This window comes from Paracoccus litorisediminis, from assembly GCF_009711205.1.
Taxonomy (GTDB): domain Bacteria; phylum Pseudomonadota; class Alphaproteobacteria; order Rhodobacterales; family Rhodobacteraceae; genus Paracoccus; species Paracoccus litorisediminis.
Genome location: NZ_WMIG01000002.1, coordinates 54680 through 167990, shown reverse-complemented (window position 1 = coordinate 167990; position 113311 = coordinate 54680). Strand labels below are relative to the sequence as shown.

At 64.2% G+C, this 113311-nt stretch carries 105 protein-coding genes and 1 tRNA gene (2 of these 106 cut by a window edge); 60 read left to right on the top strand and 46 right to left on the bottom strand.

Annotation, left to right across the window (positions count from 1 at the left end; all coding sequences use genetic code 11):
• The 14 genes from GL300_RS06140 to GL300_RS06075 form a co-directional block, all read left to right on the top strand.
• A protein-coding gene (locus GL300_RS06140) for a DNA-directed RNA polymerase subunit alpha (RefSeq protein WP_155038723.1) crosses the window boundary here: on the top strand, positions 1-732 show its 3' portion. The gene continues 285 nt to the left of window position 1, outside the view; the window shows 732 of its 1017 coding nt (coding positions 286-1017); the start codon falls outside the window, past its left edge; the stop codon is at positions 730-732.
• A 109-nt stretch (positions 733-841) separates the two neighbouring features.
• Entirely contained in the window at positions 842-1264 is a 423-nt protein-coding gene (gene rplQ, locus GL300_RS06135) for a 50S ribosomal protein L17 (RefSeq protein WP_155038722.1), read from the top strand.
• 345 nt (positions 1265-1609) lie between these two features.
• Positions 1610-2221 (top strand): autoinducer binding domain-containing protein, encoded by a 612-nt coding sequence (locus GL300_RS06130; RefSeq protein WP_155038721.1) that lies wholly within the window; start codon positions 1610-1612, stop codon positions 2219-2221.
• A 72-nt stretch (positions 2222-2293) separates the two neighbouring features.
• Positions 2294-2884 (top strand): acyl-homoserine-lactone synthase, encoded by a 591-nt coding sequence (locus tag GL300_RS06125; protein WP_155038720.1) that lies wholly within the window; start codon positions 2294-2296, stop codon positions 2882-2884.
• A 62-nt stretch (positions 2885-2946) separates the two neighbouring features.
• Positions 2947-4275, top strand: coding sequence for a replication-associated recombination protein A (locus tag GL300_RS06120; RefSeq protein WP_155038719.1), 1329 nt, complete (start codon positions 2947-2949; stop codon positions 4273-4275).
• Positions 4272-4646: a fluoride efflux transporter CrcB gene (gene crcB / locus GL300_RS06115; RefSeq protein ID WP_155038717.1), complete on the top strand. Its 375-nt coding sequence runs from the start codon at positions 4272-4274 to the stop codon at positions 4644-4646. Before GL300_RS06120 ends, crcB begins: the two co-directional genes overlap by 4 nt.
• Positions 4643-5686 carry an RluA family pseudouridine synthase gene (locus GL300_RS06110; protein WP_155038716.1) on the top strand — a complete coding sequence of 348 codons (1044 nt, stop codon included), beginning with the start codon at positions 4643-4645 and terminating at the stop codon, positions 5684-5686. The genes crcB and GL300_RS06110 overlap by 4 nt, the downstream gene beginning before the upstream one ends.
• A complete protein-coding gene (locus GL300_RS06105; protein ID WP_155038715.1) occupies positions 5686-6360 on the top strand; it encodes an HAD-IA family hydrolase in 675 nt (224 codons plus the stop codon). Before GL300_RS06110 ends, GL300_RS06105 begins: the two co-directional genes overlap by 1 nt.
• A complete protein-coding gene (locus GL300_RS06100) occupies positions 6357-7073 on the top strand; it encodes an ATP12 family chaperone protein (protein WP_155038714.1) in 717 nt (238 codons plus the stop codon). The genes GL300_RS06105 and GL300_RS06100 overlap by 4 nt, the downstream gene beginning before the upstream one ends.
• Positions 7074-7226: 153 nt before the next feature.
• The gene (locus GL300_RS06095; protein ID WP_155038713.1) at positions 7227-8252 is read left to right on the top strand and encodes an amino acid ABC transporter substrate-binding protein; all 1026 of its coding nucleotides are present in this window, start codon (positions 7227-7229) and stop codon (positions 8250-8252) included.
• A gap of 103 nt (positions 8253-8355) precedes the next feature.
• On the top strand, positions 8356-9609 hold the full coding sequence (locus tag GL300_RS06090; RefSeq protein WP_155038712.1) for an amino acid ABC transporter permease: 1254 nt from the start codon (positions 8356-8358) through the stop codon (positions 9607-9609).
• A gap of 1 nt (position 9610) precedes the next feature.
• Positions 9611-11056, top strand: coding sequence for an amino acid ABC transporter permease (locus GL300_RS06085; protein WP_155038711.1), 1446 nt, complete (start codon positions 9611-9613; stop codon positions 11054-11056).
• Positions 11057-11066: 10 nt separating this feature from the next.
• Positions 11067-11837 (top strand): amino acid ABC transporter ATP-binding protein, encoded by a 771-nt coding sequence (locus GL300_RS06080; RefSeq protein ID WP_155038710.1) that lies wholly within the window; start codon positions 11067-11069, stop codon positions 11835-11837.
• 155 nt (positions 11838-11992) lie between these two features.
• Positions 11993-12829: a calcium-binding protein gene (locus GL300_RS06075; protein WP_155038709.1), complete on the top strand. Its 837-nt coding sequence runs from the start codon at positions 11993-11995 to the stop codon at positions 12827-12829.
• Positions 12830-12900: 71 nt separating this feature from the next.
• Here GL300_RS06075 and GL300_RS06070 read toward each other — a convergent pair whose 3' ends face one another.
• The 6 genes from GL300_RS06070 to GL300_RS06045 form a co-directional block, all read right to left on the bottom strand.
• A complete protein-coding gene (locus GL300_RS06070; RefSeq protein ID WP_155038708.1) occupies positions 12901-13761 on the bottom strand; it encodes a D-amino-acid transaminase in 861 nt (286 codons plus the stop codon).
• 389 nt (positions 13762-14150) lie between these two features.
• Entirely contained in the window at positions 14151-14369 is a 219-nt protein-coding gene (locus GL300_RS06065; RefSeq protein ID WP_170297614.1) for a hypothetical protein, read from the bottom strand.
• Between the two features lie 72 nt (positions 14370-14441).
• A complete protein-coding gene (locus GL300_RS06060) occupies positions 14442-16052 on the bottom strand; it encodes an ABC transporter ATP-binding protein (RefSeq protein WP_155038704.1) in 1611 nt (536 codons plus the stop codon).
• Positions 16049-16861 carry an ABC transporter permease gene (locus tag GL300_RS06055; protein ID WP_155038703.1) on the bottom strand — a complete coding sequence of 271 codons (813 nt, stop codon included), beginning with the start codon at positions 16859-16861 and terminating at the stop codon, positions 16049-16051. The genes GL300_RS06060 and GL300_RS06055 overlap by 4 nt, the downstream gene beginning before the upstream one ends.
• Positions 16858-17799 carry an ABC transporter permease gene (locus GL300_RS06050; RefSeq protein ID WP_155038702.1) on the bottom strand — a complete coding sequence of 314 codons (942 nt, stop codon included), beginning with the start codon at positions 17797-17799 and terminating at the stop codon, positions 16858-16860. Before GL300_RS06050 ends, GL300_RS06055 begins: the two co-directional genes overlap by 4 nt.
• Before the next feature lie 64 nt (positions 17800-17863).
• Complete coding sequence (locus tag GL300_RS06045) at positions 17864-19498, bottom strand: MFS transporter (RefSeq protein ID WP_155038701.1); 1635 nt, start codon at positions 19496-19498, stop codon at positions 17864-17866.
• On the opposite strand from GL300_RS06045, the gene GL300_RS06040 reads away from it, so the two are divergent.
• Positions 19497-21044 carry a D-amino acid dehydrogenase gene (locus GL300_RS06040; RefSeq protein ID WP_343042908.1) on the top strand — a complete coding sequence of 516 codons (1548 nt, stop codon included), beginning with the start codon at positions 19497-19499 and terminating at the stop codon, positions 21042-21044. The genes GL300_RS06045 and GL300_RS06040 overlap by 2 nt on opposite strands.
• A gap of 301 nt (positions 21045-21345) precedes the next feature.
• On the opposite strand, the gene GL300_RS06035 is transcribed toward GL300_RS06040, so the two are convergent.
• Positions 21346-21600, bottom strand: a complete 255-nt coding sequence (locus tag GL300_RS06035; protein ID WP_155038699.1) for a GlsB/YeaQ/YmgE family stress response membrane protein — start codon at positions 21598-21600, stop codon at positions 21346-21348.
• Between the two features lie 314 nt (positions 21601-21914).
• Here GL300_RS06035 and GL300_RS06030 point away from each other — a divergent pair, with 314 nt between their 5' ends.
• The 3 genes from GL300_RS06030 to GL300_RS06020 all read left to right on the top strand — a co-directional run bounded on the left by GL300_RS06030 (position 21915) and on the right by GL300_RS06020 (position 24328).
• On the top strand, positions 21915-22655 hold the full coding sequence (locus GL300_RS06030; protein WP_155038698.1) for a L,D-transpeptidase: 741 nt from the start codon (positions 21915-21917) through the stop codon (positions 22653-22655).
• A gap of 134 nt (positions 22656-22789) precedes the next feature.
• A complete protein-coding gene (locus GL300_RS06025; RefSeq protein ID WP_155038697.1) occupies positions 22790-23329 on the top strand; it encodes a hypothetical protein in 540 nt (179 codons plus the stop codon).
• An 84-nt stretch (positions 23330-23413) separates the two neighbouring features.
• The gene (locus GL300_RS06020) at positions 23414-24328 is read left to right on the top strand and encodes a lytic transglycosylase domain-containing protein (protein ID WP_155038696.1); all 915 of its coding nucleotides are present in this window, start codon (positions 23414-23416) and stop codon (positions 24326-24328) included.
• 58 nt (positions 24329-24386) lie between these two features.
• On the opposite strand, the gene GL300_RS06015 is transcribed toward GL300_RS06020, so the two are convergent.
• Genes GL300_RS06015 through serB form a run of 3 tightly spaced genes read right to left on the bottom strand, consistent with a single transcriptional unit; the run spans position 24387 to position 27534 of the window.
• Positions 24387-25859, bottom strand: a complete 1473-nt coding sequence (locus tag GL300_RS06015; protein WP_155038695.1) for an ABC transporter substrate-binding protein — start codon at positions 25857-25859, stop codon at positions 24387-24389.
• A 52-nt stretch (positions 25860-25911) separates the two neighbouring features.
• A complete protein-coding gene (locus GL300_RS06010; RefSeq protein WP_155038694.1) occupies positions 25912-26604 on the bottom strand; it encodes a CDP-alcohol phosphatidyltransferase family protein in 693 nt (230 codons plus the stop codon).
• A 54-nt stretch (positions 26605-26658) separates the two neighbouring features.
• The gene (serB, locus tag GL300_RS06005) at positions 26659-27534 is read right to left on the bottom strand and encodes a phosphoserine phosphatase SerB (protein WP_155038692.1); all 876 of its coding nucleotides are present in this window, start codon (positions 27532-27534) and stop codon (positions 26659-26661) included.
• On the opposite strand from serB, the gene GL300_RS27045 reads away from it, so the two are divergent.
• From GL300_RS27045 to hspQ, 5 genes are all read left to right on the top strand, one after another.
• Positions 27527-27649, top strand: a complete 123-nt coding sequence (locus GL300_RS27045) for a hypothetical protein (RefSeq protein ID WP_281353107.1) — start codon at positions 27527-27529, stop codon at positions 27647-27649. The genes serB and GL300_RS27045 overlap by 8 nt on opposite strands.
• Positions 27650-27725: 76 nt before the next feature.
• A complete protein-coding gene (locus tag GL300_RS06000) occupies positions 27726-28880 on the top strand; it encodes a phosphoserine transaminase (protein WP_155038691.1) in 1155 nt (384 codons plus the stop codon).
• 117 nt (positions 28881-28997) lie between these two features.
• The gene (gene serA, locus GL300_RS05995) at positions 28998-30587 is read left to right on the top strand and encodes a phosphoglycerate dehydrogenase (protein ID WP_155038690.1); all 1590 of its coding nucleotides are present in this window, start codon (positions 28998-29000) and stop codon (positions 30585-30587) included.
• A gap of 65 nt (positions 30588-30652) precedes the next feature.
• Positions 30653-31399, top strand: a complete 747-nt coding sequence (locus GL300_RS05990) for a metallophosphoesterase (protein ID WP_155038689.1) — start codon at positions 30653-30655, stop codon at positions 31397-31399.
• A 72-nt stretch (positions 31400-31471) separates the two neighbouring features.
• Complete coding sequence (hspQ, locus tag GL300_RS05985; RefSeq protein ID WP_155038688.1) at positions 31472-31804, top strand: heat shock protein HspQ; 333 nt, start codon at positions 31472-31474, stop codon at positions 31802-31804.
• A 186-nt stretch (positions 31805-31990) separates the two neighbouring features.
• Here the strand turns inward: hspQ and GL300_RS05980 are convergent, their stop codons facing one another.
• Positions 31991-32230: a hypothetical protein gene (locus tag GL300_RS05980; RefSeq protein WP_155038687.1), complete on the bottom strand. Its 240-nt coding sequence runs from the start codon at positions 32228-32230 to the stop codon at positions 31991-31993.
• A gap of 400 nt (positions 32231-32630) precedes the next feature.
• On the opposite strand from GL300_RS05980, the gene GL300_RS05975 reads away from it, so the two are divergent.
• The 5 genes from GL300_RS05975 (at position 32631) to GL300_RS05955 (ending at position 38058) form a co-directional block, all read left to right on the top strand.
• Positions 32631-34037 carry a circularly permuted type 2 ATP-grasp protein gene (locus GL300_RS05975; protein ID WP_155038686.1) on the top strand — a complete coding sequence of 469 codons (1407 nt, stop codon included), beginning with the start codon at positions 32631-32633 and terminating at the stop codon, positions 34035-34037.
• 11 nt (positions 34038-34048) lie between these two features.
• On the top strand, positions 34049-35008 hold the full coding sequence (locus tag GL300_RS05970) for an alpha-E domain-containing protein (protein ID WP_155038685.1): 960 nt from the start codon (positions 34049-34051) through the stop codon (positions 35006-35008).
• 15 nt (positions 35009-35023) lie between these two features.
• Complete coding sequence (locus tag GL300_RS05965) at positions 35024-35830, top strand: transglutaminase family protein (RefSeq protein WP_155038684.1); 807 nt, start codon at positions 35024-35026, stop codon at positions 35828-35830.
• Positions 35831-35917: 87 nt separating this feature from the next.
• On the top strand, positions 35918-36643 hold the full coding sequence (locus tag GL300_RS05960) for an Ntn hydrolase family protein (protein ID WP_155038683.1): 726 nt from the start codon (positions 35918-35920) through the stop codon (positions 36641-36643).
• Between the two features lie 47 nt (positions 36644-36690).
• A complete protein-coding gene (locus tag GL300_RS05955) occupies positions 36691-38058 on the top strand; it encodes a glycosyltransferase 61 family protein (protein WP_155038682.1) in 1368 nt (455 codons plus the stop codon).
• On the opposite strand, the gene mutS is transcribed toward GL300_RS05955, so the two are convergent.
• Positions 38050-40686, bottom strand: a complete 2637-nt coding sequence (gene mutS / locus GL300_RS05950; protein WP_155038681.1) for a DNA mismatch repair protein MutS — start codon at positions 40684-40686, stop codon at positions 38050-38052. The two genes, GL300_RS05955 and mutS, sit on opposite strands and share 9 nt — an antisense overlap.
• 146 nt (positions 40687-40832) lie before the next feature.
• Here mutS and GL300_RS05945 point away from each other — a divergent pair, with 146 nt between their 5' ends.
• From GL300_RS05945 to GL300_RS05925, 5 genes are all read left to right on the top strand, one after another.
• Positions 40833-41672, top strand: a complete 840-nt coding sequence (locus GL300_RS05945) for a fumarylacetoacetate hydrolase family protein (protein ID WP_155038680.1) — start codon at positions 40833-40835, stop codon at positions 41670-41672.
• A 134-nt stretch (positions 41673-41806) separates the two neighbouring features.
• Positions 41807-42913, top strand: coding sequence for an ABC transporter substrate-binding protein (locus tag GL300_RS05940; RefSeq protein WP_155038679.1), 1107 nt, complete (start codon positions 41807-41809; stop codon positions 42911-42913).
• Positions 42914-42964: 51 nt separating this feature from the next.
• A complete protein-coding gene (locus GL300_RS05935) occupies positions 42965-43813 on the top strand; it encodes an ABC transporter permease (protein WP_155038678.1) in 849 nt (282 codons plus the stop codon).
• Positions 43810-44592 carry an ABC transporter permease gene (locus GL300_RS05930; protein WP_155038677.1) on the top strand — a complete coding sequence of 261 codons (783 nt, stop codon included), beginning with the start codon at positions 43810-43812 and terminating at the stop codon, positions 44590-44592. Before GL300_RS05935 ends, GL300_RS05930 begins: the two co-directional genes overlap by 4 nt.
• Positions 44589-45626, top strand: coding sequence for an ABC transporter ATP-binding protein (locus GL300_RS05925; protein WP_155038676.1), 1038 nt, complete (start codon positions 44589-44591; stop codon positions 45624-45626). The genes GL300_RS05930 and GL300_RS05925 overlap by 4 nt, the downstream gene beginning before the upstream one ends.
• Here the strand turns inward: GL300_RS05925 and GL300_RS05920 are convergent.
• Entirely contained in the window at positions 45614-46378 is a 765-nt protein-coding gene (locus GL300_RS05920; protein ID WP_155038675.1) for a WecB/TagA/CpsF family glycosyltransferase, read from the bottom strand. The genes GL300_RS05925 and GL300_RS05920 overlap by 13 nt on opposite strands.
• 227 nt (positions 46379-46605) lie before the next feature.
• Between GL300_RS05920 and GL300_RS05915 the strand changes: the two genes are divergently transcribed.
• The 4 genes from GL300_RS05915 to GL300_RS05900 are packed head-to-tail and all read left to right on the top strand — an operon-like array spanning position 46606 to position 59112.
• Entirely contained in the window at positions 46606-52890 is a 6285-nt protein-coding gene (locus GL300_RS05915) for a type I polyketide synthase (protein WP_155038674.1), read from the top strand.
• Positions 52890-53879: a glycosyltransferase gene (locus tag GL300_RS05910; RefSeq protein WP_155038673.1), complete on the top strand. Its 990-nt coding sequence runs from the start codon at positions 52890-52892 to the stop codon at positions 53877-53879. Before GL300_RS05915 ends, GL300_RS05910 begins: the two co-directional genes overlap by 1 nt.
• The gene (locus tag GL300_RS05905; protein ID WP_155038672.1) at positions 53876-58495 is read left to right on the top strand and encodes a MupA/Atu3671 family FMN-dependent luciferase-like monooxygenase; all 4620 of its coding nucleotides are present in this window, start codon (positions 53876-53878) and stop codon (positions 58493-58495) included. Before GL300_RS05910 ends, GL300_RS05905 begins: the two co-directional genes overlap by 4 nt.
• Positions 58492-59112 (top strand): 4'-phosphopantetheinyl transferase family protein, encoded by a 621-nt coding sequence (locus GL300_RS05900; protein ID WP_155038671.1) that lies wholly within the window; start codon positions 58492-58494, stop codon positions 59110-59112. Before GL300_RS05905 ends, GL300_RS05900 begins: the two co-directional genes overlap by 4 nt.
• Here GL300_RS05900 and GL300_RS05895 read toward each other — a convergent pair.
• The gene (locus GL300_RS05895) at positions 59093-60301 is read right to left on the bottom strand and encodes a glycosyltransferase family 4 protein (RefSeq protein ID WP_155038670.1); all 1209 of its coding nucleotides are present in this window, start codon (positions 60299-60301) and stop codon (positions 59093-59095) included. The genes GL300_RS05900 and GL300_RS05895 overlap by 20 nt on opposite strands.
• A 199-nt stretch (positions 60302-60500) precedes the next feature.
• On the opposite strand from GL300_RS05895, the gene GL300_RS05890 reads away from it, so the two are divergent.
• Entirely contained in the window at positions 60501-60680 is a 180-nt protein-coding gene (locus tag GL300_RS05890) for a hypothetical protein (RefSeq protein WP_225612088.1), read from the top strand.
• 24 nt (positions 60681-60704) lie between these two features.
• Here GL300_RS05890 and GL300_RS05885 read toward each other — a convergent pair whose 3' ends face one another.
• The gene (locus GL300_RS05885; RefSeq protein ID WP_225612087.1) at positions 60705-61292 is read right to left on the bottom strand and encodes a sugar transferase; all 588 of its coding nucleotides are present in this window, start codon (positions 61290-61292) and stop codon (positions 60705-60707) included.
• A 397-nt stretch (positions 61293-61689) separates the two neighbouring features.
• Between GL300_RS05885 and GL300_RS05880 the strand changes: the two genes are divergently transcribed.
• Positions 61690-62463, top strand: a complete 774-nt coding sequence (locus GL300_RS05880) for a hypothetical protein (RefSeq protein ID WP_155038668.1) — start codon at positions 61690-61692, stop codon at positions 62461-62463.
• Here the strand turns inward: GL300_RS05880 and GL300_RS05875 are convergent.
• Entirely contained in the window at positions 62460-63287 is an 828-nt protein-coding gene (locus GL300_RS05875; RefSeq protein WP_155038667.1) for a glycosyltransferase family 2 protein, read from the bottom strand. The two genes, GL300_RS05880 and GL300_RS05875, sit on opposite strands and share 4 nt — an antisense overlap.
• Positions 63284-64306, bottom strand: a complete 1023-nt coding sequence (locus tag GL300_RS05870; RefSeq protein ID WP_155038666.1) for a glycosyltransferase family 2 protein — start codon at positions 64304-64306, stop codon at positions 63284-63286. The genes GL300_RS05875 and GL300_RS05870 overlap by 4 nt, the downstream gene beginning before the upstream one ends.
• Positions 64307-64402: 96 nt before the next feature.
• Between GL300_RS05870 and GL300_RS05865 the strand changes: the two genes are divergently transcribed.
• From GL300_RS05865 to GL300_RS05850, 4 genes are all read left to right on the top strand, one after another.
• Positions 64403-65140: a P-loop NTPase family protein gene (locus tag GL300_RS05865; protein WP_155038665.1), complete on the top strand. Its 738-nt coding sequence runs from the start codon at positions 64403-64405 to the stop codon at positions 65138-65140.
• Positions 65141-65164: 24 nt separating this feature from the next.
• Positions 65165-66667 (top strand): GumC family protein, encoded by a 1503-nt coding sequence (locus GL300_RS05860; protein ID WP_343042906.1) that lies wholly within the window; start codon positions 65165-65167, stop codon positions 66665-66667.
• Entirely contained in the window at positions 66667-68052 is a 1386-nt protein-coding gene (locus GL300_RS05855) for an oligosaccharide flippase family protein (RefSeq protein ID WP_155038663.1), read from the top strand. The genes GL300_RS05860 and GL300_RS05855 overlap by 1 nt, the downstream gene beginning before the upstream one ends.
• Positions 68053-68137: 85 nt before the next feature.
• Positions 68138-70420 (top strand): NADP-dependent malic enzyme, encoded by a 2283-nt coding sequence (locus GL300_RS05850; protein WP_155038662.1) that lies wholly within the window; start codon positions 68138-68140, stop codon positions 70418-70420.
• Positions 70421-70511: 91 nt separating this feature from the next.
• Here GL300_RS05850 and trhO read toward each other — a convergent pair whose 3' ends face one another.
• On the bottom strand, positions 70512-71402 hold the full coding sequence (gene trhO, locus GL300_RS05845; protein ID WP_155038661.1) for an oxygen-dependent tRNA uridine(34) hydroxylase TrhO: 891 nt from the start codon (positions 71400-71402) through the stop codon (positions 70512-70514).
• A 96-nt stretch (positions 71403-71498) separates the two neighbouring features.
• Here trhO and pncA point away from each other — a divergent pair, with 96 nt between their 5' ends.
• Both pncA and pncB read left to right on the top strand, forming a co-directional pair.
• The gene (pncA, locus tag GL300_RS05840) at positions 71499-72095 is read left to right on the top strand and encodes a bifunctional nicotinamidase/pyrazinamidase (protein ID WP_155038660.1); all 597 of its coding nucleotides are present in this window, start codon (positions 71499-71501) and stop codon (positions 72093-72095) included.
• Positions 72092-73402 (top strand): nicotinate phosphoribosyltransferase, encoded by a 1311-nt coding sequence (gene pncB / locus GL300_RS05835; RefSeq protein ID WP_155038659.1) that lies wholly within the window; start codon positions 72092-72094, stop codon positions 73400-73402. Before pncA ends, pncB begins: the two co-directional genes overlap by 4 nt.
• A gap of 35 nt (positions 73403-73437) precedes the next feature.
• Here the strand turns inward: pncB and GL300_RS05830 are convergent, their stop codons facing one another.
• On the bottom strand, positions 73438-75108 hold the full coding sequence (locus GL300_RS05830) for an NAD+ synthase (RefSeq protein WP_155038658.1): 1671 nt from the start codon (positions 75106-75108) through the stop codon (positions 73438-73440).
• Between the two features lie 128 nt (positions 75109-75236).
• Between GL300_RS05830 and GL300_RS05825 the strand changes: the two genes are divergently transcribed.
• A complete protein-coding gene (locus tag GL300_RS05825) occupies positions 75237-76712 on the top strand; it encodes an MORN repeat-containing protein (protein WP_155038657.1) in 1476 nt (491 codons plus the stop codon).
• A gap of 6 nt (positions 76713-76718) precedes the next feature.
• Here GL300_RS05825 and GL300_RS05820 read toward each other — a convergent pair whose 3' ends face one another.
• From GL300_RS05820 to GL300_RS05810, 3 genes are read right to left on the bottom strand one after another with little or no spacing between them, the layout of a single operon-like run.
• Positions 76719-77573, bottom strand: coding sequence for a carbon-nitrogen hydrolase family protein (locus GL300_RS05820; protein ID WP_343042951.1), 855 nt, complete (start codon positions 77571-77573; stop codon positions 76719-76721).
• 8 nt (positions 77574-77581) lie between these two features.
• On the bottom strand, positions 77582-78163 hold the full coding sequence (locus tag GL300_RS05815) for a GNAT family N-acetyltransferase (protein WP_343042905.1): 582 nt from the start codon (positions 78161-78163) through the stop codon (positions 77582-77584).
• Positions 78160-78561 (bottom strand): ketosteroid isomerase-related protein, encoded by a 402-nt coding sequence (locus GL300_RS05810; RefSeq protein WP_155038654.1) that lies wholly within the window; start codon positions 78559-78561, stop codon positions 78160-78162. Before GL300_RS05810 ends, GL300_RS05815 begins: the two co-directional genes overlap by 4 nt.
• Before the next feature lie 126 nt (positions 78562-78687).
• Here GL300_RS05810 and GL300_RS05805 point away from each other — a divergent pair, with 126 nt between their 5' ends.
• The gene (locus tag GL300_RS05805; protein WP_281353106.1) at positions 78688-80079 is read left to right on the top strand and encodes a phosphohexomutase domain-containing protein; all 1392 of its coding nucleotides are present in this window, start codon (positions 78688-78690) and stop codon (positions 80077-80079) included.
• Between the two features lie 254 nt (positions 80080-80333).
• Here GL300_RS05805 and GL300_RS05800 read toward each other — a convergent pair whose 3' ends face one another.
• Positions 80334-83330 (bottom strand): calcium-binding protein, encoded by a 2997-nt coding sequence (locus GL300_RS05800; RefSeq protein WP_155038653.1) that lies wholly within the window; start codon positions 83328-83330, stop codon positions 80334-80336.
• 204 nt (positions 83331-83534) lie between these two features.
• Here GL300_RS05800 and rfbC point away from each other — a divergent pair, with 204 nt between their 5' ends.
• From rfbC to rfbA, 4 genes are read left to right on the top strand one after another with little or no spacing between them, the layout of a single operon-like run.
• Positions 83535-84116 (top strand): dTDP-4-dehydrorhamnose 3,5-epimerase, encoded by a 582-nt coding sequence (gene rfbC / locus GL300_RS05795; protein ID WP_155038652.1) that lies wholly within the window; start codon positions 83535-83537, stop codon positions 84114-84116.
• Entirely contained in the window at positions 84113-85150 is a 1038-nt protein-coding gene (gene rfbB / locus GL300_RS05790) for a dTDP-glucose 4,6-dehydratase (RefSeq protein ID WP_155038651.1), read from the top strand. Before rfbC ends, rfbB begins: the two co-directional genes overlap by 4 nt.
• Positions 85147-85998 (top strand): dTDP-4-dehydrorhamnose reductase, encoded by an 852-nt coding sequence (gene rfbD / locus GL300_RS05785; protein ID WP_155038650.1) that lies wholly within the window; start codon positions 85147-85149, stop codon positions 85996-85998. The genes rfbB and rfbD overlap by 4 nt, the downstream gene beginning before the upstream one ends.
• The gene (gene rfbA / locus GL300_RS05780) at positions 85995-86885 is read left to right on the top strand and encodes a glucose-1-phosphate thymidylyltransferase RfbA (RefSeq protein WP_155038649.1); all 891 of its coding nucleotides are present in this window, start codon (positions 85995-85997) and stop codon (positions 86883-86885) included. The genes rfbD and rfbA overlap by 4 nt, the downstream gene beginning before the upstream one ends.
• Here the strand turns inward: rfbA and GL300_RS05775 are convergent.
• The 10 genes from GL300_RS05775 to GL300_RS05730 all read right to left on the bottom strand — a co-directional run bounded on the left by GL300_RS05775 (position 86882) and on the right by GL300_RS05730 (position 92466).
• A complete protein-coding gene (locus tag GL300_RS05775; RefSeq protein ID WP_155038648.1) occupies positions 86882-87814 on the bottom strand; it encodes a glycosyltransferase family 2 protein in 933 nt (310 codons plus the stop codon). The two genes, rfbA and GL300_RS05775, sit on opposite strands and share 4 nt — an antisense overlap.
• A 66-nt stretch (positions 87815-87880) precedes the next feature.
• Complete coding sequence (locus tag GL300_RS05770; RefSeq protein ID WP_155038647.1) at positions 87881-88417, bottom strand: flagellar basal body-associated FliL family protein; 537 nt, start codon at positions 88415-88417, stop codon at positions 87881-87883.
• An 11-nt stretch (positions 88418-88428) separates the two neighbouring features.
• Entirely contained in the window at positions 88429-89172 is a 744-nt protein-coding gene (gene flgH / locus GL300_RS05765) for a flagellar basal body L-ring protein FlgH (RefSeq protein ID WP_155038646.1), read from the bottom strand.
• Positions 89173-89183: 11 nt separating this feature from the next.
• Positions 89184-89603 (bottom strand): flagellar basal body P-ring formation chaperone FlgA, encoded by a 420-nt coding sequence (gene flgA / locus GL300_RS05760; RefSeq protein WP_155038645.1) that lies wholly within the window; start codon positions 89601-89603, stop codon positions 89184-89186.
• On the bottom strand, positions 89603-90388 hold the full coding sequence (gene flgG / locus GL300_RS05755; RefSeq protein WP_155038644.1) for a flagellar basal-body rod protein FlgG: 786 nt from the start codon (positions 90386-90388) through the stop codon (positions 89603-89605). Before flgG ends, flgA begins: the two co-directional genes overlap by 1 nt.
• Positions 90389-90399: 11 nt before the next feature.
• Positions 90400-91116 carry a flagellar hook-basal body complex protein gene (locus GL300_RS05750; protein ID WP_155038643.1) on the bottom strand — a complete coding sequence of 239 codons (717 nt, stop codon included), beginning with the start codon at positions 91114-91116 and terminating at the stop codon, positions 90400-90402.
• Complete coding sequence (locus GL300_RS05745; protein ID WP_155038642.1) at positions 91116-91382, bottom strand: flagellar biosynthetic protein FliQ; 267 nt, start codon at positions 91380-91382, stop codon at positions 91116-91118. The genes GL300_RS05750 and GL300_RS05745 overlap by 1 nt, the downstream gene beginning before the upstream one ends.
• Positions 91383-91388: 6 nt before the next feature.
• Positions 91389-91667, bottom strand: coding sequence for a flagellar hook-basal body complex protein FliE (gene fliE, locus GL300_RS05740; protein WP_155038641.1), 279 nt, complete (start codon positions 91665-91667; stop codon positions 91389-91391).
• A gap of 10 nt (positions 91668-91677) precedes the next feature.
• A complete protein-coding gene (gene flgC, locus GL300_RS05735; protein WP_155038640.1) occupies positions 91678-92070 on the bottom strand; it encodes a flagellar basal body rod protein FlgC in 393 nt (130 codons plus the stop codon).
• 9 nt (positions 92071-92079) lie between these two features.
• Entirely contained in the window at positions 92080-92466 is a 387-nt protein-coding gene (locus tag GL300_RS05730; RefSeq protein WP_155038639.1) for a FlgB family protein, read from the bottom strand.
• Between the two features lie 88 nt (positions 92467-92554).
• On the opposite strand from GL300_RS05730, the gene GL300_RS05725 reads away from it, so the two are divergent.
• A complete protein-coding gene (locus GL300_RS05725; RefSeq protein WP_155038638.1) occupies positions 92555-93874 on the top strand; it encodes a FliI/YscN family ATPase in 1320 nt (439 codons plus the stop codon).
• Here the strand turns inward: GL300_RS05725 and GL300_RS05720 are convergent, their stop codons facing one another.
• The 3 genes from GL300_RS05720 to GL300_RS05710 form a co-directional block, all read right to left on the bottom strand.
• Complete coding sequence (locus GL300_RS05720; protein WP_155038637.1) at positions 93875-94663, bottom strand: extensin-like domain-containing protein; 789 nt, start codon at positions 94661-94663, stop codon at positions 93875-93877.
• Between the two features lie 4 nt (positions 94664-94667).
• Positions 94668-96197, bottom strand: coding sequence for a L,D-transpeptidase family protein (locus tag GL300_RS05715; protein WP_246195096.1), 1530 nt, complete (start codon positions 96195-96197; stop codon positions 94668-94670).
• Between the two features lie 109 nt (positions 96198-96306).
• Positions 96307-96987, bottom strand: coding sequence for a GntR family transcriptional regulator (locus GL300_RS05710; protein WP_225612084.1), 681 nt, complete (start codon positions 96985-96987; stop codon positions 96307-96309).
• A gap of 394 nt (positions 96988-97381) precedes the next feature.
• Here GL300_RS05710 and GL300_RS05705 point away from each other — a divergent pair, with 394 nt between their 5' ends.
• The 4 genes from GL300_RS05705 (at position 97382) to GL300_RS05690 (ending at position 100875) form a co-directional block, all read left to right on the top strand.
• Entirely contained in the window at positions 97382-98491 is a 1110-nt protein-coding gene (locus tag GL300_RS05705) for an MFS transporter (RefSeq protein WP_225612101.1), read from the top strand.
• Positions 98492-98546: 55 nt separating this feature from the next.
• Entirely contained in the window at positions 98547-99026 is a 480-nt protein-coding gene (locus tag GL300_RS05700) for an ureidoglycolate lyase (protein WP_155038634.1), read from the top strand.
• A complete protein-coding gene (locus tag GL300_RS05695) occupies positions 99023-99655 on the top strand; it encodes a ribonuclease HII (RefSeq protein ID WP_155038633.1) in 633 nt (210 codons plus the stop codon). The genes GL300_RS05700 and GL300_RS05695 overlap by 4 nt, the downstream gene beginning before the upstream one ends.
• A gap of 89 nt (positions 99656-99744) precedes the next feature.
• Positions 99745-100875, top strand: a complete 1131-nt coding sequence (locus GL300_RS05690; RefSeq protein ID WP_155038632.1) for a site-specific DNA-methyltransferase — start codon at positions 99745-99747, stop codon at positions 100873-100875.
• A gap of 87 nt (positions 100876-100962) precedes the next feature.
• On the opposite strand, the gene GL300_RS05685 is transcribed toward GL300_RS05690, so the two are convergent.
• Both GL300_RS05685 and GL300_RS05680 read right to left on the bottom strand, forming a co-directional pair.
• Positions 100963-102099: an alkane 1-monooxygenase gene (locus GL300_RS05685; RefSeq protein ID WP_155038631.1), complete on the bottom strand. Its 1137-nt coding sequence runs from the start codon at positions 102097-102099 to the stop codon at positions 100963-100965.
• 10 nt (positions 102100-102109) lie between these two features.
• Entirely contained in the window at positions 102110-103177 is a 1068-nt protein-coding gene (locus tag GL300_RS05680) for an A/G-specific adenine glycosylase (RefSeq protein ID WP_394206812.1), read from the bottom strand.
• Between the two features lie 74 nt (positions 103178-103251).
• Between GL300_RS05680 and GL300_RS05675 the strand changes: the two genes are divergently transcribed.
• Genes GL300_RS05675 through GL300_RS05665 form a run of 3 tightly spaced genes read left to right on the top strand, consistent with a single transcriptional unit; the run spans position 103252 to position 105589 of the window.
• Positions 103252-103806, top strand: a complete 555-nt coding sequence (locus tag GL300_RS05675; RefSeq protein ID WP_225612083.1) for a DUF721 domain-containing protein — start codon at positions 103252-103254, stop codon at positions 103804-103806.
• Entirely contained in the window at positions 103803-104465 is a 663-nt protein-coding gene (locus GL300_RS05670) for a DsbA family protein (RefSeq protein ID WP_155038630.1), read from the top strand. Before GL300_RS05675 ends, GL300_RS05670 begins: the two co-directional genes overlap by 4 nt.
• Positions 104465-105589 (top strand): CaiB/BaiF CoA transferase family protein, encoded by a 1125-nt coding sequence (locus GL300_RS05665; RefSeq protein WP_155038629.1) that lies wholly within the window; start codon positions 104465-104467, stop codon positions 105587-105589. The genes GL300_RS05670 and GL300_RS05665 overlap by 1 nt, the downstream gene beginning before the upstream one ends.
• On the opposite strand, the gene lpxK is transcribed toward GL300_RS05665, so the two are convergent.
• The 6 genes from lpxK to metG form a co-directional block, all read right to left on the bottom strand.
• Positions 105571-106554, bottom strand: a complete 984-nt coding sequence (gene lpxK, locus GL300_RS05660; protein WP_155039212.1) for a tetraacyldisaccharide 4'-kinase — start codon at positions 106552-106554, stop codon at positions 105571-105573. The two genes, GL300_RS05665 and lpxK, sit on opposite strands and share 19 nt — an antisense overlap.
• A 2-nt stretch (positions 106555-106556) precedes the next feature.
• Positions 106557-107792, bottom strand: coding sequence for a 3-deoxy-D-manno-octulosonic acid transferase (locus tag GL300_RS05655; RefSeq protein WP_155038628.1), 1236 nt, complete (start codon positions 107790-107792; stop codon positions 106557-106559).
• 25 nt (positions 107793-107817) lie between these two features.
• Positions 107818-108063 carry a DUF4170 domain-containing protein gene (locus GL300_RS05650; protein ID WP_155038627.1) on the bottom strand — a complete coding sequence of 82 codons (246 nt, stop codon included), beginning with the start codon at positions 108061-108063 and terminating at the stop codon, positions 107818-107820.
• A 152-nt stretch (positions 108064-108215) separates the two neighbouring features.
• Positions 108216-108301, bottom strand: a tRNA-Leu gene (locus GL300_RS05645).
• Between the two features lie 41 nt (positions 108302-108342).
• Positions 108343-109263 (bottom strand): arginase, encoded by a 921-nt coding sequence (gene rocF, locus GL300_RS05640; RefSeq protein ID WP_155038626.1) that lies wholly within the window; start codon positions 109261-109263, stop codon positions 108343-108345.
• 42 nt (positions 109264-109305) lie between these two features.
• On the bottom strand, positions 109306-111024 hold the full coding sequence (gene metG, locus GL300_RS05635) for a methionine--tRNA ligase (protein ID WP_155038625.1): 1719 nt from the start codon (positions 111022-111024) through the stop codon (positions 109306-109308).
• An 857-nt stretch (positions 111025-111881) separates the two neighbouring features.
• Between metG and GL300_RS26600 the strand changes: the two genes are divergently transcribed.
• Positions 111882-112469 carry a thermonuclease family protein gene (locus GL300_RS26600; RefSeq protein WP_246195095.1) on the top strand — a complete coding sequence of 196 codons (588 nt, stop codon included), beginning with the start codon at positions 111882-111884 and terminating at the stop codon, positions 112467-112469.
• Between the two features lie 11 nt (positions 112470-112480).
• On the opposite strand, the gene GL300_RS05625 is transcribed toward GL300_RS26600, so the two are convergent.
• Entirely contained in the window at positions 112481-112936 is a 456-nt protein-coding gene (locus GL300_RS05625; RefSeq protein ID WP_155038624.1) for an NUDIX hydrolase, read from the bottom strand.
• Between the two features lies 1 nt (position 112937).
• Positions 112938-113311: the 3' portion of a GcrA family cell cycle regulator gene (locus GL300_RS05620; protein ID WP_155038623.1), read on the bottom strand. 244 nt of this gene lie beyond the right edge of the window; 374 of the gene's 618 nt are visible here — the last part of the coding sequence; the start codon falls outside the window, past its right edge; its stop codon occupies positions 112938-112940.

Below are 113311 nucleotides of genomic sequence, written 5' to 3'. Positions count from 1 at the left end.
GAAGTCGATGCGCCCAAGCGTCTGACGCTCTCGGCCAAGGGTCCGGGCGAAGTCAAGGCTGGCGACATCCAGGAAACGGCCGGGATCTATATCCTGAACCGCGACCATGTCATCTGCCATCTGGACGACGGCGCCGAGCTGCACATGGAACTGACGGTTGCGACCGGCAAGGGCTATGTCGCCGCCGATAAAAACCGTCCCGAAGATGCGCCCATCGGTCTGATCCCGATCGACGCGATCTTCTCGCCGGTGAAACGCGTCAGCTACGAAGTCACCCCGACCCGCGAAGGTCAGGTTCTCGACTACGACAAGCTGACGATGAAAGTTGAAACCGACGGTTCGCTGACCCCGGAAGACGCCGTGGCCTATGCCGCGCGCATCGTTCAGGACCAGCTTTCGGTCTTCGTGAACTTCGAAGAGCCCGAAGCCGCGACCCGTTCGGATGCCGACGATGGTCTGGAATTCGATCCGCGCCTTCTCAAGAAGGTCGACGAGCTGGAACTGTCGGTCCGTTCGGCAAACTGCCTGAAGAACGACAACATCGTCTATATCGGCGACCTGATCCAGAAAACCGAAGCCGAGATGCTCCGCACCCCGAACTTCGGCCGCAAGTCGCTGAACGAGATCAAGGAAGTGCTCTCGGGCATGGGCCTGCATCTGGGCATGGATGTCGTCGACTGGCCGCCGGAAAACATCGAAGACGTTGCAAAACGCTTCGACGACCAGTTCTGATCGCTTTCGGGGGCGCTCGTCGCCCCCGCACGACTGGGCATTCCGCCCCAAGGAGAGCGGCCCAACGCAGGGTCGCCAGACAAAGCAAAAGACGTCATAGGAGATTATCATGCGTCACGCCCGCGGTTACCGCCGTCTGAACCGTACCCATGAGCACCGCAAGGCGCTCTTCGCCAACATGGCTGGCTCGCTGATCGAGCACGAGCAGATCAAGACGACCCTGCCGAAAGCCAAAGAACTTCGCCCGATCGTTGAAAAACTGATCACCCTGGCGAAGCGCGGCGACCTGCATGCCCGCCGTCAGGCCGATGCTCAGCTGAAGCAAGACCAGCACGTTGCGAAACTGTTCGAGATCCTCGGCGCCCGCTACAAAGACCGTCAGGGCGGCTACGTTCGCATCCTGAAAGCCGGCTTCCGTTATGGCGACATGGCCCCGATGGCGATCATCGAGCTGGTCGACCGTGACACCAGCGCCAAGGGTGCGGCTGACCGCGCTCGCCTGGAAGCCGAATCGGCTGCTGAAGAAGCATGATTTCATAACCCTTTCTTAGGGTTATCAAGAATTTATGCCCGTAACCCTTTATTGGGTTGCGGGCTTTCTGCAACATGAGCTTGCGAAATTGTCGCTGATCTCAACCGTGCGCTGAAAGCTGCCGATCTGCGAACAGTTTATCTATCTGTTTGCGATTGCAGGTAAATTCGGCTTCGGGGTCAGGGGCTGTTTGCTTGGCCTCGAGGCCCCGAAGCCTGGAAATGTTCTGGCGCTGAAAGATGGCGTAAGAAAAACACCGATTGAATGCGGGATTTGCTTGAATAGATTGACCCACATGCCAATTTCAGGCGGAACTCATAGAAATCGCAATCTGTCGAATTAGTCATGTCGTCTCGCGCGGATATCAACGCAGCACTCGCCAAGCTCAAGAAGCTTGCCCCGGCCGGCTACTTCGTCGGCCTGCACATTCGGTTTGCTGCACCCCTGATGCAGTTTCAGACCTATAACAAGGAATGGTCGCTGCGTTACGCGGAACGGGCCTATGCTTTGCGCGATCCCACGATTGCCTGGGGCTTTTCGACGACCGGCGCCTGTCGCTGGAGTGTGCTGCCCATCCCGGACCCGTTCTCGCTTCTGCAGGACGCGGCGGATCATGGGCTGAAATACGGTCTGGCCGTCGCGCATGGCCCGATCAAATCGCGCACGATTTGCTGTTTTGCCCATGACAAACGGGAATTCACGGATGACGAGATCGAGGTGATCTCGGCCACGGTTCGGCGTCTCCATGATATAACGGAGCCGCCGGAAAGCCTGACCAAGGCTCAGCAGGAGGCCCTTCGGTGTATCGCAGAAGGAGATCGGCACGCAGCGGCGGCGGCAAAACTTGGCATCACGGAGAGCGCATTCAAGGCTCGTCTCATCTCCGCGCGCGAACGTCTCATGGCGCGCACCACCGCCGAGGCGCTGCAAAGGGCCAAGGATTACCGCTTGCTGTAAAGGAAACGGTCCGCCTTTTGAACGGTTATCACCCTGGGGGCCAACACCCACCACAACCCCAGGAGATTATCAATGCAGACCACCACGCTTTCGTTCGCCAACATCCACAACCACGGCGAGCTTTTTGCAAATATCTTCCGGGCGCGGAAACAGAGCTTCATCGTCCAGAAGCGCTGGGATCTGCCCCAGACCGACGACATGGAATTCGACCAGTACGACACTCCGATGAGCCGTTGGGTCGCAATTCACGAAAGAGGCAATGTGCTGGCTGGCGTGCGTCTGACGCCGACCACGGCACGCTGTGGTATGTATTCTTACATGATCCGCGACGCGCAGCTGGATCTGCTGGGCGGTTCGATTCCGCGCAACCTGCTGGAAGACACCGCCCCGGTTGAAGCGACGACCTGGGAAGCGAGTCGGCTGTTCGTCGATCACAACACGCCGCAGCGTGACCGCCGTCGCGTCCATATGAATCTTGTCCATGAGATGACCAATTCGGCACGCGAACTGGGCGCGACCAAACTGGTCTGTCTGGTTGCGGCGACCTGGCCGCGCTGGCTGCGTCCCTGTGGACTGGATGCGCATGCAATGGGGCCAGTGATCTGGATCGATGACGGTCATTTCCAATGTGTCTCGATCAATCTCGCCACCAAGCTGCATTGATCGCATGAGCCGGCGGAGGGGGCCTTTCGCGCGCATTGCCCTCGGCGTAACATGCCCCCCGCATGGCAGATCTTTTCGATAACGCGTCCGCAAGCGACGCTCACCCGCATGAGGCTATCCGCCCTCTGGCAGACCGTATCCGGCCGGCCCGGCTGACCGATGTCGTCGGTCAGGAAAAGGTGCTTGGCCCTGATGGTCCGCTGGGCGCGATGCTGGCGGCGGGTAGCCTGTCTTCGCTGATCCTATGGGGGCCGCCGGGTGTGGGCAAGACCACCATCGCTCGGTTGCTGGCGCTGGAGACCGATCTGGCCTTTATCCAGATTTCGGCAATTTTCTCGGGCGTGCCGGAACTGCGCAAGGTCTTTGATGCCGCCCGACTGCGTCGTCAGCAGGGGCGCGGCACATTGCTGTTCGTGGATGAGATCCACCGTTTCAACAAGGCGCAGCAGGACAGCTTTCTGCCGCATATGGAAGACGGCACCATCGTTCTGGTCGGGGCCACCACCGAAAACCCCAGTTTTGAGCTGAACGCCGCGCTGCTGTCGCGCGCGCAGGTGATCGTCCTTGAGCGACTCGATCTGGCGGATCTGGAGCGCCTCGCGCAGCGGGCCGAGCAGGAATTGGGCCGCGCTCTGCCGCTGACCCCTCAGGCGCGCGACCGGCTGCTGGAAATGGCCGATGGCGATGGTCGCGCCGGTCTGAACCTGATCGAACAGGTCATGGCGTGGCGCGTGACCGGCCAGCTTGACACCGACCAGCTGTCCCAGCGCCTGATGCGGCGCGCGGCGAAATACGACAAGTCCGGGGATGAGCATTACAACCTGATCTCGGCGCTGCATAAATCGGTGCGCGGCAGCGATCCCGACGCGGCGCTTTACTGGTTCTCGCGCATGCTGGAAGGCGGCGAGGACCCGCGCTATCTGGCGCGCCGCATCACCCGCATGGCGGTCGAGGATATCGGGCTGGCCGACCCTGCTGCGCAGCGCCATTGCCTGGACGCTTGGGCGCTGTACGAGCGCCTTGGCAGCCCCGAGGGCGAACTGGCGCTGGCGCAGGCGGTGATCTATCTGGCGCTCGCGCCGAAATCGAACGCGGGCTACGCCGCCTATAAGGGCGCGCGCGATCTGGCGCGGCGCTCGGGCAGCCAGATGCCGCCTGCCCATATCCTGAACGCGCCGACCGGGCTGATGAAGGAGCAGGGCTACGGCGCGGGTTACCAATATGACCACGATGCCGAGGACGGCTTCTCGGGGCAGAACTATTTCCCCGACGGCATGAAACGTCCCGTCCTTTACCTGCCGGTCGAGCGTGGATTCGAGCGGGAACTGAAAAAGCGCGTTGAATGGTTCGCCAGCCTCCGTCAAAAGCGGCGCACAGAGGGCAAGACATGAACCATGCATTCCTTCAGGTCGCAGTTGGTGGCGCCCTGGGGTCGATGGCGCGTTACGGCGTCAACATCATGGCGGCGCGGATCAGCGCCGGTTTCCCGTTGGGAACGCTGACGGTGAATATCGTCGGCTGCTTCGTCATGGGCATTCTTGCCGCAGCCATCGCCGGGCGCGGAGGGCAGCATTATGCGCCCCTGCTGCTGACCGGGGTGCTGGGCGGCTTCACCACGTTTTCGGCCTTTGCGCTGGACACGATGGTACTGTGGGAGCGCGGCGCGGTTCTGACCGCCGCAGGCTATGTGCTGGCTTCCGTCGTGATTTCACTTCTGGCGGTCTTCGCCGGATTGGCCATGGGCCGGGGGTTATTCGTATGAGTGGTGTTCAGACCATCCGCGTCACTGCGGATGAGGGCGATCAGCGTATCGATCGCTGGTTGAAGAAGAAGTTTCCGCAGCTGACGCAGGGCGCGGTCGAAAAGATGTGCCGGACCGGGCAGCTGCGTGTCGATGGCGGGCGGGTCAAGGCCAACAGCCGGATCGAGGTGGGCCAAGAGGTGCGCGTGCCGCCGCTGCCGGATGCGGCCGCTCCGGTCGTGACCAAGCGCAACGGCATCAAGCAATCCGATGCCGAGATGATTCAGTCCTGTGTGCTGTGGCGGGATGAGCATATCATCGCGCTGAACAAGCCGCCGGGCCTGCCCTCGCAGGGTGGCTCGGGGCAGGGCGACCGGCATGTGGACGGGCTGACCGAGGCGCTGATGTTCGGCTTCAAGGACCGCCCGAAGCTGGTCCACCGGCTGGACAAGGACACCTCGGGCGTGCTGCTGCTGGCGCGGACCGACCGGGTCGCGCGCGCGCTGTCCGAAGGGTTCCGCCACCGGCTGACGCGCAAGATCTACTGGGCCGCCGTCGCTGGCGTGCCGCATCCGCGCATGGGCTCGATCAAATACGGTCTGGTCAAGGCGCCGGGTCGTGGCCGCATGGGCGAGGGCGAAAAGATGGTCGCCGTCCATCCCAGCCAAGTGGCCGAGACCGAGGGCGCCAAGCGCGCCCATACCGATTACGCCGTGCTTGAGGCGCTTGGCAGCCGCGTTTCTTGGGTCGCCATGGTCCCGGTGACCGGTCGCACCCACCAGCTGCGTGCCCATATGTCGGAAATGGGTCACCCCATTGTCGGCGACGGCAAATATGGCGGCTCGGGGCAGGAAAACCTTGGCGATGGCTGGGGCGCGCAACTGGGCGGAGAGATCAGCCGCAAGCTGCACCTGCATGCCCGCATGATCCGCTTTGAGCATCCGATCACCAAGAAGCTGATCACCATCACCGCGCCGTTGCCCGATCACATGGCCCGGACGTGGAAGACCTTTGGCTGGCATGAAAATGACGTGCCCGAAGATCCCTTCGCGGAGGAATGATGCGGCTGGTCGTCTTTGACGTCGATGGCACGCTGGTCAACAGCCAGCACGAGATCACCGAGGCGATGAACCTTGGCCTGCGCGGCGCGGGACTGCCCGAAATGGACTCGGCCGCAATCCTGTCCATCGTCGGTCTGTCCCTGCCCATCGCCGTCGCGCATCTGTTGCCCGAGGCCTCGCCCGTGCTGCATGAGCGCGTCGTCACCGGCTATCGCGACGCGTTTATCGCCTCGCGGGCGCGGGGGGTGGTGCCGCCGCTTTATCCCGGCGCGCTGGACTGTCTGGATGCGCTGTCGGCGCAGGAGGACGTGCTGCTGGGCATTGCCACCGGCAAGCCGATGCGTGGGCTGATGGCGGTGCTTGAGGCGCATGGTCTGGCGCGGCGCTTCTTTACCCGGCAGACGGCGGACGGGCACCCCTCGAAGCCGCATCCGGCGATGCTGGAAAGCGCGCTGTTCGATGCCGGGCTGGAGGCGTGGCAGGCGGTCATGGTGGGCGACACCACATTCGACATGGAAATGGCCCGCGCCGCGGGTGTGACCGGCTTTGGCGTCGACTGGGGCTATCACCCCTCGGCGGAACTGCATGGGGCAGGCGCGGCACTGGTCGCCCCCGATTATCCGACATTGACGCAGGCCCTGCTGGACTGGGTCCCGAAGGAAACGACGACATGAGCAGCGAATGGAAGGCCCGGCGATTCTGGACGGCCGCGGCAACCCGTGAAGCCGATGGCGGCTGGGAAGTCACGCTGGACGAACGCCCCGTGCGCACCCCGGGCAAGCTGCCCCTGATCCTGCCGACACCCGATCTGGCCCAGGCGATCGCCGTCGAATGGGACGCGCAGGCCGAGATCATCGATCCGAACAGCATGCCGCTGACCCGCGCCGCGAATTCCGCCGTCGAGCGCGTCACGCCGCAATTCGAAGCGGTGGCCCTGATGCTTGCCGAATATGGCGGCACAGATCTGCTGTCCTATCGCGCCGACGCGCCCGACCGACTGATCCGTGCGCAGGCCGAGGGCTGGGACCCGTTGATTGACTGGGCCGCGACCGAACTTCGCGCACCTCTGCGCATCACGCACGGAGTCCTGCCCGTGCCGCAGGATGAGTCGTCCTTGCTGAAATTGCGGGCAGAGGTCTTGGCGCTGGATGTCTTTGGCCTGACCGCGCTGCACGATCTGGTCACGCTTCCCGGCTCGTTGATCCTTGGACTGGCGGTGATCCGGGGGCGTCTGGATGCCGAATTATCGCATGCGCTTTCCCGGATTGATGAGGAATTTCAAGCAGAAAACTGGGGTCGCGACGATGAGGCCGATGAGGCCGCTGTCGCGCGACTTGAGCAGATGCTGAATGCCGAGCGTTTCTGGAAACTCAGCAGATCCGTCTGACAGCCTTTCCCTAATTCTTGACGCAGGGAACTTCATCGGCACAATGCCGCTTATGGGGGCAGTCCAATTGCCCCCTGGCTCAAACGGGCTAGCCTACGGCCCTAGCTTCCACACGGCCCGTTCAGGGTCGGAAGACCAACAGAGAGGAACCCCATGAAGAAAACTGCGCTCTTCGGTTCTGTCACCGCCCTCGCGCTTGCTGCGACCGGTGCCATGGCCGCTGAAGGCGACACGCTGAAAGAGGTTAAAGCCCGCGGCGTGCTGAACTGCGGTGTGAACACCGGCCTCGTCGGCTTTGCCGCTCCGGATGCGAATGGCAACTGGACCGGCTTTGACGTCGCTTTCTGCAAGGCTGTCGCCGCCGCCGTTCTGGGTGACGCGACCAAGGTGAAATACGTGCCGACCACCGGCCAGACCCGGTTTACCGCCCTGTCCTCGGGCGAGATCGACCTGCTGGCGCGCAACTCGACCTGGACCTTCCAGCGCGATACCGACCTGAAGCTCGATTTCATCGGCGTGAACTATTACGACGGTCAGGGCTTCATGGTTCGCAAGGATCTGGGCGTGTCCTCGGCCAAGGAGCTGGATGGCGCCACCATCTGCATCCAGACCGGCACCACGACCGAGCTGAACCTGGCCGATTACTTCAAGGCCAACAACATGACCTATCAGCCGGTCAACATCGACAGCAACGCCGAAGGCGAACAGCAATACATGGCTGCCGCCTGCGACGCCTACACGACCGACGCTTCGGGCCTTGCGGCGACGCGCGCGGCCTTTGCCGATCCCGAAAACCACATCATCCTGCCCGAGATCATCTCGAAGGAACCGCTTGGGCCGGCCGTTCGCCATGGCGACAACAACTGGGGCGATATTGCCCGCTGGACGCTTTATGCGCTGCTGGCCGCCGAGGAATATGGCGTGACCTCGGCCAATATCGACGAGCTGGCGAAATCCTCGCAGAATCCCGAGGTCCAGCGTCTTCTGGGCAGCTCGGATGACCTGGGCAAGATGCTGGGTCTGGACGCCGAATGGGCCAAGCGCGCAATCAAGGCGCAGGGCAACTACGGCGAGATCTTTGCCGCGACCATCGGCGAACAGACCCCGATCGGTCTGGCCCGCGGTCTGAACGCGCAATGGACCCAGGGCGGCCTGATGTATGCGATGCCCTTCCGGTAATCGCTGAGACCTTGGACGGGCGGGGCAAAACCCCGCCCGTTCTGCCACGCGCCGGAAAGAACACGGGCAATAGACCCGACCGCCGGCCAACAGGGGTTACAATATGGTAGACTATCCAGGCGCGGCCTCGCCGCCTTTCCGCCTGTCGATGCTGATTTACGACCGCCGTTACCGGTCCCTGACCATTCAGGCGGTCGTGTTCATCGGAGTCATGCTTCTGGCAAGCTGGCTGATCGACAACACGCTTCGCAACCTTGCCATCATGGGCAAGACACTCAGCTTCGACTTTCTTTTCAGGCGGGCGGGATATGACATTCCGCAGCAATTGATCCCCTATACCTCTGATGACACCCATCTGCGCGCGACCATTGTCGGCCTGCTGAACACGCTGCAGGTGTCGATCCTTGGCTGCATCTCGGCGACGGTGGTGGGCGTCGTGGTGGGCGTGCTGCGTCTGTCCAACAACTGGCTGATCGCGCGGCTGATGACCGTCTATGTCGAGGTCTTCCGCAACATCCCGCTGCTGCTGTGGATTTTGGTGATCCTCGCGATTTTCACCGAAACGATGCCGCCGCCCAACGCTTATCGCGGTGAGAATCCGGCGGCCAGCATGGTCATGTTCGACATGATCGCGCCGACCAACCGCTATACCGCCGTGCCCTCGATCGGCATGAGCAACCCGCCCGGCGTGATCGCGCTGGGGCGCGAGGGGATCAGCTGGGCGCTGATCGCCTATGCCGTGGTGCTGGCCGCGGCCTATGTCGCCCATCGCCTGCTGCGCAAGCGCGCCAAGCGAATTCAGGATGCAACCGGTCGGCGTCCGTCGACCCTGTGGATCTCGTTGGCGCTGTACCTGGTGCCGGTGGCACTGCTGACCTGGTATTTCGGCCTGCATCTGGTCCCGCCGGTGCTCAAGGGCTTCAACTTTGCCGAAGGCCTGAATCTGGACAACGCCTTTGTCGTGCTGTGGCTGGCGCTGACGCTTTATACCGGGGCCTTCATCGCCGAGATCGTCCGCGCCGGCATCATGTCGGTCAGCAAGGGCCAGACCGAGGCCGCCTATGCGCTGGGGCTGCGCCCGCGCCGCACCATGAGCCTGGTGGTCCTGCCCCAGGCGCTGCGGGTGATCATCCCGCCGCTGATCTCGCAATATCTGAACCTGACCAAGAACAGCTCGCTGGCCATTGCGGTCGGCTACATGGACCTGCGCGGCACGCTGGGCGGCACGACGCTGAACCAGACCGGGCGCGAGATGGAAGCCATGGTCCTGATGATGGGCATCTATCTGCTGCTGAGCCTGATCATTTCGGGCGGGATGAACGTCTTCAACAGTCGCGTCAAGCTGAAGGAGCGGTGAGATGAGCCAGACCCAATCCGTCGCCTTTGTCCGCGACAGCATGCTGCCGCCAGAGCCGCCGCCGACGCGGGCGTCCGGCGCAATCCTGTGGCTGCGCGAGAACCTGTTCTCGGGGCCGCTGAACATTGCCCTGACCCTGCTGGGTCTGGGCATCCTGTGGCTGCTGTTCAGCACGCTCTGGCCGTGGCTGTCACATTCGGTCTGGAATGCGAACAGCATGGCCGAATGCCGCCAGATCATCGCGGCGGCGCATGGACCCGACGCCTCGGGGGCCTGCTTTGCCGTGATCAAGCATCGCTGGAACCAGTTCGTCTTTGGCTTCTACCCGGTCGATCTGTACTGGCGGCCGGTTCTGGCCTTTGGTTCGCTGTTTCTGGCCCTGGCACCCGTCCTGTTCGCCGACAACCCACGCGCCCGACGCATTGTTATCGGACTTGCCGCAGTGCTGACCTTTCTGATCTCGGCGGTGCTGGGGGCGAACGGGGTCGAGCTGGGCGCGATGGCGGTGCTGCTGCTGGCCTGGGTCGCGCTGATCGAGGCCCGCCGCGACTGGGCGCTGCTGGCAACGTTGATCTATCCCTTCCTTGCGACCTGGCTGCTATGGGGTGGAACCCTGTGGGAGCCGGCAATGGTGCTGGCCGGTTTCGTCATCGGGTTCTTTGTCTGGCGGGCGCTGTCGGCCTACGGCATGTTCGCCTTTGCTGCTGCCGTTCTGGTTGCGGCGTTCTGGTGGCTGGCACTGTCGGATATCGTGGCACGCGGCATCGCCACCGTGCTGCCGATGCGGCTGACGCCGGTCACCTCGGACCAGTTCGGCGGTTTCGTCCTGTCGATCACCATCGGCGTCGCGGGCATCGCCCTGTCACTGCCTCTGGGGATCATCCTTGCACTGGCGCGGCGTTCTGATCTGCCGGTCATCAAGATGATGGCGGTGCTCTTCATCGAGTTCATCCGCGGCGTGCCGCTGATCACGCTGCTGTTCGTGGCCTCCTTGCTGCTGAACTACTTCCTGCCGCCGGGCACGAATTTCGACATCATCCTGCGGGTGATCATCATGGTGACGCTGTTCGCCTCGGCCTATATGGCCGAAGTGATCCGCGGCGGTCTGGCGGCGCTGCCCAAGGGCCAATACGAGGCCGCCGACGCGTTGGGGCTGGATTACTGGAAGGCGCAGCGGCTGGTGATTCTGCCGCAGGCGCTGAAGATCTCGATCCCCGGCATCGTCTCGACCTTCATCGGCATGTTCAAGGACACCACGCTGGTCGTCTTCGTCGGGTTGTTCGATCCGCTGAAGGCCATGTCCGACACCATCCGCGCGAGCTTCGAATGGAAGGGCGCCTATTGGGAGCCTTACATCTTTGTCGGCTCGATCTTCTTCATCCTCTGCTTCGGCATGTCGCGTTACTCCATGCATCTGGAACGCCGCCTGAAGCGCGACCACCGCTGAGGAGCATGTCATGGCCACACAAACCCAGACCCAACCGAAACTTGGCGAGACCGCGATCGAGATCGCCAAGCTGAACAAGTGGTACGGCACCTTCCATGTGCTGCGCGATATCGACCTGAATGTCAGCCGGGGTGAGCGGATCGTCATTGCCGGGCCCTCGGGATCGGGCAAATCGACGCTGATCCGCTGCATCAACCGGCTGGAGGAGCATCAGGCCGGTCGCATCATCGTCGACGGCACCGAACTGACCAATGACCTGAAGAACATCGACAAGGTGCGCTCGGAAGTCGGGATGGTGTTCCAGCATTTCAACCTGTTTCCGCATCTGACCATTCTGGAAAACTGCACGCTGGCCCCGATCTGGGTGCGCAAGGTTCCCAAGCGCGAGGCCGAGGAAACCGCGATGCATTTCCTGGAAAAGGTCAAGATTCCCGAACAGGCGCTGAAATATCCCGGCCAGTTGTCGGGCGGTCAGCAGCAGCGGGTGGCCATCGCGCGTTCGCTGTGCATGCGGCCGCGGATCATGCTGTTCGATGAGCCGACCAGTGCGCTTGACCCCGAGATGATCAAGGAGGTGTTGGATACGATGATCGAACTGGCCGAGGACGGCATGACCATGCTGTGCGTGACCCATGAGATGGGGTTCGCGCAGGCCGTGGCGCATCGCGTCATCTTTATGGATCAGGGCCAGATCGTCGAACAGAACACGCCCAAGGAGTTCTTCAACAATCCGAAATCCGAAAGAACCAAGCTGTTCCTGAGCCAAATTCTGGGTCATTGAGGCGTGGTCGGGCAGGGGGACTTCGCGTCCCCCGTCCATCGGTTCCCGATGGACTCCCCCTGCGGGATATTTCGGCAAGAAAGAAGATCGCGGTTTGCTTGCCGCGGCGGGGGGCGACGGTTTATCGTGCCGTCCGGTGACTTTGGAGGACAGGGATGAACCAGACCATTTTCCTTTTGCTGGGGGTGCTGGGCATTGCCGGGCTTGGCTCGCTTATTTCCAGCAATGACGACGACCATCCGCCAGAGGCACCTGCGGACGATCCGTTCGGCGGGCGCGAGCTGACCGAGGGGACCGAGGACGATGACACCATCGCCGCGGGTGATGGCGACGACGCCATCCAATCCTTCGAAGGGAATGACTCCGTCTCGGGCGGCGGTGGCGATGACGCGATCTGGACCGGCTATGGCGACGATACGGTCAGCGCCGATGCCGGGGATGACGAGATCTATCTGGGCTACGACGACGACGTCTATGGCGCGGTGGACCCGGGCACCGTTGCGGGCAATGACACGATTGACGGCGGTGAAGGCGATGACACGATCATCACCAATAGCGGCAATCATTCGATCACCGGCGGTGAAGGCGATGACCGGATCGAGGATCATGGCGGCACCGTCTATATCGATGGCGAGGATGGCGACGACCTGATCCTGTCGGCCGATGCCTCGGAGCCGGACGCGCAGGATACGCTGCTGGGTGGTGACGGCGACGACACCATCCATGCCGGGGCGAATGACATCGTCTCGGGCGGTGACGGTGATGACCAGATCGTCCTGCGCAGCGATGCGGGCGGTGCGACCACCATCATCTATGGCAGCTCGGACAGCATCAGCATCACCCTGCCCGCCGATTATGACGGCGAGGAGGAATACGATATGGTGCAGGATGGCGATGACGTCCAGATCGTCGTGAACGGTGAGGTTCTGGCGATCCTGAAGGATACCGTGACCGACGATGTGGACAACATCAGCTTTACCCGCGAAACCTGAGTGCTTTCATCCGGTCATGAAAAAGGGCGCGCCACTGGCGCGCCCTTTGCGTTCCGGCGAATGAGGGCTGCTCAGATCGCGGATTTCAGCGATTCCTCAAGGTAGAGTTCGCGCAGGCGGGTCGCCACCGGGCCGACCTTGGCGCCGCCGACCTTGGCGCCGTCGATTTCCACCACCGGCAGCACGAAAGCCGAGGCCGAGGTGAAGAAGGCCTCATCCGCGGATTGCGCTTCCTCGATGGTGAAGGGGCGTTCCTCGATCTTCATCTGGGCCTCGGCTGCGAAGCGCAGCAGCGAGGCGCGGGTGATGCCATGCAGAATGTCGGTCGACAGCTGGCGGGTGATGATCGTGCCGTTCTTGACGATATAGGTGTTGTTCGAGGTGCCTTCGGTCACGAAGCCGTCCTCGACCAGCCAGGCATCATCGGCACCGCGCGCCTTGGCCTCCATCTTGGCCATGGACGGGTAAAGCAGCTGCACCGTCTTGATGTCGCGGCGCGACCAGCGCAGGTCCTCAACCGAGACCACCTTGAGACCGGTCTGGGCCTGCGGGTTGGCAGCAAGGCCGGGTTTCGACTGGGTGAACAGCACCACGGTCTGGGGCGTTCCCTCGGGCGGATAGGCAAAATCGCGGTCGCCGGGATTGCCGCGGGTGACCTGCAGATAGACGATGCCTTCGACGATTTCGTTGCGCGCAACCAGTTGGCGGTGAATCTCCAGCCACTCGGCGTCGGAATGCGGATTGCCCATGCCTAGTTCGGCCAGCGAGCGGCTCAGCCGCGTCAGGTGGCCGGGAAAGTCCAGCAGCTTGCCGTCAAGGACGCTGGTGACTTCGTAGACGCCGTCGGCCATGACGAATCCACGGTCAAAGATCGAGACCTTGGCCTCGGCCTCGGGCAGGTATTCGCCATTCAGATAGACGGTGCGGGACATGTTCTTCTCCTGAGTCGTGAAGCGAGCTTGGGCGTGGTGCGCCTAAAGCGCGCAGGGGTCAAGCACCAGCCAGACAGCACTGCATTGAAGTATGAAACTGCAATGACGATCAGGAGAATGTGAAGGAATGTTCGGTATACACTGGTAGACCAGTTGACAGGCCGTAGATTCGTCGGGCACAACTGTCCGCGTGGCAGGCAGAGCTGATCAGCTTCTGAGCCACAACGGAATACCTGGGCGGCCATTCGGGGAGGCTTGGCCGCCATCAAGGGGAGGAGCGACAGGCCCTGCGGCACGCGGGGCCTGTTGTCTTTAGTGCGATCCGTTCGTCTTTTTTCAGTCCCTGTCAGGTCTTGAGAGGTCTTCTTCGCCTAAGCGGCGCGGATGTTTCAGGCGCGCACGGCGATGGGTGCCGCAGGCCGGGGAAGCCGGCTGAGCCGGGGATCAGGCGTTCGATTGCGCGGATCAAGGACCGGAATCGGCGATTCGGCGACGGCGGGAATCACCTGGGTCACGCCATTTCCAACCAGTTGCCGCTGGGCGGCCTGGGAATTCAGCAAAAGCCGCTCGGCCGCGGACATGCCGGAAACGGGCCGGGCGCTGTTCATGGGTTTACGGGTCATCACATCACTCAGTCGGCATTTTCGAAGTCCGCAGCAGGTAATGGTGAACTGATCGGTTCACAAGCCGTCTGACAGATTTTCTACCGAAAGAAGGCCGATTTCCTGTGGAAGACGTGGCGTCGCCGCCAAAAGCTGGCGCGTATAGGGGTGATCGGGGTTGTCCAGCACCCGTGCGGTCGGGCCTGATTCCACAATCTTGCCCTGCCGCATGATCAGCACCCGGTCGGTCACCTGCCGCACGACGGACAGGTCGTGGCTGATGAACAGGTAGGACAGGCCGTGCTTCACCCGCAGCCTGGCCAGCAGTTCCAGCACCTGCGCCCGCACGCGGACATCCAGCGCGGAAACGGCCTCGTCCAAAATGATCAGGCTGGGCCGGATGATCAGGGCGCGGGCCAAGGCAATGCGCTGCCGTTGCCCGCCCGAGAATTCATGCGCATAGCGCCGCATCACATCGCCGGTGATGCCGACATCGAACAGCGCCTCGGCCACGCGGTCACGCCAGTTCTTTGGGCGTCCGGTCAGATAGAAGGGCTCGGCCACCAGCTTTTCCACCCGCCAGCGCGGATCGAAACTGCCGAACGGGTCCTGAAACACCACCTGCATCCGCGCCCGAAGCGCATCGGGCATCCGCCATCCGGCGTGGACCTGTTGTCCCGCCAGCCGGATCTGGCCGCCCTGGATCGGGTCAAGGCCAAGGATGGCGCGGGTCAGCGTAGACTTGCCGCAGCCGGATTCGCCGACCAGCCCGACGGATTCATGCTCTTGGATGGTCAGGCTGACATGATCGACGGCCAGCAGCCGCTGTTCGCCCGGACCGCTATCGGGTCGCACCGCGGGATAGCTGCGCGAGACCTGTTCCACCTGAAGCAGCGGTGCCGCATCGGGACGGGTCAGCACCAGCCGCGGCTGATGCTTGGCAGCCTTGAGCAACTCGCGCGTATAGGCGTGGCGGGGGTTGTGGAATATCTGGCTAGCAGGCGCGCTTTCGACAATGGTGCCGCGCTGCATCACCGCGACCTCATCCGCCAGACCCGCCACCACCGCCAGATCATGGGTGATCAGCAGCAGCGACATACCCTCGTCGCGGACCAGCCCGGCCAGCAGATCAAGGATCTGCTTCTGCGTGGTCACGTCCAACGCGGTGGTCGGCTCATCCGCGATCAGCAACTCGGGACGCTCGGTAATGGCCAAGGCAATGGCCACACGCTGGCGCTGCCCGCCGGATAGCTGATGCGGATAAAGCGTCAGCGGAAAGCGCGATGCGGGCAAGCCGACGCGATCAAGGCGTTCGCGCGCCCGTTCCAGTGCCTGATCGCGGGGCAGGCCCTGATGCAGCAGCAGGGCCTCGGCCACCTGATCGCCGATGGTCATCAGTGGGTTCAGCGCGGTCATCGGCTCTTGAAAGACCATGGCGATGCGCTTGCCGCGAATACGGCACAACTCGCGCTCGGGCAGGGGCAGGATGTCCTCGCCATCCAGTTCGATGCGGCCCTGTGTCCGCATGCCGGGGGGCAGCAGTCCGATGAGAGCAAGCCCCGTCAACGACTTGCCCGAGCCGCTTTCCCCCACCAGCGCGGTGATCCTGCCGGGGGCCAGCCGCAGGTTCACGCGGTTCAGCAGCATGGTCTGGCCCAGCGTCACGCCCAGATCAAAGGTCTCGATCATCGCGAACCGCGCAATCTGGGGTCCAGCGCATCGCGCAGCCCGTCACCCAACAGGTTCAGTCCCAGCACCGTCAGCACGATGGCAAGGCCGGGCACGATGGCGACATGCGGCGCCAGTGAGATCATGGTCTGCGCCTCGGCCAGCATGCGGCCCCAGCTGGGGGTAGGGGGCTGCGCGCCAAGGCCGACATAGGACAGCCCGGCCTCGGCCAGAATGCCAAGGCTGAACTGGATCGTCCCCTGGACGATCAGGATATTGGCGATATTGGGCAGGATATGCTGCAGGCTGATCCGCGCCGCGCCCTTGCCGGCGACCCGGGCCGCGCGGATGTAGTCCAGCGTCCAGATCGGCAGGGCCGAGCCGCGGGTGATCCGGGCAAAGACCGGGATGTTGAAGATGCCGATGGCAATGATCGCATTCACCGCCGATGGCCCGAATGCCGCCGTGATCAGGATGGCGATGACAAGGCTGGGAAAGGCAAAGATCAGGTCGTTGCCGCGCATGATGATCTCATCCAGCCAGCTGCGCTGAAACGCCGCCGCGATCAGCCCCAGCGGCACGCCCAGCCCCATGCCGATGCCGACCGCGACCAGCGCCACCGCGATCGAGGTGCGCGCGCCCACCATGATCATCGACAGCATGTCGCGGCCCAGCTGGTCGGTGCCCAGCCAATGTTCGCCCGAGGGCGGCAGCAGCTTGTCGGCAATCGCCAGCTGCGTGACATCGCCCGGCGTCCACAGAAAGGACAGGCCCGCGGCCAGCACCGCAAGGCCGGTCAGCAAAAGCCCCAGCGCCAGTGACAGCCTCATTTCAGCCGCAGCCTCGGGTCGATGGCGGCATAGGCCAGATCGACCAGAAAGGTCACAAGGATCACCGCTGCGACCAGAACCAGTACCGCGCCCTGCACCACGATCAGATCGCGCTGGGTGATGGCCTGAAAGATCAGCCGCCCCAGGCCGGGCAGGTAGAAGACGTTCTCGATGATGATGGCTCCGGCCAGAAGGAACGAAAACTGCATGCCAAGGATGGTGACGACCGGGATCAGCGCATTGCGCAGCGCGTGCAGCCGCAGTGCCTGTCCACGGCTCAGGCCCTTGGCGCGGGCGGTGCGGATGTAGTCCTGCCCCAAGGTCTCGACCAAGGCCGAGCGCAGCACGCGCGCAAGGATCGCGGCTTGTGGCAAGGCCAACGCCACCGCCGGTAGAATCAGCGATTTCAGCGCGGCCAAGGGATTTCCCCAGCCCGGAAAGCCGCCTGCAGGCAGCCAGCGCAGCCGCACCGCGAACAGCAGCACCAGCAGCATCGCGAACCAGAAATTCGGCAGCGAGATCCCGATCTGCGCCGCGCCCATGACCAGCGTATCCCCGGCGCGGCCATTGCGGGCTGCAGCAAACATGCCGATGGGCAGCGCGATTGCGACCGACAACATCAGCGCCATCAGCGCCAGGGGCAGCGACACCTGCAATCGGTCAAGGATCAGCGCCGCGACCGGGGTCTTGTAGGTGAAGCTTTGCCCCAGATCCCCGGTCAGGGCCGCGCCGATCCAATGGGCGTAGCGCAGGGCCACGGGCTGATCCAGACCCATCTGCTGGCGCAGCGCCGCCACGGTTTCCGGCTGTGCGCCAGTGCCCAGCATGTAGCTGGCCGGGTCGCCCGGAACCAGTTCCACCACCATGAAAATCGCCACCGAGGCCACAGCAAGGCTGAGGCCAAGCACGATCAGGCGGTGAAGCAAGTAGCGTTGCATGCATGCCAAGCTAAACGCCCGCCAGCATTCGGTAAAGCCATTGCTGACAACGACTTGCAGCGGATCAGGGTAATTCCAGTTTGCCGATCAGCGGCAGGTCGTCACTGGAATCCACGGAATGGCGTTCGATCATGCGATGCACGACCGGAGGTTTGTCGCCGGAATGCAGGCGGTGCAATTCCTCATAGGTCTCGAAATCGGCCTTGGTGCGACGCAGGTTGTGGCGGACATATTCGTCCCAGGTCGCGATATGGTAGCTTTCCGACCACAATTCGGGATGCTCCAGATCGCGCAGCAGCGCCCAGTTGCGCGCGCCGTCGCGGCGGCGGATGTCGCGCCGCTTGGCCATCAGGCGCAGGAATTCGGGCACGTCCTTCTGCGCGATCTGATAATCGATCAGCACCATGATCGGACCCGAGCGCCCGCGCAGGTCCAGCCGCAGTTCCGGCTCGCGGAAGCGGTTCACCGGATCCAGATCGACCGTGCCGAATTCCGGCGCACTGAACCAGTGTCCGACCAGCGCGCCAAGGATCAGGGGCAAGGCCGCGCAGGCCAGCGCCGTATGGATACCTTGGCTTGATGCGATCATGCCCCAGATCCAGCTGCCCGCCGCCATGCCGCCGAAAGTCGCGGTCTGGTACAGGGCCAAGGCCCGCGCCACCACCCAGCGCGGTGTCGACAGTTGCACCGTCACGTTGAACAGCGACAGCGCCAGTACCCAGCTGGCACCGGCGGGCAGCATGGCCAGCGCATGCAGCCAGACCCCGTCGGTAAAGGCCAGCACCAGCGCCGCCCCGGCGAATCCCAGAAACGCCAGCCGGACGATTTTTTCATTACTCATCCGCTCGCGGATGCGCGGGTTGACCACCGCGCCGCAGATCGCGCCCAGCCCGTAGCAGCCCAGCAGCAGCCCGAACAGCATCGAGCCGCCCTCGGGCTGGGCCTTGGCCACCAGCGGCAGCAGCGCCAGAATCGAGATGGCGGAAAAGCCGAACAGGGCGCCTCGCGACAGCACCCGCACCAGATTGGGAGACAGCAGCACATAGCGCAGTCCCGCGCCCACGGCCGAGACGAAGGGCTCGCGCGTGGTCAGACGCTCGGGGGTTCTGGGATGCCAGCTTAGCAGCGCGCCCAGCAGCGGAATGTAGCTGGCCGCATTGACGGCAAAGGCCGCGGCCGCGCCGAACGCCGCCGTGATGATGCCGCCGACCGCCGGGCCGACACTGCGCATCAGGTTGAAGCCGACCGAGTTCATCGTCACCGCCGCCGGCAGATCCTCGCGCGGGACCAGATCGCCCATGCTGGCCTGCCAGGGCGGGTTGTAGATCGCCTGACCGACGCCGATCAGGAAGGTCAGCGACAGCAACAACAGCGGCGTCATCCAGCCCTGCCATGTCAGCACCGCCAGCAGCAGCGACATGATGGCCATGAAGATCTGCGCCCCCAGCAGCAGCGTGCGGCGGTCCAGATTGTCGGCCAGCGCCCCCGAGGCCAGGGCGAACAGCATGATCGGCAGCGTGTTCGAGGCCTGCACCAGCGCGATCAACGTGGCCGAGTCGGTCAGCTGCGTCATCATCCACGCTGCGCCTACCGATTGCACCAGCCCCCCGAAATTCGAGATCAGCGTTGCCGACCAGAGCAGGCGGAAATCCTTGTGGCGGAACGGGGCGAAGGCGCTTTGTCTTGGCTTGGCGGGCATGCTGAGGGACCTCTGCTTCGGCCTTACCTTAGCAAAGCGCGGGCGGGCGGCAACCGCTGCCCGATTCCCCTGCCATCTTGGGCACATCTTCCGGCTTATTCAGATATTCGCGAAGATTTCACGTCATCAACGTCAATCTAGCGAAGAAAATTGCGACAGCCTGCTGCAAAGCGCCGCAGATCGGGAATTCATTTCCTCGACTCGGCGTATCTTTTCATCAATCCCTTCTGAAAGGCGCGCGCAGATGAAAGTTATCGTTCTGGGAGCAGGTGTGATCGGCGTCACCTCGGCCTGGTATCTGGCGAAAGCCGGGCATGAGGTGACGGTCATCGACCGCCAGCCCGGCCCCGCACTGGAAACCAGCTATGCCAATGCCGGCGAGATCTCGCCCGGTTATTCGTCGCCCTGGGCCGCGCCGGGCATTCCGCTGAAGGCGATGAAATGGATGTTCCAGCGTCACGCGCCGCTGGTCCTGCAACCGCGTCTGGACATGCACCGTCTGGGCTGGCTGGCGCAGATGCTGGCCAATTGCACCAGCGCTGCCTATGCCTTGAACAAAAGCCGCATGGTCCGCATCGCCGAATACAGCCGCGACTGCCTTGGCGATCTGCGCGCCGAGACAGGCATCCATTACGACGAGCGCACTCAGGGCACGCTGCAGGTCTTCCGCAAGCAGGAACAAATGGACGGCGCGGGCAAGGATATCGAGGTGCTGCGCGCTGATGGCGTGCCCTTCGAGGTTCTGGACCGCGCGGGCTGCATCGCGGCCGAGCCGGGTCTGGCGAAATCCGCCGACATGATCGTCGGTGGTCTGCGCCTGCCGGGCGACGAGACGGGCGATTGCTTCAAATTCACCAACAATCTGTCGGACATGGCGGCGGCTTTGGGCGTCACCTTCCGCTGGGGCGTCACCATCGAAGAGCTTGAGGCCGAGGGCGGCCGCATCAGCGCCGTGCGCACCGATCAGGGCCGCATGACCGCCGATCGTTATGTGCTGGCGATGGGTCCGCATTCGCCGCTGATGGTCCGCCATCTGGGCCTGAAACTGCCGATCTATCCGCTGAAAGGCTATTCGCTGACCATCCCGATCGAGGATGAAAGCCTCGCCCCGGTTTCGACCGTGATGGATGAAACCTACAAGGTCGCGATCACCCGTCTGGGCGACCGCATCCGCGTTGGCGGTCTGGCCGAAATCGCCGGCTATGATCTGAGCCTGAACGACCGCCGCCGCGCCACGCTGACGAAATCGGTCACCGACCTGTTTGGCGGCTCGGGCGATCCGGCCAAGGCCGAGTTCTGGACCGGCCTGCGCCCGATGACGCCGGACGGGACGCCGATCGTCGGCGCGACGCCGATTGCGAACCTGTTCCTGAACACCGGCCACGGCACGTTGGGCTGGACCATGTCAGCGGGTTCGGGGCGGCTGCTGGCGGATCTGATCTCGGGGCGCAAGCCGGATATCGAATTTGCCGATCTGGGCTATGCGCGCTACCAGAAAGGCGCCAAGGCCCAGCTGGGCAAGGCGATGCAGCCCGCGCGGGCCTGAACAACCGGAACCGACGAAATGCGAAAAGGGGGCCATGTGGCCCCCTTTTTCACACGCTCCAGCGCGTTTTTCGCTGAAGCCGGGCTGAGACTGCACGAGGAGACTTGTGCAGTTCAGCCCGGCCCGCTTGGCCGGCAAATGCCGACCCTTCCCGACGGCCCCGCGGTGCGGGGCGACACGACTTACTTCGTCGATCGTTAACTGCCACCCTTTCCGGTTCGAACAGGCTCGAACCGGTTCAGGCGGCCACATCGTCGGCTGACGACGGGAAACTCTTGTCCCCTTGACGGGGGCTGCGCCCTCAGGCGCGTTTGATCAGCCTTAGGATCAACAGCAGGATCACTGCCCCGATGGTCGAGGAAATGATCGAGCCCAGAACCGGGCTGGTGGTACCGAATCCGAATGCGGGGAACAGGAAGCCGGCGATCAATGCGCCGACGATGCCGACGATGATGTTCGTCAGCACGCCCTGTCCGTGTCCCTTGACGATCATACTGGCGAGCCAACCGGCAATCGCCCCGATGATCAGGGTGATGATGAGTGAGGTAACTGTCATGTCCTGCTCCCTCGTTTCAGACCCGCAGTCGGACATTCCGGCCGCAGATCGCGCATTCAACACGCAATTTCGTCTGCGGTTCCCGTGGGATGCAGGAATTTTTTCGAAACGTCGCGTTTTCAGCGAAACAGCAACAGTGGTTAACCGAAAAAGCGGCTCGCGCAGGGTTGCACTTGACGGCTGGCGGGGTCAGACGACTGTTGTAGACATAAGACTCGAATCCGCTCTGCTCGGCGATTCCTGTTTTCCTATGTCTTTTTTGCTGCCACCGGCCGCGCCCTTGTCGCGCAGCCGAGTAAAGAAGGGAAAGCCCGATGCGACTAGCCTCGCTGATGCTGGCGATGGGACTGGGCCTTGCGGCCTGTGCGCCCACGCAGACCACGACACCAACCCGGTCCTCTGTGGCCAGTGGCGTTTATGGTGCCCGTACCGATTCCGGACCCAACGGACAGCCGATCGAGATACACGCCGTCCGCAACGCCTACCTGACCGACCGCAACACCCGTCAACGCGTCGCCTATAATGGGTCCGAGGCGCCGGGCACGATCGTCGTCGATCCCTATGCGCGCTACCTTTACCACGTCATCGCGCCGGGCGAGGCGATGCGCTACGGTGTCGCCGTCGGCAAGGCCGGCAAGAACTTCGCAGGCGGGGCAACGATCGGCCGCAAGCAGGCATGGCCCAGCTGGACGCCAACCTCGAACATGGTGCGCACCATGCCCGACCTGTATGGCCCGCTGAAAAACGGCCTGCCGGGTGGCATCGACAACCCGCTGGGGTCGCGCGCCTTCTACCTGTATCAGGGTGGCCGTGACACGATGTATCGCATCCACGGCACGATGGACCCCTCGTCCATCGGCAAGGCGACCTCGGCCGGCTGTATCCGCATGTTCAACCAGGACGTGATGGACCTGTTCGGCGAGATCCCTTCGGGCACCCGCGTCAAGGTGCGCTCGCACGGGGAAAGCGTCGCGCTGGAAGGCCAGCTTGTGCAGACGCCGGACGGCTATCTTGTGCCCGCCGCACAGACCACGACCGCGACGGCTGCCCCCTAAGGGCTGCTTTGGCCGTAATCCGGCCACAATACGCCCACGAAATGCACCTCGGTCGCAAGGCCGGGGTGTTTTTTCTGGAGCGGATTCCCGTGGCATGGCAGATTCATCGCATGACCTGCCACGAGGACGTTTGAATGGCCGTGAATGCCCAAGAAAAACCCGCAGCCCCGGCCAATCCCGAGGCGCCGAACGAGCAGACCCGACCTGATGCGCTGAAACTTCTGGACGATGCCGCACTGGCCGCGCTGATGAAGGAATTGCGTGGGGTGAAAGCCGCCGCGACCGAGGCTGCCGTCAGGAAAGAGCTGGCGCAGGCGCTGCACCGCGCTTCCGAGGAGAAGCTGGCGCGGATGGCCCGCCCGAAAAAGGACAAGCGGGCCAAACCCGCCAAGGTGGTCGAGCCTGCGGCAGAAGGTGACGAAGCCCCGGCCAAGCCCGCCCACGCTGAAAAACCCGCCCGTGCCGAGAAGCCGGTGAAGCCCGCAAAGCCGACCAAGGCCGACAAGCTGGAGGAGCGCCGCCTCAAGCTGGAGGAAAAGGCCGCCAAGCTTGAGGACAAGCGCCGCAAGCTGGCCGAAAAGGCCGAAAAGATCCGCGTGAAGGAAGCCGAGAGGGCCGAGCGCAAGTCTACGCCTGCTGGAAAGGTGGGCGGAAAGGCCGCGGCTCAGGCCTGAGATCCGTCCCAGCCCGCGGTTTTCATCGGGCCGGGTTCCTGCTAACTGAAGGCCGCGCCACAGTGCAGCCGTTGTGAGTAACTCATGCGTTTTCTGGTCATCGCCCTTATTGCCGCCTTTTCAGCCGCCCAGGTCGGGGCCTATGAGGCCGTGGACGCGGTGAACGGGACGCCTGCACCACAGGTCTCCTCGCCGAAAAGCCGCTGCACGGATGACGGGCGCTACTGCATCTCGGTCGCGAATTACGTGCCCGATGTCTGTTCTGCAATTGAGCGCGCGGCGGGGCATAACGGCATCGATCCGCATTTCTTTGCCCGGCTTCTGTGGAAGGAAAGCCTGTTCGAGCCCGGTGCGATCAGTCCGGTCGGCGCGCAGGGCATCGCCCAGTTCATGCCGGGCACCGCCGAGATGGTTGGGCTGGACGATCCGTTCAATCCGGCCAAGGCGATTGCCGCCTCGGCCCGCTATCTGCGCAGCCTGACCGACGGTTTCGGCAATATCGGGTTGGCAGCGGTCGCCTATAACGGCGGCGAAAACCGCGCCTCGCGCTATGTCTCGAATGGCGGTGGCCTGCCCTGGGAGACGCAGGATTACGTGCAGGCGATCACGGGGATGACTGCCGCCGTCTGGCGCGACAGCCCGCCCAAGGAGATGGACCTGCGGCTGGACAAGCAGCGCCCGTTCCTGCCCGCCTGCATCGATCTGGCCGCCAGCCGCAAGCTGCGCGAGTTCAAGACGCCCGAGCGTGTCTGGCCCTGGGGCGTGATCGTTGCCACCCATCCCAGCCAGTCCGGAGTCAACAGCCAGGTCTCGCGTCTGAACAAGACCCTGCGCCCGATCCTTGGCGGCAAGCGGATCAGCTATGTGCGGCGCAAGATCTCGGGTGGGCCGCGTAGGGTCTATACCGCGCAGATCGGCTATTCCTCGCGGACCGAGGCCTATGCCTTCTGCTCGCGCCTGCGCAGTTTCGGCGGGCGCTGCATCGTGCTGAAGAACTGAACGGGCACCGCCCGGGGGCAGCGCCGCTGGGGTATTTCAGAAACGAAGAAAACGTGGGTCAGTCCGCCCAGCGAACCTCGGTCAGGTCGTTGGCGGGCATTGGGGCGTTTTCCCACAAGCCCTCGATCTGGGCTTTTGCGACACCGGTCTTGGCCAGCTGGAACAGGAAGGCATTGGCATGATCATCGGCGATGATCTGCTGCGCCTGTTTCAGCAGGTCGGAACGCTGGGCCGCGTCGGTGGCGGCGGACAGCTTGTCCATCACCTCGTTGAAGGCCGGGTTGTCGTAATTGAAATAATAGCCGGGGCGGCCATAGATGCCGATATCCATCGGCTCGACATGGCTGATGATGGTCAGGTCGTAATCGGCATTCTTGAACACCTGCTCAAGCCATTGCGCCCATTCCATGTTGGTGATCTGGGTCTGGATACCTATGGCGCGCAGCTGGGCTGCGACGATCTCGCCCCCGCGGCGGGCATAGGGCGGCGGCGGCAGGGCAAGGCGCAGGGTCAGGTCGGTGACGCCAGCTTCGGCCAGCAGGGTCTTGGCCTGATCGGGATCGAAGGCCGATTGCGCGGTCAGGTCGATGTAATCGGGATTGTGCGGCGCGAAATGCGTGCCGATGGGCGTGCCATAGCCAAACATCGCGCCATCGATCAGGTCCTGACGGTTGATGGCATGGGCAATGGCGGCGCGGACCTTGGCATTGGCCAGCGCTGGGTTCTTGTGGTTCATCGCAAGGATGGTTTCGCCCTCGGTCGTGCCGACAAGCACCTTGAAGCGGGGATCGGCCTGCAACTGGGGCAGGGTTTCCGGTGCCGGATAGATCGGGAAGGCGTCGATATCGCCCGCCATCATTGCGGCAAAGGCGGCGGTCGGGTCGGGGATGAAGCGGAAGGTCGCGGTTTTCAGCGCCGGTTTCTTGCCCCAGTAGCCGTCATAGGCTTGCAGCGTGATGTGGTCGCCCTGCTTCCATTCGCCAAGCTGGAACGGGCCGGTGCCGATCGGATGTGTGGCGATCTGGGGGATGTTCGCCTGATCGACCATCACCGCATCGCCCCAGGCCATCTTGAAGGGAAATGCGCCATCGGCGGCCTTCAGACTGACACGGACGGTTTGCGGGTCCAGCGCCTCGATCCTGTCGATGCCTTCGAACAGGTTCTTCTGCGCATTGGTACTGTCCGTCGCGCGCGCCCGGTCCAGCGAAAAGATCACATCCTGCGCATCGAAGGCGCTGCCGTCATGGAAGGTCACGCCGGGCTGCAGGTGAAAGACATAGGCCTTGCCGCCATCCTCGACGTCCCAGCTGGAGGCAAGGTCGGGCTGGACGCTGCCATCGGGGCCGATGCGGGTCAGGCCCTGAAACAGATTGGCATAGACCACCTCGTCGATGGCAGCGGCAGCGCCTCCGGTCGGGTCGAGATGGGGCGGCTCAAGCACCATGCCAAGGGTGATGGTGTCCTGCGCCGCCAGCGCGGGCGCAGCCAGAAGGGCGGACAAAGCCGCCGCTTGCAAGAATTTCTGCAGCATGTTTCCTCCGGCCGCCTGTCCGCGCCAGCTTTTCAGCCAAATTCCGGTGGGATCAAGCCCGCTTCTGGGTCAGTTGCTGCAGGAAGCCCGCGCAGCTTAGCCAGAGCGAGGTGATCAGCAGACCCCAGCGCGCGAAGCTCTCGGGGTGGAAATCCACCAGCACTGCCCAGACCGCAAAGCCGACCCAGGCCATCGTCACCGGCAGCGAGATCGCCCGCCAGCGCTGGGTGCGAACCGGGTGGATGAATTTGACATTGGTGAACATCGTGGCTGTCAGGGCGACCACGACGAAAAGGATGATCCAGAAATTCGGTTTCAGCGCGAACAGGACCAGCACCAGCATGTTCCAGCAGGCGGGGAAGCCTGCAAAGGAATAGTCCACCGTCTTCATCCGGGTATCGACGAAATAGAGCACGCTGCCATAGGTGATGGCGATGATCGCGATCCAGCCGGTCCAGCCGGGCAGCAGCCCGGATTTGAACAGCGCATAGGCCGGGATGAAGACATAGGTCAGGTAGTCGATGATGAGGTCCATCAGGACCCCGTCATAAGTCGGCCAGTTCACCCGGACGTGGTAGCGGCGGGCCAGAGGGCCATCGATTCCGTCGACGATCAGCGCGATGACCAGCCAGAAGAACATCTGCGACCATTCGGCATTCGCCGCGGCCAGCAGGGCCAGCATCGACAGGACCGCGCCGGTGGCGGTCAGCAGGTGGACGGACAGGGCTTTGAAGCGAAGTGTCATGACTTCGCTTCTGTCACTGAACAGACAAATTCGCAAGTTCGTGATCGGGGGCGATCAGTTCTCGAATTCTTCTGCGCCATAGCCTTGCAGGTAAAGCAGCGCGGTCAGGTCGCCGTGATTGATGCGCAGATCGACCTGCGCGGCCACCACGGGCTTGGCATGAAGGGCGACGCCGCTGCCCGCCAGTTGCAGCATGCCCAGATCATTCGCACCATCACCCACGGCGATGACATCGGCAGGGGTCAGGCCGCGGGCGGCGGTGATTGCCTCCAGCGCCTCCACCTTGGCCTCGCGGCCCAGAATCGGCAGGCCGACCTGACCGGTCAGCACGCCCTCATCGGCCAGAAGCTCGTTCGAGCGGTGTTCGTCGAAACCCAGTGCAGCGGCGACCGGGCCGGTGAAGACGGTGAACCCGCCCGAGACCAGCGCCGCATAGGCCCCCTGGGCGCGCATTGTCGCGACCAGTTGCCGCCCGCCCGCTGCCAGGGTGATGCGGCTGTCCAGAACCTCGCCAATCGCGGTTTCCGCAAGTCCGGAAAGCAGGCCGACGCGGGCGATCAGCGCCTCGTGGAAGTTCAGTTCGCCGTTCATGGCGCGGGCGGTGATTTCGGCGACGCGGGGGCCGACGCCAGCGACATCGGCCAGCTCGTCAATGCATTCCTGATCGATCATGGTCGAATCCATATCGGCCAGCAGCACCGATTTGCGGCGCCCCTTGGTCGGTTGGATGGCAAGGTCAAAGCCCTTGCCCTGCAGGATTTCCCAGATCTGCCAGAAATTCGCGGGCTGGGTTTCAAGCGGGAATTCGGCAGCGATTCCAGAGTTTAGCCAGATCACCGGGCCACCATTCCAGTCCTGTCGCAATTCGTCGACAAGCGCGGGGCTGAGATTGGCACGTTGCGGGGCGGCAAGGACGGTGACGGTGAACATGGGGCGCTCCGGGGAAGGAATGTTGCGCGAAGGACTAGCCAAAGCGGCGCGCGGCTTCAATGAAGCGGGGGCGATTAAAATGTTTTGGGCAGGAAACGAAAAAATTCTTGCCTGAATCATGGGCGGGTTATATGGCCGTCAGCGGGACACGCCGCCCCAACGCGGCGCTATCTAGCTGGAAGGCTACACATATGAGCATGACTGCTCCGGCTGCGCGCCCGGTCAATCCGCGCTTCTCTTCGGGCCCCTGCGCGAAGATTCCGAATTTCTCGCTCGACATGCTTGCTGATGCGCCCTTGGGCCGCTCGCATCGTGCAGCGATTGGCAAATCGAAACTTGCCGAAGCCATCGACCTGACCCGCGAGGTCCTTGGCGTTCCCGCGGATTACCGCATCGGTATCGTTCCGGCATCGGATACCGGTGCCGTCGAGATGGCGCTGTGGTCGCTGCTTGGCCCGCGCAAGGTCGAGATGCTGGCCTGGGAAAGCTTTGGCGAAGGCTGGGTCACCGATGTCGTGAAACAGCTGAAGCTGGACGCCACGACCCGCAAGGCTCCCTACGGCCAGATTGTCGATTTTGCCGAAGTCGATTTCAACAATGACGTGGTCTTCACCTGGAACGGCACCACTTCGGGCGTGCGCGTTCCGAATGGCGACAAGATCCCGGCCGACCGTGAAGGCCTGACCATCTGCGACGCGACCTCGGCTGCGTTTGCGATGGACCTGCCCTTTGACAAGCTGGATGTCGTGACCTTCAGCTGGCAGAAGGTTCTGGGCGGTGAGGGCGCGCATGGCGTCCTGATCCTGTCGCCCCGCGCGGTCGAGCGTCTGGAAAGCTATGTTCCGGCATGGCCGCTGCCGAAAATCTTCCGCATGACCAAGGGCGGCAAGCTGATCGAGGGCATCTTCAAGGGCGAAACGATCAACACGCCCTCGATGCTATGCGTCGAAGACTATCTGGTCGCGCTGAAATGGGCGAAAAGCTTGGGTGGTCAGAAGGCGCTGGAAGCCCGCGCCAATGCCAATGCCGCGGCGATCCGTGATTTCATCGCCACCCGCGACTGGATCGCCGATCTGGCCGAAGATCCGGCTACTGCGTCGACCACTTCGGTTTGCCTGAAATTCACCGATCCGCGCATCAAGGATGGTGCGGCCTTCGCCAAGGCTGTCGCGAAACGTCTTGAGAAAGAGGGTGTGGCGCTGGACGCCGGTGCCTATCGCGATGCGCCTGCCGGTCTGCGGATCTGGTGCGGTTCCACCGTCGAGGCATCCGATGTCGCGGCGCTGATGCCCTGGATCGAATACGCCTTCAACGCCGAGATCGAAGCGCAGGCCGTCGAAGCCTGATTGATCTGCCGGGCCGGGGGCGCTGCCCCCGGACCCCCGGGATATTTAGACAAGAAAGAAGCTGACTTGCGGTGCGCGCGGCGCGACGCCGACCCCGCATATCCAGAGGATAAAGAAATGCCCAAGGTTCTTGTTTCGGACAAGCTTTCGGAAACCGCCGTCCAGATCTTCCGCGATCGCGGCGTCGAAGTGGACTACCTGCCGGAAATCGGCAAGGACAAGGAAAAGCTGGCCGAGATCATCGGTCAGTATGATGGTCTGGCGATCCGCTCGGCCAGCAAGGTGACGGCGAAGCTGCTGGAAAGCGCGACCAACCTGAAGGTCATCGGCCGCGCCGGCATCGGTGTCGACAACGTGGACATTCCGGCGGCCTCGAAAAAGGGCGTGATCGTGATGAACACGCCTTTCGGCAACAGCGTCACCACGGCCGAACACGCCATCGCGCTGATGTTCGCCGTGGCGCGTCAGCTGCCCGAGGCCAGCGCCTCGACCCATGCCGGGAAGTGGGAAAAGAACCGCTTCATGGGCGTCGAGGTCTTCAACAAGACGCTGGGCATCATCGGTGCGGGCAATATCGGCTCGATCGTGATCGACCGCGCGCTTGGACTGCGCATGAAGGTTCTGGCCTATGACCCCTTCCTGTCGGAAGAGCGCGCGCTGGAACTGGGCGTGAAGAAGGTCGAGCTGGACGAGATGCTGGCCAAGGCCGATTTCATCACCCTGCACGTGCCGCTGACCGACAAGACCCGCAACATCCTGTCGCGCGAGAACCTGCTGAAGACCAAGAAGGGCGTGCGCATCGTCAACGCCGCGCGCGGTGGTCTGATCGACGAGGAAGCGCTGGCCGAGCTGCTGAAGTCGGGCCATGTCGCCGGTGCGGCTCTGGACGTTTTCGCGACCGAGCCTGCGACCGAAAGCCCGCTGTTCGGTCTGCCGAATGTCGTCGTGACGCCGCATCTGGGCGCCTCGACCAACGAGGCGCAGGAAAACGTGGCGCTGCAGGTGGCCGAGCAGATGGCCGATTACCTGCTGACCGGTGCCGTCCAGAACGCGCTGAACATGCCTTCGGTCACCGCCGAGGAAGCCGCCGTCATGGGGCCGTGGATCAAGCTGGCCGGGCATCTGGGTGCCTTTATCGGTCAGATGACCGATGAGCCGATCAAGGCGATCAACGTGCTTTACGATGGCGTCTCGGCTGAGATGAACCTGAAGGCGCTGAACGCTGCGGTGATCTCGGGCGTGATGAAGGCCACCAACCCGGACGTGAACATGGTCTCGGCCCCGGTCATCGCCACCGAGCGTGGCGTGCAGGTCGCGACCACCACGCAGGCGAAATCGGGCATCTTTGACGGCTATATCAAGGTCACCGTCGTCACCGACACGCGTGAGCGTTCGATTGCCGGGACCGTCTTCAGCGATGGCAAGCCGCGCTTCATCCAGATCCGTGGCATCAATGTCGATGCCGAGATCGGTGAGCACATGCTGTACACCCGCAACAAGGACGTTCCGGGCGTGATCGGTGCGCTGGGAACGACCTTGGGTGATCTGGGCGTGAACATCGCGAACTTCACCCTTGGCCGGACCAAGGCCGGGGATGACGCGATTGCCATCCTGTATCTGGACGAAGAACTGAAGCCCGAGGTGATCGAGGCTCTGCGCGCGACCGGAAAATTCATCCAGGTCCGCCCGATCAACTTCGAAGTCTGATCCACGACCTTGCACCTGACGGCCCCCGGAGTAACCTCCGGGGGCTTTTTCATGCGGAGGCTTTCATGCGCAGCTATGTCATCGGCGATATTCACGGCCAGTTGGAGCTGCTGAAAGCGGCGCATGAGCGGATCGCGGAGGATGACGCCGCACATGGTGGCGGCGGTCAAATCATCCATGTCGGCGATCTGATCGACCGGGGCCCGGATTCGCGTGGTGTCGTCGATCACCTGATGCGTGGACAGGCCGAGGGGCGGAACTGGGTGGTGCTGAAGGGCAATCACGACCGCTTTCTGCCACGATTTGCCAATACGCCGGAATGGGTCGATCCGGGTCTGGCCTCGGGTCGGCATTGGATCGACCATGCCAATCTGGGCGCGGCGCAGACCTTGGCCTCATACGGGATCGGGACCGAAGGTCGCAGCCATGCCGATATCCACACCGACCTGATGCGGGCGGTGCCCGAGGCGCATCTGCAATGGCTGGACGGGTTGCCGCTCTGGCACCTGATCCCGCAGGCGCTGATCGTCCATGCGGGTATCCGGCCCGGTATTCCGCTGACCCAGCAGGCCGAGCATGATCTGGTCTGGATACGTCAGGGATTTCTGGACGATGCGACCGATCACGGCATCCTTGTCGTCCACGGCCATACGGTGGTCGAGCAGGTCACCCATTTCGGCAACCGTCTGGCCGTTGATACCGGCGCCGCCTATGACGGGCCGTTGAGCGCCGTGGTCTTTGACGACAGTGGCATCCATGTCCTGTCCGATGAGGGTCGCTTGCCGGTACACCATGTGTCGCCGCCCCGTTAGGGGCGCGATTCACCCCAAGGTGGACAGCGCGGGCTGGCCGCGCTATGAGGCGCAGCGTCAAAGGAAGGCACGATGCGGATTCCGTCCATAACCGCGAAATACAGTCTGGGCCAAGTCGTCCGTCACCGCGAGCATCCGTTTCGCGGTGTGATTTTTGATGTCGACCCGGAATTCGCCAATACCGAGGAATGGTACGAATCCATCCCCGAGGAATCGCGCCCCTCGCGCAATCAGCCCTTCTATCACCTCTATGCCGAAACCGAGGCGACCTATTACGTCGCCTATGTCTCCGAGCAGAACCTGATGCCGGATGTCTCGGGCGAGCCCTTGGAACATCCCGAGGTGGATGAGATGTTCGGCGAGTTCGAGGATGGCCGCTATCCGCTGCAGGTCGGGCTGAACTGACCCGCCTTCATTGCATTGGTGGCGGCAAGTCGGACAGGCTGTGATCCGCGGGCACGGTTAAGCCAAGATAGTTGTGCCGCCCCGCGCGGATACAGTGCAGTTGCTGGCCCCCCGTCCAATCGAGGCTGTCCTTGGGCAATTCGCGCGTGAGTAAGCAAGACGGGTCTAGGGCAGGTCTGTCATCGGTCATGGCGCAGGAAATTCCCTCGATCCCGCGAAGGACGCACTGTTGGCGCGGTCGATGCTGCGCGTGCAGATGCTGTCCAGCACCTCGGTCAGTGCCAGTTCCAGCCGGGACAGCGCATCTGGTTCGGCAAGGGACGTAAAACGCTGACGCAACAAACCATGCGCCCGCCGAACGGGCAGGGGATGGGCGGTGAAGATCGTGTGAAACATCGGTTGCCGGTCGTCCGATAGGGCGGTCATTCCGTCGGTCCGGGCACAACATCCGGCATAATTCTGAACAGCATGGGAACGGCGTCCAGCCTTGGCTTGTGGGTGCCGACTGGGACGTTGTCCGGCTGTGGCAACAATGTAATCAGCATGACCAGTTCCCAAGCCTCGACGGATCCCGGTCTAGGGCCGAACTGCTTCCGATTCCGTGAATCCTACGGCGAAATTGCCTTGGAATTTCATCGAATTCGCCCGGCGACTGCGTGCTGCGTGCCGCCTATGGTCCGACTGGCGGCGGATGCCTGAATTTGCGGCAATGCCTGCTTGGAACCATGCCATCAGGAACTTCGTTTGCGCAATTTCTGTTGGCTGGATGGACAGTTCGCCCACGATTGCGAAGATCATGGGCAGAAATGCGGGTTGAGGGGGTGCGATGTCATATAATGAAATGATCGAAAGCGGAGAGGTACGCGCCCCATACGCGATGCTGTCCGACTGGGTCGCCTCGATGCCCGCCGAGATGCGCCAGATGAAACAGGCCGAGGCCGAGGCGCTGTTTCGCCGCATCGGCATCACCTTTGCGGTCTATGGCGAGGGCGGCGATCCCGACCGGCTGATCCCCTTCGACATGATCCCGCGCGTCTTTCAGCAAAGCGAATGGCGCAAGATGGAACGCGGCATCAAGCAGCGCGCCCGTGCGCTGAACGCCTTTCTGCGCGATGTTTACGGCCGGGCCGAGATCATCCGCGCCGGGCGCATCCCCGCCCGGCTGGTCTTTCAGAACGAGGCCTATGAAAAGGCGGTGGTGGGTTTCGTGCCGCCGCGCGGGGTCTATTCCCATATCGTCGGCATCGACATCGTGCGCACCGGTCGCGATGAGTTTTTCGTGCTTGAGGACAATTGCCGCACGCCCTCGGGTGTCAGCTACATGCTGGAAAACCGCGAGATCATGATGCGGATGTTTCCAGGTCTGTTCCGCAACAACCGCATTGAGCCGGTTGACCAATATCCCGAACTTCTGCGCCGGACGCTGGCCTCGGTCGCGCCGGCGAAATGCGAGGGCACGCCGACGATCGTCATCCTGACGCCGGGCCATTACAACAGCGCCTATTACGAGCACAGCTTCCTTGCCAACCTGATGGGCGTCGAGCTGGTCGAGGGCAGCGATTTGTTCGTCGATGGCGGCTTTGTCTACATGCGGACGACGCAGGGGCCGAAACGTGTCGACGTGATCTATCGCCGGATCGACGATCCCTATCTGGACCCCTTGTGCTTCCGCAAGGATTCCATGCTGGGCGTGCCGGGGCTGATGGATGTCTATCGCTCGGGCGGGGTGTCGATCGCCTCGGCGCCGGGCGCGGGGGTGGCCGATGACAAGGCGATCTACACCTATGTCCCCGAGATGATCCGCTTTTATCTGGGCGAGGAGCCGCTTTTGCAGAACGTCCAGACATGGACGCTGTGGAAGGACGACGACTACAAATATGTCATGGAGAACCTCAAGGATCTGGTGGTCAAGGAGGTCCACGGCTCGGGCGGCTATGGCATGCTGATCGGCCCGAAAGCCACCCGCGAGGAGATTGCCCGCTTCGCCGAACTCATCAAGGCCAATCCGGGCAATTACATCGCCCAGCCGACGCTGGCCTTGTCGACCAGCCCGACCTTTGTCGATGAGGGCATCGCGCCCCGCCATGTCGACCTGCGGCCCTTCTGCCTGTGCGGCGACCGGGTCGAGCTGGTCCCCGGCGGGCTGACGCGGGTGGCGCTGCGCGAAGGCTCGCTGGTGGTGAACTCGTCGCAGGGCGGCGGGGTCAAGGATACCTGGGTATTGACGGAATAAGGGACGCATCCATGCTTAGCCGCACCGCCGCCAACCTGTTCTGGATGGGCCGCCACCTGGAACGCGCGGAAACCGCCGCCCGGCTTCTTGATGTGGGCGCCCGTATCACCCTGCTGCCCAATACCGAGGAAGGTTACCGCAACGAATGGGAATCGCTTTTGCGCGCCTCGGGGGCGCAGGACGCCTTCGCCGAGCATTACGGCGATCGCATCAATCAGGAAAACATCGAATCCTGGCTGTTCTTTGACAAGCAGAACCACTCATCCGTGGCCTCCTGCTTTGAAAAGGCCCGCGAGGGTGGGCGGATCGTGCGCACCGCGCTGACCAATCAGGTCTGGGACGCGCTGAACACCGCGTTTCAGGAATTGCGCCAGCTGGTCGCCCGGCCGCGCGGCGATATCGACACGGCGCAGCTGACCGATTTCACCACCCGGCACGGTGCGACGGTGCGCGGCGCGATCAATGCCAGCCAGTTGCGCAATGACGGCTGGCATTTCATCAATCTGGGCTATTCGCTGGAACGGGCGGACGCGACCTCGCGCCTGCTGGACGTGAAATATTTCGTGCTGCTGCCGCGGGTCGAGTTCGTCGGCTCGGGGCTGGACAATTACCAGTGGCAGGTGATCCTGCGCGCGCTGTCGGCGCATCGCGCCTTTCACTGGGCCTATGGCGGTGAGGTCACCGCGAACAAGGTTGCCGATTTCCTGATCCTGAACGGGGAAAGCCCGCGCTCGCTGCTGACCTCGCTTTATGAGGCGGTCTGGAACCTTGACGGTCTGACCCGCCGCTATGGCGAGACGGTGCCTGCGACGGCATCCCTGCGCGCCCGCCAGACGCTGGAGGAGCTGATGGCACGCGATATCGACGCGATCTTTGACGAAGGCCTGCATGAGTTTCTCAGCTGGTTCATCAATGAGATCGGCGTCATCGCCGATGCGGTGCAGGACGACTATTTCAGCGGCCGGATGTAGGGGGAGGACGCGCCGATGAAACTGAAGATCATCCATGAGACCAGTTACAGCTACGACACGCCGGTCGAGGCGCTGGTGCAAAGCCTGCGGTTGACGCCTTCGGTCCATGAGGGGCAGCGGGTCAGCGAATGGCGCATCTCGGTCAGCGGTGGCCAGCGCGGCGCGGCATTCCGCGACGGGGCCGGGGACTGGATCGAGGGCTGGACCGTGCGTGGTCCGGTCGAGGAAGTGACCGTGCAGATCGAAGGCCTGATCGAGACCCGCGACACCGCCGGCGTCCTGCGAGGCCATCGTGAAAGCGTCAGCCCGATCGTCTATCTGCGCAGCACCCCCGCAACCAAGGCCGATGCGGGCCTGAAGGAACTGGCGGCCTCGGTTCAGGGAGAGGACGCGCTGGACATCGCGCATCGGCTGTCTGCTGCGGTCAGCAAGGCCATCGCCTATACGCCCGGCGCGACCGAGTCCGTGACCTCGGCGGCCGAGGCGCTGGAGCTGGGGCAGGGGGTCTGTCAGGACCACGCCCATGCGCTGATCGCCTGCGCCCGCGAACGCGGCCTGCCGGCGCGCTATGTCTCGGGCTATCTGCATACCAGCGTCGGCGGCAAACCCCATGACGCCGCCCATGCCTGGGCCGAGATCCATGTCGGATCGCTGGGCTGGGTCGGCTTCGACGCCGCCAATGCCTGCTGCCCCGATGAGCGCTACGTGCGTCTGGGTTCGGGCTATGACGCGCAGGACGCGGCGCCGGTGCGCGGCATGGCCTTTGGCATCAGCATCGAAAGCCTCGACGTGCGGGTGCATGTCGAGGAGATCCAGCAATAGCCCACCCCCGGTTTGCGTGACCGTGAGTTGCGTGCCCGGGCGGCTGGGCCTATTCAGGTCCGGGAAGCGAGCCTTGGGATCCGGAAGATGACCTATTGCGTCGGGCTGAAACTGAATGCGGGACTGGTGCTGCTGTCGGACACGCGCACCAATGCCGGGCTGGACAATATCTCGACCTATCGCAAGATGTTCTTCTTTGAAGAGCCGGGCGAGCGGGTGATTGCGATCATGACCGCGGGCAGCCTGTCGGTCACCCAGACCACCCTTGGTCGTCTGCAGGAGGCGATCGAGAACCCCGATGCCGATGAGACGACCTCGATCATGAAGGCGGGCTCGATGCTGCAGGTCGCCTCGATCATCGGCGAAACCCTGCATCGCACCACGAGCGAGATTGCCGAACAGACCCGCGATCTGAACCAGCAGGCCAGCGCCAGCATGATCGTCGCCGGACAGCGCCGCGACGGCGAGATGCGGTTGTTCCTGATCTATCCGCAGGGCAATTTCATCATGGCGACCGAGGACACGCCCTTCCTGCAGATCGGCGAGCATAAATACGGCAAGCCGATCCTCGACCGGGTGGTGACGCCGGAAACCAGCCTTGCCGATGCGCAAAAGGCCGTGCTGCTGTCGATGGATTCGACGCTGCGCTCGAACCTTTCGGTGGGCATGCCGCTGGATCTGGCGGTGATCGCCCGCGACGATTTGCGCATCTCGCAGCGTCGCCGCATTCTCGACGGCGACCCCGCCTTCGCCGCGATGTCAGCGGCGTGGTCGGCGGCATTGCGCGAGAGTTTTGGAAATGTAAGCCTCTGAGCTCGCCCTTCCGCGGGACCGAGTACTGGATCAGAAGGAGCGCCTGAATGGCATTGGAATTGCGCCGGCCCCCGATGGACATGTTTCACATGCCTTCGCTGCACGAAGGGATGTATTACATTCCGCCCCGCAAGGGCTGGGTCATGCGACCGGCTGCAGGCGCAACCGTCCGGCTGTTTGCCGGAAGTGACAGCGATACCATCAACGACCTGCAAGAGCTTGTTATCGAGCGTCAGCAGCTGCAGCGTTTCAAGGCGATCATGGAGATCAACTCGGCGCCTGTCGTGCTTGAGAATGCCGAGTTCCGCAATTCCTTCGCGATGATCAACGGCCGTTTCTGGCTGAACGGTGCCTCTGGCGATCGCATTCGCAACAAGGTCGATGTCCAGAACAATGCCGACTGGCGCAAGAGCCGGATCAAATCCGCGTTTCGGCGTGCAAGGAACAACGGCACGCTGACGCCCGCACTGTGGAAGGGCAAGGGCAACGATCTGGATATCGCCATCGAGTTGAAGAACGGCTTCAACTATTACCATTTCACCACCGAGACCCTGGGCAGTCTGGCGCATTTCGTGAAGGACAAGTCGGGAAGGCCGATCAACCTTCACCTGCCGCAGGATAATATCAAGGGTTTCCTGAGTCGCTTTATTTCGGCGATCTACCCAAGCCTTGCGGATCGCGTGAATTTCGTGACCAGCGGCACGAAATATGAGCGCGTCCGTTCGGTCTACAATCATCGTCACTACCTGTATCAGGTCCGCGATCCACGGATCGACGATTGCGTCTCGGTCTCTGACGAGCCGAAATGGCATGAGCTTAACTCTGACAACTCCTATCGCAAGGAGGTCTCCAAGGCCTCGTTCGATTCAAGCCTGCGCATGCTGCGCGAACAGGCTTTGGGCCAACTGTCTGCGGACATCATCAAAGGCATGCCAAAGCTGGTTTTTATGGGCCGGGACGAGTCCGGAGACGCCCGCGCGCGTGGGCTTGTCGGGCACGAGCCGTTGCTGGAAGAACTCGGAAGCCGTGGCTTCGAAGTGGTGGTCTTTGAGCATCTGTCCCCGTTGGAGCAGATCGCCGCCATGCAGGCCGCCGATATCGTCATTGCGCCGCATGGTGCGGGGCTGGCGAACATGACCTATTCCCACCCGGATTCCCTGGTGATCGAGATCGGCACGCGTCAGACGCAGATGCATCGCTGGGGCGATTTCCTGGCCAATGCCCATGTATCGGGATGCCATTACGACACGGTTTTCGCGGATATTGCTGGTGTCGATGACCCCGACCTTGTCCCGCCGATGGCCGAGGGACATCTGGGGGTCAAGATCGGCAAGCGCGCGACCGACCGCATCCTGCAGATCGTGGATGAGCGGATGGCCGCGATCAGCAAGCCATCCGTGTCGCGGTCAGTCTGACGCGATCAGCCCTTCGCGCAGCTCGTAAATCAGGTCCAGCGCCTCGCGTGCGGTGATCTGGTCGGGGTTCAGCGCGCGCAGGCGCTCCTCGACGACCGAGGGCTTGGGTTTCGCCATCGGGGCAGGGGGTGGGGCGCTGCGGAACAGCGGCAGGTCGTCCAGCAATGCCGCGGGTTTGCCCGCGCCCTCATCCTCGCCGCTTTCCAGCTGGTGCAGGATTTCGCGGGCGCGCTCGACGACCGAGGGCGGCAGTCCGGCCAGCCGCGCCACCTGCACGCCATAGCTGCGATCGGCGGCACCCTTCCTGACCTCGTGCAGGAAGATCACCTCGCCTTCCCATTCGCGCACGGCGACAGTGGCGTTTTCGACGCCGGGCAGGCGGGCCGAGAGCGAGGTCATCTCATGGTAATGGGTGGCGAACAGCGCCCGGCAGCGGTTCTTGGCATGCAGATGCTCCATCACCGCCCATGCGATCGACAGCCCGTCCCAGGTCGCGGTGCCGCGCCCGATCTCGTCCAGAATCACCAGCGCGTGGTCGTCGGCCTGATAGAGGATGGCAGCCGTCTCGACCATCTCGACCATGAAGGTCGAGCGCCCGCGCGCCAGATCGTCCGCCGCGCCGACGCGGCTGAAAAGTTGGCTGACCATGCCGATATGAGCGTGGCTGGCGGGAACGAAGCCCCCCGCCTGTGCCAGAATGGCGATCAGCGCGTTCTGGCGCAGGAAGGTCGATTTACCGGCCATGTTCGGACCGGTCAGCAGCCAGATCGCCGGGGTTTCCCCCGCCGTCAGAGCGCAGTCATTGGCGACGAAGGCCTCGCCTTTGCGCTTCAGGGCGCGTTCCACGACCGGATGGCGGCCACCCTCGATCTGAAAGGCGCGGCTGGCATCGACCTGCGGCCGGGTCCAGCCCTCGCCCGAGGCCAGATCGGCGAAGGCCGCGGTCAGGTCGATCTCGGCCAAGGCACGGGCGGCCTGACCGATGGGTCCGGCGCGGTCCAGAACCGCGCGGGTCAGCCGGGCGAAGATCTCGCGCTCGATCTCCAGCGCGCGGTCGCGGGCGTTGAGGATGCGGGTTTCCAGTTCCGACAGCTCGACCGTGGTGAAGCGGATCTGGTTGGCGGTGGTCTGGCGATGGATGAAACGCTCGTTCAGCGGTGGGGCAAGCATGCGTTCGGCATGGGTCGAGGTGGTCTCGATGAAATAACCCAGGACGTTGTTATGCTTGATCTTGAGGCTGGTGACCCCGGTCTGGGCGATATAATCGGCCTGCATGCTGGCGATGACGCCACGGCCCTCGTCGCGCAGACGCCGGGTGTCGTCCAGATCCGCATCATAGCCCGGCGCAGTGAAGCCACCGTCACGGGTCAGCAGCGGCGGCTCGGCCACCAGCGCCTCATCCAGCAGGTCGATCAGCGCATCGTGGCCGGTAAGGTCGCGCCCGGCCTGCTCCAGCACGGCAATGTCGTCGCAGCCGAGCATTGCGGCAATGGCCGTGCCCTGCGTCAACCCGGCGCGGATCGCGGCCAGATCGCGCGGCCCGCCACGTTCGAGTGCGATGCGCGACAGCGCCCGGTCCATGTCGGGGGCACGGCTGAGGGCCTCGCGCAGGTCGGCGGTCAGGCGGGGTTCAGAGGCAAGATGGGCAACGGCGGATTGGCGGGCATGGATCAGGTCCAGGTCGCGGGAAGGCGCGCTGATCCGGCGTTCCAGCAACCGCGCGCCGCCCGCCGTCACCGTGCGGTCAATGGCGGCCAGCAGGCTGCCCTCGCGCCCGCCGGACAGGGCCTGCGTCAGTTCAAGGTTGCGCCGGGTGGCGGCGTCGATCTGCATCGCGCCGCCCGCGGCCTCGCGCACGGGTGGGCGGATCAGCGGCATCCGGCCCTTCTGGGTCAGTTCCAGATAGTCGGCGATCGAGCCCATTGCGGCCAGTTCCGCACGGGTGAAATTCCCAAACCCTTCAAGCGTTTCCACGTGAAACAGCGCGCATAGCCTGCGGGTAGCGGCAGCGCTGTCGAAGCTGCCTGCGGGCAGTTCGGTCAGGGCGGCGCCTGCCTCAAGCGCGATGTCGTCAAGCTGTGACCCCTCGGCGGCCAGCAATTCGCGCGGGGCGTGGCGGGCCAGTTCCGGGGCCAGCCGCGCAGGCGGGCAGGTCATCACCCGGAACTCGCCGGTCGAGATGTCGACCCAGGCCAGCGCGGAATCGTCGCGGACATGGGCAAAACTGGCAAGGAAATTGTGCCGCCGCGCTTCCAGCAGCGTTTCCTCGGTCAGGGTGCCGGGGGTGACCAGCCGCACCACGTCGCGGGCGACGACGGATTTCGCGCCGCGCTTGCGGGCCTCGGCGGGGTCCTCCATCTGTTCGGCGATGGCGACGCGGAAACCCTTGCGGATCAGGGTCAGCAGATAGGATTCGGCGGCATGGACCGGCACGCCGCACATCGGGATCGGCTCGCCCAGATGAGTGCCGCGCTTGGTCAGGGCGATGTCCAGCGCCACGGCTGCGGCGACGGCATCGTCAAAGAACATCTCGTAGAAGTCGCCCATGCGATAGAACAGCAGCGCCCCCGGGTTGGCTTCGCGGATCGTCAGATACTGCGCCATCATCGGGGTGGGTTGATCGCTCATGTTTCGGCCTGTTCCTTCGGGGTAAGTCCTTCTATGGGATGACGCCACGGATGCAAACCATGTCGCGGTATAGTTGCGTAATTCTGGATGACACTAACCTTGGCTTCATGCATCGTCGCGCAAAAGTCCGATTGGTCGAGGGACAGATGAAGGCGTTGATTCTGGGCGCAGTTATGGGGTGCTGCGTGACGGCGGCCGATGCCGCCTGCCCGGATGTGTCGCTGATGCAGAACGCGGCGCGGGGCTGGATCGCGGGGCAGCGTCTGCCCGACCCGGTGGTGCGCAACATGGACGATGCGAATTGCGCCTATACCAGCTTCCGGTCCGTGCTTGAGGCAGAACTGGGACCGCCGGTCGGGGTGAAGGTCGGCTTCACCTCGCAGGATGTGCGCGACCGCTTCGGGGTCGAGGAACCGATTTCGGGGGCGCTGTTCGGGCCGATGTTGCTGCCAAATGGCAGCAGGCTCAGCCTGAGGGGCAGCCGCATGCCCCATTACGAGGCCGATCTGGTCGTGACCGTGGGCGATCCGGCGATCATGCACGCCACCACCCGCGAAGAGGTTGCCGCCGCCCTACGCGACGTCCGGCCCTTTATCGAATTGCCCGATATCGCCTTTTCGCGCGGGACGGTTCCAACCGGTCCGATCATGGCCGCCTATGGCGGTGCGCCTTGGCGGGGCGTGTTGGGTGACAGCATTGCGATTTCCGAACTGGAAAACCCGGTCGAGGATCTGGGCAAGCTGGGCGTGTCGCTGAAAAACAACGGCCAGACCGTCGCGATTTCGCGTGGCGACAGGCTGCTGGGGCATCCGCTGGACGTGGTGCTGTGGCTGGTTCAGCAGGGGCATTACGACCTCAAGGCGGGCTCGATCATCTCGCTGGGGGCCTTTGCCGCTTTCGCCCCGGCTGTGGCCGGTCACCGGATCGAGGCCGAATACAACCTGGCCGGTCGCACGATGCGGGCCTCGGTCACGCTGATCCCGTAAGGGGCGCGAAATCTGCGGGCACGCGAAAAATTAGCTTTGCCTCGCAGGCGGTTGTGTCGCAACACTGTCACTGGGCGTCGCTAGGTGGCACGGGATGCCGCCCATTGCGGCACAGATGGAACGGAGTTTGCGACATGACGATTCACTCGACCGCGACCGGACTTGCCGCTCTGATCGCGCTGGTAGCCTCGGGGGCGGCATCGGCCCAGGATCTGGCCGCGCTGGAAACCGCCGCCAAGGCGGAAGGAATGCTGACCACCATCGCGCTGCCCCATGACTGGTGCGGCTATGGCGCGGTGATCGAGGGCTTCAAGAAGAAATACCCCGAGATCAAGGTCAACGAACTGAACCCCGACGCAGGCTCGGCCGATGAGCTTGAGGCTATCCGCGCCAACAAGGACAACAAGGGCCCGCAGGCCCCCGACGTGATCGATGTGGGCCTGTCCTTCGGCCCGCAAGCCAAAGCCGAGGGGCTGATCCAGCCCTACAAGGTCGCCACCTGGGACACGATCCCGGATGATGCCAAGGATGCCGACGGCTATTGGTATGGCGACTATTACGGGGTCATGGCTTTCGGCGTGAACACCGATCTGGTCGATGCCGCGCCGAAATCGTGGAAAGACCTCAGCAAGCCCGAATATGCCAATGCTTTCGCGCTGGCCGGCGATCCGCGCGCCTCGGCGCAGGCGATCATCTCGGTCATGGCGGCGGGCATCGCCAATGGCGGCGAGCCGGGCGAAGCCTCGGGGCAGAAGGGCATGGAATTGCTGGCCGAGGTGAACAAGGCCGGGAACTTCGTTCCGGTCATCGGCAAATCCGCGACCATCGCGCAGGGCGCGACCCCGATCGTCACCGCATGGGATTACAACCTGCTGTCCTGGCGCGACGGGCTGAAGGGCAACCCGCCGGTCGAAGTCATCATCCCCGAGGATGGCGTCGTCGCGGGCGTCTATGTGCAGGCGATCTCGGCCTATGCGCCCCATCCGAATGCCGCGAAGCTGTGGATGGAATACCTGTATTCGGACGAAGGTCAGCTGGGCTGGCTGAAGGGCTACTGCCACCCGATCCGCTTCAACGATCTGGTCAAGGCCGGCAAGGTTCCGCAGGAACTGCTGGACGCGCTTCCCGAGGCCTCGGCCTATGAAAAGGCGATTTTCCCGACGCTGGAACAGCAGGAAGCCAACAAGAAGGTCGTGACCGGGGGCTGGGATTCGGTCGTCGGCGCTGCCGTCAAGGAATAAGGCCAACGGCCCCGCCCGCTCAGGGCGGGGCCAGCATCTGACGGGGCAATGATGAGCAGGTTTGGCTGGAACTGGCTGGGCATCGTGCCCTTTCTTGCCTTTGCGGGACTGTTTCTGGTCCTGCCGACGATGAACATCGTCATAGGCGCGTTTCAAAATCCCGAGGGGCATTTCACGCTGGCCAATCTGGCCGGGCTGGCCTCGCCCCGGATCGTCGACAGCTTTGCCATCTCGATCAAGGTCTCGCTGGCCTCGGCGCTTCTTGGGTGCCTGATTGGCTTTGCGATGGCCGCGGCAGTGGTGATGGGCGGCGTGCCCGACTGGATCAAGGCACCGCTGATGACCTTTTCCGGCGTGGCCTCGAACTTTGCCGGTGTGCCGCTGGCCTTCGCCTTTATCGCGACGCTGGGTCGGGTCGGGCTGGTGACGATGCTGCTGAAACAATGGTTCGGCATCAATATCTACGCGATGGGCTTCAACCTGCTCAGCTTCTGGGGCCTGACGCTGACCTATCTGTTCTTCCAGATCCCGCTGATGATCCTGATCATCACCCCCGCGCTGGAGGGGCTGAAACGCGAATGGCGCGAGGCCGCCGAGGTGCTGGGCGCCAGCAGCGGGCAATATTGGCGCATGGTGGCGCTGCCGATCCTGTTCCCCTCGCTTCTGGGGACATTCGCGCTGCTATTCGCCAACAGCTTCGGCGCGGTGGCGACGGCCTATGCGCTGACCGGATCGTCGCTGTCGATCGTGCCGATCATGCTGTTCGCGCAGATCCGGGGCGACGTGCTGCAGGACCCACATCTGGGCTATGCCATGGCCTTTGGCATGATCGTGGTCACCGGGCTCGCGAACCTTGCCTATGTCATCATGCGCTCGCGCGCCGAGAGGTGGATGCGATGAAACGCATATGGTCCTGGGGGGCGATTGTCTTTGGCGGGCTGTATTTCCTGCTGCCGCTGATCGGGACGGTCGAATTCTCGCTGCGGATGCGGCGCGGGGAATATTCGCTGGACGCCTATCGCTCGGTGCTGGCCGATCCGCAGTTTCGTGCGACCTTCAGCTACTCGGTGGTCATGGCGCTGCTGACCATCGTGCTGGGTGTGTTGATCGTGGTGCCGACCGCCTATTGGGTGCGCCTGCGCCTGCCGCGCCTGCGCCCGGTGATTGAGTTCATCACCCTGCTGCCGCTGGTCATTCCGGCCATCGTCGTCGTCTTCGGCTATATCCGGCTTTACAACACCTCGTCGATCCTGCCGCTGACCGGAACGGCTTCGGGGACGAACCTGCTGCTGCTTTGCGGTTACGCCACGCTGGCGCTGCCCTACATGTACCGCGCCGTCGATACCGGCCTGTCGACGCTGGACGTTCGCAGCCTGACCGAGGCCGCGCAATCGCTAGGCGCGGGCTGGACCCGGATCATCGGCAGCCTGATCCTGCCCAATGTGTTGGGCGCGGTGATGTCGGGGGCGTTCCTGTCATTCGCCATCGTCATCGGCGAATTCACCATGGCGGCGCTGCTGAACCGCCCGGCCTTTGGCCCCTACATGCAGCTGCTGGGCGCGAACCGCGCCTATGAGCCCGCGGCGCTGGCCGTCATCGCCTTTGCCGCCACATGGGGCTGCATGGGTGTCATGCAACTGATCTCCCGCTTGGCGGGCGTGAGAAAGACCGCGAAATGAGCTTTCTGAACCTCGATCACCTGCAGAAATCCTTTGGCTCGACCAAGGTCGTCCATGACTTCAACCTGAATGTCGAGAAGGGCGAGTTCGTGTCCTTCCTTGGCCCCTCGGGCTGTGGCAAGACCACGGTGCTGCGCATGGTCGCGGGTTTTGAGGAACCCAGCGTTGGCCGCATCCTGATCGACGGGCAGGACGTGACCCGGCTGCGCCCGAATCAGCGCCAGATCGGCATGGTGTTTCAGGCCTATGCGCTGTTCCCGAACCTGACCGTCGCCGACAATGTGGGCTTTGGCCTGAAGGTCGCGGGCGTGCCGCGCGCCGAACGTGCGGGCCGCGTGACCGAGATGCTGGAGCTGATTGGCCTGCCCGAGATGGGCGCGCGCTTTCCGTGGCAGCTGTCGGGCGGTCAGCAGCAGCGCGTAGCCTTGGCGCGCGCGCTGGCTCCGCGCCCGCGCGTGTTGTTGCTGGACGAGCCCTTGTCGGCTCTGGACGCCAAGATCCGCGTCAGCTTGCGCAACCAGATCCGAGAGATCCAGCAGCAGCTGGGCATTACCACGATCTTCGTGACCCATGACCAAGAGGAGGCCCTGTCGATCTCGGACCGGATCGTGGTCATGCACAAGGGCATTGCCGATCAGACCGGCACGCCGCGCCAGATCTACAACCAGCCCGCCACTGATTTCGTTGCGGGTTTCGTCGGCACGCTGAACCGTTTCGATGCCGAGGTTCTGGATGCCCCTACCGGTCGCCTGCGTGTCGCGGGCACCGAATTTGCGCTGGGCCGCGCCGTGCCCTCGGCCGTCAGCCTTGCTGCCCGGCCCGAAGGGCTGTCCCTGGCCGATGACGGTATCCCGGCCGAGGTCACCGGGGTCGAGTTCCTGGGCTCGGTCCAGCGGTTGCGCATGCGGGTCGCCGGACGCGAGATCGTGCTGGACCGCTTCAATGCGCCATCCGCAGCGCTGCCCGAACCGGGCGAGGCCGTCCATATCTCGACCCAGGGGTCAAGCTGGCTGGTTCTGCCTCACGGGGCCTGACGCCTGCGCAAGCGGATCGCGGCGGCGGCATGTCCGGGCAGGATGGTGAAGCCCTTGGCGTAGCGCGCGGCCAACCGCTTCGGGTTGGACAGCATCCGCCACGCCCATTCCATCTTGGCCTGCCGCACCCATCCCGGCGCACGGCGCTGATGTCCCGACAGAAAATCCAGACCCGCCCCGATCGAGGCGAAGCCGACATTCCCCAGCGCATCGCGGGCGCGAATGGCGAACAGTTCCTGCCGGGGGGCGCCAAGGGCCAGAAAGCACAGCCGCGCGCCTGACTGCCGGATGCTTTCGATGATGTCATCGGCCTCGGCCCCGGCTGGGTCAAAGGGGAAACCGGGGGCATGGGTCAGCGCCACGGCCAGGCCGGGAACGCGCGCGCGCATCGCAGCCGAGGCCAGCGCCAGAGACTCATTGCTGCTGCCGATCAGTGCCACGGGCAGGCCCTGCCGCGCCGCGACCCCGGCCAGCGGCAGCACCAGATCCGAACCGGGCGCAAGGCTGACCGGTCGCCCGGCCAGCCGCGACAGCCAGACGATGGGATTGCCGTCGGCGCAGACCAGATCATGTTGGGCGTAAGCGTGGCGAAAGCCCGCATCCTCGGCCAGTCGCTGCAGGTGATCGACATTCAGCGTGGCCAAGGCGAATCCGCGCCCTTCGGTCAGGTTTTGTCCGACCTGCGTCAGCAGGCTTGCCGCATCGCGGCAATTGATCTGGACCTTGCGGTCGTCGGGGAAGGTGAATTCCATGCCTTTTCCTGCACCGCGAACTGATGGCCTTGCCCAATCCATCCACAGCCCGCCGTTTCAGACAAGCGCCGCCTTTGCACCCGCAGAAGGATTCTGCCGAAAAAGGCAGGCCTGTTAGCGGTGATAGCATTTGGTGGATCGCGCAGGATTCGATATTCAGAATACGCGCAGCAGTTGTTTATTGTTTCTCGCTCACGCGGCGACCTGTCATTGAATGAGGGATGTTGATGGCCTTCGACCAGACTGGGGTGTCAGAGACGGATATCGCCATCGTCGGCATGGCCGCGCAATTGCCCGGCGCCGCGAACGTGGCCGAATACTGGGACAATCTGTGCCGGGGCGTCGAATCGATCCGCCCGGTTTCCCAGCCCGACCTGATCGCGCGGGGGGAAAGCCGTGCGCGGCTCTCGGACCCGAACTATGTGCCCTCGGCCGCGATTCTTGGGCAATTCGACGAATTCGACGCCGAGTTCTTTGGGCTGTCGCCCAAAGAGGCGGCGATCATGGACCCGCAGCACCGCAAGTTCCTTGAGACCTGCTGGCACGCGCTCGAAGATGCCGCCCATGTGCCCGAGCGTTTCCGCCGTCCCATCGGCATCTGGGCCGGCTGCGGCATGGGCAGCTACTTCTACTGGAACGTGTGTTCGAACCGCGATCTGGTCGATGGCGTCGGGCATTTCCTGCTGCGTCATACCGGCAATGACAAGGATTTCCTGTCGACCCGTGTCAGCCATGTCTTTGACCTGACCGGGCCGTCGATCAACATACAGACGGCCTGTTCGACTTCGCTTGTGGCGATCCACATGGCCTGCCAGTCGCTGCATTCGGGCGAATGCGACATGGCGCTGGCGGGTGGTGTCACCATCGAGATGCCGCATGGTCTGGGCTATCTCTACAAGGAAAACGAGATCCTGTCGCCCGACGGCCATTGCCATGCCTTCGACCACCGCGCGCAGGGCACGGTCTTTGGCAGCGGCGCGGCTGTCGTGGTGCTGCGGCGGCTGAAGGATGCGATTGACGACGGCGACCATATCTGGGCGGTGATCAAGGGCTCGGCCATCAACAATGACGGCGCGGCCAAGGCTGGCTATCTGGCCCCCAGCGTCGAGGGGCAGGCGCAGGCCGTGGCCGAGGCGCTGGTCATGTCGGGCGTCAGCTCGGACAGCATCGGCTATGTCGAATGCCACGGCACCGGCACGGCTTTGGGCGACCCGATCGAGGTCGCGGCGCTCAATCAGGCCTATGCGCGGGTCTCGGACGGGACACGGCAGGGACCGTGCCACATCGGCTCGGTCAAGACCAACATCGGCCATCTGGACACAGCGGCGGGATCGGCCGGGCTGATCAAATCGGCGCTGACGGTGCATCACGGCCGGATTCCGGCCAGTCTGGGTTATGAGGCCCCGAACCCGGCCATCGATTTCGAGGGCGGGCCGTTCCGGGTCAATGACCGTCTGGGCGATTGGCCGGTGCCGGGACCGCGTCGGGCAGGGGTGAACTCTCTGGGCGTGGGCGGCACCAATGCCCATGCCATTCTGGAGCAACCGCCGGAGCTGCCCGCATCCGAGGAATCCGACTGGCCCTTCCAGATCATCGCGGTGTCGGGCCGCAGCAAGGCGGCACTGGACGCCAACAGCGCGGCGTTGGCCGCGTGGCTGCGTGCCAATCCGAGCGTCGACATGGCCGATCTGTCCTTTACCCTGACCGATGGTCGCCGCCAATTCGACCGCCGCCGGGTGCTGGTCGCCCATGACCCGGTCGAGGCGGCAGAGATGCTGGAAAACCCCGATCCGCGGCTGGTCTTTGACCATCAGCCGGTGGCCGAAGGGGCGGGCGCGGTCTTCATGCTGCCGGGCGGCGGCGCGCAATATGCGGGCATGGCGCGCGGGCTTTACCAGACCGAGCCGGTCTTCCGCGAATGGATGGACCGGGGCCTCGATCATATGTCGGAGGCGCATGGGACGGATCTGCGCGCCTTGTGGTTGCCCGAACCGGGCACTGAGCCCGAAGCGGATAAGCGGCTGCTGCAACCCTCGCTGCAATTGCCGTTGTTGATGATCACCGAATATGCGCTGGCGCAGCTGTGGATCGATTGGGGCGTGAAGCCCTCTGCGCTGATCGGGCATTCGATGGGGGAAAACACCGCCGCCTGCATCGCGGGCGTGATGTCCTTTGAGGATTGCATCGGTCTGGTCCGCCTGCGCGGGTTGCTGATGGACCGGGTCCCGGCGGGCGGCATGCTGAGTGTGCCGCTGGAGCCGCAGGATTTCGCCGCGGAAATGTCGGGGCTGGGGCTGGATCTGGCCGCCGTGAACGGACCGGCAATGTCGGTGGTGTCAGGGCCGGATGCGGCCTTGGACGCCTTTGCCGCGAAAATGTCCGCACGTGAGATCGAATGCCAGCGCATCGCCATTTCCATCGCCGCCCATTCGCGGCTGCTGGACGGCGTTCTGTCCGAGTTCCGAGACTATCTGGCCTCGATCCCGCTGCATGCACCGCAGATCCCGATCATCTCGAACCAGACCGGGCAGCCGCTGACGGTTCAGCAGGCGACCAGTCCCGATTACTGGGTCCAGCATCTGCGCGGCACTGTGCGCTTTGCCGATGGCATCGGCTGGCTGGCGCAGGACCCCGCCCGGATCTATCTGGAGGTCGGACCGGGTCGCGCCATGCAAGCCATGGCCAAGGCGCATCCCGCGGTCAGCGCGGGTCAGGTCATCACCACCCTGCGCCACCGCGATCAGGCGACCGGCGATGACAGCTATTTCATGGCTGCCCTGGCTCGGGTCTGGGCCTGTGGCGGGTTCATCGACTGGGACCAGATCCGGGGCGGCGCGCGTCGTCTACGGCTGTCGCTGCCCGGCTACGCCTTCCAGCGCAAACGCTATTTCATCGAACGCGCAGCCGCTCCGGCGGACAGCCGCCCCGAACTGGCCCGGATCGAGGCCCCCGCCGAATGGGGCTGGCGACCGGCATGGAAACTGGCGGCCCCTGCCGTCGAGATCGGCCCCGAAGGCCCGGTCATCGCTGGCACGCAGGATTGGCTGATCTTTGTCGATGATCTGGGCATTGGTGAGCGGCTGGCAGGCCTGCTGCGCGGTCTTGGCCAGCGCGTCGCCACCGTCCAGATCGCCGATACCTTTGCCGACAAGGGCGAGGGGCGCTTTACCCTTCCGGTCGAATCCGACCGCGAAGGCTATGAGATGCTGCTCTCTGCGCTTGCCGCGCAGGAGCGGGTGCCGCAGCGCATCCTGCATCTGTGGTCGCTGACCCAAGGGGCGCAGTTCCGGCCCGGCTCCAGCCTGCTCAACAGCCAGCTTGAGCGCGGTTATTTCGGCTTGCTGCATCTGGCGCAGGCCATTGGCGCGGAATTGCCCGATGCCCGGCTGGACCTGATCGCCATTTGCAACGACGCGCTGTCCATCGCGCAGGAACCGGCGACCAGCCCGGAAAAGGCGACTGCCGCCGGACCGATCCGGGTCATGCCGCATGAGATGCCGGGCGTCTCGGCCCGGTTGGTCGATATTCGTCTGCCCGAGAAGCGCGGCACTGACGCAGCGGCCCTCATGCTGCTTGAGGAAGCGCTGGCCCCCTCGGGTGCGGCGCTGGCCGCATGGCGGGACGGGCGTCGGTTCGAGCAGGGATTGGAACGGGTCGCCTTGGCCGAGGACGGCATGGCGGGCATTCCGCCCGCTGCCGTCTGCCTGATCACCGGCGGTTTTGGCGGGATTGGCCAGACCATCGCCCGCGAATTGGCGGCGCGTGGCGGCGCAAGGCTGGCCTTGGTGACGCGGGGCAGGTTGGATGCCGCCCCGATCCTTGCCGCGCTGCATCAGCTTGAGGCAGCGGGGGCCGAGGTCATCGCCATCCGCGCCGATGTCACCAGCCCCGAGGATATGGCCCGCGCCGTTGCGGAAACCCGCGCGCGCTTTGGCACTTTGGACGTGGTGCTGCATGCGGCGGGGATCGTCCGCGACAGCCTGATCGCCGCGAAAAGCGATGATGACAGCTGGGACGTTCTGGCACCGAAGCTGCTGGGCACGCAGGCGCTGATGCAGGCGCTGGCTGCTGATCCGGTGGGGATGACGGTGCTGTTTTCCTCGACCTCGTCGGTGATCGCTCCGGCGGGGCAGGCCGATTACGTGGCGGCGAATGAATATCTGAACGCGGTCGCCCGTTCCGCGCCCAAAGCCTTGGGTCGGGTGGTCGCGGTCAATTGGGGCGTCTGGGCCGATGCCGGCATGGCGGCCCGTGCATTGGGGCTGGAAAGCGCGCTGACCAGTGGCGCGACCCTGCAGCGCCCGCTGCTGGATCAGGCGATGCCGCTGCCGCGCGGGCGCGAATTCCGCACCACGCTTTCCGCCGAACGCTGGATCATCGACGGACATCGTACGGCCTCGGGTCAGGCGCTGATGCCCGGCACCGGCTGGATCGAGATGATCGCCGAGGCCGCACAGGAAGCCGGGCTGCAATTCCCCTTCGTCATCCGCGAGTTGGAATTCCTGCGTCCGGTGCTGGTCGATGGCGCGACCCTGGTGACAACCCGTGTCGAACCCGAGGGCGATGCCCTGCGCATCCGCATCCTTGACGATCCGCAGGGCGAGGCGAACGTCACCGCTTTGGTCGAGACCCTGACGGAATCCACGCCCGCGCCGCTGGTCGTGGCCGGGCGATGGGATATGGACGGGCAGGGGCAGGCTTTGGCCTCGGCGCAGGAAAGGCAGCTGGCTTTCGGGCCGCGCTGGCAGGTGCTGCGGCGCTATCGCCTGAAAGGCGACGAAGGCATGGCCGAACTGGCGCTGGCCCCGGAATTCGTCTCGGATGCCGGGCAGGGCTGGCTGGCCCATCCGGCGCTGCTGGACATTGCGACGGGCTGGGCCATGGCGCTGATCCGGGGCTGGTCGCCGGACCACCTGTGGGTGCCGATGGGCTATCGCGCGATCCGGATCTACGGAGTGCTGCCCGCGCAGGTCACCAGCCATGTTCGTAATGCCGGTGACAATAGCGATGCACAGGGCATGGCCCAGTTCGACATCACCCTTGCCGGACCGGACGGGGTCGTCTGCGCCGAGATCCGCGGCTTCTCTCTGCGCAAGCTGGAAAACGCCATCGCGACGCGGCCCGCCGGGCGCGCCGCACCCGCGCGCAACCTGTCGCCGGCCGAGCGGCGCTTGCAGCACAATATCTCGCAGGGCATTCCCGCCGCGATCGGTCCGGCGATGCTGTCACGGGCGATCTCGACCGGGCTGCCACAGGTCTTTGTGTCCTCGCTGGACTTGCCCGCGCTGGTGGCCGAGGCCGGGCTGGCCGAGACGGCTGCCCCGTCCGAAGGCGGCTTCGAACGCCCGGATCTGGACAGCGACTTCATCGCCCCCGCGCCCGGCACTCAGGCCGAACTGGCCGCGATCTGGTCCGAGCTGCTGGGCATCGCACAGGTCGGCGCGGCGGACAGCTTCTTTGATCTGGGTGGTCATTCGCTGATCGCGGTCCGGATGTTCGGACAGGTGCGCAAAGCCTTTGGCGTCGACCTGCCGATCTCGACCCTGTTCGAGGCCCCGACGATCGCCGCGCTGGCCGCGCTGATCGAGGAACGCACCGGCCCGCGCGAGATCGTGGCGGATAACGTGCGCGCCATGCCGACCAACACCCGCACCAAGCGCCGCTTTGTCGTCGATATGGGCGGGCGCGGTGCAGGCACGCCCTTCTTCATGGTCGCGGGCATGTTCGGCAATGTCATGAACCTGCGCCAGCTGGCGCAGCGTCTGGGCGTGGACCGCCGCTTCTATGGATTGCAGGCACGCGGCCTGCTGGGCGACGACAAGCCGCATGAAACCTTTGCTGATGCCGCCCGCGATTATATCGCCGAGCTGCGTGAGGTGCAGCCCGAAGGACCCTACCTGATCGGCGGCTTCTCGGGCGGCGGGCTGACCGCCTATGAGATGGCGCGGCAATTGCGCGCGGCCGGTGAGGAAGTGGCAATGCTGGTCATGCTGGACACGCCCTTGCCGCTGCGCGAGGCCGTCAGCCGCAAGGACCGGCTGATGATCCGCTGGCGCGAGCTGGCCGAAGGCGGGCCGGGCTTTGCCGCGAAATGGCTGCGCGATCGCGTCGCCTATGAGTTCATCCGCCGCAGCAAGGCCCGCGCGGTCGAGGCCGAGGCCAGCACCGACAGCGGCGACACGTTCCACGACCTTGCCATTGAGGCCGCCTTCCTCAACGCGCTGCCGGGGATGGAGCTGTCGGTTTGGGACGGGCCGGTGGCGATGCTGCGTCCGCCGCTGGACCTGCGCTGGAAAGTGACGGGCGGGCGCTGGATCAATTCAGGCCGCGACTATGTCGTTGCCGATAATGGCTGGAGCGATTGGATGCCGAAACTGCAGGTGATCGAAGTGCCGGGGGACCACGATTCCATGGTGTTGGAACCGAATGTGCGGCGCATGACCTCGATCCTGCGCGAGATCCTGCGTGAAGCGGATGTCGACGCCTCCGCGCAGGTGCAGGCGGCCGAGTGATGCTGGACAAGGAACCGTCGGTCCATGTCGTGGTGCTGAACTGGCGCACGGCAGACATGTCGCTGGGTGCAGCCGAGGCCGCGCTGGTCGCAATGGCCGGCATCGATGGCGGCATCACCATCGTCGATAACGATTCCGGCGACGGATCGTTCGAACATATGCAGGCCGAGGCGCGGGCGCGCGGCTGGCTGGACGGGGGCCGCGTCGCAGTGGTGCAGTCCGGCTGGAACGGTGGCTATGGCGCGGGCAACAATTACGGCATCCGCCAGAACCTGCCGGATGGGCGGCGGGCCGATCTGGTCTATCTGCTGAACTCGGACGCGATCCCCGCGCCCGACGCGATCCGGGCGCTGATGGAGCATCTGGCCCGGAACCCTCAGGCCGGGATCGCCTGTTCGCGCCTGTCCGGCCCGGACGGAGAGCCGCATCACACCGCCTTCCGCTTCCCCTCGGCTGCCGGTGAGTTCGAGGCCGCCAGCCGCAGCGGCCCGGTCACGCGCCTGCTCAAGGGCAAGGTCATCGCCATGCCGCAACCCGCGACAACCTGCCGCGTCGACTGGTCGGCGGGGGCCTCCATGATGATCCGCATGGATGTGCTGGACGGGGTCGGCATGTTTGACGAGGGGTTTTTTCTGTATTTCGAGGAAACCGATCTGTGCCGCCGCGCGGCTCAGGCCGGTTGGCAAACCCATTACGTCGTCGAAAGCGCGGTCGAGCATATCGGCTCGGCCAGCACCGGGATGAAGGAATGGCGGCGCATTCCCGATTACTGGTACGATTCCCGCCGCCGCTATTTCGAAAAGCATCACGGCCGGGCAGGGGCGCTGGCCGCCACCGCCGCCACTTTGGGCGGCGAGGCGATATGGCGGCTGCGCTGCCTGATCCAGCGGCAGCAGACCGGCGTGCCTCCGGGTCATCTGATGACGCTGGCCCGCCACGCCTTGCGCCGCCAACCGATGCCGATTCATGTTGAAAAGGGAAGGCCATGACGCAGTTCTCCGCGATCCTTGTCGGCAATGAGCTTTTGTTGCGCCACGCGGCCGAAACGCTGCTGGGGCGTGGCCACCGGATCGTCGCGGTGGTGACGCGCAATCCCGACCTGCGCGCTTGGGCGCAGGGGGCGGGATTGCCGGTCGAGGATCAGGACGCCCCGCTTGTCGCCGATGCGCCACCGGCGGATTGGCTGTTCAGCGTCGCGAACCTGTCCCTGCTTTCGCCTGCGATGCTGGCGCGCGGCAAGTTTGGGGCGATCAATTTCCATGACGGGCCATTGCCGAAACTGGCCGGGCTGAATGCTCCGGTCTGGGCGATCATCGGGCAAGAGGCGCAGCATGGCGTCACCTGGCACATGATCGAAGGCAAGGTGGATCAGGGCGATATCCTGGCGCAGCGCCTGTTCGACTTGCGCCCCGACGATACCGCGCTGACGCTGAATGCGCGCTGCTTTGCGCGCGCCGCCGAAAGCTTTCCCGATGTCGTGACGCAGCTGGAGGGGGCGGGGCCGCAGCGGGTGCCACAGGATCTGTCCCAGCGTAGCTATGTCGGCAAGACGAAACGCCCCGAGGCTGGCGGCGTTCTGGATTTCACCCGCCCCGCCGCCGAGATCGGCGCGCTGGTGCGCGGGCTGGATCATGGCGGGTATTGGAACCCGCTATCCGAGCCCAAGGTGATGCTGGATGGGCGGTTGCTTGCGGTTGCCGGGCTGGACGGGATTGTGCCCGGCGGCGGCGTGCCGGGGACGGTTCTGGCCCATGACGGGCAGGTGGCGGTGATTGCGGCGGCGGATGCGCTGGTCCGCTTGAAATTCGCGGGCGAGCTGCCCGCGCTGGGCGCCGTCATCGCGCCGCTGTCTCAGGTTGACCGCACGAGCCTGACTGCGCTTGCAACTGACGCCGCGCCCCATGACGAATGGTGGCGCAAGCGGTTGGTGGCGATGAACCCGGCGGTGATGCCGGGCGAAGCCTCGGGGCAGCAGGTACGGATTGACCTGAAGCCGGGGGCGGGGTCGTCACGGGTCGCCTTGGCTGCCCTGCTGCTGTCGCGGCTGGCGGCTCAGTCCCGGCTGGATCTGGCGCTGCGCCCGGCAGATCTGCCGACCTCACCGCTGGTCGCGGGTTGGGTGCCGTTGGCGGTCGAGACCGAGGGCGGGATGACCTTGGCCGAGCTTGCCGGGCAGGTCGATGCACGGATCGCCGAGGCCGCCGGGCATCGCTTCTTTCTTGACGACCTGACCCGCCGTGCCCCCGAACTGCGCGAGGCCGCGCGGCCGGAACTCGCGATCAATCTGCGCGACGCGCAGCCCATCCCCCATGCTGCGTTGACTGTCGCTCTGACTGATACGGGCGCGGCCCTGTTCCATGACTCAGTCCGGGTCAGCGCGGCTCAGGCGCAGCGACTGGCGCGCGCGCTGGATGCGGCGGAACGACCGGATGCGACACACCTGCGCGATGTTTCCCTGCTGGACGCGCAGGAATTGCGCGATCTGCTGGTCGGTCGCAACGATACGCTGGTGGATGCGCGGCTGGCCCCTATCCATGACCTGATCGCGGAAATGGCCTCGGCGGACCCGGATGCGGTGGCGCTGGCCTTTGAGGATCGGGTGCTGACGCGCGGTCAACTGGACCGTGCGGCGAATGCGCTGGCGGCAAGGCTGGTGCAGATGGGCGTCGGGCCGGACCAGCCGGTGGGGTTGTTCGCCCGGCGCTCGCCGGAACTGGTCATCGGCGCGCTGGCGATCTGGAAAGCGGGTGGCGCCTATGTGCCCTTGGACCCGGATTACCCGACCGAGCGGATCGCGCTTTACCTTGAGGATAGCGGCGCGCCGGTGGTGCTGGTGCAGTCGGGGATGGCGGATCGCCTGCCCACGCATGGGGCGCAGGTGGTGACGATCCCCAGCGACCTGCCGCATGGCATGGTCGCTCCGCCGGTGACGGCGGTCGGCCCGGAAAATCTGGCCTATCTGATCTATACCTCGGGTTCGACCGGGCGGCCCAAGGGGGTCATGGTCGAGCATCGCAACGTGGCGAATTTCTTTGCCGGGATGGACGCCATGATCCCGCATCGGCAGGGGGATGCGTGGTTGGCGGTGACCAGCCTGTCCTTTGACATCTCGGTGCTGGAGATCTTCTGGTCCCTAGCGCGGGGCCTGCGACTGGTGATCGCGGGCGAGGAATCGCGGCTGGCGGTCTCGGGCAGCGCACCGGCAGCAGCGCGCCGCGATGTGACCGGTGGGATGGAATTCAGCCTGTTCTATTGGGGCAATGACGACGGGCAGGGGCCGCGCAAATACCAGCTGCTGCTGGATGGCGCGCGCTTTGCCGATCAGAATGGCTTTGTCGCGCTGTGGACGCCGGAGCGGCATTTCCATGCCTTTGGCGGACCCTATCCGAACCCATCGGTTTCGGGCGCGGCTGTGGCGGCGGTCACCAAGAACATTGCCGTGCGCGCGGGCAGTTGCGTGCTGCCGCTGCATCATCCCGCCCGAGTGGCCGAAGAATGGGCGGTCATCGACAACCTGACTGCGGGCCGGGCGGGACTGGCCATCGCCTCGGGCTGGCAGCCGGATGATTTCGTGCTGCAACCGGAAAACGCGCCGCCGAACAACAAGACCGCGATGATCGCGGGCATCGACCAGTTGCGCCGGCTGTGGCGCGGCGAGGCGGTCGAATTCCCGCGCGCGGGCGGCGGCACATTCGGCGTGGTGACCCAGCCGCGCCCGGTGCAGCCGGAACTGCCGCTGTGGATGACGGTGGCCGGAAACCCCGAGACATGGATCGAGGCCGGGCGGTTGGGTATGAACGTCCTGACCCATCTTCTGGGCCAAAGCATCGACACCGTCGCGGCGCGGATCAAGGATTACCACGCGGCCTTGCGGGCGGCGGGGCATGATCCGGCGGATTTCACCGTCACCCTCATGCTGCATACCTGTCTGGCCGAAGACCGGGAAACCGCGCGCGAGATCTCGCGCGAGCCGATGAAGAATTACCTGCGCAGCGCGGCGGCCCTGGTCAAGCAATATGCCTGGGATTTCCCGGCCTTCCGCAAACCCGAGGGCATGACCAATCCCATGGCCATCGACCTTGGCAGCCTGTCCGAAGAAGAACTGGACGGCATCCTCGAATTCGCCTTTTTGCGGTATTTCGAGGATTCGGGGCTGTTCGGCTCGGTCGAGGACGGGATTGCGCGGATCGAGCATCTGAAGACCATCGGCGTCGGCGAGGTCGCCTGCCTGATCGATTACGGCATCGCGCCGGATCAGGTCACCGGCTTCTTCCCGCTGCTGGCGCAGTTGAAAACGCAGGTGAACCCGCAAGCCGATGAACCCGAGGCCGGGGATTTCTCGATTGCGGCGCAGATCCGGCGCTGGAAGGTGACGCATCTGCAATGCACGCCCAGCATGGCGCGGATTCTGGTCTCGGACCCGGCGGTGGCGGGGGCAATGGCAGGGCTGAAATGCGTGATGGTCGGTGGCGAGGCGCTGCCTCCGGCGCTGCTGGCCGATCTGCGCAAGGAAAGCCGGGCACGTATCCTGAACATGTATGGCCCGACCGAGACGACGATCTGGTCGACCGTCGCTGATGTGACCGATGCGGCCGAGGTCACGCTGGGCCGCCCCATCGCCAATACCCAGCTTTATGTGCTGGACGGCGAGGGCGCGCCGGTGGTTCCGGGCGCGCCGGGCGAGCTGTGGATCGGCGGGCACGGGGTTACGCGCGGCTATTGGCAGCGCGAGGACCTGACGGCAGCGGCCTTCCGTCCCGATCCCTTTGTGCCTGCGGATCGCGCCTCGGCTTGGGGGGCGCGGATGTATCGGACGGGTGATCTGGTGCGCTGGCGCGAGGATGGCGGTCTGGATTACATCGGCCGGGCCGATCACCAGATCAAGCTGCGCGGTTTCCGCATCGAACTGGGCGAAATCGAGGCGGCCCTGGCCGGTCAACCCGGCGTGCGCGAGGCGGTGGCACTGGTGCGCGAGGACCAGCCCGGCGACAAGCGGCTGGTCGCCTATATCACCGGCGCGACGGACCTGTCCGAGAAGCAGTTGCGAGAGGCGCTGGTCAGTGCCTTGCCGGCGCATATGGTGCCGGGCCGCATTCTGCGGCTGGACCGGATGCCTCTGACCCCGAACCGCAAGATCGACCGCAAGCAATTGCCGCGCCCGGAAGCGGTCGCGGCGGTGGCAGCGGCCGCGCCGGTCATCGAGACCGCCGCGCCCGCCTCGGTCGCTTCGCCGACCGAGGATCTGGAACGGGCGGTGCATGGGCTGTGGTCCGAGGTTCTGGGGGTGGCGCAGATCGGGCCTCGGGACAATTTCTTCGCCTTGGGCGGGCATTCGTTGCTGGCGATCCAGTTGCATCGGACGATGCGCGACCGGCTGGGGCTGAGCAGGTTGGGGGTCACGGATATCTTCCGCTTCCCGGTCATGGCCGATTTCCTGCGCCATCTGGCGGGGCTGACCCCGGTGGCGTCGGTGGTGGCCCCGGCCGAGGCGCCCGTTGCGGCACCGCCGGTCACGGTCCCGGCCGAGGCCGGGCTGGCCAGTGCTGCCGAGGATGCCATGGCGCGGCGCCGGGCCCTGCGGGCGCAGTTGCGCGGCGGCGGATGAACCAGACCGCTCCGGTGCGGGAGCTGCTAAGACGCTTGCTGCCCGCCGATTTTGGTTGCGCGGTGCTGCATGTCTCACAGGCCGCGCCGCCGCTGATGCCTGGCGAGGAAGTAGCGGTGGCACGCGCGATCCCGAAGCGGCGGCACGAATTTGCGCTGGGACGGTTAGCCCTGCGGATGGCGCTGGCCGAGGCTGGGCATGACCTGCCGCCGGATCGGCCCATTCCCAGCCGCGCCGACCGTCGCCCAGACCTGCCCGATGGGATCAGGGCAAGCCTGTCGCATGGCGGCGCGTTCTGCGTCGCGGTGGCCTCGCCCGTCGGCGGACCGTGGGTCGGGGTCGATATCGAATCCGCGACCCGCAGCGCGCCCGAGGGGCTGGCCGAAAGCGTCGCCCCCTATCGCATGACGGACGATGCGCCGCTGCTGGCCTTTTGCGTGAAAGAGGCGATGTTCAAGGCGCAGTTCCCGCTGACCGGGCGGATGCTGGATTTCAGCGACGTGCCTGCGGTGATCCGCGGCGGGCGGGCGCGGGCTTGCCTTGGCGCGCGGTTGATTGCGGCGCGCTGGGGGGCGGCCATGGATCACTATCTGGCGGTCAGCCTGTGGCGTGGGTGAACAGCGCCAGCAACGCACCCGCCGAATCCGCGATGTCATGTCTTTGCCGGACCCGTTGCAAGGCGGATTGCCCCATTTGCGTCAGGGTGGCGTGATCGCAGGCGGCAATGTCGAGCATGGCGCCGGCAAGGGCCTCGGCATCTCCGGCGGGGACCAGCCAGCCTTCCTGACCGGGGCGGATCAGTTCGGGAATGCCGGCGATATAGGTCGACAGGACCGGACGGGCGCGCAGCATCGCCTCCATGATGACGACGGGCAGCCCCTCGGCAAAGCTGGGCGTGACCAGCGCATGGGCGTTGTCCAGCGCGGCGCGGACACCGGCCTGATCCTGCCAGCCCAGCAGCTCGACCGCATCGCCAATGCCCTCGGTGGCGATGATGGCTTCGATCTGCGGGCGCAACTCGCCATCCCCGACAAGCGCCAGCCGGATTGCGGGATTTTGGCGTTGTGCCAGAACAAAGGCGCGGATGAGCAGGCCAAAGCCCTTCTGTTCGGCAAAGCGGCCGATGGCCACCAGCCGCAGCGGTCCAGACGGTAGCGGGGCTGTGTCCTGCAGGGTGCAATCCAACCCGCAATGCACGACCTGGATCTTATGTAGATCCTCGGGCGCCGCCCAGCGGGAGAGTTGGGCGCGGCCGAAGCTGCTGACGGTGACGCAGAACTCCGACAATGCCAGCTTGCCCGCCAGGTCAAGCGCCTCGGGGCGGTCGAACTCCTCGGGGCCGTGGATGGTGAAGCTGAACCGAAGACCGCCCAACAATCGGGCATAGCTGGCGACGCGGGTCGAATTGGTACCGAAATGTGCGTGAAGATGCGTCAGACCCAGTTCGCGGGCGCGGGCGGCGATGCGTGCGCCTTCGGCCAGATAGATCAGCTGGCGCGCGAAGCTGGATTCGCCGGCTGTGGCCCGGCGGCGCGCCAGCCCGACAGCGGCGCTCATCTGCGACGGGCTTGCCCCGGCCTGACGAGCGACAGACTGTAAAAGACCCCCGCCGCCGCTTTCAAGAATACGCTCGGTGCGGGCGTGCTCGGCCAGATCCTCGGGATCGGTCAGCGCCTGCGGGTCGCCGCGCATGGCAAAGCGGTGGATCTGCGCACCAAGGGATTCGAGGGCCGCGATCTCTCGTCTGATGAAGCTGTGGGACGGGCGCGGATAGGTGTTGACGACATATCCGATTCGTAGAGTCATGGAATCCTGAAACCACCTGAACGAGATTTGCGGTAATACGCTACCAAGATCGGCCAGATTGCGCTTAATTGATGACACAAATAGGCGAATTTGACCCTTTTCATTGGAACCAGAAAGAAAGAATTAGCGATTCCCTCTTATATAGGGAGTTAATGATTTAACGAACCACAGCGAGGTGGAGGCTACACTGGGCGGTGTATTGATCATAGGGGTCGCGGTTGCGGCGATCAGCGCGTTGATCGGGGTATTTTACCTTGGCTTGTCGCTGTGGTCGGCGCTGTTGCTTTACTCACTGGTCGGAACGCTGACCACGCTACTGGTCGGGTGGCGCAAGTATAGGTGCGTCACGCATCATGAGGAGTTGCTGAAACACGAGTGAACGTGTTTCAGCAGATTGTCGGGATCAATAGCCGGTGCAGCGCAGAACGACGGTGACGGTTCTGGCGACGATCGACAGGTCATTCGACCAACTCAGTTCGTTTGCATATTTGGCGTCGAAGTTCGCCCGCGCCGCAAAGGTGCTGTCATTGCGATCCGAGATCTGCCACAGGCCAGTGACTCCGGGGCGCAGGTGATAGTAATCCGCGCCGGGATATAGCTGGGCCTGCTCGAGCATCATGGGCCGGGGGCCGACGATGCTCATGTCGCCGCGCAGCACGTTCCACAGCTGCGGCAACTCATCCAGCGAGCTTTTGCGCAGGAAATGCCCGACCGGCGTGATCCGCGGATCTTGCTTCAGCTTCTGGGTCGCGTCCCATTCGGCGCGGGCGACCTCGTCACTGGCCAGATGCTCGGCCAGACGGGCCTCGGCATTCTCGACCATGGTGCGCATCTTCCACAGGCGGAAACTGCGACCCGAGCGGCCGACGCGCAACTGCGAGTAGAACGGCCGGTCACCATGCGCCCAGATCATCAGGACAAGGATCAGCACGACCGGGATGACAATCGGCGCCGCGATCAGCACCGCCAGAATGTCGAGCGGCCGTTTCATATAACGGACATAGAATGAGGAAAGCCCACCCGATTCAGGCAGGGTGGAAGGACTGTTTTGCAGAATCGAGCCGACACGATTCAAACTGGGTGAATCAAACTTGTTCGAGTGCGGCATTTTTAACCCACGGTAATCGATACAAGGGACACTAACTTTACAGTCCTGCAGTATAGACCCGCCCCTGAATAAAACTAGAACGAATTACCGTATTGCCAAAAAGGACAGGTATCTTTGACATCAATGGGTTGCGGCGGGTGTTCTGCTTGACCAAAGGGTCAGGTTGCGCCCCAATCGGTTCCGTGCAGGACGGTGTTCAAAGCCGTTCGGAAGCGTTTCGCCAGGGTCATCGTCGCTTATTGATCCCGTAATTTGGCCCACCTGACCGAAGGGGAAGAATATGTCAGCAATACTGCAGTATCTCTTGTCGGCCTTTTATCTGGGCCACAGTCTGGTCAGTCCAAATCTGCCCGAGATGATGTATGCGGTGCTGGATGATCGGGTCGAGTTCCAGCTGATCAACGGCGCTCCCCTGGAGATCAACTGGAACGACAGCGCCACCGCTCAGGGCGTTGACGGTCGCAAATGGCTGGCCGCCAATCCCGTGGATGCGATCGTCATCACCGAGCGCGTTCCAGTTCTGACCACGATGCAGTGGCACCACAGCGCCGATTATGCTGCGAAATGGGTCGAGCTGGCGGCCAAGACCAATCCGCATGTCAAATCTTACCTTTACGCGACATGGGACGATATCGACGACGCGCAGACCGGCACGACACGCACCTGGCGCGACCGGATCGTCAGCGACATGGCGCATTGGCAGGCCATCGCCAATGATACCAATGCGAAACTGCCGCAGCTCGAAATGCCGATGCGGATCGTTCCGGCCGGGCTGGGTATGGTGCGGCTGCATGACGCCATAGCCGAGGGGAAGGTGCCGGACAGCACCTCGATCCGGGATTTCTTTCACGACGACATCCATCCGAACCACAACGGTTTCTATTACGTCACAATGATCCATTATGCGGCGCTCACCGGAAAATCTCCGGTCGGATTGCCTTCGACGCTGATGGGGGCGGGCGGGCCCTATCCGCCGGTGCCGAAGGATCTGGCCCTGGTGCTGCAACAATTGGCGCAGGAGACGGTCGAGGAGTTCCGCGCCAAGGGCGGCTAGCGTCCGCGCGCCCAGCCCTGATCCTGCCTGCCCATGCGCACTGCCAGCGCGACAGCGGCATAGCTGGCAAAACCCACAGGGTCGCGCAGGGCAAGGCGCTTCAACTGCGATCTTGTCGGGCGGACATGGCCCTGATTGGCAAGAAATTGCGGAAAGAGGCGGGCGATTTCGGCCACGCCGCGGTCCTGTCTGCGGCGCACCCGGACCAGAGGACCGAAGCCCTCGACGATGGGCCAGAAATAGGGTTCGTCGACCAGAAACCGCTCGGATTCCGAAAATTGCAGCCGCACGAAGGTGTCGTCCGAGATGACCTGCGGGAACGCGCCCCAGCGTTGCCGGCCAGTGGCATTGACCGCGAATAGCCCGGCTCCGGTCACGCCTTCGGTGACAAAGGGCAGGCTTTGCCAGAAACGGGCATAGTGGCGTGAGACGAAGCTTTGCGCCGGGGCGACGACCAACCTGCCACCGGCATATCGCGGCGCGGGGACGTCCAATACCGTGACCAGACCAGAGATCAGCCGGGGTGACATGCGGATATCGGCATCCAGATAGACCCGAATCCCATCATGTGCGCAGGCATCACCGTGGTTCAGCGCCCCGATCTTGCCGCCCTGCGCCAGTTCCTCGACCCGCAGGGACCAGCCACGCGCGGTGAAATCGCGGGTTCGGGCATGTGCCTGTGCAGCGGTGTCGTCGTGGCAGCCATTGGCGATGACGATGACGTCCAGCGGGCCGGAATGGTCCTGCTGCAGGATGCTGTCGAGGCAGGGGCCGATATAGCCTGCCTCATCATGGGCGGGGATGAGGATGGTGCAGCCGGTCATTTATACTCGATCAGCCCTGACCGCCGCCCGATCAGGCGGCGCAAGTGAAACTCCAGCGCGCCGCGAGCCTCGGGAAACTTGCCCAGCACGGTATAAAATGCCCGTTTCCAGCGCTCGGGGCGGTGCGGGTCGCGCAGGGCGATCCGTGCCATCTGCGCCGGATAGATCAGAAGCAGCCACCAGAACAGCGGCGTGATCATTGCGCCCAGCAGGATGATCAGCGGCAGGCCAATCCCCCAAAGCAGCGCGCGCCGGGTCTCGCGGCGCCAGAACCCTTCGGGATCGTCGCGATGACGCCAGGAGACCTCGGCAAAGGCGTGGCCCGCGCGGCGCGCGCGGCGTGCCCATTGCGCGTGCCGCAGCATGGCAGCGTCGTGGATGGTCATGGGGGCGTCGATGCGCCGGATCGTCCAGCCCGCCTGTCGCATGCGCAGGCACATCTCGGGTTCCTCCCCGGCGATCAGGCTGGGGTCAAAACCGCCGATCTGTGCCAGTGCAGCACGGCGCACCAGCATGTCGCCGCCGACCGCTTCGGCGGGACCGACCGGCGTGTCCCATTCGGCGTCGCAAAGCCGGTTGTAGATCGAGGCCTCGGGGTGCAGCTCGCGCCGGCGACCGGCGACGATAGCCAGCTTCGGGTCGGATTGCAGCGCCGCCAGCGCGGTCGTGATCCAGCCCGCCTCGACCTCGCAATCGCCATCGACGAACTGGATGAACTCGGCATCATCCGCGCCGGCCAGCCCGGCATTGCGGGCGCGGGCCGCGGTAAAGGGCAGGGACATGTCCAGCGGGACCACCTCGGCCCCCAGCGCGCGGGCGCGACTGACGCTGTCATCGGTCGAACCCGAATCGACATAGATGATGCGCCCGACCTGTGGCTGCAGCGAACGCAGGCAGCGCAGCAGGCGTTCGCCCTCGTTCCGGCCGATGGCGATAGCGATCACCGCCCCGGACGACGCCGCCGGACCATTCTGCCTGTCCTGTTCGCCAAGGGGCGTGATTTCTGTTGTCGCGCTCATCAACGGGACGCTAGCATGCCGCTGTCGGCAGTGTCATCGACGCGCGGATGACCCAAAGGCGGCGCAGTGATTTCCAGAGGCAGAAGGGCCACAGTATTGCAGGCCGAGACAGACAAGACTTCGGACAGGCCCACCTCCAGCGCAATTGCCACCCGCTCCGCCGGGTTGCGCGTGTCCAGCAGCTATATTCGCCGCGAGGCGTCACGCAATTCTGCCGACATCCGCCACGCCAAGATCGTGGGCGAGCGTTTTGCGATTCTGCGCACCCGTATCCTGCGCGAGATGCGCAAGCATGGCTGGCGTCGGCTGGCCGTGGTGCCGCTGACCAAGGGGGCAGGGGCGACCACCGTCGCCCTGCAGCTTTCGCTGGCGCTGGCGCGGCAGAAACATACCGAGGTGATCCTGGTCGATCTGGATCTGGCCCGGCCCAGAATTGCGGCCGCTTTGGGGATACCCGAAAGCGATCAGGTTTCGGAAATACTCGTGGAAGGACGCGACATCATCGACATCACTGCCATTGTCGAGGAACTGCCCAATCTGTGGGTGGTGGCCCCCGGCGGTTCGGAGCCCGACGCGGCCGAATTGCTGCAGGACGAAAGCCTTGCCTCGGCCATGAAGATCTGGCGCGGTTTGCGCCCCGATGCGATCGAGATCATCGACACCGCCCCCTTGCTGGGGGGCGATGCGGCGCTGGCGACCCTGCCTCTGGCCGATGCGATCCTGTTGGTGGCCGATGGCCAGAACGGGACGGCCGCGGACATGATCCAGGCCGAGCGGCTGCTCAAGGACATGCCTCCGGTCATGGGCGTGATCTTGAACAAGTCCGAAGATTGATGAGCGGCGCGAGGGTTTAAGGTCTTGGGTCCGATACAATCCTTGCAGGATCTCATCTCGATGCTTTGGCGGCGCATGCCGCTGATGCTGACGATTGTCGTCGTGGGAATCCTGATTTCATTCCATCTGATCGTGTCCTCGCCGAAGGTCTATGAATCCTCGGCGCTGATCCAGATCGACACCTCGGCTGCGGTCGATCCGAACAGCGATTCCTCGCTGCCGGCCTCGCGCCGGGTGCAGCTGATCGAGCAGCGCTTGATGGCGCGTTCGAATATCCTTGAGGTCATCAAGGAGCTGGAGCTGTTCAAGGACGCCCCGCAGCTGAGCGATTCCGAAAAGATCAGCGCGCTGCGCACCACCACGCGCATCGACAGCGTGTCCAACCCCGGCGTATCGACGGAATCGCGCATGTCGCTGGCGGCCATCGTCATCACTTCGCGGGCCGAAACACCCGCCACAGCGGCGGCCATCGCCAACTATTTCGCCAATAGCGTCGTCAATCGTGACCGCGAGAACCGTCAGGCCCGGATCAAGGAAAGCCGCGAATACCTGACCAATGAAGAGGCCCGGACCAGCGACGCACTGTCGGCGCTGGATCGCGAAATCGCTGCCTTCAGCACCCAGAACGAAGATGCCCTGCCGACTTCGCAGGAAAACCTGGGCATCGAACTTGCGCAGCTGAATGAGACCGAGAACACGCTGGACCGCGAGATCATGGCGCTGCAACGCGATCAGCTGACGCTGGTGGCGGGTGGCAATACCGCCGCCGAACGCTCTGCCTCGACCATCGTCCAGCAGATCCGCAATGCCGAGGTTGAGTTGGCGCAGGCTCGCCGCACGCTGGCCCCCGACCACCCCGAGATCAAGCGGCTCGAAGACAACCTGAAGCGCCTGAATACTGGCGATGAGGCTGTGTCGGAAATCGTGCGCCGCCAGCTTGAACTGAACGAGGCGCAGCTGAGCAATCTGCGCGGCCAGAAGGCGCGACAGCAACAGCGTCGCCAGCAGATCGAACAGGCGCGCGCCCGTTCGCCGCAGGTGGCCGAGAAGCTTGAGGCGATGAGCCGCGAACAGCGCCGCCTGCAGGACCGCTACAGCGAGGTGTCGCGCCAGTTGGCACAGGTCGAAACCCAGCAATTGCTGATGGATAACGACCAGACCGAGCGTTTTGTCATCCTTGAAAAAGCCGTGCCGCCGGAATACCCGGCCTTTTCGAACCGCAAGAAAAGGGCGGCGATGGGTGCAATCGGCAGCTTTGGTCTGGCCGCCGTCATCGCCTTTGCGCTTGAGCTGATGAACCCGGTCCTGCGCCGGACCGAGCAATTCGCCAAGCTGACCGGCACCCGCCCGGTGGTTTCGCTGCCCTATCGCAAGAGCCGCCGCGATCTTCTGCGTGGCAAGCTGCGCATTACCTATATGGTGGTCCTTCTGGTCGTAGGGGCCTTTGTCGCGCTGTGGCTGTTGGGCAAGATCCCCGGCCTGCCATCGCCCAGCATCGTGGCGACGCCCACGGATGGGCTGGGATAATGACCAGCGAGCTTCCGGTCGAGGTCCAGCAGGAAGCAGCCGAGGCGCCGCAGGGGCGCAGCATGGCCTCGCGGGCTTTGGGCAGTGGGGCATGGTCGATGCTCAGCTTTGGGCTGGGTCAGATCATGCGGCTGGCCTCGAACCTGATCCTGACGCGGATTCTCAGCCCTGACGATTTCGGCCTGATGGCGCTGGTTTCCAGCTTCATGATCGGGCTGGCCATGTTCAGCGACATGGGAATCGCGCCTTCGATCCAGCAAAGCAAGCGCGGCGACGACCCAGCATTTCTGGACACCGCCTGGACGATCAAGGTCATCCGCGGCTTCATCCTGTTCGCCGTCTCCTGCGCAATGGCCTGGCCGCTGGCGCTGTTCTACGACATCCCGGCACTGGCATGGGTGTTCCCGGCGGCGGCTTCGTCGATGCTGGTCGGGGGCTTTGTCTCGACCCGGATCGATACGGCGGCGCGGCATCTGCAGGTCGGGCGGCTGACGTTGGTCGAGTTGCTGAGCCAGTTGATCGGAATTCTGATCACCGTCGGCGCCGCCCTGATCCTGCGCGATGTCTGGGCGCTGGTCTGGGGCATCGTTCTGGGTGCCTTCGTGCAGTTGCTGATGATCCGCTACATGCTGCCCGGCCATGTCGACCGCTTCCGCATGGAGCCAGAGGCCCGCAATGAGATCGTGAAGTTCGGCAAATGGATTTTCTTCAGCACCATTTGCGGCTTCCTGCTGTTTCAGGGCGACCGGCTGATCCTGGGGCGGGTGCTTAATCTGGACCATCTGGGCGTCTATAATATCGCCCTTTTCCTTGCCAGCGTGCCCAGCCAGCTGGGATCGGCCATTGCCGGGCGGCTGTTCATTCCGATGTATCGTGAACATCCCCCGTCCGAGAGCGAGGCCAACCGGCGCACGATGCAGCGCACGCGCATGGGTTTCACCCTGCTGCTGCTGTCGGTGGGAATCGTGTTGGCTCTGGTTGGACCCTGGCTGGTCGATCACCTTTACGATCCGCGCTACGCCCGTGCCGGGGGCATTCTTGTCGCCATCGCCTCGATCCAGCTGCTGATGTGCATCCCGCTGAATTACGAAAGCGCGGCCTTGGCGACCGGGGATTCGCGGGCCTTCTTTGTCATGCAATCCAGCCGTGCGCTGATCTATTTCTCGCTGGTGCTGACCGGGACCTGGTTCTTTGGGCTGACCGGCCTGCTGGCGGGGCAGGCGCTGGCGCAGATTTTCTGCTATCCGGTCTCGGTCTGGATGGCGCGGCGGCAGAAGGCATGGGACCCAAGGCATGACGTGCTTGCGATCCTGATTGCCGTGGTCGGGGCCGCCTGCGCATTAATCCTGCACCACGACATCGTTTCTCAGGCTCTTTTGCACTGATTTGGCCGCAGTGCAGCAACTTTATGCCCTTCTGCCCGGCTTGACGCTTCGTTAAGGAGGCGGAGCGCATTTCAGGAGGCACAGCATGAGCGACGACAACACCCCCCGCCGGTCCCGCATCACCCCCGAGGAGGCGCTGGCCTATCACCTTGAGCCGCGCCCCGGTAAATATGACATCGTCGCCTCGACGCCCATGGCCACCCAGCGCGACCTGTCGCTGGCCTATTCGCCCGGCGTCGCCGTCCCGGTCGAGGCGATCGCCGCCCGCCCCGAGACCGCCTATGACTATACCGTCAAGGGCAACATGGTCGCTGTCATCTCGAACGGTACGGCGATCCTTGGCCTTGGCAATCTGGGCGCGCTGGCCTCGAAGCCGGTGATGGAGGGCAAGGCCGTCCTCTTCAAACGCTTCGCCGATGTGAATGCCATCGATATCGAGCTGGATACCGAAGACCCGGACGAGATCATCAATGCCGTCCGCCTGATGGGTCCGACCTTTGGCGGCATCAATCTTGAGGACATCAAGGCGCCCGAATGCTTCATCATCGAGCATCGCCTGAAGGAACTCATGGACATTCCGGTCTTCCATGACGACCAGCATGGCACGGCGGTGATCTGCGCGGCGGGCCTGCTTAATGCGCTGGAACTGTCGGGCAAGAAGATCGAGGACGTACGTATCGTCCTGAACGGCGCGGGTGCTGCCGGGATCGCCTGTCTGGAACTGCTGAAATCCATGGGCGCGCGGCATGAAAACTGCATCATGTGCGACACCAAGGGCGTGATCTATCAGGGCCGCACCGAGGGCATGAACCAGTGGAAATCGGCGCATGCGGTGAAAACCGACCTGCGCACGCTGGAACAGGCGATGCAGGGTTGCGACGTGTTCCTTGGGGTTTCCGCCAAGGGGGCCGTGACGCAGGCGATGGTCATGGCCATGGCCGAGAACCCGGTGATCTTCGCCATGGCGAACCCCGATCCGGAAATCACCCCCGAAGAAGCCCATGCCGTCCGTCCCGACGCCATCGTCGCCACCGGGCGTAGCGACTATCCCAATCAGGTCAACAACGTCCTTGGCTTCCCCTACCTGTTCCGCGGCGCGCTGGACATCCATGCCCGCGCCATCAACGACGAGATGAAGATCGCCTGCGCCCATGCCTTGGCGAAGCTGGCGCGTGAGGATGTGCCGGATGAGGTCGCCGTCGCTTACGGTCGCAAGCTGCAGTTTGGCCGCGACTACATCATCCCGACGCCCTTCGATCCGCGCCTGATCCATGTCATCCCGCCCGCCGTCGCTCAGGCCGGGATGGAGACCGGCGTCGCCCGCCGCCCGATCATCGACATGGAGGGTTACGTCCAGTCGCTGAAGGCCCGCATGGACCCGACCGCCGCCGTCTTGCAGGGCATCCATGCCCGCGCGCGTCAGGCGCAGGCCCGGATGATCTTTGCCGAGGGCGACGATCCCCGCGTGCTGCGCGCCGCCGTCGCATGGCAGCGCGGTGGCATGGGCCAGTCGCTGGTTGTCGGCCGCGAGGCGGACGTCAAGGAAAAGCTGGAAGCCGCCGGTCTGGGCGATGCGGTGCGTGAAATCACCGTGGTCAACGCCTCGAACTCGCGCCATCTGGATCAGTATCACGACACGCTTTACGCGCGCCTCCAGCGCAAGGGCATGGACCGCGAGGACATCAACAAGCTGGCCAATCGCGACCGCCATGTCTTCGCCTCGCTGATGCTGCTGCATGGGCATGGCGACGGGCTGGTGACCGGGGCCACGCGCAAGAACGCGCATGTTCTGGCGCAGATCGGCAAGGTCTTTGACGTGACCCCCGCCGATGGTGCGGTCGGCATTACCGCCGTCCTGCACAAGGGCCGCGTCATCCTGATCGGCGACACGCTTGTCCATGAATGGCCCGAGGCCGAGGATCTGGCCGATATCGCGACCCGCGGCGCCCATGTTGCCCGCGGGCTGGGGCTGGACCCGCGCGTGGCCTTCCTGTCCTTCTCAAACTTCGGCTATCCGGTCAGCGAACGGGCGGTGAAGATGGCCCATGCCACCGAGGTGCTGGACGCCCGCAAGGTCGATTTCGAATATGAGGGCGAGATGACCGTGGATGTGGCGCTGAACCCGGCGCAGGCGGCGAAATATCCGTTCTCGCGCCTGACGGGTCCGGCGAACGTGCTGGTGGTTCCGGCGCGTCACTCGGCCTCGATCTCGGTGAAGCTGCTGCAGGAAATGGCGGGGGCGACCGTGGTCGGCCCGATCCTGACCGGGGTGCCCGAGCCGATCCAGATCTGCTCGACCGGGTCTTCGGTCAACGACATCCTGAACATGGCGGCCATTGCGGCGGGGCGTCTGGGTCAGGTGAAATAGGGGGCTCTGCCCCCATCGCCTGCGGCGATTCCCCCGGGATATTTCGGCAAGAAAGAAGACGCGCGCCCCGGTCTGGTGGCGCGCGTTTTCGTCAGTCTGAGGGGAAACATTCGCCCCGATCGGCCTGACGCTGGCGCTCGCGGAAGCGGGTGCGGTCGGCATCGCTGTATTCGGTGGCGCAGCGGTGGCAGCAGACGCCTTCCTCATATTCGGGGCGGGCACGGTCGTCGGGGGCGAGCGGGCGGCGGCAGGCGTGGCAAAGGTCGTAATGACCTTGTTTCAGCCCGTGACCCAAGCTGACGCGCTTGTCGAAGACGAAGCATTCGCCCTGCCACAGGCTGTCCTGTTCGGGCACCTCTTCGAGGTATTTAAGGATGCCGCCCTTGAGGTGGTAGACTTCGGGGACGCCCTCGCCGAGCAGGAAATTCGTCGATTTCTCGCAGCGGATGCCGCCGGTACAGAACATGGCGATGCGCTTGTTGTGGAATCTGTGCGCATTCTCGCGCCACCAGTCGGGGAAGTCGCGGAAGGTTTTCGTTCCCGGATCGACGGCCCCGGCAAAAGTGCCGATCTCGACTTCGTAATCGTTGCGGGTGTCGATGATCGCGACATCGGGGTCGCTGATCAGCGCATTCCAGTCCTGCGCCTCGACGTAATGGCCGACCGAGGCCAGCGGGTCCACGTCGGGCTGGCCCATGGTCACGATCTCGCGTTTCAGGCGGACCTTCATGCGGCCAAAGGGCATCGTATCCGCGCTGCTTTCCTTCCAGTCGAGACCCTCGCAGCCGGGCAGGGCGCGGATATGATCCAGCACCGCGTCAATGCCCGTGCGCGGGCCGGCGATGGTGCCGTTGATCCCCTCGCGCGCCAGAAGCAGGGTGCCCTTGACGCCCAGGGAACAGCAAAGCTTCGCCAGCGGTCCCTGCAGGCTTGCAGGATCGGGGAAGCGGGTGAAATGATAAAGTGCGGCGACGGTGAACATGGCAGGGACTTAGACCCGACGCGCCCGCCGTTCAAGTTCTTGGCATTGACGCCCCCACGGCAGAACCCTACCACAGCCTGAAAAGAGGAGGGCGCCATGGCGAGAACCTTGATCGTCGTAGATGTGCAGGTCGACTTCTGTCCCGGAGGAAAGCTGGCCGTCGCCGGCGGGGATGAGATCGTCGAGCCGATCAACCGGATGATGGCCGATTTCGATCATGTGATCCTGACGCAGGACTGGCATCCGGCCAATCATTCCAGTTTTGCCGACAACCATCCGGGCGCGATGCCGTTTTCGCTGACCCAGATGCCCTATGGCCCGCAGGTGCTGTGGCCCGCGCATTGCGTCATCGGCACGCCCGGCGCGCTTTTCCATCCCGATCTGGACGTGAACCGGGCTGAGACGGTGATCCGCAAGGGTTTCCGCCCCGCCATCGACAGCTATTCGGCCTTCTATGAAAACGACTACTCGACGCCGACCGGGCTGACTGGTTATCTGCGGGACAGGTTCCTTGAGGACCTGTATTTCGTGGGCCTTGCGCATGATTTCTGCGTTGCATGGTCGGCCATCGATGCGGCGCGGCAGGGCTTCCGGGTCAGCGTCATCGAGGACGCCACGCGGGCCATCGACCTGAACGGCTCGCGCGAGGTGGCGCGGCAGAACATGCGCGAAGCGGGGATCAGCCTGATATGATGATACCTACGGTCGATATTGCGACGCGGGTCTATAACCACAAATGGAAGATCGACCCGATCGTCCGTTCGCTGATCGACACGGATTTCTACAAGCTGCTGATGTGTCAGTCGGTGTTTCGCAATCGCCCCGACACCAATGTCACCTTCAGCCTGATCAACCGCACCACCCGCGTCCGGCTGGCCGATCTGATCGATGAGGGCGAGTTGCGCGAGCAGCTGGACCATGTGCGTGGGCTGTCGCTGACGCGCGGCGAAAGCACATGGCTGCGCGGCAATACATTCTATGGCAAGCGCCAGATGTTCCGCTCGGACTTCATGGAGTTTCTGGAGAACCTGCGCCTGCCCGCCTATCATCTGGAAAAGCGCGACGGCCAATATGAGCTGACCTTCGAGGGCCGCTGGCCCGAGGTCATGCTGTGGGAAATCCCGGCGCTGGCGATCATCATGGAGCTGCGTTCGCGTTCCGTCCTGAAGGACATGGGCCGGTTTGAGCTGCAGGTGCTTTACGCCCGCGCCATGACCCGTCTTTGGGAGAAAATCGAGCAGCTGCGAGAGCTTGGCCCCGATCTGCGCATCGCCGATTTCGGCACGCGCAGGCGGCATGGCTTCCTGTGGCAGGACTGGTGCGTGCAGGCGATGATCGAGGGCTTGGGCGACAAGCGCTTTACCGGCACCTCGAACTGCCTGATCGCCATGCGCCGCGACATCGAGGCGATCGGCACCAATGCCCATGAATTGCCGATGGTCTTTGCCGCACTGGCCAAGACCGATGATGAGCTGCGTCAGGCGCCCTACCGCGTCCTTGCCGATTGGCATGAAGAACACGACGGCAACCTGCGCGTCATCCTGCCCGACACTTACGGGACCAAGGGCTTTCTGGAGCATGCGCCGGACTGGCTGGCGCAATGGACCGGCATCCGCATCGATTCCGGCGATCCGGCCGAAGGGGCGGAAAACGCCATCGCATGGTGGAAAAGCCGGGGCGAGGACCCGCGTCAGAAGCTGATCATCTTCTCGGATGGGCTGGATGTCGAAAAGATCAAGGAACTGTTCCAGCGCTTCCACGGCCGCGTGAAGGTCAGCTTCGGCTGGGGCACGCTGCTGACCAATGATTTCCGCGGGCTGGTGCCGGGCGACGGTCTTGCGCCGTTCTCGCTGGTCTGCAAGGCGGTGGCGGCCGAGGGCAACCCGACCGTCAAGCTGTCGGACAATCCCGGCAAGGCCACTGGCCCCGCGGACCTGATCCAGCACTACCGCGACGTCTTTGACGTGGGCCAGCAAAGTGCGATGGACGTGGTCGTCTGAATGAAACGGCCCGGCGGAAAGCCGGGCCGTTTCAATTACAACTGGTCGCGCCAGCGGTTGACCAGCGGGTAGCGCCGGTCCAGCCAGAAGGCCTTGGTCGAGATGCGCGGGCCCGGTGCGGCCTGATAGCGCTTCCATTCGCTGCCATAAAGCAGGGTCTCGACCCGCTTCACCGTTTCGGGGTCGAAGCCTTGGGCCACCAGATCCTTCAGCGCCAGATCCTTTTCGACCAGCCCTTCAAGGATCGCGTCCAGCACCTCATAGGGGGGCAGGCTGTCTTCGTCCTTCTGGTCGGGGCGCAACTCGGCCGACGGGGGTTTGGTGATGATCTGCGGCGGCACGACCTCGCCCGCCGGACCCATCATCCAGTCGCGATGGTTGTCGTTGCGCCAGCGGCAGGTCTGGAAGACGCGGGTCTTGTACAGGTCCTTGATCGGGTTGTAGCCGCCCGCCATGTCGCCATAGATCGTGGCATAGCCCACTGCGACCTCGGATTTATTGCCGGTGGTCAGCAGCAATTCCCCGAACTTGTTGGAAATTGCCATCAGCATCACGCCGCGCAACCGGGACTGGATGTTTTCCTCGGTCGTGTCGGGCTTGGTGCCTGCCATCAGATGGGCCAGCGCATCGCCAACGGCATCGCGCGCCCCTTCGATATGGACAGTGTCCAGACGCGCGCTCAGCCGGGTCGCGGCATCGGCGGCATCGTCAAGGCTGGCCTGAGAGGTATATTCGCTGGGCAGCATAACGCAGCGCACGTTTTCCGGCCCGATCGCATCGCTGGCGATGGTGGCGACCAGTGCGGAATCGATGCCGCCCGACATGCCCAGCACCACCCGCTTGAAGCCCGACTTGCGCATGTAGTCGCGCAGGCCAAGGGTCATGGCGTTGTAGTCCTGCTCCCATTCGTCGGGCTGGTGATCCAGCCGCCCCGGTACGGCGCGCCAGCCTTCGGGGCCGCGCGCGAAATCGACATGCTCGATGATCTCATCGAAAGGGGCCAGCTGCACGACCTTGACCGCACCGCCATCCTCGCCGGGGTTCAGCACGAAGCTCGCGCCGTCATAGATCTGGTCATCCTGCCCGCCGACCGAGTTCAGGTAGACCAGCGGCAGGTCGGATTCGACGACGCGCGCAACCATATGGCCCATACGCAGGTCCAGCTTGTTGCGGTGATAGGGGCTACCATTCGGAACGATCAGGATCTCGGCCCCGGATTCGCCCAAGGTCTCGGCCACATCGGGCCACCATGCATCCTCGCAGATCGGGCTGCCGATGCGGATGCCGTTCAGGCTGTAGGGACCCTGCAGCGGGCCGTGATCGAACAGGCGCAGCTCGTCGAACAGCTGCTTGTGGGGCAGGTCGTGCTTCAGCACGCGGGTCAACACCTTGCCGTCTTGCAGCACCCACCATGCGTTATAGAGCTTTGCCCCCTCGGCATATGGCCCGCCGATGCCAATGGCGGGACCGTCGGCGCAGTCGCGGGCCAGTTGCTCGATCTCGGCCATGGCGTCGGCGGTGAAGGCCGCCTTCAGCACCAGATCCTGCGTCTGGTAGCCGGTGATGAACATCTCGGGCAGGACCAGAAGGTCGGACCCGGCCTCGCGCGCCTGTTCCCATGCGGCGCGGGCCTTGGCGGCATTGCCCGGCAGGTCGCCCACCGTGGGGTTCAACTGTCCAAGGGTGATGCGAAACCTGTCGGGCATGGCTCAGTCCTTTCGAAATTGCAGGATTTAGATAGGCCAGTGTGCGCGAAAGGAAAAGTCGGGCTTTGCGCCCAGTGCAGGCTTGCGGTAAACCGGGCCAAAAGAACCATAAGCCAGAGGCGGGACCGATGAAGGCAGCCATTGTCGCTTGCGTAATGCTTCTCGCCGGCACCTCGATGGCCGGGGCGCAATCCGTCGTGACCAAGCAATATGACGACGGCGGTGTCTATGAGGGCACGTTCCGCAATGGCAAGCAGCACGGGCGCGGCACCTATAAGCTGCCCTCGGGCTATGAATATACCGGCGATTGGGTCGAGGGCGAGATTCTGGGCCGGGGCAAGGCGACCTATCCCAATGGCTCGGTCTATGAGGGCGACTTCGCCAAGGGCAAGCCCAGCGGCAAGGGCAAGATCACCTATGCCGATGGCGGCAGCTATGAGGGCGACTGGCTGGACGGCCAGATCACCGGTCAGGGGATCGCGCATTACGCCAATGGTTCGGTCTATGAGGGCGGCTTCATCAACGCGCTGCATGACGGCAAGGGCGTGCTGACCCAGCCCAATGGCTATCGCTACGAAGGTGGCTGGAAGCAGGGCGTCAAGGAAGGCCGCGGCAAGATCACCTATCCCGACGGCGCCACCTATGAGGGCGAGATGAAGGCCAACCAGCGTGCCGGTCAGGGGAAGCTGGCGATGTCTGATGGGCTAAGCTACGCGGGCGGCTGGTCTGCCGGGCAGATGTCGGGGCAGGGCAAGCTGATCCAGCCCTCGGGCGACAGCTATGAGGGCCGCTTCGCCAATGGCCGCCGTGAGGGGCGCGGTATCGCGGTCTATGCCAATGGCGACCGCTATGAGGGCGATTTCCGCGCCGACCGTCGCTCGGGTCAGGGGACGTTCACCGGCACCGACGGTTATATCTATACCGGCGACTGGGTCGATGGACGGATGGAGGGGCTGGGCCGCATCACCTATCCCGACGGTTCGATCTATGAAGGCGCGTTGAAGAATGACCTGCCGGAAGGGCGCGGGCTGATCACCTATCCCGACGACGCGAACTACGAGGGCGACTGGCTGGCCGGCGTCATCGAGGGGCAGGGCGTCGCCAAATACGCCAATGGCCTGGTCTATGAGGGCGGCTTCAAGCGCGGCCGCAATGAGGGGCAGGGCCGCATGACCTATCCCGACGGCTATGTCTACAATGGCGCATGGCGCGACGGGCAGCGTCATGGTCAGGGTCAGGCGACCTATCCCGATGGCACGACCTATGACGGCTCATTTGTCGCGGGCATGCGGCAGGGTCGGGGGCGGCTGATCGCGCCCGACGGCTTCCGTTATGAAGGCGGCTGGAACAAGGGCGAGATCGACGGCGAGGGTGTCGCGACCTATGCCAATGGCGATGTCTATACCGGCCATTTCGTCGCCGGTAAGCGTCAGGGCAATGGCGTGATGAAATACGCGACCGGTCAGATCGCGGCGGGAGAGTGGCAGGATAACAGTCTTGCCAAGCCCACCCCGGTCGATGGCGTGGCCTCGCAGGGCGAAGCCCCGGCGGCGACGCCCGACGCCACCGTGCCGGCGGAACCCAAGCAGGACCCGCCGGCCTGAAGCGCGTCAGATGATCGCGCTGTCCCGGCTTTCGGGCCAATGGGCAAAGGGCAGGACGCGCCCGTCCTCGCGGCTTTGGCGGATGCGATCCAGATCGATCTTGGCCTTGACCCAGCCGGGGCGGTCCATCTCGCCCTCGGCCAGAATCCCGGTTTCCGGCCAGAACCCGTCTGAGGGGGCATAGATCGCGGCCATGCCGCGGTTCTCGTCGATGGCGGGGTTCCAGTCGCATAGCCCGACCGTGGGCGAATGGACGACGACGCATTGGCTTTCCAGCGCCCGTGCCATCGCCCCGATCCGCACCCGGTTGAAGCCCGCAACCGTGTCGGTGCAGGAGGGCGTCAGGATCACCTCGACCCCCGCTTCGGCCAGCTGCCGCGCCAGCAGGGGGAATTCGCTGTCATAGCAGATCAGGATGCCCAGCCGGCCCACGGCGGTGTCAAAGACCCGCAGGCCCGGCGCGCTTTCGACATGCCAGTCCTCGCGCTCGAAGCGGGTCATGATCTGCTTGTCCTGATGGCCGATGCGGCCTTCGGGGCCAAACAGCACCGCGCGGTTGAACGGGCGCTCACCGGCAAAGAACGGCCCCGAGGCGGCAAGGATATGGATGCCATGCGCGGCAGCCAGTTCGGCATGCAACGCGTCGCGCGCGTCATTGTGGCGGGCGACCTCGTGCAGAGAGGCCTCCAGGTCGGCGGCGATGTCGTGCCCGCCCAATGAGGCCAGCTCCATCGCGCCATATTCGGGAAAGACCAACAGGTCACAATCCGACGCAGCCTCGACCCAGCGGGTCAGTTTCGCGCGATAGGCGTCGAAATCGTCGAACCAGTCGAAATTGTAAGCGGCGGTGGCGATCTTGATTTCGCGTGTCACAGGGTTTTCATCCAGAATTGCAACGGCTTCTTGGTCGAAACCGGCGCGTCGATGTCCTTCCAGTCGAACTCCGCGACGACGCCGGAAAGGGGTTCATAACCCCTTTTGCGCCAGAAGTCATCCAAGGGGCGGTAATCCGCCGGGCGCAGCGGGTGATCCGCAGGCCGCTGCACGCTGCAAAAGGCGCTGTAGCGGCGGCCGATGGCACGCGCCTGCGCCTCGCGCCCATCGAAAAAGGCGTGGCCCAGACCGCGCCCGCGATAGTCGCGCAGCAGCACCGATTCCGCGCAATAGAAGATCTGTTCCAGCGGCTCGGGGCGTCCGGAAAAGGCTGCGGCGAAATCCTCGGCGTGATGTTCCATCGGTGCGCCGGTGGCCGCGCCGACCATGCGGTCGCCGTCATAGGCCGCGACGACGACCGCACCGGGGGATTGATAGGCCCGCAGATACTCGCGTTCGTAGTCCACGTCGCCGTCATAGAGATAGGGCCAGTCGCGAAAGACCGCGATGCGCAGCCGTGCCAGATCATCCAGCACGGCGGCGACCGCTTCTCCGGTCAGGGTCCGGGTGGAAATCACGCGGAAACCTGCTGCGTCCAGTCGGCCAGATTGTAATAGGTGGTAAGGCGCGCGATCTTGCCGTCGCGGATGGTAAAGAAGGTCCCGGCGGGCAGGACATAGGTCTGGCCCTTGGCCTCGGGCAGGCCCTCATCGGTTTGCAGATAGGTCCCGTTCACCACGAATTCCGCCGCCGCGCGGTCGCCCGCCTCATTGGCGAAGATCACGATATCCGTCAGAACTTCCTTGTAGCTGGCGGTCATGTGCGCGTTGAATTCGCGGAACAATTCCTTGCCGCGGCGGATCTGGCCCTCGTTCACGTGATGCTCGATCTGGTCATGCAGATAGGTCAGCATCTCGTCGGTGCGACCGGCGTTGAAGGCGGCGTAATAGGCGGCGATCAGGGCTTTGGTATCCATGGGCATCCTCGTCAGGTTCGGGAATTTCTACCCGCTGCGCCCCGGCGCGTCACCTGCATCCTTAGGATGAGGTGGCGGGCGTGAACCGGCTGGTGTAGCGATAGGCCAAAGCAAAGGAGCCCGCCCATGTCCAACGCCGAACCGATGCCCTTCCGCCAGATCGACTGTTTCAAGGCCTATGACGTGCGCGGGCGGCTGGGCTCTGAGCTGGATACGGATGTGGCCTATCGTGTCGGTCGAGCCTTTGCGCAGTTGCGCGGTGCGCGCGAGGTGATCGTGGGGCGCGACAGCCGCGCGACCTCGCCCGAACTGGCAGCGGCGCTGATCCGTGGGCTGATCGAGGGCGGCGCGAATGTCCGCGACCTTGGTCTTGCCGGGACCGAGGAAATGTATTTCGCCACCGCCCATTACGGTGCGGATGGCGGGATCGAGGTCACCGCCTCGCACAACCCGATCGACTATAACGGCATGAAGCTGGTCGGGCCGGGCGCCGCGCCGCTGGACCCCGAGACCGAATTCGCCGACCTGGCCGCTTTGGCCCGGTCGGGCGCCTTCACCGCAGCCGAACCGGGCCGGGCAGCCGATTTCCCCGAGGCCCGCGCCGCCTATGCCCGCGCCGTCGTCGATTTCGTCGACATTGCCGCCCTGTGCCCGATGACGGTGCTGGTCAATGCCGGGAATGGCACCGCCGGGCCGACCTTTGACGCCATCGCTGCCGAGCTTGAGGCGCGGGGCGCACCCCTGCGCTTCATCCGCATCAATCATGATCCCGATTCCAGCTTTCCAAACGGCATCCCGAACCCGCTTCTGCCCGAGAACCAGCCGATGACCGCCGACGCCGTCCGGGCGCATGGTGCGGATCTGGGGGTGGCATGGGATGGCGATTTCGACCGCTGCTTCTTCTTTGACGCGCAAGGCGACTTCATTCCGGGCGAATACATTGTCGGGCTTCTGGCCGCGGCGTTTCTGGAAAAGCATCCCGGAGAGCGGATCGTCCATGACCCGCGCGTCGTCCTGAACACCCGCGCCATGATTGCCGAGGCCGGAGGCGAGGCGATTCAGGCCCGCACCGGACACGCTTTCGTCAAGGGCGCCATGCGCCAAAGCGGCGCGATCTATGGCGGCGAGATGTCGGCCCATCACTATTTCCGCGATTTCGCCTATGCCGATAGCGGCATGATCCCGTGGCTGCTGGTGGTCGAGCTGATCTGCCGCAAGGGACAATCCTTGGGCGAGCTGCTGGCGCAACGGATTGCGGCCTATCCGTCCTCGGGAGAGATCAATTTCCGCCTGACCGATCCCGATGCCTCGATCGCGCGGGTGCTGGCGCATTTCGCGCCGCAGGCCAGCAAGCGCGACGATACCGACGGTATCAGTCTTGAATTCCCGGAATGGCGCTTCAACCTGCGCCGCTCGAACACCGAGCCGGTGGTCCGACTGAATGTCGAATCCGCTGGCGACGCCGCACTGGTCACCGCGCGCGCGGCTGAAATCGGCGTGATGCTGACCGGGGTTTAGTCCCCGACCATGCCCAGTGGCACGGATCGCTTCACGTGGGGCAATCGGGGGTGTTGCGTTGGAGGGGTGCAAGACGGCCCCCGACTGACAACTTGTCCGTGACGTCGCGGTCACCGAGGCGTTGGAACGACCACGGGCGATGGGCCTTCACCGGGTTCGGGCCACCTGCCGGTCAATGGTCGGGTCCCGACAGGGGGGCATTTGCTGGCAACGACCTACCCAGTCATGCCGCGTTCAACCTGAGCTGGATGTGGCTACAGCAGGAAATCCCCGGCTGTAAGGTCGGCGACATTCCCCAACCCGATCCTGAGATCGGATACGCGGTCGCCGTTCAGGTCGATCTCGACGGTTAGGCCTAAAGCTCCTCCGGTCGTCAGCCGCACTTGACCTGCCGCCGAGAACTCGGCCCGACCGATGAAGTCCAGATCCATGCCACGCAGATCCAGATGGTCGGCACCTCGAGTGAAGTCGGTGATGACATCGTTGCTGCGGTCGAAGTCCTCTGCTGCCCGGAACAGGAACAAATCGGCCCCGGCCCCGCCAGTCATCCGATCCGAGCCGGTCCCACCCCTTATCCAGTCGATATCCCTTCCCCCGACGATCAGGTCGTTTCCTGTCCCGCCGGACAGCTGATTACGCCCCCCGGTCACCATCGCAGCGCCGCTGCGGATGGTGTCGTTTCCTGCACCCCCGTCGATCGTGTCGAAGCCGCCCATGCCTTGGATTGAATCGTTCCCGGTACCACCAAGGATGCTGTCATTGCCACTATCGGCGACGATCAGGTCGTTTCCGTCATCGCCTTGGATCAGATGATTTCCCGGTCCGGAACGGATCGAGTCGTTCCCAGCCCCGCCAAGCAAGGTGTCATTGCCTATCTCACCCGACAGCGAGTCATTACCGGCGTCACCCAGCATCCGGTCGTTGCCCGTTCCACCCACCATCCGGTCATGGCCCAGCCCCCCGGACAACGTGTCATTCCCGTCATCACCATAAATCAGGTCGTTGTCGTCCCCGCCGGCAAGCAGATCGTGACCGGTAGCTCCTCTGACGGTGTCATTTCCGTCGCCCGCATTCACCGAATCGTGGCCCATACCACCATTGATCGAATCGTTGCCGATATCGCCCCAGATCCAATCATTCCCGTCGTCACCCGCCAGAGTGTCATTGCCCGACCCGCCGTTCAGATTGTCATGTCCCGATCCACCCGACATCCGATCGTGCCCGTCATTTCCGTTAAGCCGGTCATCGCCGGTCCCGCCGCTCAGGCGATCACTTCCTGCGCCACCATGCAGAGTGTCGTTGCCTGCACCCCCGTCCAGACTGTCGGAGCCAGTGCCCCCGGCAATGCTGTCGTGACCATTCCCGCCGAAGATCGAGTTGTTGCCCAGCGAATCGACAATCGTGTCATTCCCGTCCTCGCCATAGGTCCGATCGTTTCCGGCCTGACCAAGCAAACGATCATTGCCCACGCCGCCATAAAGCGTGTCATCCTGATCGCCGCCCAGAACTGAATCGTTCCCGTCGCCACCGCGCAGCAGATCGTTGCCGTCATCGCCTTGCAGGCTGTCGTCCCCTGCTGCGCCTTGAATCGTATCGTTGTCGTCGCCGCCATAAAGGCGGTCGTCACCGCCCTGGCCGTTCAGCAGATCGCGCTCTGCATAACCGAGGACGTTTGAGCCGTAGCGCCCCGCCGTCATGTTGTCGGCGCCCGCCGTTCCGATCAGGATCGTGCGCATCCCACTCACCTCGTAATGGGCGATGGGGAACATCGAGTTGTTGAAGGCGTTCGCGTTCAGGCCTCGGCCGTCGCGGGTCCTGACCTCGATTTGCGTGTCGCCAAAGGTGATGGTGATGCCAAAGCTTTCGCGGCGGAAGGTCAGTTGCAGGGTGCTGCGGATCATACCCAGATTGGCCAGATCCAGCCGGTCCACCCCCTGTTCGTAATCGGTGATGGTGATCTTGCCGTTGATCCTTGAAGCGACGAACAGATCGGCCCCGTCGCCTCCGGTCAGTTGAACCGGGTCGGGCCCGGCGATCAGTATGTCATCGCCTGCGCCGCCAAGGATCCGGGTGGTGCCCTGTCCGGCCTGCAGCATGTCCGAACCCGACGTGCCGGTATATTGCCCGGCGGGCAGAATCCGGGTCTCGCCCAGCTGTCCCGGATCAAAGGTGAACTGGGTGATCCCGCGTTCCGTCCGGGATGAGACGAACAACGCGACCTGCCCATTCATCGCGATGGCCGAGATGGCCGAGACATCCTGCAAGGTACGGTCGGCGGTATCGCTTAGCGTCGCCAGATGCAGCAGATGCCCGTCGGGCTGGATGGTGAAGACCGAGATCCCGTCATCCGCGCCGCCCACGATGATATAGCTGCGGCCTCCGACCTCGACCGTCTCAAGCGCGGTGATGCGGCTGAAGCGGGTGCCCAACTCGTCCAGAATATGGTCGGCATGGCTGAGATTGCCGTTGTAATCCAGCCGCAGCACCGTCAGCGATGAGCTTTGCGTCGATCCGACCAGCAGATAGGTGATGCCGGCAACCCGCACCGTCTCGATCTCGGCGGGGCCGTTGATGCCATAGCCCAAGGCGACGCTGACATACTGGATCTGCCCCAGACTGCCATCGGCATTGACCAGCTGCGCTGCGACATAGTTTCCCAGCGCCGAGGTCGTCAGGATGAAGGTGCGGTCGCCCAGCGTGGCGATCTCGACATCGCTGATTTCGACGCCCTGAACCGCCGGACCGACCGGCAGCTGCGCGCGTGAGATCGAACTGACGCTGCCGTCCGCGCCGATGCGCCATGTCTCCAGCAGGGTGCTGCCGTTTCGCGTCGTGTAGAGAAGGGTCGAGCCCCCGATCTCGAACGCGCCCAGATGGGTGACGGTCGTCGGCAAGGCGCTGCCCGAGGGCGAGACGGGACCGTTCAGCAAACCGCCCGACGCCAATACGAAGCCATCGGTCCATGCCGCGCCGACCGCCGTCCCGAACACTGCAAGCCCATTGCCCCAGGGCAGAAGCGCCACCTCGGGCGCGTCGAGATAGCCTGCGGATGGCGGATAGGCCTGCGTCGCCATGATCCGCATCGGCTCATCGGCGGCGGTCAGGCGAAACGAGGCCAGACCCGCACCCAGCTGGGTCGCGCTGAACAGATAGGTGCCCGTCGCGGTCTGTCCGATCTGAAGATCGCTGATATTGGTCACGAAAGCCGGATAGCGACCGACATAGGTCGTCACCTGACGGATGCTGAACATGACCGAACCCCGAAACTGAACCTGTTGCCCGTTAGGCTAGGTCGGTCAGTTTAACGAAGGCTTGCCCGGCACCCGTCGCGCTCGGGCTTTTTGCCGAGCAATTTAGTCTATTTGGACGGGTTTCCCGGTGTCGGGCGATCGGAAGCTTGTGTGGCGCGAAAACATTTGTGAGGATCGGCACGGATTGTTTGCGGGCAGGACCGGATGCAGATCACACGGACATCCCTAAGCGGGGTGCTGATCCTTGAACCCCGGCGGCATGGGGATGCGCGGGGCTTTTTTTCGGAAAGCTGGAACCGCAGAACATTGCTTGAGGCCGGGCTGGACCTGCCGGAATTCGTGCAGGACAATCATTCGCTGTCGGCGGCGGTGGACACGCTGCGGGGGCTGCATTTCCAGTCGCCGCCCCATGCGCAGGGCAAGCTGGTACGCTGCGGGCGCGGGCGGTTGTTCGACGTGGCCGTCGATATCCGCAAGGGCAGCCCGACCTATGGCCAGTGGCTGGGCGAGGAACTGTCATTCGAAAACGGCCGCCAGCTGTGGATCCCGGCGGGCTTCCTGCACGGCTTCGTCACGCGCGAGCCGGATACCGAGATCTGCTACAAATGCACCGACCATTACGCGCCGGAATGCGATGGCGCGGTGGCATGGGACAGCCTCGGCATCGACTGGGGCCTGACCGGCGCGCCGCTTCTGTCGGACAAGGATGCCGTGGCGCCCGGGTTTGCAGATTTCGACAGCCCCTTCATTTATCACGATGATTTCGAATACGAGGCCAGATCATGAAAATTCTGGTAACCGGCGGGGCCGGGTTCATCGGCTCGGCCGTGGTGCGGCTGGCGGTGCGGCGCGGGCATGAGGTGGTGAACCTTGACGCCATGACCTATGCCGCCAATGCGGGCAACGTGGCCTCTGTTTCGAACAGCCCGCTTTATGCCTTCGAGCAGGCCGACCTGCGCGACCGTGCGGCGCTGGACCGGGTGCTGGCCGACCACCAGCCCGACGCGATCATGCATTTGGCGGCGGAAAGCCATGTCGACCGCTCGATCGACGGGCCGGGCGATTTCATCGAAACGAACATCACTGGCACCTACAACCTGCTGGAAGCTGCCCGCGCCTATTGGGTCGGGCAGGGGCGGCCCGAGGGGTTCCGCTTTCACCACATCTCGACCGATGAGGTGTTCGGCTCTCTGGGTGAGACCGGGCAGTTCACCGAAGACACGCCCTACGATCCGCGCAGCCCCTATTCCGCCAGCAAGGCGGCCTCGGACCATCTGGTGCGCGCCTGGCACGAGACCTATGGCCTGCCGGTGGTGCTGACCAATTGCTCGAACAATTACGGCCCGTTCCATTTCCCGGAAAAGCTGGTGCCGGTGGTGATCCTGAACGCGCTGCATGGGCGTCCGATCCCGGTCTATGGCGATGGCGGCAATGTCCGCGACTGGCTTTACGTCGAGGACCACGCCGACGCGTTGCTGCTGGTTTTGGAAAAGGGCGATTTGGGCCGCAGCTACAATATCGGCGGCGAGAATGAGGCGAAGAACATCGATCTGGTGCGCACGATCTGTGCCCATATGGATCGCCTGCGCCCGGAACACGCCCCGCATGAGCGGCTGATCACCTTTGTTACCGACCGCCCCGGCCATGACCGCCGCTATGCCATCGACCCGACCCGCATCCGCACCGAGTTGGGCTGGCAACCATCGGTCACGGTCGAGGAGGGGCTGGCGCGCACCGTCGAATGGTATCTGCAAAATGAGGACTGGTGGCGCCCGCTGCTGTCGCGTCAGGGCGTCGGAGAAAGGCTGGGCAAGGCATGAACGGGCTGCTGGTCTTTGGCCGCAGTGGGCAGGTCGCGACCGAGCTGGCGCGTCTGGCCCCCGAGGCATGGTTTCTGGGCCGCGATGAGGTCGACCTGTCGGATGCTTCGAACTGCGCGGCGGCGATCCTTGCCGCACAGCCCACGGCGATCATCAATGCCGCTGCCCATACCGCCGTCGACCGCGCCGAATCCGAACCGGAGCTGGCCCATGCCGTCAATGCCGAGGCCCCCTTCGTCATGGCCCGCGCTGCGGCACGGCTGGGCGTGCCCTTCCTGCATATCTCGACCGATTACGTCTTTGACGGTTCGGGCGAGAGACCTTGGCAGGAAAGCGATCCGACGGGTCCGCTGGGGGTCTATGGCGCCTCGAAACTGGCGGGCGAACGCGGTGTCGCCCGTGCCGGTGGGCAATGGGCAGTCCTGCGCACCTCATGGGTGTTTTCGGCGCATGGGGCGAATTTCGTCAAGACGATGATGCGGTTGGGGGCCGAGCGCGAGGAGTTGCGCGTGGTTGCCGATCAGAATGGCGGCCCGACCCCGGCGGCGGATATTGCCTCGGCCTGCCTGACGATGATTTCGGCAATGCGCGAGGATGCATCGCGCGGCGGCGTCTATCACTTCGCCGGAGCACCTGACACCAGTTGGGCGGGCTTTGCACGTGAGATCATGGATCAGGCGGGGTTGTCCTGCCGGGTCGACGATATTGCCAGCAGCGACTATCCGACCCCGGCGCGCAGGCCCGGGAATTCGCGACTGGATTGCAGCGCCATCGCGCGTGATTTCGGCATCGCCCGCCCGGACTGGCGCGCGGGCCTAGCCAAGGTAGTGACGGAGCTTCGGACATGACTGAGACGGCCAAATCCGCGACTGGGCGCAAGGGGATCATCCTCGCGGGGGGCTCGGGAACGCGGCTTTACCCGATCACCATGGGCGTATCCAAGCAGCTTCTGCCGATCTATGACAAGCCGATGGTCTATTACCCGATTTCGGTGCTGATGCTGGCCGGTATCCGCGAGATCGCGATCATCACCACCCCCGACGACCGTGATCAATTCCGCCGCCTGCTGGGCGATGGCAGCCAGTGGGGGCTGAGCTTCGAATATATCGTCCAGCCCTCGCCCGACGGGCTGGCTCAGGCCTATATTCTGGCCGAGGATTTCCTGGCTGGCGCGCCTTCGGCGATGGTCTTGGGCGACAACATCTTCTTTGGTCACGGGCTGCCGGTACTGCTGGACGCGGCGGATGCCCGGATGCAAGGCGGGACGGTCTTTGGCTACCGTGTTGCCGATCCCGAGCGTTACGGCGTCGTGGCCTTCGACGATGACGGTCGTGCCAGCGCCATTATCGAAAAGCCGCTGGTTCCCCCATCAGATTATGCAGTGACGGGGCTGTATTTTCTGGACGGCACCGCCCCCGCCCGTGCCCGTCAGGTGAAGCCCTCGGAGCGCGGCGAGCTGGAAATCACCACGCTGTTGGAAACCTACCTGCACGAAGACAGCCTGATCGTCGAGCGCATGGGCCGGGGCTTTGCATGGCTCGATACCGGCACTCATGCCAGCCTGCTGGATGCCGGGAATTTCGTGCGCACGCTGGAGGAACGTCAGGGTCTGCTGATCGGTTCACCGGACGAAATCGCCTTCAACCAAGGCTGGATCGGGACCGAGGAACTGGCCGCGCTGGCCCGGAAATACGGTAAAAGCGACTACGGCAAATATCTGGCGACGTTGCTTTAATCGCTGGGTGTTCGCAGGCGACCGGCAAGGGCGGCGGCCATGATCGCGGCCGTGCCGGTGTGGCTTTGGCGATAAAGTCCAATGTCGATAGCCTTGGCCAACGCGCTTGGCCCAGATGCACGCAGCAAGTGCCCGAACCGACGCAGAAGCTGCCGGTTTTCGGATGTCAGCAGGTCTTCTGCGGCTTCAAGCGCGATCTGGTTCTGCCCGAGCCATTTGGCGAATGTGCCGTCAAACAGCATCGACGCCCGCGCCGCCTGCGCCGAGGTGGTGTCGTTGCGGCCCATGACATTGCGTGGATGCTGACGGTACATCAGCACCTGAGCACTGTCGCGATGGATATCGGCCTTGGCACCCGACATCAGCTGATAGACCCACCAGTCATGCGAGACGATCCCGGCCGTATCCGCCGCAGGTGCTGCCGCCTGCAGGATCTGCAGGGCTTGTGAATTGGCGATGGTGGTGTTGCCGGGCAGGCAGGCCTGCACCAAGGCATTTCGAAAGCCGAAAGGCCCTGCGAAATGGGGTGCTGGGGTCAGTTCGCGCAGGTCTTCGTCGCAGATCGTCGTTCGGGCGGCATAGACCGCTGGCCCGTTTCGCAAGGTCAGGTGTGCAACCCCGCGCGCCAGCTTGTCCGTCTTCCAGACATCGTCCTGATCGCAGAAGGCGATCCAGTCTTGTGACCCCGCCTGCATGATCAGGTGCAGGAAATTCGCCGTAGCACCTCGGCGTGGACCGTCAATCAGCTCAATCCTGCCGGTCTTGCGGGCATAGTCTGCGACGACATCGCGCGTGCCGTCGGTCGAGCCGTCATCCGAGACGATCAGCCGCCAGTTCGCATGGCTTTGGGCAAGGATACTGTCGAGCTGCGCGGGCAGGAACCTTGCGCCATTATAGGTCGCCATGAGGATGGTGATCTGTGGCTGCAATACGGGCGCTCCGATGAAATTCTGGCCGAGCTATACAGATCATCTGCGGCTTGGCCAGTCCCCGGGCTACTGCTCCTGCCGGGCGATGTCGCCGATCAACACCTTGATCACCTCGGGTCCGGCAGCATCCTGCGCCGCTGCCAGCATCTCCTTGCGCAACGCCTCCATATGCGCCTCGGAGGTGAAGTTTCCATCGAAGGCGCCCGTATTTGCCTGTTTCATCAGGGCATTCAGCAGGGCGTCGCGTAACCGGTGTTCCTGCGCCTGAATGCCCGGCAGGGCTTCGGCCGAGACCTCCAGTGTCAGTGACATCACCATCACAGCAATGGTGGTTCCGTTACGCAGAATCGGCACGAAGAACTGGTTGGGAAAACGGAACCAGTCTGCGGCCTTTTCGGTGTCGTGATCTTCGGCGGCAGGTGCGATGTCATGATCGGATGTTGTGGCAGAATGGTCGGCTTCGGCGGTATCCGCGCCATGTTCCGTCGGCGATGCGGTCGGGTTGGCCGCCGCCGCCGGCTTTGCGCCATGCAGCACGTCGCCTCCGACAGCGCCGCCCAGAAAGGCCAATGCCGCAATGAGGCCAAGCAGGATCATCTTCATCTTCGACCTCGTCAGTAGGGCAGGACCATGTCCGCAATCTGCTGGCCGTAGCGGGGTTGCTGCACATCACTGATGTGACCCCGCCCGCCATAGGAGATCCGCGCGCCCGCGATGCGGTCATAGGAAATCTCGTTGCGGCGACCGATGTCCGAAGGGCGAACGAAGCCGCTGACCGTCAATACCCTGACCTCGAAATTCACCCGCACTTCCTGACTGCCTTCGATGCGAAGGACGCCGTTCGGAAGTCGTTCGACGACCGTGGCCGCGACGCGCAGCGTCATCTTGTCCCGGCGCGAGATATTTCCGCTGCCCTTGTAGCTGGAGGAACTGTCGGCATCGACCAGGTCGTCCATGCTGGCACCCTCGGGCAGCACTTCGGTTGCGCGCTGGGGCAGACCGGCCAGCGCCGGGATGCTGACCTTGTCCGAGGCTTTTCGGCTGCGGCCCGAGCTGTTCTGGATCTCGGCCTTGTCGTCAATCTCGATCACCACGGTCAGGATGTCGCCGCGAGTCGAGGCGCGGCGATCCGCCACCAGCGAGCTTTGCGAGGTCGTCCAGAGCGAGGCCGTACTTTCCGTCCGCTGGGGCAGGGCAGACATCGCCGGGTCCGGCGCCAACATCGCCTGAAACTCGGCGCTGCTTTCGGCGTCGGTCATCTTCGGGGCGCGACCCAGATGATCGGCGCGGCCGCAGGCAGACAGGCTCAGGGCGACGACAAGACCGGTGGTGACCAGATAGGTTCGTTTATTGCTCATCGCAGGTTTCCTCAGTTCTGGGCGACGATCACGGTGCCATCCGCCGCGACGCGGCCTGACAGCGTCGTGCGCGAGGCGTTGTTCATGACCCGGATGGTGTCGCCGACGCCGCCCGCGCTGAGCGCGCGGCCCTCGGTCTCGATCCGCAGGGTGTCGCGTTCATAGGCGATGGTGACCAGTTGGTTGCGTGCGACAATCCGCGGCGCAGTCAGATGGGCGGGCTCGATCGGGCGGCCTTCGCTTAGCATGACGCGCAGCTCCATCCCCAGCACGGCATCGGGGTTGTCCAGCTTGCCAACGGCTTGCGGGTCGATGCGGATATCCTCGGGCGCAAGGACGGTGCCGCTGCGCAGGGTGCGGGCGGCAACCAGTGCATCGGCAAGGGCTGGCAAGGGCAGGGTGAGCGCAAGGGCCAGAAGGATGCGGATCATCAGCGCACCTGCACCGTTGCGCCCAGCATCTGGTCGGCGGCGGTGATGACCTTGGAGTTCAGCTCATATCCGCGCTGGGCCTTGATCAGTTCGCTGATCTCTCGCACCGGATCGACTGAACTTTCCTCAAGATAACCTGCCCGAAGCGTGCCAAGCCCTTCCTCTCCGGGCGGGGCGACAAGTGGCGCGCCTGAAGCATTGGTTTCAAGGAACATGTTGCCGCCCACAGCCTCCAGTCCCTTTTCGTTCAGGAATCCGGCAAGTGTGATCTGGCCCAGATTTTCGGGATCAACGCGGTCGCTGAAATAGGCAAAAACCTCTCCCGACGGGCTGATCGAGATGCTGCGCGCCTCTTGCGGGATGGTGATGTCGGGGACGACCGGATAGCCTTCGGAAGTGACGATCTGCCCTTCGGCCGAGCGTTTCAGGCTGCCGTCGCGAGTATAGGCCGATATCCCCGAGGGCATCATCACCTCAAGATAGCCATTGCCGTCGATCGCGACGTCCAGATCGCCATTGGTCTGGATCTGGCTGCCCTGTCCCAGCATGACGGTGACCGCCGCGGGCCGCACGCCCATACCCAGCTGCACCCCAGCCGGAACCATCGCGCCGGTGGTCGCGGTCAGCGTGCCGGGACGGGTGGCCTGCTGATATTGCAGGTCGGCGAATTCGGCGCGGCGCGGGTTATATCCGGTGGTCGACATGTTCGCGAGGTTGTTCGAGATGACCTCGACCCGCATCTGTTGGGCGCTCATGCCCGTCGCGGCGATCTGGAGTGCTTTCATCCTGTGTCCTTTCAACGGGTAAGCGAGGTGATGGTCTGGCGGATGCGCTGGTCTTCCTGTTCCAGGAAGGACTGGCCGAGTTCATAGGCGCGCTGGACCTCGATCATGCGGGCAATCTCGGTCACGGGTTCGACGTTGGATTCCTCAAGAAAGCCCTGCCGGACCTTGGCGTCATCCAGCGGCGTGGGATTCGGTCCGGCCTCGAACAGGGTGCCCGCGACGTGGCGCAGGTCGGCAATATCGGGCGCGGCAAAGACGCCGACCCGGCCGATCGCCTGCCCATCGGCCGAAACGGTTCCGTCGCCGCCAACCCCGATACTGCGCGTGCCCGGCGGCACCGCGATCGGGGCCTGACCATCATCCAGCAGCGGATAGCCGTCAGGGTTGACGATCTCGCCCTCGGCATTGGTCATGAAGGCGCCGGCGCGGGTCAGGCGTCCGCCCTCGGGGGTCTGGACCATGAAGAAGCCGTCACCATCGATGGCCAGATCGTATCTGCCGCCGGTCTGGGTCATGGCGCCCTGATCCAAGTCCACCATCCGGCCGCGGATATTGGCCATGGCCAGGGTTTCGCCGTTCTGGGACAGCGGCACCATGTATTCCGAAAACACCACACCCTCGCGGCGGAAGCCGGTCGTATTGGCATTGGCCATGTTGTTCGCGATGGCGCGCATTTCGCGCATCAAGCCCGATTGCCGGGTCAGCGAGGCATAGATCGCGTTATCCATCAGTGCCCCACGATCTGCGGCACGATCTGATCAGTGAAGAAGCTGGCCAGAAGCGTGGTCATGAAGCTCATGCTGACCCAGAAGACCGCCAGCATCAGCGCCACCTTGGGGACAAAGGTCAGGGTCATCTCTTGCACCGAGGTCAGCGCCTGAAACAGGCCGATGACCACGCCCGCGACCAGCGCTACGATCAACAGCGGGGCCGACATGCGCACCGCAATCCACAGCGCCTGCCGCATCAGGTCAAAGATCAGGTTCTCATCCATGGCGGCTCAGACCGGCATCCGCAGGATTTCCTGATAGGCCTCGACCACCTTGTCGCGGATCGCCACCGCGGTCTCGAGCGCGATTTCCGCCTGAGCGATGCTCTGCACCAGTTGGTGGGTGTCGGTGGCGCCGTTCATTGCGCCCATGGCGGTGATGTCCACCTGATCCATGACCTGCGCGAACTCGGCGGCGGCCGCGGTAACACCTTGCGGCAGTCCAGACGCGGGCGAGACGGCGGGCCGGGCGCGGTCATAGGCATTGGCGGCGTCAATCGAAGTGATCATGGCGTGCTCCTTAACGACGGATCAGGTCGAGCAGCGCACTGCCCATCTGTCGGGATTGTTCAAAGACGCGCAAATTGGCCTCGTAGCTGCGGCCGGCCTCGCGGGCATCCGCGACCTCGACCACCAGGTCGACATTCGAGCCCTGAAAATACCCCTCATCGTCAGCCATCGGATGCGAGGGTTCAAAGATGCGGGGCAGCTCGCGCTTATCCAGCCGCGTCGGGGAAACATCGACGCCACCGGTCTTGCGGCCGAAATCCATCTCCTCGCGGAACGAAACCAGCTTGCGGCGATAGCCGGGCGTGTCGGCATTGGCGATGTTTTCCGAGACATGGCGCAGCCGGACGGCCTGCGCGCGCATCCCCGATGCGGCCATGTCGGTTGCGGTCAACCTGTCAGTCATCATCCCTCCTTAGGCACGGCGGCCGAGGCTTGTGCGGATCATCGAAAGCGAGGCGCGGGTCACGGCCAGCGACAGATCAAATTCCTTCTTGGCCTGCGCCACGCGGATCATCTCATCCTCGATCGAAACAGAGTTGCCGTTGGGCGCGGGTTCGCCCCCGGCATCGATTTCGCGGTTTTGACCGCCCCAGCTAATTCCGGTGACATGGCCCGGCCGGGTCGCGCGCAGTTCGGTCGTCACGCCCGAGCGGTAGGTCTCGGAAAAGCGCGCCAGATCCTGCGACTTGAAACCGGGGGTATCGGCATTGGCGACGTTCTGGGCGATCAGCTTCTGCCGCGTCTGGGCATGAGCGGTCAGCGAACTGGCCATGCGCAGCGTGTCGATCCGGTCAAACATCGAGGGCCTCTCCTCAGTTCCGATAACCCGGTCTTAACCCTGAGAGGTTTAAAAACCGTTTCGCGGCTCGTGTTTTTGGAGTGAACGGATGGAAAAAATTCGATCGATCGCCTCGCGTATCCAAAGGCTGGATATGCTGCGCCATTTCGGATCGGTCGTGGCGATCCAAGGCGGGCTGATCTGGATTTCGGGTCTGAACCGGCAAGCGTCCGTAGGGGATCGCGTCATCTTTTCAATGCGTTCCGGGGCGGACCTGAGCGGAGAGGTCGTGTCGCTTAGCCGCGATGCGGTGGCGATTCTGCCCGAAGGCCCGACCGAGGGACTGGCCATCGGGACCGAGGCCGAACTGCTTTTCGCACCGCAGCTTGCACCATCGGACCGCTGGGTCGGGCGAATCATCGATCCGTTGGGGCGTCCGCTGGACGGGCGACCGCTGAGTCCCGGTTCCGAGGAACGCGGCTTTCGTCCGGCCCCGCCGCCCGCCGCCTCGCGCAATAGACTGGGTGCGCGGTTGGGGACCGGGCTTGCGGTCTTTGATACGATCCTGCCCTTGGTGCGCGGGCAGCGGATGGGCCTGTTCGCGGGGTCGGGGGTCGGGAAATCGACGCTGCTTTCAGCCCTTGCCCGCGGGGTCGAGGCCGATGTGGTGGTGATCGCACTGGTCGGGGAACGCGGCCGAGAGCTGCGCGAATTCGTCGAGGAAGTCCTGGGCGAGGAAGGCATGGCGCGTTCGGTGGTGATCGCCGCGACCTCGGACCAGTCGCCCTTGATGCGGCGGCGCTGCGCCTGGGCGGCGATGACGGTGGCCGAGCATTTCCGCGACAAGGGCAACCATGTCCTGTTTCTGGCCGATTCGATCACCCGCTTTGCCGAAGCCCATCGAGAGATCGCTTTGGCCGCCGGGGAAAGCCCCAGCTATCGCGGCTTTCCGCCATCTGTATCGCAGCTGATCATGTCCTTGGCCGAAAGGTCCGGGCCGGGGCCGATAGGCAGCGGCGACATTACCGCGATCTTCAGCGTGCTGGTCGCCGGATCGGATATGGAGGAGCCGGTGGCCGACATTCTGCGCGGCGTGCTGGACGGCCATGTCGTGCTGGACCGCGCGATTGCCGAACGGGGGCGCTTTCCGGCGGTGGACGTGCTGCGCTCGGTTTCACGCTCGCTGCCCCATGCGGCGAATGAGCCGGAAAATGTGCTGATCGGCAGGGCACGGGCGGCCCTGGGGGCCTATTCGGAATCCGAGCTGATGATCCGCGCCGGGCTTTACGCGCAAGGCTCGGATGCCAAGCTGGATGAGGCCGTGCGCATCTATCCGGCGCTGGACCAGTTCTTTACCCGCAAAAGCCCCTCGGTCCGGCAGGCTTTCCAGATGCTGGCCGAGGCGCTGGCGGCATCCGGTTCGCGCTAGTCATTGGCACAGGCGGAAGCCGCCCTTGCGTGCCTTGATGTCCAGATGCAGGTGGTTTTCATGCGCAGCATTCGCCCCCGGTCCCAGCACCGTGGTGAAATGCAGGCAGGCGGTTTTGCGGACGGCCTGCTGGAAGGCCTCGGTCAGATCGCCGTCATCCTGCCGGGGCGTGATCTCGATCCGGCTGCCGTCGCGGAAGCGAAACGCGGCGATGTCGAAGGCATTGCCAAAGGCGTGCTCGGACAGGCTTTCGCCACCATTGCCGATGGTTGGCCGACATTGATAGGTGCTGCCCGGCTCCAGTCCGGCAAGCTGGGGCTGGCCCGGCAGTAGCACCGTGGCGGGGCGGACGAAATCGCGCAGCCAATGCGCCAGATGCCGGGCGGTGTCGCAGCGCATGACCGCGCCACCGTCGATCTGGATGCCGGGCAGGGGTGCGCGCAGGGTTATCGGCCGCGCGATCCCGCAATCGGCATGGTCGGGATCGGTCAGCGGCGCGCTTTCGTCGAAATCAGCGCCCAGCAGGGTCAGTTCGAGCAGACAGGCAGAATAGGCGAAGTCATCCTCGCGCAGGGTGGCGCTGATCGGCGGGCCTGCCGGGATCTCAACCTTGGGTTCGGGTGGCTCTGGCTTGGGTTCGTCTGCCTTCGGTGTGTCGACGGCGACCGGGGAATCAGCAGGGCGCGCCTCGGGGCGATGCTCGGCCGGACGAGGTTCCGGCCGGGGGTCTTGCGCGAAAACGGGCATGGGCAGCATCGCCATCAGCAGGAATGCCGCCCATGTCCTCATGCGGTCAAAGCTGCGGCTTTTGCGCTGGCGGCGGCAACGCCCGACTGCCGACCTGTGCGTCGGGCGATGCATCCTGCGCACGCTGGGACAGCATCTCGTCGGCGATGGCCTCGGCACGGGCCAAGGCTTCGGTCAGCGCCTCGCCGCGACCCGCCGGGGCTGCAACGGGACGGTCATTGCCTGCGATCTTGCCGGCGACGGTCGAGGCTGCCTCCTGCACGGCTGCGGCGATGGCCGCGGCATTGGTCGGGGTCTGCAGCGGGGCCGCGACAGCGGGCTCAGCCTGAATCGGGGCGGCGTAGCTGGAGGATCGCGCCGGCGGACGGCTGGCCCGGATCGAGATCGGGGCGCTCGATTCCATCGCCACGGCGGAATGGGCGACATCCTCGATCCGCACGCCGGGATCGAGGAATTCGACCGTGGTGACATTGGCCTTGACCATATGGGCCAGCTCCCGTGCGTCCCAGTTCGTCAGCCGCACGCAGCCATGCGACTGGTTGACGAACAGCCGCGAGGGGGTTGCGGTTCCGTGCAGGCCGTAGGTCGGCTCGCTCAGGTCGATCCAGACATCGCCGACCGGGCCGTTCGGGCCGGGCGGAATGATCAGTACGCGGTCGTTCTTGCCCTGCTTGAAATTGCGCTGCGGATTATAGGTATAGGTCGGGTCCAGCGCCACGGCCTTGACCAGATGCGTGCCATGCGGCGAGGGCGTATCCGAGGAACCGACCGTGGCCGGGTAATCGGCGACCATGCGGCCCTTGACGTCATAAGCGGCGACGCGGCGGGTTTCCTTGTCGATGATGATCCGGGTCACGGTGGCGCGGATCGGCTTCGCGGGCCGGGTGACGCTGATCGTCGCGCCGGGCTCGAACTTGACGCCGGGATTGAGCAGCGCCAGGAACTTCTCGTCCATGTGGAAGCGTTCGCTCAGGCGCTCCAGCACGCTGGTATAGCCTTGCGAGCGCATCGCGGCCTTGTCGGCGTAGTCGGCCGGGATCTTGTCCACCAGCCCCGCGGCATCGGCCTGGGTGATGGTGTATTCGTCGGTCAGGGCCTCGGCGGCATAGACATGCAGGCGGCTCCACAGATCCGGGCTCATCCGGCCGGTCATCGGCATGCCTTCGCGGCGCTGGAAGGCCTTGAGGGCGCTTTCGCTCATCCCGCCGCGCCAGCCATCGACCACGCCGGGGGAAATCCCTGAACGGTCAAGCAGGATCTGGACCTTGGCGGTCAGGGCCGATTGCCCGGCGGGCAGGTCGCCGCCGTCATAGGTGGCGGTCTCGATTTCCGCCGGAGAAACCCTGCGCAGCCCCTTCTTGCCCGAGGCGGTCGAGGCGGTGGTTCCGATCACCGTATCGCGGGCTTCCGGCACGGCGGCGGCCTGTGCGGGCAGGGTCGCGGTGACGCTGGCCGCGCGACTGGGTGGGCGGGGATGGGGGTTGGCCTCGGCCAGTGCCGCATTGCTGCCCGCGGCAAAGGCCATAGCAAGAGAGAGGCGCAGCAGGGCGCCAGTGGAAGAACCGCGTGTAGGCATGCTCGATGTCCGGTTTTATTGTTTTGCGTTTCTTGTCTGTTATGTCGAGCATTGGCCCGTTCCGCGCTTCGGGGCAAGTAAAGCGTTTACCACTTGCCCCTTTTCGCGATCAGATCTGTCCTTCGAAGCGGTGGTCGCGCGGGAAATAGCGCCGCGACAACGAAACCGGCATGTTATTGAGCCATTCAAGCCGCTCCAGATGCAGCACCGGATCGTCCTTGGGCAGGTTCAGCGCGGGGGCGACAAAGCCCGTATCCGCGGTGGCCACACCCACCGACATGCTGGCCCGATTCAGGGGCACATTGCCCAGCAGCCACTCGCAAGGGCTGATGGTTGCCAGCACGGCAGCATCCAGCCCCTTGGCGGCGAAGGTGTTGGTCCAGCGCTCTTCGCAGCAATAGGGAATACCGTCCGAGTAGAAGACCGCGCGGCTGTAAAGCAGCACTTCCGAACTGCGCAGCATCATGGCCTGCGCGACATCGGCGGGGGGATTGGTTTCCGTTGCGGAAACAAGCTCGTAGCCATATTCGTGGCCGGCCGCCTCCAGCTCGCGGCGCAGCAGGGTGCGGACCAGCTGGACGCGGGGGTGGATCGCGACGCGGGTGCCGACCTTGCGCCGACGTTCGACCACGCCATTTTCGGCTAGGGCCTGCATGGCGCGGTTCACGGTGGCACGGGCGCAGCCCAGTTCGGCGGCCAGATCGCATTCGGTGGGGATCAGCTCGCCCTCGGGCCAGATACCGTTCTGGATGCGCTCAAGCACGATGTCCTGAACGGCCTGCCAGGTCATGCCTTTGCGCTTGGAACCAAGAGGAAGCACGGCCGCTGCCGTGGCGAAGCTTTGGGTATGTCGAGTCATAAGATTCTAAATATGTCCGTATGGGTGTCGGGGACTCGATACGGTCGACAGCGAATGACTTGTCCGGTTGAAAACCCGGAAATGCAAAATCCGTCGGGAACGAAATTAACTCATGCGACAAGTTTTTGACGCGATATGACTGCACAGGTCAAGTGTTTCGTTAACCTCTTCCGACGATTGCCCCGTGAGTTGACATTCCGGGGGCCGGGGCAGAATGTCCCGGCACTCAGCAAGAGGTTCACACGTGTCGGAAGCAACGGCATTCCGGGCGCCGGGTCCCGCAACCACGGCATGGTCCGTGCTGGTGGCGATCAGTGCCTGCCACATGATCAACGATGTCATGCAATCCATGCTGGCGGCGATCTATCCGCTGCTACGCGAGGAGTTCACCCTGTCCTATTGGCAGATCGGGATGATGACCTTTGCCTTTCAGGTGACGGCATCATTGCTGCAGCCGGTGGTGGGCGCGATCACCGACAAGAACCCGATGCCGAAATCGCTGGCAGTGGGCATGGGATCGACCTTTGTGGGCGTGCTGCTGCTGGCGCTCGCGCATGAATATTGGGTGCTGCTGACCGGCGCGATGCTGATTGGTGTCGGTTCGGCGGTGTTCCATCCCGAAAGCTCGCGCGTGGCGCGGATCGCCTCGGGCGGGAAATTCGGCACGGCGCAGTCGCTGTTCCAGCTGGGCGGAAATTTCGGCACGGCGCTTGGCCCGCTGCTGGCGGCCTTTGTCGTGGTGCCGCTGGGACGGCCCTCGATCGCGCTGTTCTCGGCGGCGGCGATGTTGGGGTCGGCCATCCTGTGGCGAATCGGGGCCTGGGCCGAGGGGCGGCGGAAGGCTGCGGGCGCACGGGGCACCGCGCATCTGTCGCTGTCGCGCGGGCGGGTGATCATGGCCATCGTTGTTCTGGCGCTGCTGACCTTCACCAAGAACATCTACACGGCCAGCATTTCCAGCTATTACACCTTCTTCCTGATCGAGAAATTCGGGCTGTCGACGCAGCAGGCGCAGCTGATGCTGTTCCTGTTCCTTGGCGGCATGGCGGCGGGGGTGATGCTGGGCGGGCTGTTGGGCGACAAGGTCGGGCCGCTCAAGGTGATCTGGTTCTCGATCCTGGGCATCCTGCCCTTTACCCTTGCGCTGCCGCATGTCGGGCTGGCGGCGACCGGGGTGCTGACCGTGATCATCGGGCTGATCCTGGCCTCGGCCTTTCCGGCCATCGTGGTGTTTGCGCAAGAGCTGGTGCCGGGGCGTACCGGGCTGATCGCGGGCATTTTCTTTGGCTTTGCCTTTGGCATGGGCGGGATCGCTGCGGCGGTTCTGGGGGTGCTGGCCGATGCCAAGGGGATCGAGTTTGTCTATAAATTGTGTTCATACCTTCCTCTGATGGGGCTGTTGACGGTGTTCCTGCCGAGGATGAAGCATTCCTGAGCGATAAGCGGGGGCTCTGCCCCCGTACCCCCGGGATATTTGGACAAGAAAGAACATGAGCAGCATCAAGATCCGGCCGATCACGGCCGAGGAATTCGCGCCCTTCGGTGAGCTTCTGGCACCGCGCGACCAGCCCACGAAGATGATCAATGCCGGACGCTGCGAGCGTCACCACGCGCTGGCCACTGTCGAGCGGTCGGGGGGCGAGGCGATCATCTCGATCTTTCGGTCCGAGCCGGTGAGCCTGCCCTATGACTGCACCTTGCTGGAGCGTCATCCGCTGGGCTCGCAGGCGTTCTTTCCGCTGGGTCCGGATGCGTGGTTGTCGATCGTTGCGCCGGATGATGGCGGGCGGCCGGGTACGGCGCTGGCCTTCCTTGTGCCCGCAGGCATGGGGGTGAACCTGCGCGCCGGGGTCTGGCACGGGGTACTGACGCCACTTGATCGGGCCGCGGATTTTCTGGTCGTTGACCGCGAGGGCGCGGGCGTGAATCTTGAGGAAGTCTCCATCGCGCCGGTGACGGTCCTGCCATGAGCGCGCCGGACTATGCGCTTGAGGCCGAGGCGATCCAGCGCGGCGCGCGACACGTCGCCGGGGTCGATGAGGTCGGGCGGGGCCCGCTGGCCGGGCCGGTGACGGCGGCGGCGGTGATCCTTTACCCCGACTGCATCCCCGAGGGTTTGAACGATTCAAAGAAGCTGACCGCCAAGCGCCGCGATGCGCTGGCGGACCAAATAATGGTCTGCTGCGACTGGGCCATCGCCCATGCCAGCGTCGAGGAAATCGACGACTTGAACATCCTGCGCGCCTCGCATCTGGCGATGTGTCGGGCGATAGCCGGGCTGCGACAGCGGCCTTGTCTGGCGCTTGTCGACGGCAATATGCTGCCCCGCGGGCTGGAGATGCCGGGGCAGGCCGTGGTAAAGGGCGACGCGCGCAGCCTGTCGATTGCGGCGGCCTCGATCCTTGCGAAAGTGGCGCGTGATCGCATCATGGTGGATTTGGCGCAACAGCACCCCGGTTACGGCTGGGAAGGGAATGCAGGTTACCCTACGGCAAGTCATCGCCAAGCCCTGCTAGATCTGGGCGTGACCCCACATCATAGGCGCAGCTTTGCACCCGTCCACAACATCTTGTGTAAAGGCCTGTTGACAAGTTCTTGATTCAAAAAAGAATTTGACGCCGAATCAGTCGTGAATCATCATCTGCCCAACAAGATCGGCCACAAAGCAGCCGAAATCCGAGGCAGTGAATGACAAAGCACGAGACGAAGAACCGCGCGATTGCGCGGAATCTACCGCTTAACCAGATTCTGGCCGGCGACTGCGTCGAGGTGATGAATTCGCTGCCCGCGAATAGCGTCGACCTGATTTTCGCCGACCCGCCCTACAACCTGCAGCTCAAGGGAGAGCTGCACCGTCCCGACAACTCGCGTGTCGATGCGGTTGATGATCATTGGGACCAGTTCGCCGGTTTCGCCGCCTATGACCGCTTCACCCGGGAATGGATGGCGGCTGCGCGCCGTATCCTGAAGCCCGATGGCGCGATCTGGGTGATCGGTTCCTATCACAACATCTTCCGCGTCGGGGCCGAGCTGCAGAACCAGGGCTTCTGGATCCTGAACGACGTGGTCTGGCGCAAGACCAACCCGATGCCGAATTTCCGCGGCAAGCGGCTGACCAATGCCCATGAGACGATGATCTGGGCCAGCAAATCTGAAAGCGCCAAATACACCTTCAACTATGAGGCGCTGAAATCGCTGAACGAGGGCGTGCAGATGCGCTCGGACTGGGTGCTGCCGATCTGCACCGGGGGCGAGCGGCTGAAGGACAAGGACGGGGCCAAGGCCCATCCGACCCAGAAGCCCGAGGCGTTGTTGCACCGGCTGCTGATCGGCTCGACCAATCCCGGCGACGTGGTGCTGGACCCGTTCTTCGGGACCGGTACGACCGGCGCGGTGGCCAAGATGCTGGGCCGCGACTTCATCGGCATCGAACGCGAGCAGGCCTACCGCGAGGTCGCCGAAAAGCGTATCGCCCGCGTTCGCAAATTCGACAATGAAGCCCTTGTCACCACCAAGGCCAAGCGCGCCGAGCCGCGCGTGCCCTTTGGCCAGGTGGTCGAGCGCGGCATGCTGCGTCCGGGCGAGGAGCTTTTCTCGATGGACAATCGCCACAAGGCCAAGGTGCGCGCCGATGGCAGTCTGATCGGCAATGACATCAAGGGCTCGATCCATCAGGTCGGGGCCGCGCTGGAAGGCGCGCCGACCTGCAACGGCTGGACCTACTGGCATTTCCGGCGCGAGGGGAAAATGGTCCCCATCGACACGCTGCGCCAGCAGATCCGCGCCGAGATGGAGGCTGACAAGGGGCGTCCCAACTAAGGTTTTCGCCGTGTCCCCAAGCCGCGTGCTCTGGTGCGGCCGGGACCGCCTTGCCCCGTCCTGCGGAGAGCCGCCGGACGGGGTTTTTTATAGCGCGTTGCGCGGCTGGGGCAGGGTGCCGCGGTTGTATTCCGACCAATCCGCGATCTCGGGATAGAATTGCCGCCGCCACGCCCGGACGCGGGGGTTCATCCGCCGACGCCATAGCGGCGGGATCATCGCAAGGAAGGTCATGGCCGGATAGCCCAGCGGCAGTTGTGGGGCCTGTTCCTGATCATAGGTCTGCAGCAGGGGAAAGCGGCGGTCGGGCTTGTAATGATGGTCGGAATGGCGCTGCAGGTTGATCAGCAGCCAGTTCGTCGCCGTATGCGACGAATTCCAGCTGTGCCGGGGCAGGACATGTTCGTAGCGGCCATTGCCCAGATGCTTGCGGGTCAGGCCGTAATGTTCGACGTAATTGGTCAGCTCCAGCTGCCAGACGGCGATGAAAGCCTGCCAGATGAACAGGCCCAGCCCCTGCCAGCCGCCAAGCAGCAACGCCAGCGCCAGCATCCCCAGTTGCAGGGTGCCGTAGCGCCAGAAGGGGTTACGGCGGTCGAATTTAGACCGCCCGGCACGGGCCAGCCTGCGGGTTTCGGCCGCCCAAGCGCTTTTCGGGCATTCCATCAGCACGCGCAGGAAATAGCGAAAGAAGCCCTCATTGTAGCGGGCGGAAACAGCATCGCGCGGGGTGGCGACCCAGCTGTGATGAACCAGAAGGTGTTCGGTGCGGAAATGCGAATAAAGCGTCGAGGCCAGCAGCAGGTCGCCCAGCCAGCGCTCGACCGGGTTCTTCTGGTGCAGCAGTTCATGGGAGTAAACGATGCCGATTGTTCCCGAGGCGATGCCGATGCCAAAGAACAGGCCCAGCTTTTCCCATCCCGACAAGCCGCTGCGGGTGGCGAACCAGATGCCGCCAAAGATCATCGCGAACTGGATGGGGAACCAGATCACGGTGATGGCGCGATACCAGAACAGCTGCGCCTCGGGCGTTTCGGTGTCGGGGTTTTCGTCGTTCAGGCCAAGCACTGCGTCCAGCATGGTCATCAGGTACCATGCATAAAGCGGCATCAGGGCCCACCACCAGCCGCCGAAACGCGCGGCAATGTAGGCCAACGGGACCATGCCCAAAGACAGCCAGAAGGGCAGGGCGTCGATCAGTCGGGCACGAAAGGCGGTTTGCATCGGTCAACCATCACGTTTCTGAGGTCGGCTTGCCATGGCGACGGGTCGTCGCGGGGCGGGCTGGATTGGGGCGGGCCAGCGCCCATGCCTTGCGCATCAGGCCGGGCAGAGCGGTGGCGCTGAATTCGCCAAGCGGCACCAGCCTGCCCCTTTCGGGGGGCAGGGTCAACTCGGCCGTCATCACGGTCAGGTCCAGCGCGAAATGGGTAAAGACATGACGAACAAGGCCCAGCTCGTGCCAGTCGGCCAGCGCGGGCGGCGGCAGGTCGGAGCCGTCCCAGCCCGCCGAGGGGAAGGCCAGCGTCCCGCCCAGAAGCCCCTTGTCGGGCCGGGTTTCGACCAGCACGCTGCTGCCGGAAAAGCCGATCCAGACCGTGCCCTGCCTTTGCGGCTTGGCCTTTTTCGGCATCTTGCGCGGCAGTTCGGCGGCGATGCCCAGCCGGCGCGCCTGACAGAATTCGATGACCGGGCAGATGCCGCAGGCCGGGCTGCGCGGGGTGCAGATGGTCGCGCCCAGATCCATCATCGCCTGCGCGTAATCGCCGGGGCGCAAGGTGGGGGTCTGCGCGGCGGCAAGGCGATAGATCTCGGGCTTAGAGGCGGGCAGCGGTTCCTCAAGCGCATGCAGGCGAGAAATCACCCGCTCGACATTGCCGTCCACCACCGTCTCGGGGCGGTCAAAGGCGATCGCGCCGATCGCGGCCGAGGTATAGGGACCGATGCCGGGCAGCGCCGCCAGCCCCTCACGCGTGTCGGGAAACTGCCCCAAGGCGGCGACGGCACGGGCGCAGGCGACAAGATTGCGGGCGCGGGCGTAATATCCAAGGCCCGCCCATTCGGCCATGACCTGATCATCCGGCGCTGCGGCCAGATCCTGTACGGTGGGCCATAGCTGGGTGAAGCGCTCGAAATAGGATTTCACCGCGACGACGGTGGTCTGCTGCAGCATCACCTCGGACAGCCAGACGCGATAGGGATCGGCGCGCCCCTGACCGGGCGGCATGCGCCATGGCAGGACGCGGGCATGGCGGTCATACCAGTCCAGCAATTCCGCCGATATCACCCTCGAGTCACGCAATTTTCAGTACTCCGCTCTGGCGTCCGCGCGCGGCTCGGTCCAGACTGCGCGCAGCTTAATCACATGGTCACCCTATGGCCCAGAAGAAACCCGATAGTTCACCGCGCCGTCGGATGCGCGGGTTCGAGGCCGCAGCAAATCTTGTCGCGCACCGGGTCCGCTCGGTGGGTGAGCAGCGCGGCTTTGCCGTCGCGCGGCTGCTGACCAACTGGGCCGAGGTGGTCGGCCCCGAGATCGCAGCCCATGCCCGCCCCGTCAAGATCAGCCATGGCAAGGGCTTCGGCGCGACCCTGACGCTGCTGGTCGCGGGCGCGCGCGCGCCGATGATCAACATGCAGCTGGAACAGATCCGCCAGAAGGTGAACGCCTGCTATGGCTTCAACGCGGTGTCGCGGATCAGCCTGACCCAGACCGCGCCCACCGGATTTGCCGATGCGAATGGCTTTGCCGAAGAACAGGCGGGCTTTGCCGCTCCGCGCCGGACGGCGCCACCCGATCCCGCCCGCATCGCCCGCGCGGAAGCAATCGCGCAGGATTTCGACGATCCCCAGCTTTCGGCCGCGATGCGGCAGATGGCGCTGAACATCCTGTCCCGCCGGGACACCAACGACCGAAAGGCCAATTCATGATTTCCACCCGCCGTTCCCTGATCGCTGCCGCCACGGCCGCGCTGGCCTTTTCCGTGGTCTCGCCGGTCATGGCGCAAGAAGCCCAGCCCGCGCCCGCCGAGGAGCAGATGCCCGAGGGCAAGATCCTTGAGGATATCGCGCTGGGCAATGCCGACGCCCCGGTCACGATCGTCGAATATGCCAGCTTCACTTGCAGCCATTGCGCGGCTTTCCATGAGGAAAACTGGCCCAAGCTGAAGGCCGAGTATATCGAGACCGGCAAGGTCAAGTTCATTCAGCGCGATGTCTATTTCGACGCGGTGGGCCTGTGGGCGGGTATCCTGGCGCGCTGCGGCGGTGACTCGAAATACTACGCCGTCTCGGATCTGCTGTTCGACGATCAGAAAACCTGGCTGAACGCGAAATCGGGCGATGAGATCGCCGCGAACCTGCGCAAGGTCGGTGCCAAGGCCGGCATGACGCCCGAGCAGATGGATGCTTGCTGGGCCGACAAGCAGCAGGTCGCCAATCTGGTCGCCACCTTCCAGAAGAACGCGACCGCCGACAAGATCGAAGGTACGCCGACCTTCATCATCGCGGGCGAAACGGTCCAGAACCAGCCTTGGGATGACATGAAGAAGATCATCGACGCCAAGATCGCCGAGGCCGAGAAGAAGTAATGACCCCGCTTGCCGGCCTGAAGGTCGTCGAGCTTGCCCGTATTCTGGCCGGTCCCTGGGCCGGCCAGATCCTTGCCGATCTGGGGGCCGAGGTCATCAAGGTCGAGGCTCCGGAAGGGGACGATACCCGACGCTGGGGTCCCCCTTTCATCGAGCATGAGGGCGAGCGGGCAGCGGCCTATTTCCATACGACCAATCGCGGCAAGCGCTCGGTCACGGCCGATTTCCGCACCCCAGAAGGGCAGGCCAAGGTCCGCGAGTTGATCGCGGATGCCGATGTGGTCATCGAGAACTTCAAGGTCGGCGGCCTTGCGAAATACGGGCTCGACTATGCCAGCCTTGTCGGCCTGAACCCGCGGCTGGTCTATTGCAGCGTGACCGGTTTCGGTCAGACCGGGCCTTACGCGCATCGCGCGGGCTATGACTACATCATTCAGGGCATGTCCGGGCTGATGAGCGTCACCGGCGAACCTGACGCCCAGCCGCAAAAGGTCGGCGTGGCGGTGGTGGACATCTTTACCGGCGTCTATTCGGTCGTGGGCATCCTTGCCGCGCTGAACCAACGCAACGCGACCGGGCGCGGGCAGCATGTCGACATGGCGCTGTTCGACGTGGCAACCACTGTCATGGCCAATCAGGCGATGAACTATCTGGCCACCGGCAAGGCGCCGTCGCGGCTGGGCAATGCCCATCCGAACCTTGTGCCCTATGCGGTCTTTGACTGCGCCGATGGCTGGATCATCATCGCGACCGGGAATGATGGGCAATATCGGCGGCTGTGTGCGGTCCTAGGCCTGCCTGCGCTGGCCGATGCGCCCGCCTATGCCAGCAATGCCGACCGCATCGCCAATCGCGAGGCGCTGAGCGCGGCGCTGTCCGCCGTGACCGTGACATGGACGCGCGACGATCTTCTGGCCGCATTGGAGGCCGAAGGCGTCCCTGCCGGACCGATCAACGACATGGCGGATGTCTTTGCCGACCCGCAGATTATGGCGCGGGGCTTGCGGATTTCGCCGCAGGGCGTGCCGGGGCTGCGCCTGCCCATCCGCTTTTCCGAGGCCGAACTGTCATTGGATCGGGCCTCGCCACGGCTGGGCGAGGGCGATCACAACCCCAGCGCCTGAAGCCTCTCGTCCAGCGGGGCTGCATCCTGCAACTCCAGCCGGACGGGCAGGGCCAGAACCTGCGGACGGAAGCTGCGCGGCAGGCGGGCGGCGTCCTTTTCGGTGGTGACCAACTGGGCGCGGGACAGCCGCGCCTCGGTCTCCAGCCGGGTCAGCAGGGCAGGGGTGAAGGGCTGGTGATCCTCAAGCGGTTCCGCCCGTGCGATCTCGGCCCCCAGGCTGCGCAGCGTGGCGAAGAACTTCTCGGGATGGCCGATGCCGGCAAAGGCCAGCACCCGCAACCCCTGCCAGTCCATGCCGGTCTGTAGCGGCGCAAGGCGCCCGCGCAGATGCGGCAGCGTAAGTTTCGTCCCCCATTGCGCGGCAAATGCGTCCTGCGCGTCAGTCTCTCCGATCGACAGCAACAGGTCGGCACGGGCAAGTCCGCGGCTGACCGGCTCGCGCAGCGGTCCGGCGGGCAGGCACAGCCCGTTGCCAAAACCCTTTGCCGCATCGACGACGACCAGCGACAGGTCGTGATGCAGCGACGGGTCCTGAAAGCCGTCATCCAGCAGGATCGCCTGCGCCCCCGCCGCGACTGCCGCCTTTGCACCCTCGACCCGCGAATCCGCAACCCAGACCGGGGCAAAGGCCGCCATCAGCAGCGGCTCATCGCCGACCTGTTCGGCGCGGTGGCGTGCCTCATCGACGCGGGTCGGGCCCTTTTCGGTGCCGCCAAACCCGCGCGAGACGATATGCACATCGACGCCGCGCTGCTGCAGCCGTTGCGCCAACATGATGGTCGAGGGCGTCTTGCCGGTCCCGCCCGCGTTGATATTGCCAACGCAGATTACCGGAACGCCGGGGCGGAGGCGCGCGCCACCCGCAACCCGGCGCGCCGTTCCCGCCGCATATAGCGCGCCCAGCGGCGACAAGGCCCGGGCCGCAAGACCGGGTAGTCGGAACCAGAAATCTGGGGCGCGCAGGCTCAATCCGCTTCCTCCATCGCATCGATCACCGCGTCGGCGATGCGGCGGATGACGGCCGCGCCGCCGGTGCTGACCGACCACGCATTGCCCGCCAGTATCGCGGCCTGATCGGGGGCTGTCAGGTCCGAGACCGCCCGGCTGAGCGTCTCGGCATCGCTGACCTGTCGCGCCGCCGAAGCGCCGCCCAGTTGCACCCATTCTGCCGCATAAGTGCCGGGCATCGGGCCGTGGATAATCGCCGAACCCAGCGCCGCGGGTTCGAACGGATGACGTGGGGCAAGGCCGGGGCCGGGGAAAAGCGTGCCGCCCATGAAGGTCACCGGGGCCAAGCGATACCACAGCCCCATTTCATAGGGGTCATCGGCAATCAGCACATGGTCATCGGCCATGGGGTCTTCGTCTTCTGAGCGCAGGACGCTGGCAAGGCCCAACGTCTCGGCCTCGGCACGGATGGCCGGCACCAGATCCTCGGGCAGCGCGGCGAGGATCAGCAGCGCCCGGTGATTGTGCTGCAAGGCCAGATGATGGGCGCGGAGAGCGGCCTTGATCTCGGGGAAGGTGGGGGCGGCGGCCAGCCAGACATGGCGGCCGCGCAGGATCTGGGCAAGGGCCGCGCGCTCGGCCTCATTGGCATGCAGGGGGGGCAGGGTTTCGGTCACCGGGCCGGTCATCTCGATCCGCTCGGGCGCGGCGCCAAGCTGGCGCGCGGTGGCTCCGGCGGCCATGTCGGGGACCAGAACGCGGGACAGGCGCTGCATCAACCCGCGATTGACCATACCGCGCCACAACCCGCGGCGTTCGTAATCGGTCAGCCGGGCTTCGGCCAACACCACCGGCAGCTGGTCCTCGGCCATGCCGGTGATCAGCGCCGAGGGCAGTTGTCCGCCGATCAGCAGCAGCGCTTGCGGCTTCAGCCTGTCGATGATGTCGCGGACCGCCGTCGGGTCGCGTGGCTGGCCCAGATGGGTGGATTTGACGCCTGCGGGCAGGGCGTCCTCGGGTAGTGGCGCGCCGGTAAAGGCAAGGCGCAGGCCCGGCCTGCGCACCAGCAGCGCCTTGACCACGCCCTGAATAGGCAGTGGTTCATCGGCGCGTTCGGACAGATGGACAAGGATCAGCGTGCCGCTGCCCGGCGGGGCCTCGGGCGGCGCGGCACCGCTCGGACCCAGGGCCGAGCGCCGCCGCAGATGCAGCCACAGGGCCAGAGACGAGCCTACTTGTCCCGGAGGGGGCATCCCTTATCCGCCTGTCCGGCCGCGATCAGCTGCCGAGTTCCTCGGTCGGGCTGATCTCGCGTTCTTCGTCGCGCAGGCGGTGAAGATGGGCGATGAAATAGCGGGTATGGGCGCTGTCCACGGTCCGCTGGGCCTCGGCCTTCCACGCGGCGAAGGCGCTGTCGTAATCGGGGAAAATACCGACGACGTGAATGTTCTTGGTGTCACGGAATTCCGTCCGGGACGGGTCCACGAGCTCGCCCCCGAAGACGAGGTGAAGACGCTGAGGCATCCTGTTTCTCCTGCTGTCGCAATCTGGCGCGAACCTATCCGAGCCGGGCAGAGGAACCAAGGGCAAACGGTCTTATCGAAGGTCCGCAAGGGCGGACACAATCGCGTCAGTCGCAGGATCGAGGTTGGCGGCCAGTCCCGGTCTGTCGGGGATGGTACGGGCGGCGGGACTCGAACCCGCACAGGCTTGCGCCCCAGGGAGTTTAAGTCCCATGCGTCTACCATTCCGCCACGCCCGCGCCTGTTCCGTGGCTAGCGGGCGGGACGGCAATTGGCAAGGTCAGAAGCTGCGCGTCGGGCGGTCGAAGACCTTGCGTCCCATCAGCGATCCGACCAGATCCACCATCAGCTTGGCAGTGCGCCCGCGATCATCAAGGAATGGGTTCAGCTCGACCAGATCGAGCGAGGTCATCAGCCCGGATTCGTGCAAAAGCTCGCAGACCAGATGCGCCTCGCGGAAGGTGGTGCCGCCGGGAACGGTGGTGCCGACGGCGGGTGCGATCGAGGGGTCGAGGAAGTCGACATCCAGACTGACATGCAGCAGCCCGTTTTCGGCCCGCACCCGGTCCAGAAAGGCCCGCAGCGGAGCGGCAATGCCATGTTCGTCCAGAACCCGCATGTCGTTCACGGTGATCCGGGTTTCCTCAAGCGCAGCATGTTCCGCCGGATCGACCGAGCGGATGCCGAACATGCAGATGTTCTGGCCCGGAACGGGGGCGGGGAAGGGCGGAAAGGGCTCGAATCCCGCGCGTCCGGCGGCATAGGCCATCGGCGTTCCATGCAGGTTCCCCGAGGTCGTCGTCCGCACCGTGTGGAAATCGCTATGCGCATCCAGCCAGATCACGAAAAGCGGGCGACCCTCGGCCTGCGCATGAGCCGCCACCCCAGCCACCGTTCCCAGGGACAGCGAATGGTCGCCGCCCATGAAGATCGGTACGCCATCCGGCATCGCCGCGCTGGCCGAGGCAGAAAGCGCCTCGGTCCAGGCGATCACCTCGGGCAGGTGATGGACGGCGGGATTGTCGCAGGTCTGGCCCCGGCCAGCGGCGGGGATGACATCGCCGCGATCCTCGACCGTGTGGCCAAGCTCGGTCAGGGTTCGGGCCAGCCCCGCCACCCGATAGGCGGCCGGGCCCATCAGGCAACCGGCGCGGCGCTGGCCTTCATCGACGGGGCAACCGATCAGGATGCAATGGGTCATCGTTCCTCCTGCTATGGATTGGACTGACCCAACGCCCTTGGATCAGCTACGGATCCCCTTGAAGCGATCCTGCCATTCGTCGCGATCCTCGTCGCTGATCTTGGCGAACAGCACCTCGGGCGTGGTGAAGGCATGACCTGCGGGCAGCGTTGCCAGCGCTGTACGGGCGTCCACGGGCCAGTTGCGGTCATCGGTCTGCATCGCCGCCAGCATCGCATCTGCCGCAAAGGGGATGAAGGGCGCCGACAGCACCGCGTAAAGCCGGATCAGGTTCAGGCCCAGACGCACCTGCATCGCGGCCTTTTCCGGGTCGGTCTTGAAGGTCGACCAAGGTGCCGCCGATTGCAGATATTCGTTGCCCAGCACCCAGATCGCGCGCAGTTCACCAGCCGATTTGCGGATCTCCATCCCGTCCATGAAGCCTTCATAGGCGCGTATGCGGGCGGTCAGGGCGTCAAGCAGGGCCTCTTCCTCGGGGCCATAGCTGCCGCCCTCGGGGATGATCTCGCCGAATTTGCTGCGGCAGAATTTGGTGATACGGCTGACGAAGTTGCCCAGCACATCGGCCAGATCCTTGTTCACCGATTGCTGGAAATTGTCCCAGGTGAATTCGCTGTCACCGGATTCCGGGGCATGGCTCAGCAGCCACCAGCGCCAGTAATCGGCGGGCAGGATCGACAAAGCCTGATCCATGAACACGCCGCGACCTTGCGAGGTGCTGAACTGGCCGCCGTCATAGGTGAGGTAGTTGAAGGACTTGATGTAATCGACCAGCTTCCACGGCTCACCCGAGCCGATGATCGTCGCAGGGAAGCTAAGCGTATGGAAAGGCACGTTATCCTTGCCCATGAACTGGGTATAGGTCACGTCCTCGGCACCCTCGTCCAGACGCCACCAGCGGCGCCATTCGCTGTCGGGCAGGCCCTTGGCGTCGGTCCCTTCGGCGGTGCCGGCGATATATTCGACTGGTGCGTCGAACCAGACATAGAAGACCTTGCCCTCCATCCCCGGCCAAGGCTGGTCGCCCTTCTGGACCGGGATGCCCCAATCCAGATCGCGGGTGATGCCACGGTCCTGCAGCCCGTCACCGTCGTTCAGCCATTTCCGGGCAATCGAGGTGGTCAGGATCGGCCAGTCTTTCTTGCTGTCGATCCATTCCGCGATCTGGTCCTTCAGCGCGCGCTGGCGCAGGTAAAGGTGCTTGGTCGCGCGGACTTCCAGATTGGTCGAGCCGCTGATCGCCGAGCGCGGGTTGATCAGATCGGTCGGGTCAAGCTGCTTGGTGCAGTTCTCGCATTGGTCGCCGCGCGCCTTATCGTAGCCGCAGTTGGGGCAGGTGCCCTCGATATAGCGGTCGGGCAGGAAGCGGCCGTCATCGATCGAATAGACCTGCTTTTCCTCGACCTCGGTGATCCAGCCGTTTTCATCCAGTTTCCCGGCGAAATGCTGGGTCAGGACGTGGTTGCGCTGGCTGGAGGAGCGACCGAAATGGTCGAAGCTGAGGCCGAAATTGCGCGCGATCCCGGCCTGCACCTCGTGCATTTCGGCGCAATAGATCTCGATTGGCTTGCCGGACTTCTTGGCGGCAAGCTCGGCGGGGGTGCCGTGCTCGTCCGTGGCGCAGATGAACATCACCTCATGCCCCCGCTGGCGCAGGTAGCGCGCATAAAGGTCCGCAGGCAGCTGCGAGCCGACGAGGTTTCCAAGATGCTTGATCCCGTTGATATAGGGGATCGCCGAGGTGATGAGATGCCGGGCCATGGGATGCGTCCTTTTGATCGGCGCCATGTCTAGCCGCGAAGCGTCAAGATGGAAAGTCCTGCGGACATTGCCCCCTCGTCCAGCGCAACGCCGTCCTGCGAACGGTGTGGAAAAGCCAGCGAATGCTGGGGGTGCTGGGTCACTGGGCGTACACCGGCTGCCCAAGTCTGTGCACTGTGAAGGTGCTGCTTGGGAGAGTGCCGGTTAGGGCGGGAGGCCAGCGTCGGGGAGGTATCTGCTTCATGACCCGGACGATCGGACCAGTCGGTCGGCTACGAACTTTGCGATAGAGATGAGCGAAACGGTAAGGGCAGGAGCCATGTATATCATCGAGGAGGGATTAGAGCTCAGGTAGATAACACTTAGCCGCGCCATCATCGATCCAAAGAACAGCTGAAGAAGTCCCAGCTTTGGCAGGAACAGCAGTATTAAGACTGAGCTTGCTGCTTCATTCCGTCCGATACGGGGGCCACGCCCTCGGAATAAGATTGCCAGAAGGATGGCCGCGCCTCCGGACAGCAACCAGATGTATTGGCTTAGTCCGGGTACGATTGAGTCTTGGTCACTTCCAATCATTTACGGCTCCCCAATTCATTTACGGCTTCCCAATTGCGGGGCCCGACTTCGGCGCCACACCGTTGAAATTTCTGTCATTATTTCTGATGGAAAGGCAAAGTCTTTTTGCAAAATCCTGTCGCCGCTCGTTTGGTGCAGAGGCAGCCATGACTGGCGACCCAAGTTAGCCGCAAAATATACTTTTGTATCGTTTCCAGCATGCGCGGCTTTATCGCTATTGCGTTCCCACAGGCATTGATCGACTGGAGCGCTTTAGGAATCGCGTCGTAAAGCGCTTAGGGTTGCGTCAATTGGAAGTCATATCTCTCGTTTTATTCATTGCAGTCGTGCTGGCCGTTTTGCTTGGCCGCAAGGGCAGCAAGAAGTCTCGGTCAACGAAAGAACAACCGCGGACACCACGCGAAAACGTCATTCCCTTCGATGCAGGAAGTGCAAAGCCGATCGTGGATCGTCGCATCCTCGAAGGTTCGGCCTTTGTGATTGACGGCGATACGCTGGTCATCCGGAAAACGCAGATACGTCTGTTCGGAATTGATGCCGCCGAGCTGAATCACCCTTACGGGAAGAATGCGAAATGGGCTTTGACCTCGCTCTGCAAGGGGGAAACGATCCGGGCAGAGCTCATCGAGCAGGATGTCCACGGTCGGACCGTTGCGAAGTGCTCGTTGCGGGATGGTCGTGACCTATCGGCAGAAATGGTCAAGCTGGGCTTGGCGCTGGATTGGGCAAAGTTTTCTGGTGGAAAATACCGGTCGCTCGAAACGCCGGATGCACGGAAAAAGCTGTGGCTTGCAGATGCGCGTCAAAAGGGGCGTATGGCCGTTTGGGAGCAGTTCGATGCCAAGCAGGCGGCGCGCAACGCAAAATAGCGCAGTTGATGTCAGGTGCTGTCGCCGCCTGAAGTCACGCATGAGCCTGCAGATGTCGCCACGGCGCGCCGCAGGGTGGCGGCGACGCCTGCGCTGAGGGGCTTGGATCCGGCAAGGATGTCACTGACCGGGAACCAGCCTGCATCCAGCGCGTCATCGGCGGCGATGGGTTCGCCCGACACATAGTCGCACAGCACCGCCGCCAGCAGGAAATGGAAACGCAGGGCGCCATCGGCCCCGCGTTCGATCATGTCGATATTGTCGATATAGGCGCGCGGCCGGGCGATGACGCCGGTTTCCTCGGCCAGTTCGCGGGCGGCGGCGTCCAGCGCGGTTTCGCCCGGCTCGACATGGCCGCCGGGGAAACCCCAAAGGCCCGCATCCGGCGGATTACGGCGCTGGACCAGCAGCACGCGCTTGGCCTCCACAAGGACGGCCAGCGCGGCGAGCCGGGGAAAATGCGCCAACTTAGCGCCGACGGTCGCGGCGCGAGCTCATCGGTTGGAAGGCGACGCCGACATGGGCCTCGCAATAGGGTTTTCCGGCTGCCGAGGGCAGGCCGCAGAACCAGAACTTGTCGGTCGCCGGGTCGCCGATCGGCCATTTGCAGGTCCGCTCGGTCAGTTCCATCAGCGACAGCTTGCGGGCGCGCTTCTCGACCTCGCGGACCGAGGCCAGCGCCTCGGGGCTGATCTCATTGGCCGAGGGCTGCGGCGGCAGCGGCTGACCCGCGGGCACGATCGGCCGGCGGTTGAAGTTCACCGGCTGCGGCGCCGGTGCGGCCTCGGGCTGCGGAGCAGCGGCGGCAGCGGGTTTCGGCGCGGGCTCGGGGGCCGGGGTGG

Bases quoted from the DNA above. Each gene is read 5' to 3' on its own strand.
- rplQ (WP_155038722.1), top strand. From the start codon at position 842: ATGCGTCACGCCCGCGGTTACCGCCGTCTGAACCGTACCCATGAGCAC.
- GL300_RS06130 (WP_155038721.1), top strand. From the start codon at position 1,610: ATGTCGTCTCGCGCGGATATCAACGCAGCACTCGCCAAGCTCAAGAAG.
- GL300_RS06125 (WP_155038720.1), top strand. From the start codon at position 2,294: ATGCAGACCACCACGCTTTCGTTCGCCAACATCCACAACCACGGCGAG.
- GL300_RS06120 (WP_155038719.1), top strand. From the start codon at position 2,947: ATGGCAGATCTTTTCGATAACGCGTCCGCAAGCGACGCTCACCCGCAT.
- crcB (WP_155038717.1), top strand. From the start codon at position 4,272: ATGAACCATGCATTCCTTCAGGTCGCAGTTGGTGGCGCCCTGGGGTCG.
- GL300_RS06110 (WP_155038716.1), top strand. From the start codon at position 4,643: ATGAGTGGTGTTCAGACCATCCGCGTCACTGCGGATGAGGGCGATCAG.
- GL300_RS06105 (WP_155038715.1), top strand. From the start codon at position 5,686: ATGCGGCTGGTCGTCTTTGACGTCGATGGCACGCTGGTCAACAGCCAG.
- GL300_RS06100 (WP_155038714.1), top strand. From the start codon at position 6,357: ATGAGCAGCGAATGGAAGGCCCGGCGATTCTGGACGGCCGCGGCAACC.
- GL300_RS06095 (WP_155038713.1), top strand. From the start codon at position 7,227: ATGAAGAAAACTGCGCTCTTCGGTTCTGTCACCGCCCTCGCGCTTGCT.
- GL300_RS06090 (WP_155038712.1), top strand. From the start codon at position 8,356: ATGGTAGACTATCCAGGCGCGGCCTCGCCGCCTTTCCGCCTGTCGATG.
- GL300_RS06085 (WP_155038711.1), top strand. From the start codon at position 9,611: ATGAGCCAGACCCAATCCGTCGCCTTTGTCCGCGACAGCATGCTGCCG.
- GL300_RS06080 (WP_155038710.1), top strand. From the start codon at position 11,067: ATGGCCACACAAACCCAGACCCAACCGAAACTTGGCGAGACCGCGATC.
- GL300_RS06075 (WP_155038709.1), top strand. From the start codon at position 11,993: ATGAACCAGACCATTTTCCTTTTGCTGGGGGTGCTGGGCATTGCCGGG.
- GL300_RS06070 (WP_155038708.1), bottom strand. From the start codon at position 13,761: ATGTCCCGCACCGTCTATCTGAATGGCGAATACCTGCCCGAGGCCGAG.
- GL300_RS06065 (WP_170297614.1), bottom strand. From the start codon at position 14,369: ATGAACAGCGCCCGGCCCGTTTCCGGCATGTCCGCGGCCGAGCGGCTT.
- GL300_RS06060 (WP_155038704.1), bottom strand. From the start codon at position 16,052: ATGATCGAGACCTTTGATCTGGGCGTGACGCTGGGCCAGACCATGCTG.
- GL300_RS06055 (WP_155038703.1), bottom strand. From the start codon at position 16,861: ATGAGGCTGTCACTGGCGCTGGGGCTTTTGCTGACCGGCCTTGCGGTG.
- GL300_RS06050 (WP_155038702.1), bottom strand. From the start codon at position 17,799: ATGCAACGCTACTTGCTTCACCGCCTGATCGTGCTTGGCCTCAGCCTT.
- GL300_RS06040 (WP_343042908.1), top strand. From the start codon at position 19,497: ATGCTGAGGGACCTCTGCTTCGGCCTTACCTTAGCAAAGCGCGGGCGG.
- GL300_RS06045 (WP_155038701.1), bottom strand. From the start codon at position 19,498: ATGCCCGCCAAGCCAAGACAAAGCGCCTTCGCCCCGTTCCGCCACAAG.
- GL300_RS06035 (WP_155038699.1), bottom strand. From the start codon at position 21,600: ATGACAGTTACCTCACTCATCATCACCCTGATCATCGGGGCGATTGCC.
- GL300_RS06030 (WP_155038698.1), top strand. From the start codon at position 21,915: ATGCGACTAGCCTCGCTGATGCTGGCGATGGGACTGGGCCTTGCGGCC.
- GL300_RS06025 (WP_155038697.1), top strand. From the start codon at position 22,790: ATGGCCGTGAATGCCCAAGAAAAACCCGCAGCCCCGGCCAATCCCGAG.
- GL300_RS06020 (WP_155038696.1), top strand. From the start codon at position 23,414: ATGCGTTTTCTGGTCATCGCCCTTATTGCCGCCTTTTCAGCCGCCCAG.
- GL300_RS06015 (WP_155038695.1), bottom strand. From the start codon at position 25,859: ATGCTGCAGAAATTCTTGCAAGCGGCGGCTTTGTCCGCCCTTCTGGCT.
- GL300_RS06010 (WP_155038694.1), bottom strand. From the start codon at position 26,604: ATGACACTTCGCTTCAAAGCCCTGTCCGTCCACCTGCTGACCGCCACC.
- serB (WP_155038692.1), bottom strand. From the start codon at position 27,534: ATGTTCACCGTCACCGTCCTTGCCGCCCCGCAACGTGCCAATCTCAGC.
- GL300_RS06000 (WP_155038691.1), top strand. From the start codon at position 27,726: ATGAGCATGACTGCTCCGGCTGCGCGCCCGGTCAATCCGCGCTTCTCT.
- serA (WP_155038690.1), top strand. From the start codon at position 28,998: ATGCCCAAGGTTCTTGTTTCGGACAAGCTTTCGGAAACCGCCGTCCAG.
- GL300_RS05990 (WP_155038689.1), top strand. From the start codon at position 30,653: ATGCGCAGCTATGTCATCGGCGATATTCACGGCCAGTTGGAGCTGCTG.
- hspQ (WP_155038688.1), top strand. From the start codon at position 31,472: ATGCGGATTCCGTCCATAACCGCGAAATACAGTCTGGGCCAAGTCGTC.
- GL300_RS05980 (WP_155038687.1), bottom strand. From the start codon at position 32,230: ATGACCGCCCTATCGGACGACCGGCAACCGATGTTTCACACGATCTTC.
- GL300_RS05975 (WP_155038686.1), top strand. From the start codon at position 32,631: ATGTCATATAATGAAATGATCGAAAGCGGAGAGGTACGCGCCCCATAC.
- GL300_RS05970 (WP_155038685.1), top strand. From the start codon at position 34,049: ATGCTTAGCCGCACCGCCGCCAACCTGTTCTGGATGGGCCGCCACCTG.
- GL300_RS05965 (WP_155038684.1), top strand. From the start codon at position 35,024: ATGAAACTGAAGATCATCCATGAGACCAGTTACAGCTACGACACGCCG.
- GL300_RS05960 (WP_155038683.1), top strand. From the start codon at position 35,918: ATGACCTATTGCGTCGGGCTGAAACTGAATGCGGGACTGGTGCTGCTG.
- GL300_RS05955 (WP_155038682.1), top strand. From the start codon at position 36,691: ATGGCATTGGAATTGCGCCGGCCCCCGATGGACATGTTTCACATGCCT.
- mutS (WP_155038681.1), bottom strand. From the start codon at position 40,686: ATGAGCGATCAACCCACCCCGATGATGGCGCAGTATCTGACGATCCGC.
- GL300_RS05945 (WP_155038680.1), top strand. From the start codon at position 40,833: ATGAAGGCGTTGATTCTGGGCGCAGTTATGGGGTGCTGCGTGACGGCG.
- GL300_RS05940 (WP_155038679.1), top strand. From the start codon at position 41,807: ATGACGATTCACTCGACCGCGACCGGACTTGCCGCTCTGATCGCGCTG.
- GL300_RS05935 (WP_155038678.1), top strand. From the start codon at position 42,965: ATGAGCAGGTTTGGCTGGAACTGGCTGGGCATCGTGCCCTTTCTTGCC.
- GL300_RS05930 (WP_155038677.1), top strand. From the start codon at position 43,810: ATGAAACGCATATGGTCCTGGGGGGCGATTGTCTTTGGCGGGCTGTAT.
- GL300_RS05925 (WP_155038676.1), top strand. From the start codon at position 44,589: ATGAGCTTTCTGAACCTCGATCACCTGCAGAAATCCTTTGGCTCGACC.
- GL300_RS05920 (WP_155038675.1), bottom strand. From the start codon at position 46,378: ATGGAATTCACCTTCCCCGACGACCGCAAGGTCCAGATCAATTGCCGC.
- GL300_RS05915 (WP_155038674.1), top strand. From the start codon at position 46,606: ATGGCCTTCGACCAGACTGGGGTGTCAGAGACGGATATCGCCATCGTC.
- GL300_RS05910 (WP_155038673.1), top strand. From the start codon at position 52,890: ATGCTGGACAAGGAACCGTCGGTCCATGTCGTGGTGCTGAACTGGCGC.
- GL300_RS05905 (WP_155038672.1), top strand. From the start codon at position 53,876: ATGACGCAGTTCTCCGCGATCCTTGTCGGCAATGAGCTTTTGTTGCGC.
- GL300_RS05900 (WP_155038671.1), top strand. From the start codon at position 58,492: ATGAACCAGACCGCTCCGGTGCGGGAGCTGCTAAGACGCTTGCTGCCC.
- GL300_RS05895 (WP_155038670.1), bottom strand. From the start codon at position 60,301: ATGACTCTACGAATCGGATATGTCGTCAACACCTATCCGCGCCCGTCC.
- GL300_RS05885 (WP_225612087.1), bottom strand. From the start codon at position 61,292: ATGAAACGGCCGCTCGACATTCTGGCGGTGCTGATCGCGGCGCCGATT.
- GL300_RS05880 (WP_155038668.1), top strand. From the start codon at position 61,690: ATGTCAGCAATACTGCAGTATCTCTTGTCGGCCTTTTATCTGGGCCAC.
- GL300_RS05875 (WP_155038667.1), bottom strand. From the start codon at position 63,287: ATGACCGGCTGCACCATCCTCATCCCCGCCCATGATGAGGCAGGCTAT.
- GL300_RS05870 (WP_155038666.1), bottom strand. From the start codon at position 64,306: ATGAGCGCGACAACAGAAATCACGCCCCTTGGCGAACAGGACAGGCAG.
- GL300_RS05855 (WP_155038663.1), top strand. From the start codon at position 66,667: ATGACCAGCGAGCTTCCGGTCGAGGTCCAGCAGGAAGCAGCCGAGGCG.
- GL300_RS05850 (WP_155038662.1), top strand. From the start codon at position 68,138: ATGAGCGACGACAACACCCCCCGCCGGTCCCGCATCACCCCCGAGGAG.
- trhO (WP_155038661.1), bottom strand. From the start codon at position 71,402: ATGTTCACCGTCGCCGCACTTTATCATTTCACCCGCTTCCCCGATCCT.
- pncA (WP_155038660.1), top strand. From the start codon at position 71,499: ATGGCGAGAACCTTGATCGTCGTAGATGTGCAGGTCGACTTCTGTCCC.
- pncB (WP_155038659.1), top strand. From the start codon at position 72,092: ATGATGATACCTACGGTCGATATTGCGACGCGGGTCTATAACCACAAA.
- GL300_RS05830 (WP_155038658.1), bottom strand. From the start codon at position 75,108: ATGCCCGACAGGTTTCGCATCACCCTTGGACAGTTGAACCCCACGGTG.
- GL300_RS05825 (WP_155038657.1), top strand. From the start codon at position 75,237: ATGAAGGCAGCCATTGTCGCTTGCGTAATGCTTCTCGCCGGCACCTCG.
- GL300_RS05810 (WP_155038654.1), bottom strand. From the start codon at position 78,561: ATGGATACCAAAGCCCTGATCGCCGCCTATTACGCCGCCTTCAACGCC.
- GL300_RS05805 (WP_281353106.1), top strand. From the start codon at position 78,688: ATGTCCAACGCCGAACCGATGCCCTTCCGCCAGATCGACTGTTTCAAG.
- GL300_RS05800 (WP_155038653.1), bottom strand. From the start codon at position 83,330: ATGTTCAGCATCCGTCAGGTGACGACCTATGTCGGTCGCTATCCGGCT.
- rfbC (WP_155038652.1), top strand. From the start codon at position 83,535: ATGCAGATCACACGGACATCCCTAAGCGGGGTGCTGATCCTTGAACCC.
- rfbB (WP_155038651.1), top strand. From the start codon at position 84,113: ATGAAAATTCTGGTAACCGGCGGGGCCGGGTTCATCGGCTCGGCCGTG.
- rfbD (WP_155038650.1), top strand. From the start codon at position 85,147: ATGAACGGGCTGCTGGTCTTTGGCCGCAGTGGGCAGGTCGCGACCGAG.
- rfbA (WP_155038649.1), top strand. From the start codon at position 85,995: ATGACTGAGACGGCCAAATCCGCGACTGGGCGCAAGGGGATCATCCTC.
- GL300_RS05770 (WP_155038647.1), bottom strand. From the start codon at position 88,417: ATGAAGATGATCCTGCTTGGCCTCATTGCGGCATTGGCCTTTCTGGGC.
- flgH (WP_155038646.1), bottom strand. From the start codon at position 89,172: ATGAGCAATAAACGAACCTATCTGGTCACCACCGGTCTTGTCGTCGCC.
- flgA (WP_155038645.1), bottom strand. From the start codon at position 89,603: ATGATCCGCATCCTTCTGGCCCTTGCGCTCACCCTGCCCTTGCCAGCC.
- flgG (WP_155038644.1), bottom strand. From the start codon at position 90,388: ATGAAAGCACTCCAGATCGCCGCGACGGGCATGAGCGCCCAACAGATG.
- GL300_RS05750 (WP_155038643.1), bottom strand. From the start codon at position 91,116: ATGGATAACGCGATCTATGCCTCGCTGACCCGGCAATCGGGCTTGATG.
- GL300_RS05745 (WP_155038642.1), bottom strand. From the start codon at position 91,382: ATGGATGAGAACCTGATCTTTGACCTGATGCGGCAGGCGCTGTGGATT.
- fliE (WP_155038641.1), bottom strand. From the start codon at position 91,667: ATGATCACTTCGATTGACGCCGCCAATGCCTATGACCGCGCCCGGCCC.
- flgC (WP_155038640.1), bottom strand. From the start codon at position 92,070: ATGACTGACAGGTTGACCGCAACCGACATGGCCGCATCGGGGATGCGC.
- GL300_RS05730 (WP_155038639.1), bottom strand. From the start codon at position 92,466: ATGTTTGACCGGATCGACACGCTGCGCATGGCCAGTTCGCTGACCGCT.
- GL300_RS05725 (WP_155038638.1), top strand. From the start codon at position 92,555: ATGGAAAAAATTCGATCGATCGCCTCGCGTATCCAAAGGCTGGATATG.
- GL300_RS05720 (WP_155038637.1), bottom strand. From the start codon at position 94,663: ATGAGGACATGGGCGGCATTCCTGCTGATGGCGATGCTGCCCATGCCC.
- GL300_RS05715 (WP_246195096.1), bottom strand. From the start codon at position 96,197: ATGCCTACACGCGGTTCTTCCACTGGCGCCCTGCTGCGCCTCTCTCTT.
- GL300_RS05710 (WP_225612084.1), bottom strand. From the start codon at position 96,987: ATGACCTGGCAGGCCGTTCAGGACATCGTGCTTGAGCGCATCCAGAAC.
- GL300_RS05705 (WP_225612101.1), top strand. From the start codon at position 97,382: ATGATCAACGATGTCATGCAATCCATGCTGGCGGCGATCTATCCGCTG.
- GL300_RS05700 (WP_155038634.1), top strand. From the start codon at position 98,547: ATGAGCAGCATCAAGATCCGGCCGATCACGGCCGAGGAATTCGCGCCC.
- GL300_RS05695 (WP_155038633.1), top strand. From the start codon at position 99,023: ATGAGCGCGCCGGACTATGCGCTTGAGGCCGAGGCGATCCAGCGCGGC.
- GL300_RS05690 (WP_155038632.1), top strand. From the start codon at position 99,745: ATGACAAAGCACGAGACGAAGAACCGCGCGATTGCGCGGAATCTACCG.
- GL300_RS05685 (WP_155038631.1), bottom strand. From the start codon at position 102,099: ATGCAAACCGCCTTTCGTGCCCGACTGATCGACGCCCTGCCCTTCTGG.
- GL300_RS05675 (WP_225612083.1), top strand. From the start codon at position 103,252: ATGGCCCAGAAGAAACCCGATAGTTCACCGCGCCGTCGGATGCGCGGG.
- GL300_RS05670 (WP_155038630.1), top strand. From the start codon at position 103,803: ATGATTTCCACCCGCCGTTCCCTGATCGCTGCCGCCACGGCCGCGCTG.
- GL300_RS05665 (WP_155038629.1), top strand. From the start codon at position 104,465: ATGACCCCGCTTGCCGGCCTGAAGGTCGTCGAGCTTGCCCGTATTCTG.
- GL300_RS05655 (WP_155038628.1), bottom strand. From the start codon at position 107,792: ATGCCCCCTCCGGGACAAGTAGGCTCGTCTCTGGCCCTGTGGCTGCAT.
- GL300_RS05650 (WP_155038627.1), bottom strand. From the start codon at position 108,063: ATGCCTCAGCGTCTTCACCTCGTCTTCGGGGGCGAGCTCGTGGACCCG.
- rocF (WP_155038626.1), bottom strand. From the start codon at position 109,263: ATGACCCATTGCATCCTGATCGGTTGCCCCGTCGATGAAGGCCAGCGC.
- metG (WP_155038625.1), bottom strand. From the start codon at position 111,024: ATGGCCCGGCATCTCATCACCTCGGCGATCCCCTATATCAACGGGATC.